Below are 111604 nucleotides of genomic sequence, written 5' to 3'. Positions count from 1 at the left end.
AGCGACCTGACCCCGTTGTGGACGGTCGACGGCACGCTCGGGCCCGCTCAGCCCTACGGAGGCGGCCTCCTCGTGCCGTCCCCGGCCGGGCTCCTGGTGCTCGACGCCGGAACTGGCGCCGTGCTGCGCACGATCCCTGTCAGCCGCGACGATCGAGCGGCACCCGTCCGGCTCTCCACCGCAGGCGAGATGCTGATCGAGCAACGCGGCACCGAGGTCGTCGCCCTGCGCCCCACCGGGTGACCTGCGCCGACAACGAGCGACGAGGTCAGACGAGCCACTCGACGCTCAGCAACACCGCGGCGATCACGATCACCGCGCAGGCGGCGAGCGCACCTCCCACGTCCCGGTGACGGTCCGCATACCGCTGGGCGAGCACGGCGGCGACGGCCGCGACGGAGTGCCATACGAGCGTCTGTGCGCCGGGCCCCGACGACCCGGCCTGATCCGCGACGTACCAGGCGACTCCGAGTGCCACCGCCAGGACGACCAGCCCGCCCGCGAGCAGGCCGGACAGCCCGCGCAGCAGCTGCCCGGCGCGGGTGTTCACGGCGCGAGGAGAGCCCACGGCTCCGGCTCCGTCGCGGCGGCCCGGCCCTCGGAACAGTTGCGTCGCATGTCGCACGTGCCACATCGGGGCGCCGGGCGGGGCGGGAAGAGCGCCTCGGCATCGCCACCGGCGGCGAGCTCATCAGTGGCGGCGGCGAGCTCCCCCGCCGTCTCCTCGGCCTGTCGGACGTGCTCGCCGAGCGAAGCGGGGTCGTGCCGCCAGGTCAGCACTTGCCCACTGGGCAGATGGTGCAGTTCCACCTGCGTGCACGGGCTGCGCAAGGTGCGCTCGGTGGCGACGGCGTAGAGCGCGAGCGCCTGCGAGGACCTGGCCTCCTCGTCGGTGGGGGTGCGCCGCCCCGTCTTGTAGTCGACGACCACCAACTCCGCTCCGCGACGGTCGATGCGGTCGACCCGCCCCTCGGCAACGATCCGATCGGTCGCGACCGACACCCACTGCTCCAGCCCGACCGGGGCACCGTCCGGGTCGGATCCGTGCTGGGCGGCGTAGTCGGCGACCCAGTCCTTGGCGCGGCTGCGGTACTCCGCGGCTTGGGCGGCGTCGCGGAAACCCTCGCTCGTCCAGTGGCGGCTGACGAGCGCCGCCGCCACCCGCGGCGTGCGCTCCGCCGCAGGCAGCGCGAACAGCGCCCGCAACGCCAGGTGCACGACGGCACCGAGCGTGTTGTTCGCCCACGCGCCGCCCCGGGGCGGGGACGGGCGGTCGAGATAGGTCATCCGGTACCGGCGGGGGCAGTCGCGCCAGGTGGCAAGGCGCGACGGCGTCACCCGCACGAGCCGGGTGGCCGCGAAGTCGAACCCGAGCTGCACACCGCCGTTCACGCCGAGCACCGTAAACCTCTCCTCGCCCGGCGCGGTCAGCCGGTGAGGATCTCGGCCCCGGCGGCCAGGGACGTCAGCGTCGCGAAGGCGTCCTCGCCGGTGGTCTCGGCGCCGATCGGGATGGTCTTGTTGGTGCCGTGGTAGTCGCTCGAGCCGGTGGGCACGAGCCCGGTGTCGGCGGCGAGGCCGCGTAGGAGGTCGCGGTCCTCGGGCGCATGGTCGGGATGATCCACCTCGACGCCGGTGAGCCCGACGGCCGACAGCTCGACGAGCACCGACGGCTCCACCACCCGTCCACGCTTGCGGGCCAGTGGGTGCGCGAACACCGTGACGCCACCCGCGGCTCGCACCATGTCGATCGCGGTGCGGATCGGGGTGTCGGCCTTGGGCGCGTAGTACGGGCTTCCGTTGTAGAGCAGCGTCGCGAACGCCTCGTTCACCGACTCCACCACGCCGGCCGTGACGAGTGCGCGCGCCAGGTGCGGCCGTCCGGCGCTGGCACCGGTGGGCAGCAGCGCGAACACCGTCTCGACGTCGACCGGGTAGCCGTCGGCGGCCATCTTCTCGATCATCTTGTGGAGCCGCTCGACGCGCTCCGCCCGCAGACGGGTCTGCTCGGCGACGATCGCGGGGTGCTCCGGGTCGAAGAGGTAGCCGAGGAGGTGCACCGACACGTCACGGTCGCCCCGGCCGGTTGGGCTGATGCACGAGAATTCCGCGCCGCGTACCAGCGTCAACCCCTTGGGTAGGGCGCCTGCCGCCTCCGCCCAGCCCCCGGTGGTGTCGTGGTCGGTGATCGCTATGACGTCGACACCCCCGGCCGCCGCGGCCGTGACGAGCCCAGCAGGGCTGTCCGTGCCGTCGGAGGCCGTCGAGTGGGTGTGCAGGTCGATGCGAAGGCTGGCCACGCCCGAGGCTAACCCGCTGGCTACCGCCGCCAGCCCCGCGGTCGGGACAGCATGCCCGTGGCCCGCGTCTTGCCCTTCTCGCCGAACACCAGCTCGGAGAGCGCCTCGTAGACCTCCTCCGGGCGAGGCATGTAGTCGATGCGGTTGAGCGCCTGGATCTGACCTGCGGACTCGACGATCAGAGTGCCGTAGCCCATGATCCGGCCGCCGAGCGAGCGCTCGAAGGTGAGGTCGGTGACCTTGCCGAGCGGCATCATGCCGACGCTGTGCACGACGATGCCCTGGGCGAGCATCACGCGCTTGTCGGTGATCACGATGCGCTCGATCCACCACAGGATGGTGAGCACCGTGAACCGCAGCACCGCCACGAGTGCCAGGTAGAACGTCAGGTTGTCGATGAGCACGCTGTCGGGCAGGAAGCGCTCCAGCACCACCATCGCGACGAGGAACAGTGCGGTCTGGGTGACGGGCTTCCACATGAAGGCCCAGTGCTGCCGCACACGGATGACCCGACGTTCGGTCGGGAGCAGGTACTCGTCGATCTCACGGGGGGCCAGCATCGGACTACTGGACGAGCTGGTTGAAGAAGCGGATGACGGACTCGGCTCCGTTACGGAGGGTGGTGCCGATGCTCTCTAGCGAACCGGCAGCGCTATCCGGCTGGGTGAAGATATAGAAGACGACCAACGCGATCACCAGGAACCCGACGATCTTCTTGAGGTTCACCACACCCACCGTTCTGGCGTAGAAGGACCGGTTGCCACTGATTTGTACCGCACCCGCGTGTCCCAGGGTATCCGGCACGCGGGGCCGTATGGTCGATGGCGATGACCCGAGAAGGTGAACAAATCCCCTGTGTGGGGGGCTTGACTTTTGACGCCGATGGCAGGCTGCTGCTGATCCAGCGGCGTAACGAGCCAGGTCGAGGGCTCTGGTCCCTCCCTGGTGGCCGGGTCGAGCCCGGAGAGGATGACGCCACCGCGCTCGTGCGTGAGATGGCCGAGGAGACCGGGCTCGTGGTGTGTCCAGGAACACTCGTCGGCCGGGTGCAGCGAGGGCCCTACTCCATCGCCGACTACATCTGCACCGTGGTCGGTGGCGAGCTGCGGGCCGGAGACGACGCGCTCGACGCCCGGTGGTGCGACGCCACGACGTTCGCCGAACTGCCGCTCGCCGAGCTCCTCAGGGAGACACTGGCCGAATGGGGAGTTCTGCCCCGCTGACTTTTCTGCCGGCTCTCAGGCCTGCGGCTCCGGTCGTCCAGGCTGCTCCCCGCCGCGCGCCTCGCCGTAGGAGCGCTTCGGCACCATCACCTTGCGCCGGAACGTGCAGACGACCGTGCCGTCCTGCTTGTAACCCCTGGTCTCGACGTGGACGACGCCGCGATCGTCCTTCGACCGCGACTCCGTCTTGCCCAGCACCTCGGTCTCGCCGTAGATCGTGTCGCCGTGGAACGTCGGGCGGGTGTGCTTGAGCGACTCCACCTCGAGGTTGGCGATCGCCTTGCCTGAGACGTCGGGCACAGACATGCCCAGCAGCAGCGAGTAGATGTAGTTGCCGACCACGACGTTGCGCTTGAACTCCGTCGTCTCCTCGGCGTAGTTCGCGTCCAGGTGCAGCGGGTGGTGGTTCATCGTCAGCAGGCAGAAAAGGTGGTCGTCGTACTCGGTGACCGTCTTGCCCGGCCAGTGCTTGTACACGGCCCCGACCTCGAACTCCTCGTAGTACCGACCGAACTGCAACGCCGCCGCCTCCGTTGTCGATATCAGTACGGGAGTAATCTAGCCGTACGGCCAGCCGCGAGCCCCCCGTCGACCCGAAGGGTCGAGGCGCGGACGGTCACCACCACCGGCTAGCAGAGGACCAGGAGGTGAGCGCGGTGCCGACGGCACCCGGTTGTAGTAGTCGCCGCGTTCCCGACATGGCGACCTGCTGACGGTCACCCCGGTCGGGACGCACGCTCCACGCCCGCGCGTACGAGCACTGCACGCGCGTCCCGAACTTCCCGGAGGTACCTCGTGCCGCCCTTGTCCTCACTGCGGCCCGCCATCCGTGCGGCCGGCCGCCTGTCGTCCGTGAAGGGCAGCGAGTCGCTGCTGCCCAAGCTGCACGTCCCGATCTCGGCGTACGTCGTCGACTGTGCCGTCTACGTCGACGGCAAGCGCCTCCCCGGCCGCTGGACGCACGAACGTGCGCTCGACGAGGTCCGCATTCGCGACAATGCCTTCGTCTGGATCGGCCTCCACGAGCCCGACGAGGAGCAGATCACCGGCATCGCCGACGTCTTCGGCCTGCACGAGCTCGCCGTCGAGGACGCTGTGCACGCCCACCAGCGCCCGAAGCTGGAGCGCTACGACGACATGCTCTTCATGGTGCTCAAGACGGTCTGTTACACGCCGCAGCACTCACCGGAGCACGAGATCGTCGAGACGGGCGAGGTGATGGTCTTCCTCGGGCCCGACTTCGTGATCACGGTGCGCCACGGCGAGCACTCGTCCCTGAGCGACGTGCGTGCCCAGCTGGAGGCCGATCCCGAGCAGCTGGCGCTCGGGCCTGCAGCGGTGTTGCACGCGATCGCCGACCACATCGTCGATGCCTACCTCGAGGTCACGGAGGCGATCGAGACCGACATCGAGGAGCTCGAGACCGAGGTCTTCGAACCCCGATCGGCGGTCGACTCCGAGCAGATCTACGTCATGAAGCGCGAGGTGCTCGAGCTGCGGCGCGCCGTCGTGCCGCTGGGAGCGCCGGTGCGGAAGCTGACCGAGGGCTACAGCTCACTCGTGCCGCACGACGTGCGGTCCTACTTCCGTGATGTAGACGACCACATGGTCACGGTCACGGAGCGGATCGCGGGCTTCAACGAGCTGCTCACCACGCTCGTCGACGCGGCGCTGGCGAAGATCACCATGCGGCAGAACAACGACATGCGCAAGATCACCGCCTACGCCGCCATGATCTCGGTGCCCACGATGATCGCCGGCATCTACGGGATGAACTTCGAGTTCATGCCCGAGCTGCACTGGCGCTTCGGCTACCCGCTCGTGCTGCTCGTGATCGGCTTCACCTGTCTGGGGCTCTTCCGGGTGTTCCGCCGCAACGAATGGCTGTGAGACCGCCACACACCCACCACTCGACCGGGCCGGGCGATCGACCGGCGGGCTCGGCCCGCCAGTCCTAGCCTGAGGCGGTGAACGAGCACCGTTCCGTCAATCCGCTGCGCCGGCTGCACCGCCCCCCGTGGGCCGAGCAGCGGCCGACGTGGAGCGACGCGGCGCCCGGGCTCATCGCTGCCGCGCTGCAGCGGGCGCAGCGCCGTTCGCCCGGCGGGTGGTTCGTGTTCGCCGCCAGCCGTGAGATCCGTCCGGGGCGCGCGTTCGGCCGGTTCGTCGCCGGTCGCGAGCTCGTGGCGTGGCGCGACGACACGGGAGCACTGCACGTCGGACCGGGAGCCTGCCCGCACCTGGGGGCCCCACTGTGCGACGCCCCCGTCCACGAGGGGCGGCTCGTCTGCCGCTGGCACGGCCTTGCACTGGGCCCGTCCGGGCGGCCCGGCTGGCGACCCGCACCGGCCCACGACGACGGCGTCCTCGCCTGGGTGCGCCTGGACGACACTCTCGGCCCTGACGATCGCCCGTCGGACGCCCCTGTGCTCGGCCCCCGTCCCGCTGACCAGGGGCTCGCCGCCGTCGCCACCGTGATCGGCCGGTGCGAGCCGGAGGACGTCATCGCCAACCGGCTCGACCCGTGGCACGGGGCGTGGCTCCACCCGTACTCCTTCACGGCGCTGCGCGTACTCAGCGCGCCGCCGCTCGACGCTCCGCCTGCCGAGGACCGTTTCCTCGTCGAAGTGACGTTCACGGTGGGCAAGCGCCTCGGTGTTCCGGTGCGCGCGGAGTTCAGCTGCCCCGACGCGCGGACGATCACGATGGAGATCGTCGACGGCGAGGGCGCCGGTAGCGTCGTCGAGACGCACGCGACGCCGTTGCGGCCGGACGCCGACGGGCTCCCCCGTACCGCCGTGATCGAGGCCGTGGTCGCCCACTCCGACCGTCCCGGGTTCGGCCACGCACGCCACGTCGTCGGTGCGCTGCGCCCGCTCATCGCCGTGGCCGCCCGCCGGCTCTGGCGCGACGACATCGCGTATGCCGAACGCCGCTACACGCTGCGGGCGCGCGGCTGAATTCGCTACTCGGACCCGCGCGAGGCGGCGCGAAGCGCCTTCCGGAGGATCTTGCCCGCTGCGGACCTCGGGATGAGGTCGACGAACTCGACCGCGCGCACCTTCTTGTAGGGCGCCACACGGTCGGCGACGAAGTTCATCACGTCCTCGGCGAACTTCTCCGGTGGGAGCTGCTCCGCGCACTCCCGGCGGACGACGAACGCCTTGGGCCGCTCCTCGCCGTCCGGGCCGGGCAGGCCGACCACCGCCGCGTCCGCGATCCCCTCGTGCCTGAGCAGGAGGGCCTCCAGCTCGGCGGGCGCGACCTGGTAGCCCTTGTACTTGATGAGCTCCTTGACCCGGTCGACCACGTGGAAGACGCCGTCCTCGGAGACCGTCACCACATCCCCCGTGTGCAGGTACCCGTCCGCATCCACCGTGGCCGCCGTGGCCTCGGGATTGTTCCGGTAGCCGCGCATGATGTTCGGGCCACGGCAGATCAGCTCACCCGGCTCACCCCCCGCGACGTCCGTGCCCGTCATCAGGTCGACGACCCTGGCCTCGACGTTCGGCATCACCACGCCGATGCTCCCGCGGTCGATGTCGGGCCGGTCTCTGGGAATGCCGTGGGTGCAAGGACTGGACTCGGTCATGCCGTAGGCCTGCAGGACAGTGACGCCCAGCCGGTCGGCGACCGCCTTGGCGAGGTCCCGGTCGAGCGGTGCGGCGGCCGACACGACGATGTCGAGGCTGCTCAGGTCGTAGGAGTCGACGAGCGGGCTGCGCGCGAGCGCGAGCATGATCGGCGGAACCACGTGAATGTGGTTGATGCGGTGCTCGGCGATCGCCTGGAGGAACGCCGCCAGCTCGAACCGCGGCAGGGTGACGACGAGAGCACGGTACTGCAGCCCCTGGTTCATGACCGCGGTGATCCCGTAGCTGTGGGACATCGGCACCACGGCGATCAGACGCGAGTGGGGCCTGACCCGGCCGATCGGATCGTTCTGCAGCAGGTTCACGGCGAGGTTCCGATGGGTGAGTTGCACACCCTTCGGCAGCCCCGTCGTGCCCGAGGAGTAGGGCAGGGCGGCGAGGTCGTCCGGCGCGACCGCCGCGGCGGCCCGGCTGGTGTCGGCACCGCCGACCATCTCGTCGAGCGACGTCTCCGGCACCGCTCCGCGACGCCCGGTCGGCTCACCGAGCACGACGATCTCGCTCACCCGCACGCCGTCGTGCGCCACGGCCGCCCGCGCCCGGTCCAGGTGCCCGGGTGTGGTGAACAGGATGCGTGCCGCCGAGTCGCGCAGTTGGTGGGCGAGCTCGTCGGGCGTGTAGAGCGCGTTGGCCGGGGACGCCACCGCACCCGCCCCGAGCACCCCGTGGAAGGCCGCCGGGTAGTCGGGTGTGTTCGGGGCGAAGATCGCAGCGACGTCGCCGCGTCCCAATCCCCGTTCACCGAGGGCGGATGCCACACCCGAGACGGTGCGGGTGAGCTCCCCGAAGGTGTATCCCCGCCCGGTGTCGGCAGCTAGCACGGCCGGGCGGTCGGCGTCGGCGGGGTCGAGATGACCGAACAGGAACTCCGGGAGTGCGACGTCCGGGATGTCCACATCGGGATACGGGCTGCGGAAGATCACTGCTGCTTCCTCCTGGGGTCGAGCCGGTTCGGGGTCCTGGCCTCGCCTGCGACGTCATCCCGGACATAGGAGGACCCGGCGGGAGATCGGCCTCGGCCGTCGCTGATGGCGACGCCGGCTTCCCGTACAGACGAATCCGGCAGCCACAGGTTCGGTGCCGGTTCGGAGGGGGCTGTCCGACCGGGACCCCGTAGGCTCCGACCCCCTCCGGACAGCCCCCTCTCGCACTGAGAGTCCTGTAGATAGACCCAGTCGTCAATACCCCGCGGGCAACACAAAGTGCAGGTCAGAGCGGCGCCAACTCCCCTTGACCGTCCCGAAGTGCGACCTCAAACCCCTCGCGACGAGGCGACGCCGCTCGCCTCACGCGCCGCCGGGCTGCGGCTCCGCTCGGTCCCGGCTCCCTACGCCTGCCAGCACGACCGCGGCCCCGAGGAGCAGCGCCCCCGCGATACCGACACCACCCAGCCGGTCACCGAGAAGTACCGCGGCCAGAACCGCGGCAGTCAGCGGTTCCAGCAGTGCCATCAAGGCGCCGAGTGCAGCCGGCGCGGTGCGCAGCCCGCGGAAATAGCACGTGTAGGCGACCGCGGTGGGGACGAGGCAGAGCGCGACGAGGAGGCCGATCGACCGGGCGTCGGGCACGAACGACAGGCCTGACGTGGCGAGGGTGACCGGGACGAGCAACGCACCACCGATGGTGAACGCGAGACCGGCGGTGGCCGCGTCGTCCAGGTCCGGAACCGGCCGCTCCGCGATGAGCGTCATCGCGCTGAAGCCGGCCGCGGCGAGCACCGCGAAAGCCACGGCGATCAGCACGTGGCCGGCGGGCGTCGTGCCGTGGCCGGCGGGCAGCCCGACGAGCATGGCCAGACCCAGCATCGCCAGGACGACCCCCGCCACCTGACGCCGCCCCGCCGAGCGGCGGCGGGCCAGCAGCACCAGCACCGGCGACGAGCCGATCGTCACGAGCGTGGCGAGACTGACCGAGGTCAGGCTGACGGCCGTGAAGTAGGCGGCCTGGAAGAGGGCCGCGAGTACAGCCGTGACGGCGATGCGTCGCCATGCGGCGCGGCTGCGGGGCAGCGGGCGCCCGGTGACCCGGAGGTATCCGACGATGAGCAGCCCCCCGATGCCGAGCCGGTAGGTCGCCACCGCGGACGACGAGAGGCCTGCGGTGTCGGCCAGCATGCGACCGAGCAACCCGCCGGTGCCCCAGAGGACCCCTGAGAGAACGAGAAAGGACACCCCGGACACCGGGGTGGTGCGAACGATGGGCATGGCTGTGCTGCGCTCCTGCGACAGAGGAAGGAAGGGGTCGCGGAAGCGGGGCCGATCCAGGCGCGCTACCGGCGCGAGGCGCCGGCGGCCGGACGACCGTGGAACGCACGTCGCCCCGGTGGGGCGAGTGCGGAGGCGGCCCCGCTAGGAGCGGGGCGGCGGGGTGATCGGGAACATGCGATGCACGGCGCCACGCTAGCGGTGCCGAGCCGCACCAGCACGCCGATATCGGCCTCAGGTGTCCGTCGCGGGCGTCGTCACCTCGATGCCGTCGGGCGGCGTCGCGGCGTCCGGATCGATCGGTGGGGCCGCAGGGACAGCGGGATCGTCGATCGCCGTGTCGTCGACGGCGGGCCGCCGTCCGAGGAACGTGTACACGATGTGCTGCTGCCAGCCCGGCACGGTCTGCACCCGCAGGTCCTCGAAACCGGCCGCGGCCAGCCGCTGGGAGAGCGCCGGCACGCTGTCGAACTGCATGACGCTGCGCCACAGGTAGCGGTACAGGTCGGCGGATCCCGCGCGGATCTTCCCCATCGGGATGATCACGCCCCAGCACACCGCGGTCCAGACCGCACGGCTGCGCAGCGAGTCACGCACCGAGTACTCGTGCACGGCGATCGGCGCGCCCGGCCGCAGCAGGCGGTAGAACTGGCGTAATGCGGCGTCACGGTGCACGAGGTTGCGCACCAGGTAGGCCGCCAGGATGCCGTCGTAAGGACCGATGATCCCGGTCATCGCCAGGTTCTCGACGTTGCCGTGCACGAACTCCACATTGGACGGCCAGGTCTTCGCGCGGGCCTGCGCGAGCATCTCGGCCGACGCATCCACAGCGGTGATCTGGGCCTCCGGTGCCCCATCGAGAAGCGCCGCCGTGGATGCGCCGGTGCCGCAGCCCAGGTCGAGCAGTCGCAGCCCGGCCCCTTGATTGGGAATTCCCATCCGTCTCACCGACATCCGCAGGTGCTCGTGGTACCCGCGGTTGGCGGCGACGAGCTTGTCGTAGGACCGGGCATGGGCGTCGAACGAGCGCGGTACACCTCCGCGCTCTACAGGACTCGGCTTCGACGAGGAGGACACACTCAGCATCTTCGTGCATACGGCCCCACCGTGGCCACGACCCGTACGCTGCCAGCGTGGCCCGCGCTCCGGCGACGGTGTCGAGGCGGGGCAGCAGCGACCCCCGCGTGAGGAGGCGTGAATGCCCGCCACCGGCTTCCCGACCGCCGACGCCGAGAACGACTTCCTGCGGGTCCGCCGGAGGCAGGTGCTCTCCCGGCTTGCGGCATGGCTGCGGCGCGAGCCGGACGACGTCAACGAGGTCCTGCCCTTCGACGAGGTCGTGGCGGCGTTGGGCCGCACCGGCGAACGCCGACTCGGTCTGCAGGTCGTGCCCGTGGACGCGATCGTCGGCAGCGTCGACAGGACGCGTGACTTCGATCGCTTGTTCCGGCCACGCTCGCAGCGCACCCGGGAGCGATGGGAGCGGCTGGCACGGGCGCAGCGGCGCGGCGAGGCGATCCCGCCGATCTACGCCTACAAGGTGGGCGAGTTGTACTTCGTGCGCGACGGCCACCACCGCGTCTCGGTGGCGCACGCGCTGGGACTGCGGTCGATCGACGCGTTCGTCACGGAGGTGACCACCACGATCGACGCGACCGGGATCTCGCGGCGCGGTGATCTGATCACAAAGGACCTCCGCCGTGTCTTCCTCGATCGGGTTCCCCTGCCCGGCGCAGCGCTCTGCACGATCCTCGTCACGGACGCGTGGTCGTACGCCGAGCTCAGCGAGACCGTCGAGGCGTGGGGCTTCCGGCTGATGCAGCAGGAGGCCCGCTACCTCGACCGCGAGACCGTGGCCCGCCGCTGGTACGCCGAGGAGTACCGCCCGGTCGTGCGGATGCTCGAGCAGGCCGACCTCGTCGGCGACCGCACGGAGACGGAGGCGTACCTGCACCTGGCGTGCCAGCGCTACCGCCTGACGCGCACGCACCGCTGGGACGACGACGTGGTCGACCGGCTGCGGGCCGACCCGGGCAGATGACCGGGCCGGCCGCTCCGCCGTGTGTCGGCCTCAGCTCCCGGCGTCGGAGGCGACCGTGCTCTCGGCAACGGCCGGGCTCGCCGCCGGCTGCGCCGTGCCGGTGCCCGAGGTCAGGTTCTTCCCGCTGGACGGGTCGAAGACCTGGATCTTGGCCGTGTCCACCCACACCTCGGCCCGCTCGCCCTCACGGACGCCGGACGTTGCCGCCAGGCGCGTGACCAGCGTGCCGGTGTCGCCGCCGGGCACGTCGGCGGTGCCGGCGTCGGCCGCGAGGTCGGCGAGGTCGTCGGACATCGCCTGCTCGCCCTCGATGCTGAAGTAGGCGAACTTGTCCGAGCCCATGGACTCCAGCACGTCGACCTGGGCGGTGAAGACCGACCCGCGGGCGCGCTGGTGGTCCTCGACCAGCGACGCGTCCTCGAAGTGCTCGGGCCGGATGCCGACGATCACCTCGCGTGCCGAGCCGGCGTCCTCGAGGGTGCGGCGCAACTCGTCGCTGAGGACGAAGTCGCCCAGCGCGGTGCGGAACGACCCCTCCTCCAGCTTCGCGGGCAGGAAGTTCATGGCAGGCGAGCCGATGAAGCCCGCAACGAACAGGTTGGCCGGCGTGTCGTAGAGCGTCTGCGGCGACCCGACCTGCTGCACGATCCCACCGCGCATCACGACGATGCGGTCGCCGAGCGTCATGGCCTCGGTCTGGTCGTGCGTGACGTACACGGTGGTGGTCTCCAGCCGCTGCTGGAGCTTGGAGACCATCGTGCGCATCTGCACGCGCAGCTTGGCGTCGAGATTGGACAGTGGCTCGTCCATGAGGAACGCCTTGGGGTTGCGCACGATGGCGCGACCCATCGCCACGCGCTGGCGCTGACCGCCGGACATGTTGGCGGGCTTGCGGTCGAGGTGCTGGGTGAGGTCGAGGATCTTCGCGGCCTCCTCGACCTTGCGGTTGATCTCGGCCTTGTCCACCTTGGCGATCTTGAGCGGGAAGCCCATGTTCTCGCGCACGGTCATGTGCGGGTAGAGCGCGTAGGACTGGAAGACCATCGCGATGTCACGGTCCTTGGGCGCACGCTCGTTCATGCGCTCGCCGCCGATCCGCACCTCGCCCTCGCTGATGTCCTCGAGCCCGGCGATCATGTTGAGCGCCGTGGACTTCCCGCAGCCGGACGGACCCACCAGGATGATGAACTCGCCGTCGGCGATCTCGATGTTGATGTCGTCCGCGGCGACGGTGCCGTCGGGATAGCGCTTGGTGATGTGGTCCAGAACGATGTCAGCCACGAGATCTCAGCCCTTCACTGCGCCGGAGGTCAGGCCGGCGACGATGCGCCGCTGGAACAACAGGACGAAGATGATGATCGGAATGGTGAGCAGCACCGCCGCAGCCGCGATCGAGCCCGTCGGCTCCGCGAACTGCGAGGCACCGGTGAAGTTCGCGATCGCCACGGTGGCGGTCTGGGACCGCAGCGTCGAGGTCAGCGAGATCGCGAAGAGGAAGTCGTTCCAGCAGAAGATGAACACCAGGATCGCCGTGGTGAACACGCCCGGCGCGGCCAGCGGGACGATCACCGAGCGGAACGCCTGAAGCGGTGTGGCACCGTCCATCTTGGCGGCCTTCTCGAGCTCCCACGGGATCTCACGGAAGAACGCCGAGAGCGTGTAGATCGCGAGCGGCAGCGCGAACGTGATGTAGGGCAGGATCAGTCCGGGCCAGGTGTCGAAGAGCCCCACCGCACGCTCGATGTCGAACAGCGGTGAGACCAGCGAGATCTGCGGGAACATCGCGATCAGCAGCGACACTCCGACCAGCACCTTCTTGCCGGGGAAGTCGAGCCGGGCGATGGCATAGGCCGCCATCGTGCCGATCACCACGGCGAGCACCGTGGCGATGATCGAGATGCCGATCGAGTTCACCAGCGCCCTGGTGAAGATGTCGAGCGAGAAGATCTGCGCGTAGTTGTCCAGCGTCCAGCTGCGCGGGATGAAGTTGCCGTCGGTGATCGTGTCGGTGGTCTTGAACGAGAGGCTCAGGATCCACAGCACCGGGATCAGCGCGTACAGCACGACCACGAAACCCGCGATCCCCCACCAGACCCTCGCGCGCGGATCGCCCGTCGTCGTGGTGGCCATCTCTATCGCCTCCCGCTGGGCTCGGAGCCCGGCGCCGCGGCGCCGAAGAGCTTGATGAACAAAAGGGCGATCAGAGCGACACAGATGAAGATCAGCACACTGATCGCCGATCCGATGCCGAGGTTGAAGGCCTTGAACAGGTTGTCGTAGCCGAGCATCGACACCGATCCGGTGCCGTTCGAGCCCTGGGTGAGGATGTAGATGTTGTCGAACACCCGGAACGCGTCGAGGGTGCGGAAGAGCAAGGCCACGAGGATCGCCGGCTTCATCATCGGCAGGATGATCTGCGTCAGCCGCTGCCACGGACCTGCGCCGTCCACCTGCGCGGCCTTGAGCAGGTCGTCGGGCACGAGCGCCAGGCCTGCGAGCAGCAACAGAGCCATGAACGGGGTGGTCTTCCAGACCTCGGCGAGGATGACGATCGCCAGCGCCGACCCGAACTCGGTGAGCGGCGCGCTGCCGCCCGGCAACAGGGCCGCCAGGTAGCCCTTGTCCGGTGTCCAGGCGAACTGCCAGCTGAATGCGGCCACCACCGTGACGATCCCGTACGGGATGAGGACGACCGTGCGCACGAGGCCACGGGCCACGAGCGTGCGGTGCATGATCAGCGCGAGCGCGAGCCCCAGCACGAACTCGATCGCCACCGAGACCACCGTGATCAGCATGGTGACGCCGAACGCCTGCCACCAGTAGCCCGACGTGAGCACGGTGACGTAGTTGGAGAGCCCCACGAAGGCCTGCTCGGCGGGGAACCGCAGGTCATAGCGCTGCAGCGACAGCCACAGCGCGTAGCCGATCGGGTAGGCGGCGACCAGCACGATGATGATCACCGCCGGGGCGCACAGCAGCAGCCCGAGGTTGCGCTCCGCCCGCTTGCCCTCCGACAGCTGCGCCTTGGTGGGTTTCTGCGGGCGGCGCGTCTCCTGCTCGGTGGCCGCCGCGAGAGCACCACTCTGGATGGTCATGGCACCAGCCCTTCGGAGTTGGCCGCGCCCCGGACCTGGTCGACGAGCTCAGGCACGGCGGTGGCCGGGTCGATCGCCGCGGGCGGGTTGAGCAGGTCCGAGAGCACGATCGAGATGCTCGTGTATCCCGGCGTCAGCGGGCGGACGCTCGCGTTGTCGAGCGAGTTCTTGATCGCCTCCCACGCGGGGTACTCGGCCTGGAACGCGGGGTCGGTGTAGAGGTCGGCGAGGGTGGGGGGCACACCGCCGTCCACGGCGTTGCGCAACTGGTTGTCGCGGTTGCGCAGGCACTGGATGGCCTCGAACGCCAGGTCGGGGTGCTCACCGGTGCTGCTGGCCGCGAGGTTGATGCCACCGATCGTCGGCTTGGCCGGCCGCCCGGGGACGACACTCGGGTAGGGAGCCCAGGCGAACTCGTCGACCACACGGCGGCCGGTGTCGGCGCTGGTGGGCTTGCCCTGTGCGTCGATGAAGGTGCCACCGCCCCCTCCGTCGGGTGGCGGGGTGTGGATGGAGGCGTAGACGAACGGATAGTTGACCTGGAAGGCGGCCGTGCCTGCCTCCATGGCCAGCCGTCCGTCGTTCTCCTTGTTGACCGACAGCGACGGGTCGGAGCCGGGCGCCGATGCCACGCGCTGCATGATCGACAACGCCTTCTGCGCCGCGTCGCCCTGGCCGAGCAGCACGTTGCCCGCTTCGTCGACGATCTGGCCCCCGGCGCTGGCCAGCAGCGTGTTGAACCAGACCACGAGGCCTTCGTACTGGGCGGCCTGCACCTCGATGTAGGACGGGAGGCCCTGCTGGGCGAGCCGCTCGGAAGCGGCGATCATCTCGTCCCACGTGGTGGGCGGTGTGGGCGAGAGATCCTTGCGGTACCAGAGCACCTGCGTGTTGGTGTTCAGCGGCGCGGCCCACAGTGCGCCCTGGTAGGTGGCCGTCTGCAGCGGCCCCTCGAGCGTGCCCAGGCGCACCTGCGCGGCGACGTCCTCCGGGAGCTTCTCGATCCACCCGGCCGCCGCGAACTCCGCGGTCCAGGTGACGTCGATGCCGACGATGTCGACCTCGGGGTCGCCTGCGACCAGGCGCCGGGCGAGCTGGAGTCGTTGGTCGTCAGCGCCCTTGGCAAGCCCGTTGTAGACGACGGAGTAGCGGCCTCCGGACTGGGCTGTGCAGTCCTGCGCGGCCTCGCTGTACTGCGTGGCGCCGTCGGCGGGACCGTAGAAGTTCAGAACCGGGGGGCCGGTCGTTCCCGAACCGCACCCAGCGACCGCGGCTGCCGCCAGCACAGCGCAGACCCCGGCAACGAGTGGTCGGCGCCGTGATCGTCGCGACTCCGGACGCACCGGATCCCGCATTCGTGCTCCCGTCCCGGCCGACGGTCGAGGTCGGCCACGTCGCCCAACGTGTGATGCCGGTCACCCTGCGCACCGGATGATCCGAACCTAGGCGCGTGACGCGCAGCCCGCAAACGGGGATGCGCTCCGAGACGGGAACGATATGGAGTGGTCTAGTGTCGCGGAAACGGGGTTCCTTGCCCGGATTCGGTGTCCAGGTGGATGGATCGCAAGGCGGAGGAGGCGCCGATACCGCTGTTGTATCGGCGCCGACGACAACGCTGCGAGGCGCCGTCTGGGCGCCGGAGGCGGGTAAGACGACCTCGTTTCCTCGGCACTAGGTGCCCGCCAGAGGTCAGACGGGCTTGGTGCCCATCGCCAGTTTGGCCAGCAGTTCGCGGGCCTTCTCGGCGTTGCGCGGCTGGCACAGGACGTCGTACCGGCCGGCCACCATCTGGCTGGCCGAGGTGAAGTCGCGGCGTCCCTTCGAAGCGCCGTAGCCGACGGCTGCGAAGACGAGGCCGAACACGATACCGCTGGCCAGACCCACCAGGATCGGCCCGAAGGACGAGCCGCCTGCGGTGAACAGGCTGAGTAACAGGCCGACGAACAGACCGAACCACGCACCGGACGCGGCGCCGGAGACCAGTACGCGGCCCCAGGTGAGACGGCCGATCACCCGTTCTACGAGCATCAGGTCGACACCGACAATGGTGACGTCCCGGACAGGGAAGTCCGCATCGGCGAGATGGTCGACGGCCCGCTGTGCCTCCTCGTACGTGGCGTAAGAACCCACCGGCCATCCGGTGGGCGGGGTCGGCAGATTGGGCAGGCCGGGCGCGGTGCGCGCGGGGCCGCCGAACGGTGTGGTCACGGGGCCTCCTCTAGCTCGTTGTCGGGACTCCTGGCGGTCATGGGTCCACAGCATGCCAACGCCAGAACCAGGGACGAAGTGCCCGTTCCCCGGATGATCACACGAAACCGGGGCGGCCGGTGCCCTGGAGTGTCACGACGTGGTCTCGACGACCACCTCAAGTCTCCGCCGACCCAGCCACAACTGCAGAATCAGCGGAGCTTGTACTCCTTCAACAGACCCCTGCTGATGATCGTCTTCTGGATCTCCGACGTGCCCTCGCCGATCAGCAGGAACGGCGCCTCCCGCATGAGCCGCTCGATCTCGTACTCCTTGGAGTACCCGTAGCCGCCGTGGATGCGGAACGACTCCTGCGTGACCTCCGCGCAGTACTCGCTGGCCAGCAGCTTGGCCATGCCGGATTCGACGTCGAACCGCTCCCCGGAGTCCTTGAGCCGTGCCGCGTTGACCATCATGAGGTGCGCGGCCTCGACCTTCGTGGCCATCTCGGCCAGCTTGAACGCGATGGCCTGGTGCTCGGCGATCGGTTTGCCGAAGGTGCTGCGCTGCTGCGCGTACTCCACGGCGAGCTCGAAGGCACGGATCGAGATGCCGCACGCGCGGGCCGCGACATTCACCCGGCCGACCTCGACGCCGTCCATCATCTGGGCGAAGCCTCCGCCGCGTTTGCCACCGAGGATCTGGCCGGCCGCCACGCGGTGGCCCTTGAACACCAGCTCGGTGGTGTCCACGCCCTTGTAGCCCATCTTGTCGATCTTGCCCGGCACGATGAGCCCGGGAGCGACCTCGCCGTAGCCCTCCGGCTTCTCCACCAGGAAGCAGGTGAGGTTCTGGTGCGGGCGGTCAGCGCCCTCGTCGGTGCGCACGAGCACGGCCGTGAGGTTGGACGTGCCTCCGTTGGTGAGCCACATCTTGGCGCCGTCGATGACGAAGTCGTCGCCGTCGGCCACGGCTTTGGTCTTGATCGCCGCCACGTCGGAGCCCAGATCCGGCTCCGACATCGAGAACGACCCGCGCACCTCGCCCGTGGCCATCCGGGGCAGGTAACGCTGCTTCTGCTCGTCGGTGCCGTGGTGGGCGATCATGTGCGCCACGATGAAGTGGGTGTTGATCACCCCGGAGACGCTCATCCACCCGCGGGCGATCTGCTCCACCACCAGCGCATACGTCAGCAGCGACTCACCGAGCCCGCCGAACTCCTCCGGGATCGTGAGCCCGAACAGGCCCATCTCCTTCATCCCGTCGACGATGTCCTGCGGGTAGGTGTCGTCATGTTCGAGCGCGGTGGCGTGCGGGATGATCTCCTTGTCCACGAACGTCCTGACGGTGGACAGGATCTCCTGCTGGATCTCGGTGAGACCGGCGGTCTGGGCGAGCCGGGCCATGGCGTTCCTCCTGGCAGGCGTCTCGGGCCACCGGGGATGCAGACGTCCCGGCGCTGGACTGGTGGTGAAGAAGTATCCCCCTGCATGACATACCGAGCACATGGTCGGGATGTGAACGTCCTCACCAGAGTCCGGATGAGGACGCCCGGCCTGGTCAGGACTCCGGTGGGGTCCAGCGGTCGGTGCGCTGCATGCCGGCGGCGCGGCCCTTGCCGGAGATGACGAGCGCCATCTTGCGGGACGCCTCGTCGATCATCTCGTCGCCGATCATCGCGGCCCCCCGCTTCCCGCCCGCCTCCGAGGTGTACCAGTCGTAGGCGTCGAGGATGTTCTCGGCGTGGTCGTAGTCCTCCTGCCGTGGGCTGAAGGTCTCGTTGGCCGCGTCGATCTGGCCGGGGTGCAGCACCCACTTGCCGTCGAACCCGAGCGCGGCGGACCGCCCGGCCACCCTGCGGAACCCGTCGACGTCCTTGATCTGCAGGTACGGGCCGTCGATCGCCTGCTTGTCGTGCGCCCTGGCCGCCATGAGGATGCTCATGAGGATGTGGTGATAGGCGTCGCCCACGTCGTAACCGGGGGGCTGCTCCCCCACCACCAGCGATTTCATGTTGATCGACGCCATGAAGTCGGCCGGGCCGAAGATGATCGTCTCCACCCGCGGCGACGCCGTGGCGATCGCGTTGACGTTGGTGAGGCCCAGCGCGTTCTCGATCTGCGCCTCGATACCGATCCGCCCGACCTCGTAGCCCATGGTCTTCTCGATCTGCGTGATCAGCATGTCGAGCGCCACGATCTGCTCGGGCGTCTGCACCTTCGGCAGCATGACGGCGTCGAGGTTGGCGCCCGCCCCCTCGACGACCTCCGTGACGTCCCGGTAGGTCCATTCGGTGGTCCAGTCGTTCACCCGGACCACGCGCAGCCGCTCGTCCCACCCGCCCTCGTTGAGGGCCGCGACGATGGTCTTGCGGGCCTCCGGCTTGGCCAGCGGAGCACACGCGTCCTCCAGGTCGAGGAACACCTGGTCGGCGGGCAGTGTGCGGGCCTTGTCGATGAACTTCTGGCTGGAGCCGGGCACGGCGAGGCAGGACCGGCGGGCCCGTATCCCCGTGCCGGCCACACCCTCGCCGGACCGAGCCGGGGTGGCTGCTGCGTTCGCGGGGTCGTTCACGGGCGACTCCTTGTCGACGTCGGCATCGAGACGGCCGGGTTCCGACGATGCTGGCACGTCCCCGCCGGATGTGCGGGGTGGGGTGATCCGGTTCTCACCGGTCGGGTGGCTGATCCCCGTCAGGGGAGGGCGAGCAGCTCACCACGGGCGACGGCCACCACTCCGCCGCGCACCGACGTCGCCTGCGTGACGCCCCCGATCGCCTGCACGAGGACCGCCAGGTGCGACGGGCGTCCGATCTCCGCGCCCTGCGCCACGAGGAAGCCGGACTGCCCGTCGGCCGGAAGCACCCCGCGGTCGACGAGGAACACACCGAGCGCCACGGCCGCCGAACCCGTGGCGGGGTCCTCGGTGACGCCGGCTTCGGGGGCGAACATCCGCATGTGGGCCTGCCAGGCCGTGCGGTCGTAGGACACGACCGCGACGCCCACGAGGTCCGGCGCGAGCTCGCGCAGGGCCGCGGGGTTCGGCACGCCGGCACGCGCTACGGCGTCCGCGCGCACGGGAAGAACGGCGTAGGGCACGCCTGCCGCGGCCACGCCGGCCGGGACGCCGGGCTCGACGTCTTCGGCGCGCAGCCCGACCGCGACCGCGAGCGCCGCACCGTCCAGCGCCGGCCCGACGACGGGGGCGCCGCCGCTCACCTGCGCGCCGTGCGTGTCCACGTGCACCGGCAGCAGCCCGGCCCCGCACTCCTGCACGACGTCACCGGTGCTGATGAGGCCCTTCTGCGCGAGCAGCCATGCCGCGCCCACGCTGGGGTGACCTGCGAAGGGCAACTCCTTCGCGGGCGTGAAGATGCGCAGCCGATAGTCGGCCTCAGCGGTGGTCGGCGGGAGCGGGAACGCGGTCTCCGAGAGGCCGAACTCCGCGGCGATCGCCTGCATCTGAACGGACGAGAGGTCGACGCCGCCGTGCACCACCGCGAGGGGATTGCCGGCGAACGCGGCATCGGTGAAGACGTCGAGCACGTCGTACCGCATGGGGATCATGTGTGCAGTCTGGCCGACGCCCGGCCGGCGTCGGCGGAAAGCCCGGTGGGCCGAATACAGCGCGGGCGACGCCCGTCGGCGAAGAGATCGGCAATCAAAGCCCGCCGAAATGTGATGGCGGCAGGCCCTATGCCCGTCTGCCAATCGCGATATTCGAGCCCGCCGCGCCAGGTCCGGCGATGCGTGACCGAGCGCTCGACCAGTGTCGAGGAGCACCAGGAGCACGTCGTACCGAAACGGGACCCGGAATCCGCCTTAGTCTTTCCCTGTGGGAACCGAACGCATCTTCGTCGCACGCCTGAGCGGGCTGGCCGTTTTCGGGCCCGACGGCGAGCGCATCGGCAAGGTGCGTGACCTCGTGGCCACGTTGCGCGTCGACGCCAGTCCGCCGCGCGTGCTCGGCGTTGTGGTGGAAATGGCCACCAGGCGGCGGATCTTCGTGCCGATGCTGCGGGTCACGACCATCGACCCCGGCGCCGTCACACTCGCCACGGGTTCGGTCAGCCTGCGGCGCTTCGCCCAGCGCCCGAACGAGACGCTGCTGGTCGGCCAGCTGATCGACGCCCCGGTCAAGCTGGCCGAGAGCGGTGAGGAAGCCGTTGTCGTCGACGCCGCGATCGAGCCCAACCGCAGGCGTGACTGGGTGGTCGGGCGGCTCGCGGTGCGCGCGCGGCGCCACGGGTTCGCCCGTCGCGGACCGGTCCAGGTCGTGGCATGGAGCGCCGTCACCGGTCTGTCGCTCTCGGACCGGCAGGGCACGGCCGGGCTCCTGGCCGTTTTCGAGACGATGCGTCCCGCCGACGTCGCTACCGCTCTCTCCGAGCTGCCCGAGAAGCGCCAGCACGAGGTGATCGACGGCCTCGACGACGAACGGCTCGCCGACGTGTTCGAGGAGATGTCCGAGCACGAGCAGCGCAAACTGCTCGGACACCTCGACTCCGAGCGCGCCGCCGACGTGCTCGAGGCGATGTCACCCGACGACGCCGCCGACCTGCTGCACGAGCTGCCCGACGCCGACGCCGACGCGCTGCTGGCACTGATGGAGCCCGACGAGTCGGCCCCCGTGCGCAGGCTGATGAGGTACTCGTCCGACACCGCGGGTGGTCTCATGACCCCGGAACCGATCATCCTGCGCCCGGACGCCACGGTGGCCGAGGCGCTGGCCCGGATCCGCAACCCGGACATTCCGCCCGCACTGGCGAGCATGGTGTTCGTCTGCCGCTCCCCCTCCCAGACCCCGACAGGGCGCTACCTGGGATGCGTGCACGCCCAGCGCCTCCTGCGGGAGGCTCCGTCCGAGCTCGTGGCCGGGGTGGTGGACGCCGAGCTGGCACGGCTCACCCCGGACGCGACACTCGGCGAGATCACCCGCTACTTCGCCGCGTACAACCTGGTAGCGGGGCCCGTGGTCGACAGCGAGGACCACCTGCTCGGGGCCGTCACCGTCGACGACGTGCTCGACCACCTGCTCCCGCCCGACTGGCGCGACCGGCTGAACGACCCCGACGTCGCGTCGGACCGGGAGCCCGACGACGCTGAATCCGAGGTGGCGGATGCCTGAGATCATCACGTCGCGCAGGCTCGACCAGCCGCGCATCAGCCGAACCCGGTTCGAGGTCGACCCGGACTGGTTCCCCCGGCTGTCGGAACGCGTCGCCCGGTTCCTCGGCACCGGCCGCTTCCTCGCGATCCAGAGCGTGATCGTGCTCGTGTGGATCACGCTGAACCTCACCGCGTTCGTCTGGCACTGGGACCCTTATCCGTTCATCCTGCTCAACCTGGCCTTCTCCACGCAGGCGGCCTACGCGGCGCCGCTGATCCTGCTGGCGCAGAACCGGCAGGACGACCGTGACCGCGTGTCACTCGAGGAGGACCGAGCTCGCGCGGCACAGACGAAGGCGGATACCGAATACCTCGCGCGAGAGCTCGCCGCCCTGCGGATCGCGCTGGGCGAGGTGGCCACCAGGGACTACCTGCGCAGCGAGCTGGACAGGCTCGCCGAGAGGATCAACGGGAAGACCCACCCGGACAAGCCTGCGCCCGAGAAGGCTCGCCCCGGCAGGACGAGCACGGATCGGTCCCGGCGTGGCCCGGACACCGACGGGGCCGCGGCCACGGTCACTCGGCCAGCCGACGACTGATCCGTTCCAGCGCGCCGAGCTCCTCACCGTCCAGTTTCTCGACGAAGTACCGCACGATCCCGTAGAGATGGGTGCGCGACGCCGTGCGCAGGCGGAGCAGGCCCGCCTGGGTGAGCTCGGCAGCGACGCCGCGCCCGTCGCTCTCCACCGGACACCGCGCGACCAGGCCGGACTTCTCCAGCCTGTCCACCAGCCGCGTCACGCCGGAGCGCGACAGGAGCACGGCGTCGGCGAGCTCCGTCATCCGCAGCCGCCGGTCGGGAGCCTCGGCGAGCTGGACCAGCACGTCGTACGCTGCCAGCGAGAGCTTCTGCTCCGCCACCAGCTCGGTCTCCAGAGCGCGGGTGATCGTGGCGTGTGCCCGAAGGAACGTGCGCCACGAGTCGAGCTGCTCGCGGGTGGGCGAATGTCGTCCCGTCCGCGCAGGGGTTTCGGCGGGCGGCGCGTGGGCGGCGGTGTCCGTCACGGCGGACGATGCTACGGACGTCGCACCGCAAGAGCACAGACGTAACATGGAAACGGTCGTGACAAGGTCACGGGCAAGCAAAGTCGCAGGAAGGTGCAGCGGAACCTCTGATGTCCACCACCGGCAACACCACCACCACCGAGCAGGCCGTGCATGCGGCGCTCGCCACCGTCGACGACCCGGAGATCCACCGCCCGATCACCGAGCTCGGCATGGTGAAAAGCGTCGTGGTGCTCGCCGACGGTCGTGCGCAGATCGGGGTGTACCTCACGGTCGCGGGCTGTCCGATGCGCGACACCATCACCAAGCGCGTCACCGCAGCGGTGTCCGCCGTCGAGGGCATCACCGGTGTCGACGTCGAGCTCGACGTGATGAGCGACGAGCAGCGCACCCAGCTGCGCCGCAGCCTGCGTGGCGACTCCGCCGAGCCGGTCATCCCGTTCGCGCAGCCCGGCTCGCTCACCCGCGTCTACTGCGTGGCCTCCGGCAAGGGCGGCGTCGGCAAGTCGTCCGTCACCGTCAACCTGGCGGCTGCGATGGCGGCCAAGGGCCTCTCCGTGGGTGTGGTCGACGCCGACATCTACGGGCACTCGGTGCCCCGGATGCTCGGCACGTCCGCGCGGCCCACCAAGGTCGAGAACATGATCATGCCGCCGCAGTCCCACGGCGTGAAGGTCATCTCGATCGGCATGTTCACCCCCGGCAACGACGCGGTGGTGTGGCGCGGCCCGATGCTGCACCGCGCGCTGCAGCAGTTCCTCGCCGACGTGTTCTGGGGCGACCTCGACGTCCTGCTGCTCGACCTGCCCCCCGGCACGGGTGACATCGCGATCTCCACGGCCCAGCTCGTGCCGAGCGCGGAGCTGCTCGTGGTCACCACACCGCAGATGGCTGCGGCCGAGGTGGCCGAGCGGGCCGGGTCGATCGCCCTGCAGACCCGCCAGCGGCTCGCCGGCGTCGTCGAGAACATGTCGTGGATGGAGCTCCCCGACGGCACCCGCATGGAGGTCTTCGGTGCCGGCGGCGGCCAGACGGTGGCCGACTCCCTCACCCGCACCCTGGGCGCCCCGGTGCCGCTGCTCGGTCAGGTGCCCTTGGAGACGCGCCTGCGCGAATGCGGCGACTCCGGCACCCCGCTCGTGCTGGCCGAGCCGGAGTCACCCGCGGCCGTCGCTCTGCGCGGGGTGGCCGACAGGCTCACCACGCGTGCGCGCGGGCTCGCGGGGATGAGCCTGAACATCAGCCCGGTCCGGAAGTAGCAGCCCTCAGGCCGGGGCAGATGCCGGCACCGTGCCGTCCAGCACCTCGTCCTTCGTCTCGGGAAGGACGAGGACGCACAGCACGCTGAGCAGGCCCAGCGCCGCCAGGTAGATCCCGACACCGATGCCGCCGAACGCCGCGGTCAGCGGCGGCGCCACGATCAGCGGAATGGCGCCGCCGACGATCCCCGCGAGGTTGTAGCCCATCCCGGCCCCGGTGTAGCGGTACCGGGCGGCGAAGATCTCCGGCAGGTAGGCGGCGGCGGGCCCGTAGGGGATGCCGACCACCACCATCAGCAGCACCATCCCGATCACGAAGGACACGGCATTGCCGGGCTGCATGATCGCGAAGGCGAGCGGCCCGGCCACCACGGCCAGCACGTTGCCGACGAGGATCACGCGCCGCCTGCCGTGCCGGTCGGACCACAACGCCGAGAGCACACACGTCCCGGCGAACACGAGAGCACCGATCAGGGCGCCGACGAGCACCGTGGGCCGGGAGAGCCCGAGCACACCGTGACCGGGGGCGGAGCTTGCGTAGCTCATGAGATACACCGAGCCGATGTAGAAGAACGCGAAGATCATCGTGAGCGTGCCGCCGGTCAGCAGGACCTCGCGCCACTGGTGACGCAGTGCCGTCACGAACGGCAGGCGCACCTGCTCGTTGCGTGACTCGACCCGGCGGAACACCGGCGTCTCGTCGACCTTCAGCCGGATGTAGAGCCCGACGGCGACGAGCAGGATGCTGATCAGGAACGGAAGCCGCCAGCCCCACTCGCGGAACGCCTCCGGGCTCAGGGTGAGCGTGGTGACGAGGAACGTCATCGACGAAAGCGCCAGCGCGATACCCGGCCCCAGCTGCGGGAACATGCTGTAGAGCCCGCGCTTGTGCGCCGGTGCGTACTCCGTGGTGAGCAACGCGGCACCCGCCCACTCGCCGCCCACGGCGAGACCCTGCAGGGCACGCAGCACCACGAGGACGACCGGCGCGAGCACCCCGATCATCTCGGCGGAGGGCAGCAGGCCGATGGCGAACGTCGACAGCCCCATCAGCAGCAGGGTGGCGACCAGGGTGCGCTTGCGCCCGAGCCGGTCACCGAAGTGGCCGAAGAGGATGGAGCCGACCGGCCGGAAGAAGAACGCGACCCCGAACGTCGCGAACGCAGCCACCGTGCCGGCTGCCGTGCCGAGCGCCGGGAAGAACACCGGCGCGAACACCAGGGCGGCCGCGGTGCCGTAGATGAAGAAGTCGTAGAACTCGATCGTCGTGCCGGCGAACGAGGCGGTCGCGACCCGGTGCATCGGCACCGCGGTGTCCTTGCTGGTCATCGGGCACCTCCGGGAGTGGAAGCGCCACCGTAACCGAGCACGTGTGATCTACACCACAGCAGCGGAAGTGCTCACGCCGCGAGGCGGTACGTACTTCCACTGCTGCTCGGCAGCCAGGCGTCGGGCAGCGCCGCGGCCAATGCGTGCTGCGCCCGCCAACCCGTGCAGTGACCCGGCGCCACCATCGCCGGGGCCAGTTCGGTGAGCGCGGCGACCGTCGGCGGGATCACCGGCTCGAAGAACGGGCCGCTCAGGTGCAGGCCGCCGAGCAGCGCGTGCAGGCGGTCCACCCCGGTGAGCCGTTGCGCGTGCCGCACGATGTTGATCGCGCCGGCGTGCCCGCAGCCCGTGAGCACCACGAGCCCGCGATCGCGGACGTTCACCACCAGAGCCTGGTCGTCCGGCACGAGGGCGTCGTGCTCCCAGCCGGAACCCGTCCACGCCTGGTGGGGCGGCGGCATCCCGCGCTCGTACTCCGTGGTGCGGTCGACCTCCCCGGTGATCAGCACGCAGTCGTCGACCAGCAGCGACGGCTCCCGGCGCTCGACCACCTCGAAACCCTCACCCTGCAGAGCGCGCCTGCTCAGCGTCGGCATCTCGAAGATGTGGTTGTTCGGCAGGGACAGCCGCCTGCGCGTCCAGGCGCCGGGGTGCAGCACCATCGGCAGTGCCCGCGCCCCACGCCGCCCGGCGAGCCCGACCAGGCCTCCGGCGTGGTCGAAGTGGCCGTGGCTGAGCACCACACCGTGCACGTCGGACAGGTCGATGTCCATCCGCGACGCATTGGTGACCATGCCGTCGACGCTCAGCCCGGTGTCGAACAGCAGGGTGGTGGTGCTCGTGCCACGGCGCACCGTGACGAGCGCGGCGAACCCGTGCTCGGCACGCAGACCCGGGTCGGTGCGGCTGCCCTCGAACTGTGCGGCGGGCTCCCAGGCGAGACCAGGGCTCACCCGGGAGACCCGCTCGTCGCTGCCCAGCAGTGCGTCGAACACGTTGTCGACGAGCGTCGTGATCCGCACCTCGTCCACCGGCTGCAGCGCGATCGGATCGACTGCGGCTCCCTCGGCGAGCCGTGGAGCGGCAGCGAGCGCTTCCGCCGGACCACCATGTTCGTCGCACATGCAGGAAACGCTACGTGGCGGCGCGCAGCGCCTCAGCCCACATCCCGATCGCGTCGTCGACCTGCTCGGTGGTGACGATCAACGGTGGGATCATCCGCACAACGTTCGCGTACGGCCCACACGTCAGCAGAAGTAGCCCGACCTCGGCGGCCGCGGCGTGGGCACGGGTGGCGGCGGCGGTGTCGGGCGAGCCGTCCGGCGTGCAGAACTCGTTGCCCACCATGAGACCCAGCCCCCGGACGTCGGCGACCCCTGTGTGGTCGGCAGCCACCTTGCGTGCGCCCTCCAGCAGGCGCACCCCCTGCTCGGCGGCGTTGGCGACGAGCCCCTCCTCCTCGATCACGTCGATGGTGGCGAGCGCGGCGGCGCAGGCCACCGCGTTGCCGCCGTACGTGCCGCCTTGCGAGCCCGGCCACGCCTTGCTCATGAGCTCGGTGGAGGCCGCGATCCCGGAGAGCGGGAAGCCGCTGGCGAGGCCCTTCGCCGTGATCAAGATGTCGGGACGGACGCCCGGCGTGTGCTCGTGGCCCCAGAACCGGCCGGTCCGGCCGAAGCCGGTCTGCACCTCGTCGGCGATCAGCAGGATCCCGCGCGCGTCGGCGCGTTCCCGCAGGCCGGCGAGGAAGGCGGGTGGGGTGGGCACGTAGCCGCCCTCCCCGAGCACCGGCTCGATCAGGAAGGCCGCGACGTCGGCAGCGGGAGCCGCGGTGACGAGGAGCCGGTCGAGCTCACGCAGACAGAACGCAACGGTCTCCTCCTCGTTCCAGCCGTAGCGGAAGGCGTAGGGGAACGGGGCGAACTCGACGCCGCCCATCATGGGCCCGATGCCGGCCCGGATCTTCGCTCCTGACGTCGTGAGCGCGGCCGCGCCCATCGTGCGCCCGTGGAAGCCGCCCTCGAAGGCGACGATCAGCGGCCTGCCGGTGGCCTGGCGGGCCAGCCGCACCGACGCCTCGACCGCCTCACTGCCCGAGTTCGCGAAGAACAGGCTGTCCAGCCCCGCCGGCAGCACGTCTCCCAGGCGCTCTGCGAGCCGCAGCAGCGGCTGGTGCATGACGGTGGTGTATTGGCCGTGGATGAGGGTGGCCACCTGCTCCTGAGCCGCCGCGACCACACGGGGATGGCAGTGGCCCGTGCTGGTGACGCCGATGCCGGCCGTGAAGTCCAGGTAGCGCCGCCCCTCTGTGTCGATCAGATGGACGCCCTCACCTCGGGCTGCCAGCACCGGTGTGGCCTGCGTCAGAGCCGGGGACAGCTGAGCCATGCGCCCTCCTCAAGGATTGTCAATTGTCGACAATCGAGGAGCATAGTCCCCCCAGCCGGAATCCGGGAGCGCTGCTACAGCCACTCCGTGATGAAGTGATCGTTCGCGTGGATGTTGGTCATCACCAACCGCGCGGTGCCGATGTTGGTGAACTTGTGCGGGGTCATCGGCGGGACGACGACGACCTGGCCGGAACGGACGACCAGCACCCGGCCGGCCACGGTGAACTCCGCTTCGCCACCGTGCACCACGAACGTCTCGTCGTAGGGGTGCTGGTGCAGTGCAGGCCCGGCCCCTGGTTGGTCGGTGCTGACGAGGATGACGGAGACGGTGCCGCCGTGGTCGCGGCCCTCGAACTGGCCGGTCATGGCCCCGTCCACGAGAAAGGTCATCGGCTCTGCGGGAGTGGGGAGGGCGTCGGAGATGCTCATGCCCGAGTTGACCACGGCCACCTGCGGAAGTCATCGACCGCCGGGCGCCCCGCGCTGGTGCGGGTCAGGCGGGAACCGCGGGCGGCGGCGTGGCCGTGGCGATCGACGGCGGTTTGGCCGGGGTGAGCGACGGCGCCGCGGCGCGCGGCGCGAGGATGCGCTCCACCGCGTCGGCCATGTGTTCCTCCAGCACCACGGCCAGTCGCTCGGCGTCGCCGTCGCGCACGGCATCGCGCAGCTCGCGGTGCTCGGCCAGCAGAGCGTCCGCCGGTGGCGCGGTGTCCTGCAGCGCGGCCAGGCACATCCTGGTCTCGACGAGCAGTGCGTCCGCCATCCTCAGCAGCCGCGGGCTGCCGGACGCCGCGACGAACTCGGCATGGAACGCGTGGTCGGCGTCCGCCAGCGCGACGGGGTCGTCCGCCACCTCCTCCATCGCGTCGAGGGCCGCGGTCAGGCGGTCGGCGGCGGCGGCGCGGTCACCGGCCATCACGAGCAGGCCCGCGGCACGCTCGACGGCGGTGCGGGCCGTGTAGACGTCGCGCACGTCCGCCTCGTCGAGGTCACGCACGAAGAGCCCGCGGTGCCGTTCGCTGCGCAGCAGCCCCTCGGCGACCAGTCGCTGCATGGCCTCTCGCAGCGGACCCCGGCTCACTCCCAGCCGCGTGGCGAGCTCGACCTCTCCCAGCTGGGCGCCTTGCGGCAGGGTGCCTCGCATGATCGCTTCGCGGATCCGGTCGGCGACGATCGCCGCAGTGGAGCGGCGCTCCACCGGCTCCAGATCACTCAGGTCCACCCGGTCCTCCCATCACGCCCGGCTGGTCGAACCGGTGGCGGTGTGGGCGAACAGGCTACCCAGCCCGGCGCGCGAGGTGTCGGCACCCGCGAGCCGCAGACCCTGCCAGATGCTCACCTGGTTGGCCGTGAGCACCGGTTTGCCGACGCGGTCGTCGAGCGCGTCGAGCTGCGCGATCGTGTGCAGCGCGGTGTCGGGCAGCAGCACGGCCTCCGCGTCGGCATGGTCGGCGGCAGCCGCGAACTCCAGCACGGCGGCGGGCGGGAGCGTGCCGACCTCTGCCGCTGTGACGATCCCGCGCGTCGACAGCGAGAGCACGTCGATGCCGGCTCCGGCGAGGAACACCACGAACCGCTCCGCGACCTCGTCGGGGTAGGTGGCGCCGATGGCGACCCTGGTGACGCCGAGGCGCGCGCAGGCGTCGACGAAGGCGAACGAGGTGCTCGACGCCGGCACCCCCGCCACCGCCTCCAGCGCAGCGACCTGCGCGGCTGCACCTTCACGACCGAACACGAAGCTCCCGCTGGTGCAGGCCCACATCACCGAGTCGAGCGGGCCTGCCCCGCTCTGCTGCAGCGCCCTGACCCCCGCGGCGAGGACGTCGTCCGCGCCGATGCCCAGCAGCGCGTCGACGCGGTGGGCGTCCTCGCGCATCTCGGTGTGGACGAGCGGCAGCCGCACCGGCGGCGTACCCAGCAGCGTCTCCGCGCACGGGTAGTCGTCCTCGGCCGAGTAGCCGGGGTAGAGGATGCCGACAGTCACTGCCGGTGCAGGTGAGGTCATGCCGCTCCCGGTTCCAGGTGGGGTACCCCGGCACGCAGCAGACGTCCACCGCCGATCGCTTCCCGGCCCATCGACCGCAGCGCAGCCCACATGGTGACCTGGTTGGCAGTGAGCACCGGCTTGTCGAGGGCCAGCTCGAGCGGCTCGATGAGGTCGTAGCTGGGCAGGTTGGTGCAGCTGATGAACAGTCCCTCGGCGTCGTCGGCATCGACGGAGCGCACGATCTCGACGATCTCGGCGTAGCTGACCCGCCAGATGTTGCCGAGCAGTCCCAGCCCCTCGCAGGACACCGTCTGCACGCCGTGCTCGGCGAGGTAGTTCACGAGCCGGCGCGTGACCGGCTCGACGTACGGCGTGGCGATCGCGAGTCGCGTGATTCCGAGGACCTTGAGCGCGTCGATCAGCGCCCCGGACGTGGTGCAGGCCGTGGGCGCTCCAGCGCCCACCATCGTGCGGCGAAGCACCTCCTCGCCCGCGGCGCCCTCGACGAAGCTCCCCGACGTACAGGCATAGGCGACGACAGCCGGTTCGGGGGTGAGGACGTCACGCGTGGCACGGCGCAGTGCGCGCCGGTCGCCACACGCCACCGCCATCTCGACGGTGACCGGCGTGGTGAAGAACGGGAGCCTCGTGAGGTAGAGCGAGACGTCCTCGGGGACCCATCGCCACAGTTCGCGGTCGAGCGCGAAGTCGAAGGGTGCGACCACGCCGATGCCGTGCTGATGAGCAGGCTCGGCGAGCCCCACCGACAGCTCGGTGGGCATGGCTGCCTACCGGATGTCCGGATCGAAACGTTCGTACGTCAGCCGTTCGCCGGCACTGCCCGAGCGCCACACGTCGTGGCACGCCTCGGCCATCGGGGCGAGGTCCTCGACGATCGTGGCGAAGACGTTGCCGGGGACCCAGCCGACGTCGCCGTTGATCAGGAGGTTGTTGCGGCCGTAGAAGATCGCGAGGTCGATGGCGCCGTCCTCGGCGTCGATTCCCTGGTCGGCCTTGAACGCGGCGTCGAGCATCCCGCCCGCGAAGTCGAACAGGCAGACGTCGCCCGGGATCGGAGTGACCGTGGGGTTCTCGCGGCCGATGTGCGCGAAGCGAGGCACCATCGTGTAGACCTCGTTGCGTGCGTACTTGGCGTGCTGGGCCTCGCCGCCGAGCGGCCCGTCGGCCAGCGCGTCCCAGACCGCGGCGCAGGTGCGCGGAGCATCCTTCTCGAGCAGCTCGGCCACACACGAGACGCCGCGGCGAGCCAGAGTGATGCGGAGGAACTTCGGCATGAGCGACTCCATCCGACGGGTCCCGCAACACCGCGGATTGTTGACAATAATACGAGAGCTTCCTAGCGTGTCAACAGTCGGCCTCCGACTGGGAAGGTATCCGTTTTGCCCGTTTCCCCAGGTCAGCGGTCGCACCCGACGATCACGGTACTGCACGCGGAGGATCGCCCGCCCGGCATCGAAGGCGACGAGGTTCGCTTCGCCACCGACAAGACCCTGAGCGACGCCCTTCCCGGCACCGAGGTGCTGCTCGTCTGGGACTTCACCTCCGACGCGGTACGTCACGCGTGGCCAGCGGCGGACACCCTGCGCTGGGTGCACACCGCCAGCGCCGGCGTCGACCGGCTGATCTTCCCCGAGCTGCTCGACTCCGCGGTGACGCTCACCAACTCCCGCGGCGTCTTCGACGTGCCCATGGCGGAGTACGTGCTCGGACTCGTGCTCGCGATGGCCAAGGACCTGCCCACCACCTTCGCCGCCCAGCAGCGGCGCGAGTGGCGCCACCGCGACAGCGAGCGCGTGGCAGGCACCTGCGCGGTCGTGGTGGGCGGCGGACCGATCGGACGCGCGATCGCCCGGATGGTCACGGCCGTCGGCATGCGGGTGGAGCTGGTCGGCCGCAGCGCGTCCGAGGGGGTGCACGAGGCGGGTGCGCTCCCCGGCCTGCTGCCCCGCGCCGACTGGCTCGTGCTAGCGGCGCCGCTCACGGAAGCCACCCGCGGCATGCTCGACGCGGCCGCACTCGCCGCGCTGCGCCCGTCGGCACGCGTGATCAACGTCGGGCGTGGCGGGCTCGTCGTCGAATCCGATCTGGTGGACGCGCTGCGCGGCGGGCACATCGCCGGCGCCGCCCTCGACGTCTTCGCGAGCGAGCCGCTCCCGCCGGACAGTCCGCTGTGGGATCTCCCCGGCGTGATCGTCTCGCCGCACATGTCCGGCGACGTGCTCGGGTGGCGCGAGGAGCTCATGGAGGTGTTCGCCGAGAACCTCGCCCGCTACCGCGCCGGAGAACCGCTGCGCAACGTCGTCGACAAGACCCTGGGCTACGTGACCGGAGGAACCTGATGAGTGGAGCGACCGCTGGCGCCGTCGGCGGTGGGGCGATCGGTGATCGGTCGCGCTCGGCCGCCGACCTCACCGCCACCGAGCTGCTGGCCGCCTACCGGGCGGGCGAGCTGTCCCCGGTGGAGGCGACCAGGGCTGTCCTCGACCGTGTGGCGGAGCGGGACGGCGAGGTCAACGCCTTCTGCCTGATCGACGAGGACGCGGCGCTCGCGAGTGCCGCCCGGTCCGAGGAGCGGTGGGCACGGGGCGAGCCCGTCGGCTTGCTGGACGGCGTACCGGTCTCGATCAAGGACGTGCTGCTCACCGACGGCTGGCCGACGCTGCGTGGTTCCCGCACCATCGACCGGAACGGACCGTGGAACGTCGATGCGCCATCGGTGGCCCGGGTGCGCGACCACAACGGCGTGGTGTTCGGCAAGACCACCACACCGGAGCTGGGCTGGAAGGGCGTCACCGACTGCTCGCTCACCGGGGTGACGCGCAACCCGTGGAACCCGGCCCGCACCGCGGGCGGCTCCTCCGGCGGCAGCGCCGCCGCGATCCAGCTCGGGATGGGGCCGCTCAGCCTGGGCACCGACGGCGGCGGCTCGGTGCGGATCCCGGCCGGGTTCTGCGGCATCACCGGGCACAAGCCCACCTACGGCAGGGTGCCGGCCTACCCCGCGAGCCCGTACGGCACGCTCGCCCACATCGGGCCGATGGCACGCACGGCTGCCGACGCGGCACTGCTGCTCGACGTCATTTCGGGCGTCGACACACGGGACCCCTGGGCACTCGCGCCAACGGACTCGGCGGTCGCCGCGCTGAACACACCCGTCGCCGGGCTGCGGGTGGCGGCCAGCCGCACGCTCGGGTACGTCGACGTGCACCCCGAGGTCGCGGCAGCCTTCACGGCCGCGGTCGAGGTGTTCCGTGCCATGGGAGCCGAGGTCGAAGTGGCCGACCCGGGATTCGGCGACCCGGTGGAGGCCTTCGAGCTGCTCTGGTTCGTCGGCGCCGCGAAGTCCATGGCCCACCTGGGGCCGGCCGAGCGGGCGACGATGGACCCCGGGCTGGTCGAGAGCGCCGAGCGGATGGCCGGTGCCACGGCCCTGGAGTACGTCGAGGCGATGGCCGTGCGCAACGATCTCGGCACGCTGATGGGCGAGTTCCACTCGCGCTACGACCTGCTGCTCACCCCGACGCTGCCGATCCCGGCCTTCGAGGCGGGCGTGGAGGTCCCGTCGGGGTGGCCGCGCAAGCGCTGGACGTCGTGGACGCCGTTCACCTACCCGTTCAACATGACCCAGCAGCCCGCGGCGAGCGTGCCGTGCGGATTCACCTCGGACGGCCTGCCCGTCGGACTGCAGATCGTGGGACCGCGCCACGCCGACAACGCGGTGCTGGCGGCCGCCCACGCCTTCCAACAGGCAGCCGGGCCGGGCCGCTCCGACGGCTGACCGCCGCGACGTCCGATTACCGCCGGATCCGTCCGGCGCGAGCAGCCACGCTGGCGCCATGAGTGCCACGGCGACCAGCGAGGCGATGACCGTGTTGACGGGGATGTACGCGGCCGAAGCGGAGTATCTCGCCGCACGCGGAGCAGGCGCGGCGAGCTTCGAGCCGCTCGCACCGTTCTTCGCCCCGGACGTCGTCCTGCATCAGGCCGAGGCGCTCCCGTACGGCGGCACCTGGCGCGGCCACGAGGGCATCGAGCGGTTCTTCGTCGCGATGAGCAGGACGTGGGAGGTGTTCGAGATGCTCCAGCAGGACTACCTGGCAGTGGGCGTACCGATCGTCGTGCTCACGCAGGTCAAGGCCCGAGCCCGCGCCACCGGCCGCGAGCTCCGATTCCCGATCCTGCAGACCATCGCCGTGAGAGCCGGCCGCATCACCGAGATCCGCCCGTTCTACTGGGACACCGCTGCGATCGCCGACGCCGTCGCTCCGGACGTGAGATGACGCTCGGCTCACGGGCCGATTGCGGTGATCTCCCCGGCTCGATCAACGGGTGTTCAGGTGGCGTCCGGGTCGATCGGGGGCCGCTCGTTCTTCGACAGCGTGGGACGCGACGGAGGCGCGGCCGGATGAGGCTGCGGGCTGCCGTTGCTCGCCGGCAGGCCCGGCGCGGGCGCGAATCCATTGGGCTTGGGATCCGGGTCGTCCAACAACGCGCGCCGCATCGCGTTGCGGGGATGGAGATCCCTCAGCCCACGCAGTTCCTCGAGCGGTTTGCGCAGCTCGTCGAACTCCGGACCGAGCTCGCCACGGAGCTGATCACGCGCCCCGTTCGCGAACTCCCTGACCTGCCGAACCGAGCGGCCCACCCAGGCCGCGGCGGACGGAAGCCGCTCGGGACCGAGGATGAACAGCCCGGCCACGACCAACACGAGGATCTCGCCCCAGCCGACGCTGTCGAACACGAGACCATCGTACGGGCGCTATACGTCCGGTGGGCGAACACGATGTGAGCAGCACGCCCGTTGCGATCAGTCGGAGGAGAGAACCACCGACACGGTCAGCGGCCTGCCCTCCCTGATCAGCTCGACCGGCACCGTGTCGCCCGGGTTGTGCTCCCGCACCGCGACGACGAGCTCGTCCGCGCCGGCGATCGGCCGGTTCCCCACCTTGACGATCACGTCGCCCTCGACGATGCCCGCGGCGGCGGCCGCCCCACCCTGCTGCACGTTCTGCACCTGGGCGCCGTCGGTGGTGCCGTCGGTGACCGACCGGGCGTTGATCCCGATGTCGGCGTGGGTGACCGTTCCCGTGCGGATCAGCTCGTCGGCGATCACGCGGGCGTCGTCGATGGGGATGGCGAAGCCCAGGCCGATCGACCCGCCCTCGCCCATCCCGACACTCCGGATCGCTGTGTTGATGCCGACGACGGCGCCGGTGGAGTCGACGAGCGGACCACCCGAGTTGCCAGGGTTGATGGCGGCGTCGGTCTGGATCGCGTCGATGACCGCGTTGGCGTCGGCTCCGCTGCCGTCGAGCCGGACGGGGCGGTTGAGCGCGCTCACGATGCCGTCCGTGACGGTGCCGACGAGTCCGAACGGCGAGCCGATGGCGATCACCCCGTCGCCGACGACCAGCCCTGCCGACGAACCGATCGTGGCGACCACAGGGTTCGCGACATCCACCTTCACGACGGCGAGGTCGGTCTTCGGGTCCCGCCCGACGATCCGCGCGGGGCTGCGCGTGCCGTCGTGGAAGATCGCCTCGATCTGCGCGCCGTTCGCGTCGGCGGCGGGGGCGACCACGTGGTTGTTCGTGAGCACGTAACCCGCCGGGTCGATCACGACGCCGGAGCCCGTGCCGCCCTCCTGGCCGACACGAATCTCGATCGACACGACGGCCGGCACGGTGCGGGCCGCGATGTCGGCCACCGAGCCGGGCGGACGTTCCTTCGCCTGGAGGGTCTGCGTGATCGTCGGGTCGGGATCGGTGAGGCCGCTGGCGCCGTCGGCCGTCAACCGGCCCACGAACCCGCCCGCCGCACCGATCAGCACCGCGACGATGGCGAGGCCCGCCAGTGCCCGTGGATCCACCCGCTTGCCGAACAACAGCTCCCGCAGGCTGAGCCGCGGACCCTCACCGGCGGGCGCGGGAATCGGCGCCTGCTCCGATGCGGCGGGCGGACCGAGCGCTGCGGAGCTCTCCGGGTCGCGCCACGGGTCGCGGTCGGCGCCGTCGGCCCAGAAGGCATCGTCCGGTCCCGAACCGTTCCCGCCCGCGCCCGGCGGCCGCTGCAACGCGGGCGTGTCCGGTGCCGGCCGGCCGAAGGCGCTGGCCAGAGCGGCGGGCGGAGGTGTGGCGAGAGGGGGGGACGAGCCGTTCGACGACTCGGACCGCGGGGCCGCGAAACCGCCGTCGACGCCGTCCGGGCGCCCGAACACCGCAGCTGCACCGGGATCGACGGGGACGCGTTCCAACGGGCGTGGGCCGAGCCGGGGGGGCTCGTCGCCCGCGCGATCATTCGAACGCGTCACCGGGCTGCGTTCGTCCATCGCGCTGCAGGCTCCTGAGGTGTGCCGACCGTACCGCTCACCACCCTGCCCCAGCGGCGGTGAAGTCCGCGTAGCCAGGACGGGTCACATCGCCGAGTACCGGTCAGGGCAGGCCGTGGAAGGAACGGGGAAGCACGTCGAGCCGGTTGCGGAGATAGTCGTTGTCGGTCTCCGACGTCTTCTCGGGACCCAATGGGACAGCGCGCTCCAGCCGCATCTGAGCGTCGAGAACTCCGGCGCCCTCCGTGTCGACGACGCTCGCGGTGCCACCGCTGAGCACTGTGCCGCCGAAGGCGCCGCTCGCGGGGGGTGTCGCCGGGCCGCTGGACGCGGAGGGCAGGCCGTAGGCGAGCGCACCTAGGGCGAGACCGGAGACCGCCACGCCCGTGCCGACGCGGATGCGGCGTTGGACCGGGGAGCGTCCGGCGGACCTGCGATGGACGCTGTGTGCGGTGGCCGTGCCCTGGGCAGGGCCAGCGTCGGCCGCCAGTTGCGAGGGGTCGGGCACAGGGCGGAGCACGGAGACGAACTGGCCGTCGGAGGTGACGGCGAGCCCGGGTGGCGCAGGCGGGAGCGTGGCGCTCTCCGGGATCGAGCGCAGGGTACGCAGCAACGCGGACGGCAGCATGGGCCCGCCTGCGGTACGCAACGCCGAGCGGATCTGCATCTGGGCGATGACCTGGGCCTCGCACTCTGCGCACCGGGCGATGTGCTGGGCCGCCCGCGCGTGAGCACCGTGGGAGAGCTCGTCGTCCACATAGGCGACGATGGCGTCCGACGACAGATGATCCTGCCCCCAGTTCGGGGGCGTCACCGTGATGCGCCAGCGCCCTTCACTCACCCGTGAACCTCCTCCAGCACTCCTGCGTTGGAGTCCCCCGCGACAGCGGAACCGTCACGCACCCCGAGCGCACGGTGGCGTTCCAAGGCGCTGCGGAGAGCGGCCCGTCCACGGTGGATCCTGCTTCTCACCGTACCCAGCTTTACGCCCAAGGTGGCACCGATCTCCTCGTACGACAGCCCCTCGACGTCACACAGGACGACGGCGGCGCGGAACTCGGGCGGCAGCTCGTCGAGCGCGGCCTGCAGTACCGGGTCGAGGTGGGTCTCGGAGAAGACCTGCTCCGGCTCCGGGCCCCGGCCGGGCAACCGGTCGGAGTCCTCGGGCAGTGCCTCCATGCGGATGCGCGAGCGACGCCGCACCATGTCCAGGAACAGGTTGGTGGTGATGCGGTGCAGCCAGCCCTCGAACGTGCCGGGCTTGTAGGCCGCGAGCGACCGGAACACCCGGACGAACGTCTCCTGGGTGAGGTCCTCGGCATCGTGCGGGTTGCCGGTGAGCCGGTAGGCGAGGCGGTAGACCCGATCCGCGTGCTCCCGGACGACGTCATCCCAGCTGGGCGGGGTCCAGTCGACACCTTCACCAGGCAGCACCGTACCGCTCATCAGCGTGGCGGAGCCGTCGGTCATCGTGGGTCAACCTCCTGCGGCGGGTGTGCCTCCGACCAACGAAGCGCCGGACGTGTGCATTCCCCGGCCCCCCTATCGGTCGACGACCCCGACCGATGCAACCTACCGTGCCTGATGGCCTTGAAGAGGGTGTGAGAGTCGACTGAGAGAAACCTGTGAAACTTCAGGCGACCCGGAGGCCGACACACCCGACGGTCGGGCCCACACTGCGGGAAAGAGCCAGCACAGTAGCCTCTTGACCATGACCGGCCGCCCGGACAGCGCTCCCGACCCGTGGGCGTTGCGCGAGCACGTCGAGGGGTACCTCACAGAGGACGACGTACTCGTCGCCACGCGGGCCTCTGCGGCACGCCGCGGGGGCGCCCCCGTTGGGCCCGGGGCGGGCGCCGGGCTGCGCTTCCTCGCTGCCAGCACCGCCGCGCGAGCGGTCGTCGAGATCGGCACGGGGGTCGGCGTCAGCGGGCTGTGGCTGCTGCGCGGAATGGCCCCCGACGGTGTCCTCACCTCGATCGACATCGATCCGGAGTGCCAACGTGCCGCCCGGCAGGCGTTCACCGCCGCCGGGTACGGGCCGTCCCGGCTCCGGCTGATCAACGGGCTCGGCCTGGAGGTGCTGCCCCGGCTCACCGACGGCGCGTACGACCTGGTGTTCGTCGACGCCGGCACCGCCGACCAGCCGCGCTACCTCGACGAGGCCGTCCGCTTGCTCCGCGGCGGTGGCATCGTCGCGCTCCACGGCGTGCTCACCGCGGGCGTGCTCGAGCCCGACGCCACCGACGCTGCCACAGTGGCGCTGCGCGAGGTGGCCCGCCAGGTCCGCGACGACGACCGCCTGGTGCCGGTGCTGCTCCCCCTCGGCGCAGGCCTGCTGGCGGCGGTGAAGGCCACACCGCACGCCTGAGCGGGTCAGAGCGCGGTGGCGCCCTTGCCCAGCACGACGACCCCGCCCTGGCTGACGGTGTACCGGGCCCTGTCCAGGCCGAGGTCCACGCCCACGAGCGCCCCGTCGGGGATCACGACGTTCTTGTCGAGGATCGCTCCCCGCACCACGGCTCCGCGCCCGACCCGCACCCCTGGCAGCACCACCGAGTCGGACACCTCGGCGCCGGCGTCGATGCGCACGCCGGGACTGATCACCGAGCGCCGGACGATGGCGCCGGAGATGATCGTGCCCGCCCCGACGATCGAGTCCTGAGCGATGCCGCCCTCCACGAACTTGGCGGGCGGCAGGGGCGCCATCGCCGTGCGGATGGGCCAGCGGTCGTTGTAGAGGTTGAAGATCGGGTGCACCGAGACGAGGTCGGTGTGCGCCTCGTAGTACGCGTCGACGGTGCCGACGTCACGCCAGTAGCCGGAGTCGCGGTCGGTAGCACCCGGCACCACGTTGTCGGCGAAGTCGTAGACCGCGGCGTCACCCTGGCCCACCAGCCTCGGGATGATGTCGCCGCCCATGTCGTGGTCGGAGTCGCCGTCCTCGGCGTCGGCCCGGAGGGCGTCGAGCAGCACCTCCGTGGTGAAGATGTAGTTGCCCATCGAGGCGAACGTGACGTCCGGGTCGTCCGGTACCGACGGCGGGTCGGACGGCTTCTCCAGGAAGTCGGTGATGCGGCCGCCGGGGTCGGACTTGATCACGCCGAACGCCTTGGCCTCGGCGCGCGGCACCCGGATGCCCGCGACCGTGACCCCCGCACCGCTCTCGATGTGGCGGGCGAGCATCTGGCCCGGATCCATCCGGTAGACGTGGTCGGCGCCGAAGACCGCGATGTAGTCGGGACGCTCGTCGTAGACGAGGTTGAGGCTCTGGAAGATGGCGTCGGCGCTGCCGGTGTACCAGCGGCGGCCGAGTCGCTGCTGCGCCGGCACGGTGGTGATGTACTGCCCGAGCACGCTGGACAGGCGCCACGTCGTGGAGATGTGGCGGTCCAGCGAGTGCGACTTGTACTGCGTGAGCACGCAGATGCGGTGCATGCCCGCGTTCACCAGGTTCGAGAGCACGAAGTCGATCAGCCGGTAGTGGCCCCCGAACGGGACGGCGGGCTTGGCGCGGTCGGCGGTGAGTGGCCAGAGCCGCTTCCCCTCGCCACCGGCGAGCACGATCCCGAGCACATTGGCGGCCATCGCGCGCGGCGAGGCGAGTGACAGGCGGGCGGCGGTCATTTCGGCGCTCCGTGGGAGGGCACAGGGCCCTGGCCTGCCGGCAGCATCGTCACGCCGCCGACCCTAGTGCTCTCCCACCGTGGCGGGCCACCGGTGGAAGCGTCGAACGAGCGAACATTCATGCCTCGGATGGACCCATTCCGATTGCCGGTGAATGGCCTAACGTCCCGGGTGTGCGCATTGGCCTGCTCACCCGCGAGTACCCCCCTGACGTCTACGGAGGAGCCGGCGTGCACGTCGAGCACCTCGTGCCGGCGCTGCGCGAGCTCGTCGACGTCGACGTGCACTGCTTCGGCGAGCCGCGCGCCGGCCGGCCGGACACGTACGCGCACGAGGTGCCGACCGTGCTAGCCGGGGCGAACCCCGCCCTACAGACGCTCGGCGTCGACCTGTCGATGGTCGCGGCCCTCTCCGATGTCGACCTCGCCCACTCCCACACCTGGTACGCGAACATGGGCGGGCACCTGGCCAAGGTGCTGCACGGGGTGCCGCACGTGGTCACCGCGCACTCGCTCGAACCGCGCCGGCCGTGGAAGGCCGAGCAGCTCGGGGGCGGGTACCGGCTCTCGTCGTGGGTGGAGCGCACGGCCTACGAGAACGCCGACGCCGTGATCGCGGTGAGCGACGGCATGCGCCGCGACGTGCTCGACTGCTACCCGGCACTGGACCCGGCGCGGGTGCACGTGGTGCACAACGGCATCGACACCGTCTTCTACCACCCCGATCCCGACCGCGACGCCGTCCGCGCGGCCGGCGTGGATCCGGACCGGCCCAGCGTGGTGTTCGTCGGGCGCATCACCCGGCAGAAGGGTCTCGCCCACCTCGTGGCCGCGGCTCACGAGATCGACCGGGACGCCCAGATCGTGCTCTGCGCCGGAGCCCCCGACACGCCGGAGATCGCCGAGGAGATCGAGAAGGCCGTCGCCGAACTGAGCGCGGCACGGTCCGGGGTGGTGTGGGTGCGCCGGATGCTGCCCACCGCCGACGTGCGCCAACTGCTCTCCGCCGCCACGGTGTTCGTCTGCCCGTCGGTGTACGAGCCGCTCGGGATCGTGAACCTGGAGGCGATGGCCTGCGGCACCGCCGTGGTGGCCTCGGACGTCGGAGGTATCCCCGAGGTCGTGGCCGACGGCGAGACAGGCCTGCTCGTGCACTTCGACGAGCACGAGGTCGAGAAGTTCCGTGCCGGCCTCGCCGGGGCGGTGAACACGCTGCTGGCCGAACCGGACCGGGCCGCGGTGATGGGAGCGGCCGGCCGGGCGCGGGCCGAGCGGCAGTTCTCGTGGGAGCAGGCCGCCGCACGCACCGTGGAGATCTACCGGGGGCTGTAGGCCGGCCGACGTCAGCGCGAGCGGCTGCCGGCGGCGCGCGCCCTGGCCCGGTGCGCGGCCACCGCGGAACGGTTGGCACACGTCGGCGAGCAGTAGCGGCGGGCCGCATTGCGGGAGGTGTCGGCGAACACCTTCATGCATCCCTCCGCAGCGCAGCGCCCGTGCCGGTCGATGCCGTACTCGGACACGAGCATCGCCAGGGCGAACGCGGTGCTGGCGCGCAACCGGTCCACGACGTCCGCCTCGGGCGGCGAGTAGTGCAGATGGAAGCCCTGTCCGTCGTGGTTGGACAGGTGCGGCTCGACCCGGACGTCGGCGAGCAGCGCGTTGACCGCCACGGCGGCCTCCTCGACGTCCGACACGTCGAACACCGTGCGCAGCCTGCGTGCCCACGCACGCAGGGCGGGCTCCACCGATGCCGGTGCTCCCCCGGCGAGGTAGCCGTTGGCCACCAGCACCGTCCTCATCCGGTCGGGCGACTCCCCGTCGGCCTCCGGCTCCTCCGCCCCGCTCGCGGAGACCTCGTTGACGAGCTCGACGGCCGCGCCCAGCGCGTCACTGCGGTAACCGATGAAGTTCACTGGCCTATTACACCCCACCCGAATCCGCTGTAACCTCTCAAACAAGGATACCTATTACAGGAGAGGCGGCGCCGATGCGGTGCGAACGCTGTGGATGGCCGGTCGACGAGGCGGTCATCCTGTCCACCCACTCCACGTCTCAGGGGTGGGTGCGCTACCGGCGCTGCGTCTGCGGCACAGTCTCGATCCAGCTCGTCACGCTCGACGGACAGAGCGGCACGCTGGCCGAGGCGGCGGGCCGACGGTAGCGCGCTACATCCAGGGTCGCCGACCCGCACAACGCAAACGGCACCGGCGGACGGGTGCGGGACCGTTCGCCGGTGCCGTTCGTGAGAACCGGGCACCCCCCTCGCGCGGGGCTCGTGCTCGTCAGCCAGAGGCGGCCTTCAGCGCGTCGCCGAGGTCGCTTGCCTCCTCGGCAGACATCTCGACGACCAGGCGGCCGCCACCCTCGAGGGGGACGCGCATCACGATGCCCCGACCCTCCTTGGTCACCTCCAGGGGACCGTCGCCGGTCCGGGGCTTCATCGCCGCCATCTCCTGCTCCCTCCGTCGTCGTTTGCAGGGTGCGCCGCTGCGCCGGGGGAAGCGCGCGGCGGGGATGCTGCGAACATCTTTCCTCATCCGCCGGACAGGGGTGTAACCGGAGCGATCAACTCCCCGATGTGTGCCCGGTGTGGTCACGGGGACGAGGCGCGCCAACACCCTGCGACATGATCGTCGACGAGCCCGGCTGCCTGCATCAGCGCGTAGCACGTGGTGGGCCCGACGAAGCGCATTCTGCGCCGCTTGAGCTCCTTGGCCATCGCCGTGGACTCCGGCGTGGTGGCGGGCACCTCGGCCAGCGTGGCCGGGCGAGTGCGGACGCCCGGATCGGGTGCGAACGACCACAGCAGCTCGTCGAGCGGCCGGTCCAGTTCCAGCACCTGGCGTGCGTTGTGCACAGTGGCCTCGATCTTCGCCCGGTTGCGGACGATGCCGGCGTCGGTCAGGAGCCGGGCGACGTCCGCGTCGCCGAATCGCGCCACCACAGCGGGGTCGAAGTCGGCGAACGCGCGGCGGAACGCGGGCCGTTTGCGCAGGATGACGAGCCAGGACAGCCCGGACTGGAACGCTTCGAGGCTCAGCCGCTCGAACATGGCGCGGACGCCGTGGAGCGGGCAGCCCCACTCGTCGTCGTGGTAGGCGATGTACTCCGGGGCGCTGCCTGCCCAGCCACAGCGCACCCGTTCGTCCAGGTCAGGCACCGGTGCGATACCTCGCCTCGCATAGCCGAGCCATCCGCTGCAGGGAGTGGGCGACACCTGCGCGGAACGCGGGCCGCACGAGCGGCCAGCCCCACCGGCCGAGGGGGCCCAGCGGCAGGTCGAGCAGCTCCGACCACATGACCCTGGATCGGGTGGGTGACAGCTCGATGACCTCGAACACCCCGTCGCCACGCACCACCTTGCCGGTGTGCCGCACGACGCAGCGCCGGGGCCCGTTCCCGGGGGGCTCGGTCCACTCGACGATCTCCATGGTGTCAGTGAACCCGAGGGGTCCGACACCGGTGACCGCGCGCAACCGCGCACCCTGCTCCCGGCCGTCACCTCCGCTGGTGACCTGGACCCTCGTGCCGAGCATCCACTCGCCCTGCGCCTCCCAGTCCGTGACGGCACGCCACACGGCCTCGGCCGGCGCCTCGACGTCGACCGGCACCGTCAGCGCTCTCCGGGAACTCACCGCTCACCCAGACGCTGCATCAACGGTTCGCTCGCAAGCTCGTTCACCGGTCCCCGTCGCGCCACAGCCCGGTGCCGGCCAGCTCCGCCTCCAGCTCGGCGACCCGGGCCAGCAACCCGTCGCGTTCCACCCCGGCGCGATCCAGCTCGTCGGCCAGCCGGTCGAGCACCCAGTCCACCTCGTCCATCCGGTAGCCACGCAGCGCCTGCTGGAACCTCAGCTCGCGGACGTCCTCACCGTCTAGTTCACCGGCCGGCAACCGGGTGGGTGTGGCGCCCGGAGGCAACGGGGCCAGTTCCTCGCCCCGTCCGAACACGACCGCGGCCAGCCCGAAGACGGCCGCAGCCACCGCCGCGACGACCAACAGATAGATGAGCGCGGTCCCCACTCGGGCAATCAGACCACGGAGGCCCGGTCAGCGCACGAGCACCTCGCGCATCGGGGGTCGCTCGGTCAGGCCGACTTCCGTAACGGACGGCAACCATTCGCGGTCCACCTGCAGAAATTGCGTGATCGCCGCGCCCGTGTCGGGCACGCCGCAGCGGGTGAGCGCGGCCGCGAGGATCTGCCGCGCCATCACCCCGAGCTGCAGCAGCGACCGGTTGCGGTGCTTGCGCACACCCAGATTGACCTGCGCCAGCGCATCGAGGCCCGCCGTGGCGTAGGTGTCGAGCAGCAGCCCGATCTCCACGCCGTACCCGGCGGCGAACGGCACCGACTCGAGCAGCTCCCGCGTGCCGGCGTACTCGCCGCCCAGCGGTTGGACGACACCGGCGAGCTCCGGCCGCAGCGCCGCGAGCAGTGGCCGCACGAGAAGCTCGGTGACCCTGCCGCCGCCGCTGTCCACCTCCGTGGTCTCCAGCCGCAGCGGACGCCGGTAGAAACCCTTGACCAGCGCGACGCCGGGCTCGGTGAGCAGCGGGCCGAGGAGCGCCGGGACGAACCCGGCGTCGAAGTCGACCAGGTCGGAGTCGAGGTAGCAGATGATGTCGCCCGTGGTGGCGGCGAGCGAACGCCACAGCACCTCGCCCTTGCCGGGCACGGGCGTCAGGTCCGGGAGCACGTCGGTGCGCAGCACCACCGTGGCCCCGGCCGCCGCCGCTACCTCGGCCGTGCGGTCGGTCGACCCGGAGTCGGCGACGACCAGCTCGTCCACCAGTGGCCTCGGGCCCAGTGTCAGCGGCACGATCGCGGCGACGATCGCCCCGACGGTGGCCTCCTCGTCGAGCGCGGGCAGCACGACGGAGACCCGCCTGCCCGCCTTCGCGGCCACCAGTTCGTCGACGCGCCAGGCCGGTTCCTGCCACGTTCGACGGACGAACCACTCCTCGGTGATGCGGTCCATTGGACCCTCCTGCACGGTCGAAGGGGCAGCCTCGTTGCCATGACGCGGTCGGTGCCGGTCGGACGGCCGGTGCGGACGACGCGGCCGGTCGCGCGGAGCGAGAGCACTTCGAACGAACGGGTTGATACCCCGCGATCGGAGCGGTCATGCCGACGGTAGGTGGCGAAACCGCAACGTCGTGCTACGAACACGTTTCCGGTTGAGGCAGGTTTGCGATCTGCTGGTGGTTGCCCTAGGCGAACGTCCGGGTGACCCGTTCCGGCACGCGATGACCGGTGATCGAGGCGACCATGTCGACGGTGCGCCGCGCCTCCATGACGTTGTGCACCCGAAAGATCTGCGCTCCGTGCCACGCGCAGATGGCCAGCGTGGCAAGCGTGCCTTCCAGGCGCTCGTACTTCGGGAGCCCGAGGGTCTCACCGATGAAGTCCTTGTTCGACGTGGCCACGAGCACCGGCCGGCCCAGCCTCACCAGCTCGTCGAGCCGTCGGGTGAGCTCCAACGAGTGCCACGTGTTCTTGTTGAAGTCGTGGCCCGGGTCGAGGATGATCCCGTCCTCCCGGACACCTGCGGCGCGGGCGCGCTCGGCAAGGTCGACGAGGTAGCTCGTGACATCGCCGACAAGATCGGGGTAACGGACCCGCCGGGCATACGTGCGCGGAGTGAGACCACCCGTATGGGTGCAGACGACCGCCGCGTCGAACTCCGCCACGACGTCCACCAGCTCGGGGTCGTACCCACCCCAGGCGTCGTTGATGAGGTCGGCACCTGCGGGCAGCGCGACACGTGCGACCTCGGCCCGCCAGGTGTCGACGCTGATCACGATGTCGGGATGAGCCGACCGCACGGCTGCGACCAGCATCTCGACACGTGCGATCTCCTGGCCGGGCGTCACGTCCTCGCCCAGGCCGGCCTTGACCCCACCGATGTCGATGATGTCGGCACCCTGCCCGACCATCTCCTCGACGTGGTCGAGAGCGCGTTCGAGCTCGTAGTCGCGCCCGGCGTCGTAGAAGGAGTCGGGGGTGGCGTTCACGATGCCCATGACGAGCCGCGCGGAGCTGTCGACAACCCGTGAGCCGAGGCGCATGTCAGGTCTCCTCAGGCTTCCAACAGGCGTCGAGCGCGGTGGTCACGTCGGTGGCGACCACGAGCCGCGACAGCGCCTCCGGCCGCACGAACCCACGCTCCCCCAGCCCGCGCACCCAGTCCAGGAGTCCCGTGTAGTGGCCGTCCGGATCGAGCAGCACCACGGGCTTGGCATGCATCCGCAGATAGCCCGCTGTCCAGACCTCGAAGAGCTCCTCGCACGTCCCGATCCCGCCGGGCAGGGCCAGGAACGCGTCGGCGTGCGCCTCCATGAGCGCCTTGCGCTCACGCATGGTGTCGACCAGCAGCAGCTCGTCCGAGTCGTGGTCGGCCCACTCGAGCTCCACCAGCGCACGCGGAATGACCCCGGTGGTGCGTGCTCCGCCCGCCCGCGCCGCCGCACCGACCGCGCCCATCATGGCCGATCGCCCACCGCCGGACACCAGCTCCCAGCCGCGCGTGGCGATCTCCCGGCCCACCTCCGCGGCGAGCTCCAGGTAGTACGACGGGATGCCCTCGATCGAAGCGCAGTAGACGCAGACGGCGAACGAACCCCGCTTCCCCAGCCCGCTCGGTGCCGACGTCTCGCCCGCGAGCTCGCTCGGTGCCGACGTCTCGCCCGCAAGCTCACTCGGTGCCGACGTCTCGCTCGCAAGCTCACTCAATGCGCTTCCTCCCAGGCCCGCCACGCCTCCTGAACGATCTTCACGGCGTCGTCGACGTCGTCGGTGACGTGCAGGAGGGACAGGTCCTTCTCACCGACCTTGCCGTTCTCGTGCACGGTGCCCGCGATCCAGTCGTAGAGCCCGCCCCAGTACTCGCTGCCCAGGAGCACCACCGGGAACTTGGTGACCTTCTTCGTCTGCACCAGGGTGAGCGCCTCGAACAGCTCGTCGAGGGTGCCGAAGCCGCCCGGCAGGCAGACGAACGCCTGCGAATACTTGACGAACATCGTCTTGCGGGCGAAGAAGTAGCGGAAGTTGATGCCGACGTCGACCCAGTCGTTGAGCCCCTGTTCGAAGGGGAGCTCGATGCCGAGCCCGACGGAGAGGCCGCCTGCCTCGGAACAGCCCTTGTTCGCGGCCTCCATCGCGCCGGGGCCGCCTCCAGTGATCACCGCGAACCCGGCCTCCGCCAGCGCCGCGCCCAGCTCCTGGCCCTGGGCGTACTCGGGATGGTCGCGAGAGGTGCGGGCGGACCCGAACACGGTGACTGCCCGAGGCAGCTCGGCCAGCATGCCGAAGCCTTCGACGAACTCGGCCTGGATGCGCAGCACCCGCCACGGGTCCGTGTGCACCCAGTCGCTCGGGCCGCGGGAATCCAGCAACCGCTGGTCGGTGGTTGAGCTCTCGTTGCGGTACTCACGTCGCAGTACCACGGGGCCCCGTTGCTTCTGCTCGGGCTGCGTCCTGTCGGAGCTCCCGTTCCCCCTCGCGGTCATGGCAGTCAGAGTAATGAGATCCGTACCGTCCGCGCCCGCGCCCGCCCACCGGCTCTCAGGGAGCCAGGAACCGCCGCAGGACGGCCACGGCGTCGGTGATCTGCCGCGTGTCGACGTGCTCCTCGCGGGTGTGCGCGAGGTTCGGGTCGCCGGGCCCGTAGTTCACCGCGGGGATGCCGAGAGCGGCGAAGCGCGACACGTCGGTCCAGCCGAACTTCGCCGACGGCGTGGCGCCGGTCGCCGCGATGAACTCGGCGGCGGCGGGCTCGGTCAGGCCGGGCAGCGCGCCGGGCGCGAGATCGGTGACCGCCAGCTCGAACCCGTCGAACACCTCGCGCACGTGCGCCTCTGCGGCCGCACCGTCCCGGTCGGGTGCGAACCGGAAGTTCACCGTGACCACGCACTCGTCGGGGACGACGTTCATGGCCACGCCACCGTCGATCCGGACGGCCTGCAGCCCCTCCCGGTAGACGCAGCCGTCGATGTCGACCTCACGGGCGGTGTACGCGTTCAGGCGCTCGAGCACCGCGGCAGCGGCGTGCACCGCGTTACTGCCGTGCCACGACCGTGCCGAATGGGCGCGCCGCCCGCGCGTGGTGATCTCGGCGCGCAGCGTTCCCTGGCAGCCCGCCTCCACGCCCGCGTTGGTCGGCTCGGCCAGGATCGCGAGGTCGGCGCGCAGCCAGTCGCGGTGCTCGCGCTGGATCCGGTTCAGCCCGTTGCGCGCCGCCTCCACCTCCTCGCAGTCGTAGAACACGAGCGTGAGGTCGTGGCGCGGCTCGGTGAGGGTGGCCGCGAGGTGTGCGAGGACCGCGTCCCCGGACTTCATGTCCGTGGTGCCGCAGCCGTAGAGCAGCTCGCCCTCGCGCCTGCTGGGCACGTTGTCGGCGATCGGCACGGTGTCGAGGTGACCGGCGAGCAGCACCCGCCGCTCGCGCCCGAGGTTCGTCCTGGCCAGCACCGCGTCGCCGGAGCGGAGCAGTTCCAGGTGGGGAGCCTGCTTCTGCAACGCCAGCTCGACGGCGTCGGCCAGCATGGCCTCGTCGCCGGAGACGCTCGGCACGTCGACCAGCGCGGCGCACAGGTCGATGGGATCGGAGGTGAGGTCCAGCACGGGGATCGTCACGAACGGCGACGCTACCTCCAGAGCCGTCGGGCGGCCCGCGGTCACCGCCCCGTGCCGGATACCGTTGGCCGCTGTGAGCACCGCACCGCGCCGGGAGGGCGCCTCCGGCACCGGCCTCGCCACCGTCACCGTGCCCACCGACGGCACCGAGGGCGTCGTCCTCGACACCTGGTTCCCCGCGCCGGCACTCGGCGGGCAGGCACCGGACGTCGCCGCCGACCTCGAGCACCTCGTCGGCACCGACGAGGCACGCGGGGTACGCACCGTCGTGGTCCGCACGGCCATCGAGTCGCTCGCCGACCCGCCCGCCGACCCGCACGACGTGTACCTGCGGCTGCACCTGCTCAGCCACCGCATCGTCGCACCCCGCGAGGCGAACCTCGACGGGGTCTTCGGGCTGCTCGCCAACGTCGTGTGGACCGACCAGGGTCCGTGCGCGGTGCCGGGCTTCGAGCTCACCCGCGCCCGCCTCCGCGCCCGTGGGCCGGTCACCGTGCTCGGCGTGGACAAGTTCCCCCGGATGGTCGACTACGTGATTCCCACGGGCGTCCGGATCGCCGACGCCGACCGGGTGCGGCTGGGAGCGCACCTGGCCGAGGGCACCACCGTCATGCACGAGGGCTTCGTCAACTACAACGCGGGCACGCTCGGTGCGTCGATGGTCGAGGGGCGGATCTCGGCAGGCGTCGTCGTCGGTGACGGCTCCGACGTCGGTGGCGGCGCGTCGATCATGGGCACCCTTTCCGGGGGCGGCAAGGCGGTGGTGTCGGTGGGCAAGCGGTGCCTGCTCGGGGCCAACGCCGGGATCGGCATCTCGCTGGGTGACGACTGCGTGGTCGAAGCCGGTCTGTACGTCACGGCGGGCACCAAGGTGGTCCTCCCGTCCGGGGAGACGGCCGCCGCCCGCACCCTGTCCGGGCAGGACGGGATGCTGCTGCGCCGCAACTCGTTGACCGGCGCCGTCGAGGTGCTGGCCCGCACCGGTGAGGGGATCGCACTCAATACCGCCCTGCACCACAACTGACTGGTCAGGCGGCCGGCCGGTCGCCGATCCGCCAGATCGCCCAGGCCTGGAGCGCGGCTGCTGCCAGCAGCACCGCGATCGCGGCGGGGAAGCCCTTCGTGAGGTCGATCAGCACTCCCATCAGCAACGGGCCGAGGCCCGCGCTGATGTACCCGACGCCGAGCGCGAGCCCGCTGGTGGCCGCGTTCGCCGCACCGTCGGGTGTGCGCCAGGCCATCACGGTGAGGCCGAGCGGGAATCCGGCCCCGACGCCGATGCCCAACAGCACCGCCCACATCCACGGGACGCCGGTGCCCGGCATCGGAAGCAGCATCACGCCGAGCGTGCCGACCGCGACGCAGCCGAGCGTCAGCCCGGCCCAGAACCGCCAGCGCCGGTGCCGCTCCGCGAGGATCGGGGCGATGAGGGCGGCCGGGATCTGCGCGACACTCCAGACCGCGAGCAGCAGGCCTGCGCGTTCCGCGCTCCAGCCGTGCGACTCGTAGTACGGCGGCAACCAGGTGATCCAGCCGTAGAACAGCAGCGATGTACCGGCCTGGTAGCAGGCTGCGATGCGGGCGAACCCGTGGCGCCACGGCAGCGGATGGCGTACGGCGGTCCGGTCGGGCGCGCCCACGCGCCGCGCCACCGGCACCCAGATCACCACGGCGAGCGCAGCGGGCACGGCCCACACCGCGAGCGAGAACGACCAGCCCCCCAGCGCCGCGGCCAGCGGCACGGCCAAGGCGCTCGCGATCGTGGCGCCGATCGCCATCGAGACCACGTAGCCGCCGGTGACGGCGCCTGCCCGCTCCGCGAGGTGTTCCTTGACGACACCGGCGAGCAGCACGCCGGCAAGCCCGATACCGAGCCCGACGAGCAGGCTCCCCGCGATCAGCGAGGCCAGCGCCGGAACGCCGCGCACGACGCTGCCCAGCGCGAGGATCGCGACGGAGGCGCCCAGAGCACGTTCCCGGCCGAACCTGGCGCCCAGCGCGGAGCCGGCGAAGGAGCCGACGGCCATCATCAACACGGCGGAGGCCTGCACGAACCCGGCGACACCCGCGGACGTCCCGAGGTCCTCGCGAACGGTCTCCAGGAGCGGTGGGTAGCCCGCCAGGGCCGCACGGAGGTTCGCCGCGAGGGCGAGCAACCCGAGCAGCACGACGACCGGCCGGACTGTTCCCGCTCCTGCCCGGCTGGACGACGTTGTCCCGGAGCCGGTGGTCACGCCGCTGGTAACCGCTCCGCCGCCGCCGCGATCCGCTCGTCGGACGCGGTGAGGGCGACCCGAACGTGCTGGGTTCCCGCCGGCCCGTAGAACTCGCCTGGCGCCACCAGGACACCCTGCTTCGCCAGCCTGTGCACCGTCAACCGGGAGTCCTCCCCCGCGGTGGCCCACAGGTACAACCCGGCCTCGGAGTGGTCCACGCGCATGCCGGCGGCCTCCACCGCGGCCCGCAGCGTGGCCCGGCGCCGGACGTAGATCTCGGCCTGCGCCGTGACGTGCGCGTCGTCGGACGTCGCGGCGGCCAACGCCGCCTGCACCGGCCGCGGGACCATCATGCCGATGTGCTTGCGCAGCTCCAGCAGGCTCGCGACCAGCGCTGGGTCACCCGTCACGAACGAGGCGCGGTAACCGGCCATGTTCGAGGTCTTCGACATGGAGTGCAGGGCCAGCAGGCCCTCGTGGGAGCCGCCGCAGACGTCGGGATGCAACACCGACACCGCACCCTGTTCGGCGGGCGCGAGCGAGAGGTAGCACTCGTCGGACGCCACCACGGCTCCGCGCTCGCGGGCCCACTCCACGACCTTGCGCATGTGCTCGGCCGGCAGCACCCGCCCCGTCGGGTTGGAGGGGGAGTTCAGCCAGATCAGGGCAACCCGCTGCGGTCCCAGCGCGATGGTGGAGTCCGAGCGGACGAAGTCGGCACCGGCCAGCCGGGCACCGACCTCGTAGGTCGGGTAGGCCAGCTCCGGGATCACGACCGTGTCGCCTGCACCGGCGCCCAGCATCGTCGGCAGCCACGCGACGGTCTCCTTGAGACCGATCGTGGGCACGACCGCGACCGGATCGACCGTGACGCCGAACCGCCGGGCCATGGCGCCCGCGATCGCCTCACGCAGTGAGTCGGGTCCGTGGGTGGTCGGATAGCCGGGGACGTCCGCAGCCGGACCGGTGAGCGCTGCCCGCACCACGTCCGGAACCGGGTCGACGGGAGTGCCCACCGACAGATCCACGATCCCACCGGGGTGGGACTTGGCGAGCTTGGTGTCATCGGCGAGCGAATCCCAGGGAAAGTCCGGGAGGTCGATCTTCACCATGCTGCAGCGGCTGTCACGGGTTCGAGTCTCCTCACTCGTCGTGCTGCTGCGGCGGCAGGCTCAGCGCGGGCTCGACGTCGCGCTCGACCTTGCCGATCTTCGACGCACCGCCGGGCGAGCCCAGCTCGTCGAAGAAGTCGACATTCGCCTTCGTGTACGCGCTCCACTGCTCGGGGACGTCGTCCTCGTAGTAGATCGCTTCAACGGGGCAGACCGGCTCGCACGCTCCGCAGTCGACACACTCGTCAGGGTGGATGTAGAGCATCCGGCCGCCCTCGTAGATGCAGTCCACCGGACACTCCTCGATGCACGCCTTGTCCAGTAGGTCGACGCAGGGCTCGGCGATCACGTAGGTCACGGGTGGTCCTCCACTCGGGCGTTCAGATGGGTTCCAGTATGTCCCGGCTGCCGTTTCGAGCGGGAGTCGGGGGAGTGTGACGAGGCTCGTACCGATAGCGGGATCCTGGACAGATGGCGCTGGTGGAGATAGCGAGCGAGCTCGTCGGCCAGCGGGTGGCGCTGCGGTACCGGATCGGTGACCGCGACGGACGGCCGCTCTACACCGACGCCGTCGGCGAGCTCCGTACGGACGGCCCGGGCGCGGTGCTGGTGGAGACCCGGCGCGGCCCCGTCCGCGTCGACCGCGCCGCCGTGGTCGCCGTGCGCGCCGTGCCGCCCGCGCCACCACGACGGGCTCCGCTTGCTGCGGTGACACGGCTCGAGGCGCTCTGCGCGGACGCCTGGCCCGCGGTGGTGGACCGGCCGCTCGGTGCCTGGCGCCTCCGCGCCGCGGACGGCTTCACCGGCCGGGCAAACGCCGGACTCGCGATCGGGGACCCGGGGATGCCCGTCCCTGCGGCGCTCGACGCCGTGCGCGCTTTCGCCCGCGAGCACGGGATCCGGGCGCGTGTGCAGGTCCCGGTGGGCTCGCCGTGGGACAAGGCGGTGGCGGCCGAGGGCTGGGAGCTCGACGTTGCACACGAGAGGGGCGCTGAGGTCGCGGTGCTGGTGGCGCCGCTGCAGGGCATCCGCGACCCGCGTGTGGAGCTGCCCGAGCGTCCCTCCGACGGGTGGTGGCGGCTGGCGCTCGGCGCTCTCCCGACGGCTGCGCAGCGGCACGTCCTGGATCCGGGCGGCGATCCTCGCACCGCGTTCGGCCAGATCACCGGCCCGGACGGGACGGTCATCGGGTCGGTGCGCGCGACCGTGGTGGAGGACCACCTGCACGTGTCCGTGCTGGAGGTGGCCCCGGCGGCACGGCGGCAAGGGCTCGCGACGGTGTTGTTGGCCTCGGCTGCGGGGTGGGGCCGCGAGCACGGCGCGCGGTGGGGAGTGCTGCAGGTGGCGCTGCACAACACGGGGGCGGTGGCGCTCTACGACCGGCTCGGCTACGTGGAGCATCACCAGTACCGCTACCTCGTGCCCCCGGCAGGCTGAGGCCGCCCGGTCACCTGCTCTGCAGGCGCTTCTCGGCCTCACGCGCCGCCCGCTTGAGCCCCGACCACTCGCCGAGGTACTTCCCCACCGCTCCGACCACCGGCAGCATCCCGAGGCCCTCGTGCAGGAAGTTCCCGTGCGGGCGCTTGTCCAACTCGTCCTCCACGGCGAGCAGGGCGCGCCCGAGCCGCCACACCGCGTTCGCCACGCGCCTCACCGTGGGCGGTCGCCCCGGTTCGTCGAGATCGCCGGTCAGCTCGGCGGCACGCGCGTCGGCAGCGATGTCATCCGCCTTGCTCGGCGGCCGCACGGCCAGCTCGCGCTGGAACATCACCACGCCCAGCAGCTTCACGAGCTCTTCCTCGTCGTGGACGCCGTGCTCACCCGCGATCGCAACGAGCAGCAGCCCCTGCCCCGCGGCGCCGAGCACCTTCGACACCGGCAGCCGGCTCAGCCACGCGCCGCCCAGCCCGGGCACCGCGGCGACCAGGGTGGTGAAGCGGCCGACGCGGTGCACCCACCAGCGCGAACGGGCCGGGACGCCCATCGCAGCCCATGCCGCGGTGCCGGGCACCTCGACGGCGGCCACCATGTCGAGCAGCTTCTCCCCCAGGCCGCGCTCGCCGTTGTCGGAGGACAGCACGCGCGCGCGCAGATCGAACGGGTCGGACTCGCGCAGGCCGGTGAGCACCGGACGGGTCGCGCGCACGAACGGCCGGAGCACCGCGACGATCGCCGAGTCGGGGATCGCCTCAGCCACCGTTCCTCCCGTGCTCCGAGTTGAGCACGCTCCGCAGGGCCCACAGCCCCGCCCCGATACCACCGATGACCAGCAGGAGCGACTGCCACGTGGCGGGCAGCATCACGTCACCTCCCGGCCCGGTGAGACCGAGCACCGCGACGGCGACCACCCACGCCAGCAGCGGCGCCCCCGCCCGTGACGGCCGTGGGTCGACCTCGGCGGCGCGGAACACGAGCCACGGCACGATCAGCACCGAGAGCACCACGCCCACCGGCACCGGCACACCACCTGCGTAGAGCGGCGTGAGCACCAACCCCAACGCGCCCAGCAACACGCCGTCGAGGACGAGCAGCCCGAGCACAGCACCGTCGGACGTCGTGGGCGGCTCGGGCTTCACGGGCTCACTCATCGCCGTCGCCGGACCCATCGCCCTCACCGGCATCGTCGAAGAGATCCTCGATCAGATCCCCCGCGGGCCCACCGGCGTCGTCGGCCGCCACGTACTCCTCCACGTCGAGCAGCGGCTGGGCAACGAGGTTGCTCATGGCGAGCGCGACGATGTCACCGCTCTCCCAGAGCGCGATCTGGGTGGCATGCGCCCGCATCGCCGCGATTCGTGCCAGGCGCTGCCCACTGACGTCGACGCGCGCGCTGATCGCCTTGTCGGGCACGCTGGGCAGCTCGTCGGGCACCGGCAGGCGGAACGGGAGTCCGGCACCCGAGGCGAGTGCGGCCAGCCCGGCGTCGAGTGTGGAGCGGGCGATCACGCTGAAGTACAGCTTGGCCGGCACGCGCGCCACCGCGGCCACGGTGATCTCGTGGGCGCGGACGTGGTCGGGATGGCCGTAGCCGCCGTCGGCCGCGTACGTCACCACCACCTGGGGGCGCACCTCGTTCAGCACGGCGACCAGCGCGTCCACTTGTTCTGCGAACGACTCCGGCCGCGCGAACGCCCGCGGATGCAGGTGCTCCGGTGTGGCGGCACGGACGCCGTGGCCTGCGAGTGCCATGCCCGAGTCGCGCCAGCGCCCCACACCGCCGAGGAACCGGTGGTCCCGCACGCCCAGTGCGGCGCAGGCGCCGGCGAGCTCACCGATCCGGTAGCCGCCGAGCTGGTCGGACTCGTCGGGGGCGAGCAGTGCGAGCTCCGGCGGGATCACCTCGCCCTGCTCGCCGAGAGTGCAGGTCACCACGGTGACCGAGGTGTCCGCCTCGGCCGCGTAGCGCGCGATCGTGCCGCCGGTGGCAAGCGTCTCGTCATCCGGGTGGGCGTGCACCAGCAGCAGCCGGCGCCGGGGAACGAGCGTCACGAGCGCACTCTACGGGCGGCCCCGGCGGTGCGCTGATCACGCCGCCCGCCGGGCCCCGTCGCCGGTCGAACGCTCGCTCCCACGTCAGATCAGGCTCTTGCGCTCCGCGTAGTGGCACGCAGCCGGGTGGCCCTGGCCGCGGTCCACCAACTGCGGGATCTCGTCCACACACCGGCTGCGCTCGGCGTCGCTCAGCTCGGCGGCGAACTTCGGGCAGCGCGTGCGGAACCGGCACCCGCTGGGCGGGTCGGCCGGGCTGGGCACGTCGCCGACCACCGTGATCCGCTCCCTGGCCCGCTGCTTGCGCGGGTCGGGCAGCGGGATCGCCGAGATGAGCGCCTGGGTGTAGGGGTGTGCAGGGCCCTCGAACAGCTCGCTCGCCGTGCCCGTCTCCACGATCCGCCCCAGGTACATGACGGCGATCCGGTTGGCGATGTGGCGCACCACCGACAGGTCGTGCGAGACGAACAGGTAGGACAGGCCCAGCTCGGCCTGAAGCTCGTCGAGCAGGTTGAGCACGCCCGCCTGGATCGAGACGTCGAGGGCGGACACCGGCTCGTCGAGCACGAGCACCTTGGGTCGCAGGGCGAGCGCTCGGGCCACCCCGATCCGCTGGCGCTGTCCGCCGGAGAACTCGTGCGGGAACCGGTTGCCGTGCTCGGGCTTGAGCCCGACCGTGCGCAACAGGTCCTGCACGGCGGTGCGTCCGCCCCGGTCGTACCGGTCGTGGATGCGCAGCGGCTCGGCCACGATCTCGTTCACCGGCATCCGCGGATCGAGCGACGCGTAGGGGTCCTGGAACACGATCTGCAGGTCCTGGCGCAGCGCGCGCATCTTCTTCGGCGGCAGCGCGGTGAGGTTGGTGCCGTCGTAGAGCACCTCACCCGAGGTGGCCTCGATGAGATTCAGGACCATCCGCGCCGTGGTCGACTTGCCGCAGCCCGACTCGCCGACCAGCCCGAGCGTCTCGCCACGGCCGAGGTCGAACGACACGTCGCACACGGCGTGCACCGTGCCGACCTGGCGCCGGATGAGACCCGTCGAACGGATCGGGAAGTGCTTGACCAGGTTGCGGGCCGACAGGATCGGCTCGGAACCGGCGGCTGACGAACCGCCGTGGTCTATCGCCGGCGCGCTCATCGCTCGCCCTCGCTGCGCGCGGCCGGCCCACAGAGAGACGTCACTGTGCGCAGACGCTGTGTCGATGATTCGCTCGCAAGCTCGCTCATCCCTGCCCCTCGTCCTCGCTCACGAAGTGCGCGAGCGCCTCCGTGTCGACCACCTCGGTCTCGAACACGTCGCCCGGGCTCGCGCCGACGAGCGCGTCGGAGCGGTGGCAGGCGGCGAGGTGACCAGGCCCCGTGGTGATCTCCAGGTTCGGCTCGACCTCGTCGCAGATGGCCACGGCCAGCGGGCAGCGCGGGGTGAACGGGCACCCCGGCGGCATGTTCACCACGGACGGCGGCGAACCCTCGATCGGGGTGAGCCGCTCGCTGGGCCGGTCGAGCCGCGGCAGGCTGCCCAGCAGCCCGAACGTGTAGGGCATCCGCGGGGTGTAGAACACGTCCTCCGCCGTGCCGACCTCCACCAGCTTGCCCGCGTACATCACCATCACGCGGTCGGCCTGGCCTGCGATGACACCGAGATCGTGCGTGATCAGCACCATCGCGGCGCTGGTCTCCTGCTGCGCGAGCTGCAGGGCGTCCATGATCTGCGCCTGCACCGTGACGTCGAGCGCGGTGGTTGGCTCGTCGGCGATGATCACGTCGGGGTCGTTGGCCATCGCGATCGCGATCACCACGCGCTGGCGCATGCCGCCCGACATCTCGTGCGGGTAGTTCTCCAGGCGCTGGCGCGGGTTCGGGATGCGCACCGTGTCGAGCAGCTCGGCGGCCCGGTCCAGGGCGGCTGCCTTGCTGACGTCGTGATGCGCGCGGACGGCCTCGGCGATCTGGTAGCCCACCGAGTACACCGGGTTCAGCGACGTCATGGGGTCCTGGAAGATCATCGCCACGCTGCGCCCGCGCACCGCGTTCAGCTCCGACTCCGGCGCGCCCAGCAGCTCCTTGCCTCGGAAGCGCACCGAACCCGACACCTGCGCGTTGCCCGGCAGCAGGCCCATCACCGCGAGCGAGGTGACCGACTTGCCGGAGCCGGACTCCCCGACGATCCCGAGTACCTCTCCGGCGCGCAGCCCGTAGCTGACTCCGCGCACCGCCTGCACCAGCCCGTCGTCGCTCGGGAAGCCGACGGTGAGGTCGCTGACCTCCAGCACGAGCTCGTGTGCGGCACCGTTTCGCCGAGTGGTCGCGGTGGTCGAGACGGCGAGGGGGTCCTCCGTCACTGGCGCACCTTCCTCTGCTGCGGGTCGAGCGCGTCGCGCAGACCGTCACCGATGAAGTTGATGGTGAGAGCGATCAGGATGATGAACAGCCCGGGGAAGTAGAAGAGCCACGGCCGGGTGGTGAGCGCCGTCTGCGCCTGGCTGACGAGCAGGCCGAGCGACGTGTCGGGGGTCTGCACGCCGAAACCCAGGTAGGACAGCGCCGTCTCCAGGAGGATGGCGAGCGCGACGAGAATCGTCAGGTTGACCAGAATCGCGCCGAGCGCATTGGGCACGAGGTGACGCACGATGATGCGGGTGTTCGTGGCACCGAGCGCTCGGGCGGCCTCGATGTACTCCTTCTCCCGCAGCGACAGCACCACGCCGCGGGAGACGCGCGAGACGTACGGGGCGTAGAGCACCGCGATGACCAGCGCGATGAGGTACCAGGTGCCACCAAAGTTGTGCGCGAGCATCGCCGCCACCGCGATCAGCGGCAGGGTCAGGATGAGGTCGGCGAGGCGCATGAGCAAGGAGTCGGTGCGGCCGCCGAAGTAGCCGGCGAGCGAACCCCAGATGGTGCCGACCACCGTGGCGAACACGGCGACGGACACCGCCACCTGCAGGGAGATCCGGGTACCGCGCAGAACCTCCGCGAACTGGTCCTTGCCCACGGCGTCGGTGCCGAACGGGTGGTCGAGCGACGGGGGCTGGGAGTTGTCCGGGGTGATGTCACCCGCCTGGTAGTGCCAGAGCCACCCGCCCACGTACGCGAGCAGCACCAGGAACACCAGGACGACGAGGCTGATCATCGCTGCCCGGTGCTGCAGGAACCGCCGCAGCACCAGCTGCGCCTGGCTGCGCTCGGCCACGGTGAACTCGCGCTCGGCCGCACGCTCCCGGCCGGGGCCGGGCGCCGGCACGGGCGGGGTCTCGGGCGTCGGGGCTACCTCACGCATAGCGGATCCTGGGGTCGAGTACGCCGTAGAGCAGGTCGGCTATCAGATTGAACAACACGACGATGACTCCCGTGAGGAGCAGCCACGACGAGGCGGCATAGACGTCCTCGGTGCGGATGGCGTTCAGCAGGAAGTCGCCCATGCCCTTCCACTGGAAGACGGTTTCCGTGACGACCGCGCCACCGATGATCGATGCGATGTCGAGCGCGGTGACGGTGGTCAGCGGGATGAGCGCCGTGCGCAGAGCGTGCTTGACCATGACCGTGCGGCGGGAGAGCCCCTTCGACCGGGCCAGCCGCACGTAGTCGCTGTTCATCACCTCGAGCATCGAGGCGCGCGTGAACCGGCTCCAGGACGCGTAGGAGATCAGGGCGAGCGCGATGGTGGGCAGCACCATGTGCCCGAGCACGTCGACGATCTTCGCGCCGGTGCCCGCCGGTGGTGGGATCGACGTGGCGCCGATCGTGTAGATCACCTGCGCGTCGACGGCCTTGTTGAACTCGATCCCGCCCTGCTTGAGCAGGATGGCGAGCCAGAACGACGGCATGGCGAGGAACAGGAAGCCCAGGAACGTGGTGGTGTAGTCGGTGGCCGTGTACTGCTTCACGGCGCTCAGCACACCCACGACCACAGCGAGGATCAGCGCGATCACCATCGCGAGCGCGATCAGCCGGATCGTCACCCAGAACCGGGTGCCGAGCTCGGCACCGATGTTCTGAGTGGAGATGACCGACGGGCCGAAGTCTCCGTGGAGCAGACCGCCCAACCAGGAGAAGTAGCGAGGGATCAGCGGCTGGTCGAGGTGCAGCCGCGCCGTCTCAGCAGCGATGACGTTGGGGGGCGCCGGTGGGTTCTTCTCCAGCAGCGGCGCCAGTGGGTTGCCGGAGCTGACGCCCAGCGCGAACACGATGAACGAGGCGAGCAGCAGGATCGGGATCGATATGAGGATCCTGCGCACGGCGAAAGCGAGCATGGAGGTCGTCCTGCTTCTTCCGGGCGGGAGGGCGGCCGGTGGGCGGCTGCAGGTGAGCACCGCCCTTGTTGACTAGTCAAGGGTACGACCCGGCGGGGTGCCCGTGACGGCCGACCGTCACGGGCACCCCGCGGGCAGGTCAACTGGAGGCCTTGATGCCCCACTCCGAGGTGTTGTAGCTGATGCCGTCGAGCGAGGAGTTGTTGCGGACGTTGCCGATGTTGTTCTGCACCGCGGCCAGCGTCGGCTTCTGGTACAGCGGCAGGACGTACGCGTCCGCGGACAGCATCTCGTCGGCCTGGTTGAGCTTGGCCGTGGCGTCGGCCGCGTCAGTGGACGAGGCCGCCTCGTTGATCAGCTGATCCATCGCGGGGTTCTGGTACTTGCCGTAGTTGCTGCCCGAGTTCGACAGCCACAGCTGCTGTGCACCGCCGAAGGCGTACGGCGACTGGATCCAGCCGAACACGATCACGTCGTAGTCGCCCGACGAGGTGGTGTCACCCAGCGAGTCGGTGGTGGAGATCTCGATGTTGACACCCAGCTGCTTGGCGTAGCCGGCGAAGAGCTCGCACTCGTTCTGCCGCACGGCGTTGCCCGTCGTGTAGCGCATGCGCAGCGCCGGGACAGCCTGGCCGTCCGGCGCGACCAGCGCGGTGCCGACGCCCGTGTAGCCCGCGTCGGTGAGGATCTTCTTGGCCGCCTCGATGTCACCGCTGCCCTGGCCGGTCGCGGTGATGTTGTCCTGGTAGCCCTCCTGCTGCGGGATGAACATGTGGTTGTTCAGGGGCTTGATGTCCTTGTTGAACTGCCCCACCGTCTTGTCGATGATCTCCTGACGGTTCACCGCGGTGAACAGCGCCTGTCGCAGAGCCTTGTCGGCCAGGAACTTGTTCTGCAGGTTGAAGTCGTAGTGCTCCCAGGTGAGGCCCTGGTTCTGGAACTGCGAGACGTTCGGGATCTGCTGCAGCTGCGACACCAGGTCGACCTGCGGCTGCGGGAACAGCACCTGGACCTCGTTGTTCTGCAGGGCGATCGGCTCCTGCGTCGCGTCGGTGATGACGCGGAAGATCAGCTGGTCGAGCTTCGGCTTGGTGGCGCCGTACCACTTCGGGTTGGGCACCAGCGTCAGCGCGACGTTGTTCTCCCAGCTCTGCACCTGGAACGGGCCACCGGTCCAGTTCGGCGTGGTGGAGCCGAAGTAGGTGAACGCGGCCGCCTGCCCCGCAGGCGTGTTGAGGTCGCCCTGCTGCGCACCGATGTGGGCGGGGTAGAGCGGGTTGCTCGAGCCGAAGAGGCTCTGCCAGTCGGTGTAGGGCTTGCTGAATGTCGCCGTGACCGTCTTGCCGCCGTCCGAGCCGACGACACTGGTGACGAGGTCGTATCCGCCGTTGCCCGCGGTCTCGCAGTCGGGGCAGTCGCGGCCGTTCTGCCACTTCCAGTTCATCACGAAGTCGTCGGCCGAGATCGGCGTCCCGTCGTTCCAGACGGCCTCGGGCTTGATCTTGTACGTGACGGTGAACGGGTTGTCGCTCGTGACCTCCGCCGACGTGAGCAGGTCACTGTTCAGCGTCGACTTGAGTTCGGGCGAGGTGTAGAAGGCGTACGGAAGGAGCGGCTTGGTCATCATCGCCGTCCAGTCGACGTTGCCCTCAGACGAGATGACGTTCCAGTTGTCGATGTTCTTCTCAGCCGCGACGGTGACCGTCCCGCCCTGCTGCAGCTGGTCGGCCGGCGCCGAGTTGCAGGTGTTCGGGCTGGTTGCGCAGTCGGCGTAGACCCCGCCCTCCGAAGCGTCCTCACTCCCCCCGCCACCGCCACCGCACGCGGCGAGCACCAGCGCCGCCGCCGCGACCACCGCGGCAAGGGACGCAGCCCTCGTTCTGCTCATCGATTCCTGACCTCTCATCTACGGGACCGTCCTGGTCGGACGCTCGCATGCGCCAGGCGACTGACCCGGGTCATGTCGTCGAACCGGGCGTACCGACCCAGGGCACGGTAGGAACCGAGGTCTCACCCGTACACCCGAGGTTCACTGATCGTGATGAAAGGGTGATCAGGGCTGAACACACCGACACAATCAGATTACTTAGCGGTAACCCGTTCGGCGCGCATCATGTCACCCGTTCGTGGCACGCCAGCGCTGGGCCCCCGTCAACGGACCAGTGGACAGCGGCCCCGGAGTGACGCCCGTAGCCGCATCGGCCGCAGGTGTGCTGACGACCAGATTCTCGGGCTGGAAGAGCGGAAGAGCAGGCAACTGTGCCCACAGAACTCGTTCCACAACCCCGGCCGTGGTGGGCCGCGGGTCGGCCGACACCAGCTCGTCGAACAGCGGCTGGAGCGCCGGGAAGCAGAAACCCGTCGGTGAACGGGGTGGATCGGGCACGAGCGCCGTGGGGTTCGGGCAACCGAAGTCCGACGCCAGTTCGGTGCCCAGATCGCCTCCGACCGTGCGCGGAAGGATGATCATGTCCGCCTCGACGCTCCCGCCCGACGACGACGGCGACGGCGTCGATGTAGGCGACGAGGTCGGGTCGGACGCCGAAGTCGTCGGCGCGGCCGGAGTCGTCGAAGGAGTCAGCCGCGCGGCCCGCGGCACCGGCTGCAACTGGGTCGGGGTGGAGGTTGCGGATTCCGGCGTCGAGGTCGGCGTCGGCGTCGGGGTGGGCGTCACGGCCGGCACCTCCGACTGCCCGAACAGCTGCACACCGGGCGGGGCGATCACCGTGACGTCGATCCCTGCTGCGTTCAGCTGCGCCGCGATCACCTGCGCCACACGCACGTCCTCGGGCCGTTCGGCGGCGGCCGCCAGCACGAGCTGGACCGGCTCACCGGCGAGGTCCCAGCGCCCCGTGGACGCGTCGCGCTTCCAGCCCGCCGCAGCGAGCAGCTGGGCCGCCGCCACCGGATCCGGGCGGAGCGGGGCGTCGGGAGGTGCGGTGGACGCGTAACCCGGCTCGGAAGGCGCGAGCCCGAAGGAGTCGACCGGGAGCGCTTCGGGGGCCACGGTGTTGCGTAGCGCATCGCGGTCGACGAGGAACGCGATGCCGCGTCGTGCTCGCGGGTCGGACAGCGGACCGGAGTCGCCGCGCATGCCGAGCTGCGTGACGACGGGCTCCGGCGCGGGCTGCAGGTGAGGCGCGGGCTGCAGCCCCTGGAGGACCGTCCGGATCGCCGGGGTCGACTCGGGCAGGGCCACGTCCACCTCGCCGCTCGCCAGGCCGGCGGCCAGCACCGGCCCGTCCATCCTGCGCAGCACGAGCCGGTCGAGCACCGTGGGCGTGTCCCAGTAGAGGTCGTTGCGATCCAGGACGATCTCACCGCGCGCCCGGTCCACCGACGAGATGCGGAACGGCCCGCCCGAGGCGGGTAGCCCGTCGCTGGTGGCTCCCGTCCACGAGCCCGGCGCGTCCTTGAGGATCGCCGCGGGCAGCAGGCCCGAGAAGAGGGTCTTCCACGCCGGGTAGGGCTGGGAGAACACGACGTCGACGGCCTTGCCACCGGCGCGCGAGCGCACGTCGGTGATCAACCGGTAGCCGGCGGCGTCGGCGACGCCCGGCTCACTGCGCATCCGCTCCCAGAGATAGACGAAGTCCTCCGCCGCGATGGGGGCGTTCGACGACCAGGCCGCCTCGAGGTTGAGCTCGTAGTTCACCGTGAACGGCGCGGTGGAGATCACCTTCGCGCTCGTCGCCACCGTGGTGTCGAGCTGGAGGACGCCGTTCGCATCCGGGCGGAACACCGACGGCAGCACGAGTGCGGACAGCGCCGTGGTGACCGGCGACTGGTCCGCGAGCAGATGCGGGTTGAACCCCGCACCCAGCTCGCTCACCCCGACGACGAGCTTGGTGGGCTCGGGCTGCGGCGACGGGACCGGCGCAGGCGGAGGTGGGGGCTGCTCGACAGGGCTGTTCGTGCACGCCGCCAACAACACGGCGAGCAGCAGGAACAGCCCCACCCCCGTACGCCGTGCGAGCGGAACGTGCACCGACACCCTCGACCTCCACCTGGTCCGGCGAGCACTCCGCCCGCGGGCGGCCATCCTCGCACCGCCGCCGGGTGGCGCCGACCGGGCGGTCAGGAGACCGACCGTGCCCGCGAACGCTGCCGGGCCCGTGCGTGCGAATCGAGTTCGACCTTGCGGATACGCACCGACTCCGGCGTGACCTCCACGCACTCGTCGTTGGCACAGAACTCCAGCGCCTGCTCGAGGTTGAGCACCGTCGGCGGGGTGAGCTTCACGAGCTCGTCGCCGGTGGAGGAGCGCATGTTCGTCAGCTTCTTCTCGCGGCAGATGTTGACCTCGAGGTCCTCCGCACGCGTGTACTCACCGATGACCATGCCGCCGTAGACGAGCGTGCCCGGCCCGACGAACAGCACGCCGCGGTCGGCCAGCTGGTCCACCGCGTAGGCCGTGACGGGCCCGGAGCGGTCGGAGATCAACGATCCGCGCAGCCGGGTGCGCAGCTCGCCGACCCACGGGCCGTAGCCGTCGAAGACGTGGCTGGCGATGCCGGCGCCGCGGGTGATCGTCAGGAACTCGGTACGGAAGCCGATCAGGCCCCGCGACGACACCCGGTAGTCCATGCGGACCCGCGTCTCGCCGTGGACCATCTGGTTCAGCTCGCCCTTGCGGCTGGCCAGAAGCTGGGTGACGGCGCCGAGGTGCTCGGTGGGCACGTCGCAGGACAGCTGCTCGAACGGCTCGTGCAGCTTGCCGTCGACCATCCGCGTGACGACCTCGGGCTTGCCCACGGTCATCTCGAAGCCCTCACGGCGCATCGTCTCCACGAGCACGGCCAGCGCCAGCTCGCCGCGGCCCTGCACCTCCCAGGAGTCGGGACGCTCGGTGGGCAGGATGCGCAGGGAGACGTTGCCGACCAGCTCGGAGTCGAGCCTGCCCTTCACCTGGCGCGCGGTGAGCTTGGTGCCCGGGTGCTCGTCACGGCCCACGAGCGGCGACGTGTTGATGCCGATCGTCACCGAGATCGCCGGCTCGTCCACGTGGATGCGTGGCAGGGCCACCGGGTTCTCGGGGTCGGCGAGGGTGTCGCCGATCGTGACGTCCGGGATGCCGGCAACGGCCACCAGATCGCCTGCGCTCGCCGACTCGGCCGGGACGCGCGTGAGCGCCTCGGTGCGAAGCAGTTCGGTGATCTTGACGCGCGTGACCTTGCCGTCGGCGGTGCACCACCCGACCTGCTGACCCCTGCGGATCACGCCCGCCCGGACCCGGCACAGCGCGATGCGGCCGAGGAACGGGGTGGCGTCGAGGTTGGTGACGTGGGCCTGCAACGGAGCGTTCGGGTCGTCAGCGGGCGGCGGGACCGTCGCCGCGATCACGTCGAAGAGCGACTCGAGGCCGGGCTCGTCGGGCAGGTCGCCGTCAGCCGGCCGCGTGCGCGAGGCACGACCCGCACGCCCGCTGGCGTAGACGACCGGCAGGTCGAGCAGGAGGGCGGTGGTGGCCTCGTCGAGGTCGAGCTCGTCGGCCAGCTCCAGGAGGAGCTCGAGGCTCTCGTCGACGACCTCGGCGCACCGGGCGTCCGGCCGGTCGGTCTTGTTGACGACCAGCACGACGGGCAGGCCTGCGGCGAGCGTCTTGCGAAGCACGAAACGGGTCTGCGGTAGCGGGCCCTCACTCGCGTCGACGAGGAGCACGACGCCGTCGACCATGGACAGTCCACGCTCGACCTCACCGCCGAAGTCGGCGTGGCCGGGGGTGTCCACGACGTTCACGGTCATGCCGTGCCAATTGATCGCCGTGTGCTTGGCGAGGATGGTGATGCCCTTCTCCCGCTCCAGGTCGCCGGAGTCCATGACCCGGTCGACGAGGGCGGCACGCTCACCGAACGCGCCCGAGGCGCGAAGCATGGCGTCGACGAGAGTGGTCTTGCCGTGGTCGACGTGCGCGACGATGGCGACGTTGCGGAGCGAGGAGCCCGTCCCGCGGGTCTCGCGAGAACTGTCCGCGGGGGCCGCGAGAGTAGATGCTGCTGTGCTCACGATTCAGGATAGCCCGGCCGACACCCTGGTCCGCCGCGGGAGTGAGCGCAGCCTCAGCTGCCCTGGGCGGCCCCGATCCGCGATCCCCACCGCCCTCGCCACACCGCGCGACCGGCCCAGCGCCGCGCCGAGCGGCCACAGCGGCGCGCGTGAGCTGAACCGATTCGGCCGCAAACGCGCCGAATGGCCACGACCGGAAGCCGGACGGTCTCCGCGGGGCGTTGCGGCGTCGGGGCGCCGGGACACGGCGACCGGCCGACCGGTCTGGATCGCCGCGGAAGACCGGCACCCACGGGCTCGATGCGCCGCTCCTCGGGTGCAAGACGTGTCGGATATCACCCCTTGGCGAGCCTGCAGGGCCGCATCGGGCTTGATCCACTTGCCCTGTCTTGGGGCGATCAAGCATGCGGCGCGTTGATGATCGCTATTGGCACGTCGATAAGGCCCATGATCAACGTTTCGGGCCCCACGGCAGCACATGACCCGGTTCTCGACCCCGAACCGATGATCATGAGAAGAACGGGCATCCGAGGCCTCTGCCGGTGGTCCGCCGGCCAGGGCCAGGAGCTCAGCAACCAACTCGGGCCCCGCCTGCCCAGCACAGCCCGTGATCAACGCCTCGGAGCCCGCAGCAGTGCATGACCCAGCGGCCTGTCCCGAACCGATGATCATGGGGAGAATGGGCACCTCCCGGCCACCCCGATCCCGAGCCGGCGGTCCACCGTTCAAAATCGGCAACGGCCCCTCGTCCGGCGGCCGATGCCGCCCGGCCGATCGGACGAGCCGAGGCACCCCGCTGCTCCGACGCACCGCCGAGCTCCTTGATCAACCGATGGGGCCTGACGGCAGCACGTGACGCGGTTTCCAGGCCCGAACCAGTGATCATGTCCAAACCAACACCCCACCCCTGACCCCGCCCCAGCGGACCACTGGTCCGAGATCGGCGGCGACCTGCTGCCGGGGCGATACCGAGTCGACGACCTCCCTGCTTCCCGGAGGCATGACACCTCGCGGACCTGCCCATCCGAGCTCCGCTACTCGACGGCCAGCCACGGGGCGTGCGGGCGAGATCCACGGCGCATTGATCAACGCCTGGGGCCCGCAGCAGCACATGACCCGGCTGTCGCGCCCAAACCGATGATCATATGGAATTCCCCGACCCGGGTCGGGCGGTTCAGCCTTCGAAATCAGCCGCGCCCGGTCGCCCCGCGGACGATATCGAGCCGGAATCGCCCTCCAAACCAACACACCCCACCAGCTCTGGCATGTTGGCAGGCCCATGATCAACGTTTCGGGCCCCGCAGCGGCATATGACCCGGTTCTCGACCCCGAACCGATGATCATGAGAAGAACGGGCATCCCTCGACCATCAAGTCCACCACCCCCGCAGACACCGCGACCGTGGCGGGCCATGTGGAACGGGTGGAACGGGTTGCCGCCGCATCGGCGCACCAGCGCGTCACGCCGCTGACATCAGCCGGGCCGGCGAGCCGCGCGGGACCCTGCCCGGTGGTCCGCCGGCCAGGGCCAGGAGCTCAGCAACCAACTCGGGCCCCGCCCGCCCGGCACAGCCCGTGATCAACGCCTCGGAACGCTCAGCAGTGCACGACCCGGTTCCTGGTACCGAACCGGTGATCATCCGGCGACGGCCAGGCCTCGCTCGACCTCATGAGCGATCTCGGCGAGCACGGCCCGCGGCCTGCCGGCGAGGTCGTGCCAGGTGTAGCGCAGGATCGTCCAGCCGTTGCGGACCAGCGTGTTCTGGCGGCGCTTGTCGCCCTGGCTCCGTTCGGCGTCCATGTGCCACGCCCACCCGTCCACCTCGATCGCCACCCGGGAAGCGGGGAAGGCCACGTCGATCAGGTATCCGGCGGCCGGGAAGCCGCACTGCCATCCCGTGGCGCCCGACTCGCGCAGCATCGCCACCAGGAGACGCTCCGCGGCGGAGGCCGACCGGTCGGCGGCGGCCGCCAGCATCCGCCCGGCGCCGGCCGAGCCGTGGGAGCCGAGGTTGCGGCAGTAGGCCTGGTACACCGCCGGGAACCCGACCCGGCGCTGCAGCGCCCGGTCGAGCAGCAGGCTCCCCCGGTCGCCGAGCTCGACGGCCGCTTCGAGTGCGGTCAGCGCGCAGGCGGTGACGGCAAGACCGCGCTGCTCGACGACGTCCTCCGCCGCGAGCTCGCGGCGCCGCACGCTCACGCCTGGGCGCCGGCGCGGGTGCCGCAGCCGTGGCACCGTGACCGCCACCGTCATCGGTGGCTGCTCGACCATCCCGTGCCACCAGGCGGCGGCGAGGCCGCAGAGGACGGAGCCGTCACCCGCCCAGAGCGCAGCCGCACGGACCCTCACCTCGTCGTCGTAACGGTGGCCGCTCACGAGATAGACCCGGGGATACAACGGCCGCCAGCGCCGCAGCCGCAGCCGGTGGTCGACCGCTTCGCGGGAGAGTCCGGCGCGCAGTGCCTGGTCACGGGCGATCACGCCGGCCTGCCGGGCGAGGATGCTGTCGATGGACATGCCGCCACCGACGCCGGCCACCCCGCGCCGGTTCCCCATGCGGCCACGCCCGTTGCCATCGGAAACACCTCAGCTTCGGGACACGACCACGGCCTCGATCTCGCACGATCTGTCGCGCCGCGGCTGCATCCACCCGAGCACGCGCCCGAATCGGGCGGTGCCGCCCGCAGCCGGTCGGACGCCCTCCGAGCCGGGGCGTCCCGCCTGCCAGAAGCCCGCCAACTGCGGCAGCGTCCCCGCCGGTCAGGCGCCCAAGGCTCAGCGCTGTCCTCTCCGGTCAGCGCCGCCCCACGCGGCGCTGACCCTTCCCTGCCAGACGCCCTCCGCCACGGGGCCGTCCCCGCCAGCCAGACGCCCCACCGCGGCACCGGATCCGCCGGTTGAACACCGCCCACGCGGCGTTGTCTCTGCCAGTTGCAGGCCCTCCACTCGGCGCTCCCCCGCAAGTCAGACGCCCTCCGCCACCGGGCCGTCCCCGCCAGCCAGACGCCCCACCGCGGCGCCAGATCCGCCGATTGGACATCACCCACGCGGCGTTGTCCCTGCCAGTTGCAGGCCCTCCGCTCGGCGCCCCCCGCAAGTCAGACGCCCTCTGCGCGGCCCTGTCCTCGCAGGTCAAGCCCCGACCGCAGTGCTTGCCCCACGGGTCAGCCGCTCCCCACCGCGGCGCTGCTCCACAAGTCGAAGCGCCCTCCACCGCTGCCCAGGTCAAACGCCCACCCGGTACTCGCCTGCACCCATCAGGCGCCACCACCGCGGCACAGCCCTCGCCAGCCAGACGCCCCCACGCGGCGCTGTCCCGGCGGTCAGGCGCCCTCCACCGCGGCGACGCCCGAGCGCAGGAGGGCGGCGAGGACGGCGAGGACGGCGCGGTCGGCGTCCACCCAGTCCACCTCCACCAGCTCGTCCTCTCCCACCCAACGCACGGCCGCGTGCTCCAGCGCCTGCGGGTCGGGCGCCGCGGCGTCGAGCTCGGCCGTGTGCACCCGGAGCACCCCGGCGTCGATCGGCAGGTCGGTACCGAGCCGCCCTGTCACGCGGACCGCGGTGGCCAACTCCTCGCGGCACTCCCGCACCACGGCGTCCGGCTCCTTCTCCCCCGGCTCCACTCGCCCACCGGGTAGCTCCCACCGACCGGCGAGGGCCGGTGGACGGGTCCGCTGGGCGATGAGAAGCAGACCGTCTCGAAGCAGGGCTGTGGCGACGACCACCGGTGCGGCGACGAGTTCAGCGGCCCGCTCGACGAGCACGTCCGAGCGCGCGGCGAGGATCCGCAGCATCAGCCGGCGCAGCAGCACCACGTCGGCGGCGCGGCCCAGCAACCCGAGCGGTGACGTCCACCGCAGCTCGTCGAGGACGAGGGTGCCGGCCCCGGTCGGGGTGAGGGTGACGGTGTGGGTCAGCTCCCGCAGGGGGCCGGCGACCAGCGTCGACGTCATCCCGGCGGGCGATACCGCCTCGATCCTGGTTCGCACCGGGACCCGGACACCCGGCCCGATGCGCGTGCCGACCCGGATCTCGTCGCCCGGGGCCAGTAGCCGTACGGGCGCGCTGAGGCGATGGCCGCAGCGTTGCAGGGCGGCTGCGGCCACGTCGGAGTCCCGGAGCAGCCCAGCCACCGTGCGGGGTGGGGCGTCGATGAGAACGGTCGACCGGAGTACGGGCACCCCGCGATGTTCCCAGCGACCGGGTGGGCGCGTCCGGGGCGCCCGCCTCTACTCCGGGCTCCCGGCGCCAGAGCGATCCACGCTCCACAACCGCGCGACTCGTGAGATTCGCGGCCGGCCTCCCGCCCCTGCCCCGGATCAATCCGGGCTCCCAGCGACCGCGGCAGCTCACCCCCAGAACCGAGCGACCCACGAGACTCACGACCGGCCTCCCACCCCTGCCCCGGATCAATCCCGGCTCCCAGCGACCGCAGCAGCTCACCCCCAGAACCGAGCGACCCACGAGACTCACGACCGGCCTCCCACCCCTGCCCCGGATCAATCCCGGCTCCCAGCGACCGCAGCAGCTCACCCCCAGAACCGAGCGACCCACGAGACTCACGACCGGCCTCCCGCCCCTCCTCCGGGTCAGTCCGGGCTCCCGGCGACCGGACCAGCTCACCCTCCGGAACCGGGCGACTCACGAGACTCACGGCCGGTCTCCTGCCCCTGCTCCGGGTCAGTGCGAGCTCCCGGCGCCCGGGGCGGCTCGTCCTCCGGGCGCCGGGAGCTCGCGGGGTCCGGGGCAGGCCAGCGCACCTCGATGCGGGCCCCGCCGGACGACGACGCACCGGCCGTGACGGAGCCGCCGCGGCCTCGCACGAGCGCCGCCACCAGTGCGAGCCCGAGCCCGGCGCCACCGCCCGCCTCCGGGGACAGGCGCAGGAACCGGTCGAAGACCCGCTGCCGATCGGCCTCCGGGATGCCCGGGCCGTCGTCCTCCACGAGCAGCCGCACCGACCTGCGCGCCGGCAGCACGCCGATCCGCACCAGCGAGCGGGCATAACGACGGGCGTTGGCGATGAGGTTGTCCAGCACCAGCGCCACCTCCGACGGGCTGGCGAGGGCGTGGGCCGGGGTCGGGGCGACGAGTTGGAGGACGGGTTCGTCGGCGCCGCTGCCCTTCGTCCGTTCGATCGCCGCGCGCGCGGCGGCCACCAGATCAACCGGCTCCGCCGCAGGCCGCTGCCCGGCGTCGGCGCGGGCCAGCGCGAGCAGGTCCGAGAGCAGCGTCGAGAGGCGCGCCGCCTCCTCCGCCACCGACTGTAACGACTCCTGGGAGAACTCGGGGTCGGGGTGTGCGACCGCCACCTCCGCCTGTGCGCGGATGGCCGCGACCGGGGACCGGAGCTCGTGGGCGGCGTCGCCGGTGAACCGCTCCATCCGGGCGACGGCCTCGTCACGCCGGGCCAGGAGGAGGTTGATCTCCTCGGCCAGGGAACGCAGCTCGTCGCGCGGCAGGGGAACGGGCAGCCGCTCACCCGGCGGCAGCACGGCAGCGGCGGTGCGCATCCGGTCGACCGGCCGCAACGCCGCCCTTGTGGCCACCCACGCGGCGAGCACGACGACGGCCGCCACCAGCAGGGCGCCTACCACGAACCCCACAGCGGCATGCGCCAGCAAGGTCACCCCGCCCACGATGTCGGCCGTCACCACGACGAGGCGGGTGGAACCGTCGGGCGTCACGGCGCTGATCGCGAGCCAGCGGCGCAGCTCCTTGAGGTGTCCTGCGGTGATCGCCTTACCCGCCGCGAGATCCCGGACCTGCGCAGGGCTGAGAGGCAGGGGTGAGCCGCCGTCGACCGGCTCACCTGCGCTGTCGACGACCCGCACCTCCGGGCTTCGCACCGCGGTGGCGGGGGTTCCGGTCGCCAGCTGCACCGCCGTCCCGTGGGCCACGCCCCGCAGCTCCGCGTCGGCCGCGCCGATCATCGTGCCGTAGAGCAGGCCGACGCCCAGCCGGCTCAGGCCCAGCAACGCGATCAGTGCGACGACACCCACGACGGTGGTGATCCGGAACGGCAGAGTCCGCGAGCCCCACCACTGCCGCAGTTGCCGGCTCACGGTGGCCCGCCGGCGTTCATGGCGATTCGACGATGTAGCCGAATCCGCGCACCGTCTTGAGGACGTGCCCGGCCCCGACCGCGTCGAGTTTGCGGCGCACGTACCCGACGTACACCTCGACGACGTTGCGGCTGGCCGCCTGCTCGTCACCCCAGACCAGGCGCAGCAGCTCGTCCTTCGCCACGGCCGTGTCGGGCCGGCAGGCGAGTGCGTGCAGCAGCGCGAACTCCCGCGGTGAGAGCTCGACGACAGCTCCCTCCCAGCTCACCGCCCTCGTGATGGGGTCGACGATCAGCGGCCCCAGCCGGACGCGCTGCCCGGTGCGCCCGAGGGTGGCGTTGCGCCTGCGCAGCATCGCGCGCAGCTGAGCGACCAGCACCACGAAGGCGAACGGCTTGACGAGGTATCCGTCGGCGCCGAGGTCGAGGCCGTCGGCCTGGTCGAACTCACCGTCCTTCGCCGAGAGCAGCAGCACCGGCGTGTCGACACCGGCCGCACGCAGCTGCTCGAGCACCCGATACCCCGACAGCCCCGGAAGGATGATGTCGAGCACGACCGCGTCGAAACCTCCGGTGAGCGCAGCGCTGAGGGCGGACGGACCGTCCGCGAGCGCCACGACCTCCATGCCTTCGGCCGTCAGTCCGCGTGCGAGGGCCGTCCGGATACCCGGTTCATCATCGACCACCAGCACGCGTGCCATCACTGTCCGACGCTACCGGGCGGGCAAGACCATCACCTCAGAACACTCTCAGCACAAATGAGTCACGCTGTACGCATGTCAGATCGGAGCAGGACGGGTCGCCGGGGCGGAGGTCACGCCAGGACGACCGGCCGCGTGGCCGGGGCGGTCGTCGCGGTGGCCGGGGCGGTGGGGCTCGCATTGCTGGCCCTGCCCGCCGGTGCGGGGGCGGCGCCCGAGTTGCCGCCGGTCACGCCGGAGGAGCTGGTCAGCTCGGTGCTGAAGGCCCGCCCGGGCCCGTTCGACGGCACCGTCACGCTGGACAACCAGCTGGGCCTTCCGGCCCTGCCGAACATGCCCGCCGCCGGTAGCGGCACGAGCACCGTGCGGGTGTGGTCCGACGGCGAGGGCCGCGGCCGGGTGCAGGTGCCTTCCGACTCGGGCGAGCGCACGCTCGTCTCCGACGGCTCGACGCTCTGGGCCTGGAATTCCGCGGACCGCACCGTCGTCCGGTCCGCCGAGCATGCGGAGCGGCACACCAGCGGGCCCGACACCACCACCGACCCCACCGCGGCCGCCACCATGGCGCTCGCCGCGCTCCGGCCCAGCAGCACGATCGACGTCGACGGCACCGCGGAGGTCGCGGGCCGTCCCGCCTACGAGCTCGTACTCGCCCCGCTGCCGTCGGAACGGACGTTGCTGCGCGAGGTGCGAATCGCCGTCGACTCCGCCACGCGCGTGCCGTTGCGGCTCACCGTGCTGGCCAACGGCTCGTCCGACCCGGCGCTGCAGCTCGGCTTCACCGACGTCTCGTTCGGCGCGCAGGACGGCTCACTCTTCACGTTCACCCCGCCGCCCGGCGCCACGGTCAAGGATCGGGAGCCCCGAGCCGAGCACGAGAAGACGAACGGCGAGCGGCCCACGGTCGTCGGCGACGGCTGGGACTCCGTCGTCGTCACGAAGGCGCCGGCACGCGACTCCGCCCGAGCGGAGGACCGCCGCCCCGGCGCTCCCGACCTGTCCACGCTCGGCACCCCGGTCAGCGGACCGTGGGGCAACGGACGGTTGATCACCACGACGGTGGGCGGGGCGATCATCACGGATGACGGCCGGGTCGCCGCCGGTGCCGTGCCGGAGCAGGTCCTCTCCTCGGCTCTCTCCGCGTGACGAGCGCCCCCCGACTCGACGCTGCGCCGGTCCGTCCCACTGCCGAGCTTCCCGTGGCCGCGCGCGCCGTCGGGCTGCGCAAGGTCTTCGGCCGCACGGTCGCCGTCGACGGGATCGACCTGGAGGTCCCAGCCGGTTCGGTGCTCGGAATGCTCGGACCGAACGGTTCGGGCAAGACCACGCTGATCCGCATGCTCCTCGGGCTCACCCGACCCACCGCGGGCGCCGCCGAGCTGCTGGGCCACCCGATCCCGGAGGCGTCGGATCAGGCATTGCCGCAGGTGGGCGCGCTCGTCGAGGGCCCGGGCTTCCATCCGTTCCTCTCCGGCCGCGAGAACCTACGCCGGGTTGCAGCGGCTGAGCCCCTTCTCGGCAGCGGACAGATCCGTGGAGCAGTCGACGAGGCACTGGAGCGCGTCGGGCTGGCAGACGCGGCGGACCGACGGTTTCGTGCCTACTCGCTCGGCATGAAGCAGCGCCTCGGCCTGGCCTCCGCGCTGCTGCTCCCCCGCGCGCTCGTCGTGCTCGACGAGCCGACCAACGGCCTCGACCCCGCCGGCACACGCGACGTCCGGCGCATCATCGCTGAGCTGCACTCCGGTGGGGCCACGGTGATCGTTTCCTCGCACCTGCTGGCCGAAGTGGAGGCCACGTGCACACACGTGGCCGTTCTGCAGGCGGGCTCGCTGGTCGCCGCGGGAGAGCTCGGCAGCCTGCTGCAGGCAGGCACGGGCGGGCTGCTGATCGCCACGCCGGACGTCGACCTCGCACTGCGCACACTGCGCGGCGCCGGTGCCACGGCCTACCGGGCGCAGGGCGACGAGCAGGCGGTGATGGTGGACGACGGCGGGCCGCCTGCACCGGAAGTGATCGCACTGCTGGTGCGCGCCGGCGTCGCCGTGCACGAGGCGCGCCGCGACCGCGCCAAGCTCGAGGAACTGTTCGCCCGGCTGACCGAGGAGCCGGCATGACCGGAGCCGTTCTCACCACCCTCCCCGTGGACGCTCCGCGGAGCGCCCCCTTGGGCCGACTGCTCGGGGCGGAGCTGCGCTGGGTGCTGCGGCGCCCGCGCACCCTCGTGATGCTCGCGATCTTCGCGCTGGTGCCCGTGCTGATCGCGATCGGTGTCACCGTCGCCGACCGCAACACCGGCGGGGACGACGGCCTCATCAGCGCGGTGGCCGGCAACGGGCTGGTGCTCCCGGTCGTGGCGATGACACTGACCTTGGCGCTTCTGCTGCCACTTGCCGTGGCGATGGCGGCGGCCGACGCGATCGCGGGCGAGGCGGCACAGGGCACGCTGCGCGGGCTGTTGATCGCCCCGGTCGGACGGCTGCGGCTGGTCACGATGAAGGCGTTCGGCGTACTCGTCGTCGCCACACTCGCGACGCTGGCCCTCGCGGTCGTCGGAGTGGTGGCCGGGCTGGTCGTTGTCGGAGGGGCGGACGGTCAGCTCGTCACGCTCTCCGGCACCACAGTCGGCATCGGGGAGGCACTGGCCCGGGTGGCCCTCGTGGTCGTCTGGACGGTCGTGCAGCTCGCGGCGGTGGGCGCGATCGCACTGGCGATCTCGTCGTACACCGAGCACCCGCTCGTCGTGATGGCGTCGGTGCTCGGCGGGCTGATCGTCTTCGGGGTCCTCTCGGCGATCCCCGCCCTGGACTGGCTGCAGCCCTACCTGCTCACCAGCGGCTGGAGGGCCGGCGCCGACGCCCTGCGCGACCCCCTCCCGTTCGGCGACCTGGTGCGGAGCTCGCTACGTGCCCTCTGCTATATCGCGATCGGCGCCGGGCTGACCGTCCACCGGATGCTGCGCCGCGACGCCTGACAGCCCCACCCGTGTGAGTCGCCCGTTTCCCGCGCGCGAGTCGCGCGGTGGCGGGCAGGATGCTCGTCATGGCCGAACTCCTGGACGACTCCGCGATCACCGCCGCACTGGCCGACCTGCCCGGATGGGAACGGGAGGGGAACGCGATCGTGCGCACCGCGAAGCTCCCGTCGTTCGCCGCCGCGATCACGGTCGTGGACCGCGTGGCGGAGATCGCGGAGACCCGTGACCACCACCCGGACATCGACATCCGCTGGCGGACGCTCACGTTCCGCTGCTCGACACATTCGGAGGGCGGGATCACCGAGAAGGACACGGCGCTGGCCGCGTCGATCTCGGAGCAGATCGACGCGGCCGGCACCTGAGCTCCGCTATTCGGCCGTGGCCAGCCCCGCGCAGGCGGGCACCCGTTCCGTCTCGGCCACGGCGCGTCGGCGGCCGAGCTGCAGCGTCAGCAGCAGGACGATCACGACGAGCACGAGAGCGGCGGCCACCAACGGCAGCAGCAGCATGCCGCCCATGCCGATCACGGTGCCGCCGACCACGCCGGCGAGAGCGGTGCCGAGGTAGATCGCCGAGGCGTTGAGCGACAACACCAGGCCGCCGGTGGGCGCGAGCTCGAGCAGCAGCGACTGCACCGGCGGGTTGAAGGCCCAGCAGAACACGCCCCACAGGGCGAGAACCACGGCGGCGCCCACCACGGTGCTCGCCGTGAGCGACAGCACCGTGACCGTGACGCCGATCCCGGCGAGCACCGTGAAGAGCGTGGGCACGGTGCCGAACCGGTCGGCGGCACGACCGCCCCACGTGTTGCCGACCATCGCCCCGACGCCGTACACGAGCAGCAGGAGCGCGATCGTGGCGCCGTGGATGCCAGCTGTGGCGTTCAGCAGCGGCGTCACGTAGATGAAGACGACCATGGCGGACAGCACGCCGATCACGGTCATCGCGAGCACGGTCAGAACGCGCCGGTCGGCGGCGACGGCGAAGCGCTCGCGCAGCGGCACCGCCTGCGGTGGCGCGATCCGGGGCAGGCAGAACGGCACGGCGGCGGCGACCAGCGTGCTGACCACGGCCACCGCTCCGAACACACCGGCGTAGCCGATGCTGGAGCCGAGCAGATCCCCCGCCGGAACGCCGATGGCGAGCGCCAGCGTCAGGCCACCGAACACGAGTGCGACGGCACGGGCGCGCTGGGCGGGCGGGAGCAGCGCGGTGGCGACGAGAGTGGCGGCCGGCGTGTAGGCAGCCGCGCCGAGCGCGGCGATGATCCGGCCGACGATCAGCACCGGGTACGTGGTGGCCAGGGCGGAGAGCCCGTTGCCGACCGCGGCCACGACGAGAGCAGCGAGCAGCACCGTGCGGCGGTCCCAGCGCGCGGTGACGGTGGCGAGCAACGGGGCTCCGACGGCGTACGCGAGCGCGAAGGCGGTGGCGAGCTGGCCGGCGGCGGAGAGCGAGACGCCGAGCTCCCCGCTGACGGTGGGCAGCACACCCGAGACGACGTAGGCACTCGTGCCGACGGCGAACGCCCCGGCAGCGAGCAGGTAAGTACGTGCGGACATCTAGCGGGCCTTCCCGACAAGCGGATAGTTCGACGAGGAACGTACTACGAAGCTCATCGAACTACGAGACTCGTCGTACTATTCCCACATGCCCACCGTCGAGCACGCCCTCCTCCCGCAACCCTCGCGCAGCGAGATCCGGATCGAGCAGGTGTTGCAGGCACTCGGCGACCCCGTGCGGCTGACGCTCGTGCGCGCGCTCGCCGCCGCACCCGAAGGCGTCGCCTGCGGCGCCATCCCGCTACCCGTCACGAAGTCCACCCGCACCCATCACCTGCGGATCCTGCGCGACGCCGGCGTGATCAGCATGCGCGCGGAGGCCACGCGGAGGATCACCACCTTGCGCCGTGACGACCTCGACGCGCGTTACCCCGGACTGCTCGATGGGGTGCTCAGCGCTTCGCACTGAGGTCCGCGACCTGGCACCATGCCCTGATGACGCGCCTTCCTCGCAAACCGTACGAGAAGGAACTGCTACGTCTGCAGGGTGAGCTGGTGCAGATGCAGGAGTGGATCCGCACCAGCGGCGCCCGGCTCGTCGTGGTCTTCGAGGGGCGTGACGCCGCCGGCAAGGGCGGGGCGATCAAGCGGGTGACCGAGTTCCTCAACCCGCGGATCTGCCGCATCGTCGCCCTGCCGGCGCCGTCCGAACGCGAGCGCACGCAGTGGTACTTCCAGCGCTACATCGAGCACCTGCCCGCAGCCGGGGAGATCGTGCTGCTCGACCGCAGTTGGTACAACCGCGCAGGCGTCGAGCGCGTGATGGGCTTCTGCACTCCCGAGGAGTACACCCGCTTCCTGCGTCAGTGCCCCGTGTTCGAGCAGCTCCTCGTCGAGGACGGGATCCTCCTGCGCAAGTACTGGTTCTCCGTCAGCGACTCGGAGCAGGAACGCCGCTTCCGTGGCCGGATGGAGGATCCGATGAAGCAGTGGAAGCTCTCGCCCATGGACCTCGAGTCGGTCACCCGGTGGTCGGAGTACTCCCAGGCGAAGGACGAGATGTTCGCCCACACCGACGTCGCCGCCGCGCCGTGGCTGGTGGTGGAGGCCGAGGACAAGCGCCGCGCGCGGATCAACATGATCGCGCACCTGCTCGGGAGCGTCCCGTGGCAGCCGGTACCCTCGCGCGACCTCGAGTTCCCGGACCGGCCACCGGTGCGCGGCTACCGGCGTCCGCCGCGCGAGCTGTTCCGCGAGGTCCCCGACCACGCGGCCAAGCTCGCCGACTGAGACCCGCCGTCAGAATCGGCGGTTGGCCAGCACCGGCACGGTGCGCCGGGCCTGATGCACCTGCTCGATGTCGAGGTCCGCGACCAGCAGGCCGGGCTCGGCACCGATCTGGTCGACGACCGCTCCGAGAGGACCGGCCGCGAGGCTCGCCCCGATCCCCGTCGGGGCGCTGCCCGGGTCGCGTCCCGCGGTGGCCGGGTCGGCCTGGTCGCACGCGACGACGAACGCGGTGCTGTCGAGGGCCCTGGCCCGGACCAGCAGGTCCCACTGCTCGCGCTTGCCGGGACCCGCACCCCACGACGCCGGCACGACGATCACCGAGGCGCCACTGCTGGCGAGCTCCTGGAAGAGCCCAGGGAATCGCAGGTCGTAGCAGGTGGCGAGGCCGACGGTCACGCCGTCGACGGTGATGCTCACGGGCTTCGTGCCGGGAGCGACGGTGCGCGACTCGGCGAACCCGAACGCGTCGTACAGGTGGATCTTGTCGTAGGAGGCCTCGACGCCGTTGCCGGTGGCGATCAGCGTGTTGAAGACGCGGCCGTCGTCGGCGGGGGTGAACATTCCCGCGACGACGGTGATGGCGGAGTCGGCGGCGATCGCCCGCACCCGCTCGGCCCACGGACCGTCCAGCGGCTCGGCGATCGGGCCGAGCGACACGCCGAAGCAGCACATGGAGGCTTCAGGGAAGACGACGAGGTCGGCCCCCTCCTCCTCCGCCTGGCGAGTGCCGTCCTCGATCAGGCCGAGATTGTGCGCCGGATCGGGTGTCGACAGGATCTGGGCGAGCGCAATGCGCACAGGGAACCTCCAATTAATGTATACATGTTGCATGCAAGCTGCGTCGGCGTCCCTCGAGTCGGGGCGCGAACGCGCCTACCGCTACCTGCGGGAGACGGTGCTGGTCGATCCGGCGGTGCAAGGAACCTTCCTCAACGAGGTAGGGCTCGCCCAGGCCGTCGGCGTTTCGCGCACGCCGGTGCGCGAGGCCCTGCTGCTGCTCGTCGCCGAGGGCCTGGTCGAGATGGTGCCCAAACGCGGAGCGTACGTGCCTCCGCTGTCCGGGCGGCAGATCAAGGAGCTGATGGAGCTCCGCGCCCTGCTGGAACGGCATGCCGCGTCCGTCACACTCGCCACGGGGACGGTGCCGCTCGCCGCCATGCGCGAGGCACTGGCGGAGCAGGAGCAGCTCGTCGACCCCATCGATGCCGACACCGCGAAGGTGTTCATCGAGTGGGACCGGCGCTTCCACCAGTCGCTCGTCGACGCCACCCGCAACGACCTGATCGCACGCACCTACGCGGGCCTGCGCACCCGTCAGATGCGGGTCGGGGTGGCGGCCCTGTTCCGGGCCACCGACCGGCAGCATGCGGTGTGCGTGGAGCACCGTCAGATCCTGGACGCGCTCGAGTCCGGCGACGAGACGGCCGCCCACGCGGCGATCGAGGACCACCTGCAGATCACGTTGCAACTCTTCCTGGAGGCGTGACGAGGTAGGCCTCCTCCTCCGCCCGGTCGGGATCGCGGCCCATGGCCAGCCCGGCCAGGGTGAGCAGCGACGCCACCAGCACGTAGACGGCCACCGGCACCCACGTCCCCCAGCTGCTCAGCAGGGCCGTGAACACGAGCGGCGCGACGGCACCGCCGAACACCCCGGCGATCGTGTACGCGAGCGAGCTGCCCGTGTACCGCAGCCGGACGGAGAACTGTTCGGTGATGAACGCGGCCTGCGGCCCGTACATGAACGAGTGCAGCGCAAGGCCGACGACGACGCCGATGATCAACAGCAGCTCGGATCCCCCGCCGATGGCGGGGAAGAACACGAACGGCCAGACGGCCGCCCCCGCGGCAGCGATGCCGTAGACGAGCCTGCGGTTGACGCGGTCGGAGATCGCGCCCGCCAGCGGGATCGTCGCGAGCTGGCACGCGGAGCCGATGAGGATCGCGGTCAGCACCGAGCCGCGGCTCATGCCGAGCACGGTCGTGGCGTAGGTGATCACGAATACGGTGAAGAGGGCGTAGCTGACGTCCGGACCGATCCTGCTGAGCACGCCGGCGAGCAGCGGGCGTCCCTGGGTGCGGAAGACGTCGCCGATCGGGGCCGCGGGCTGGTCACCGCGCTCCTTGATGGCACGGAAGACCGGGGTGTCCTCCAGCTTGAGCCGGATCCACAGGCCGAAGGCGACGAGTACCGCGGACAGCAGGAACGCGATCCGCCAGCCCCACGAGAGGAAGGCCTCGTCGGACATCGAGACGGTGAGCAGGGCGAGGACGCCGTTCGACATCAGGTTGCCCGCGGGCGGCCCGATCTGGGCGGCCGAGGACCAGAACCCCCGCCTGCGCGGATCTCCGAACTCGCTGGAGAGCAACACCGCGCCGCCCCACTCGCCGCCGACGCCGACGCCCTGGGCGAACCGCAGCAGCACCAGGATGATCGGCGCGGCGGCTCCGATCGTGGCGTAGGTCGGCAAGAGCCCGATCAGGAACGTGGCGGCCCCGATCAACAGCAGGGTCAGCACGAGCACCTGCTTGCGCCCGATGACGTCGCCGAGGCGGCCGAACACGAAGCCGCCGAGGGGGCGCGAGACGTAGCCCACCGCGTACGTCGAGAACGCCAGGAGCGTGCCGGTGAGCGGGTCGGAGCCGGGAAAGAACAGCTGCGGGAACACCAGGGCCGCGGCGGCGGAGTAGACCGCGAAGTCGTACCACTCCAGGGACGTGCCGGTGAGGCTCGCGATGAAGGCCTTCGCCAGCGAGCGCCGGTCGACCTCGGGTGCTTGTGACCCTGGCCTCGGATCGGGCATGGGGTTCTCCTGTCCGTGGGGACGGTGACGGGCGACACGGTCGCGGGAGCCGCAATACTTGCTGTATACAAGCGGCATGCGCAAGCCTTCTGAGGATCTTCGATGAGCGACCTCGTTTTCGACCTGCCCGACGGAACCGCTGTTCCTGTCACCGTCACCCGGCTGCTCAACGCCGGGTACGCGGGCCGTGAGCAGGAGGAGGTCGCGGCTCATGTCGCCGAGCTGGCGGAGCTCGGGGTTCCTGCTCCGGCGGTCACGCCCGCCATGTATCCGGTGGCGCCCTACCTCGCCGCGCAGGTCGGCGGGGTGCCCGTGCAGCACGGGCGGACGTCCGGCGAGGCCGAGTGGGCGCTCGTCGTCGCGGGTCCGGCGCCGGAGGACCTGCTGCTCACCGTCGCGTGCGACCACACCGACCGGGAGCTCGAGGTGCACGGCGTCGCGTGGAGCAAGAACGCCGGACTCGACGTGCTGGGCCGCGGCGCGTGGCGGCTCGTCGACATCGAGGACCATCTCGACGAGCTGCATCTGCGGGCGTGGGTGGCGAAGGAGGACGGTGCCGAGCAGCTGATCCAGGACGCGAAGCTCGCCGCTCTGCTGGCGCCGCGGTACTGGCTCGACGCGCTGGCCGAACTCCTGGTGCCCGGCACGGTGCTCCTGTCCGGGACCGTGGCGATGCTGCCTGGCGTCGACCAGTTCGCCGACCGCTGGCGGGTGGAGCTCGCCGACCCGCGCAACGGCAGCACGCTCGAACTCGCCTACCGGGTGGAGCGCATGCCTGAGCCGATCGGCTAGAGTCGCGCCCGTGCAGCGCCAGTACTGGTTTACCGCTCCGGCCCGTGACGGGTCGGCGCGCGAACCGCTGCGCTGACCTTTTCCCCACGAGCCGGACGACGAACCGGCTCGGCGCGAGATCTCGGCGGGGCGGTTCGCCTGAGAGAGAGCGCCCACGTCATGCCCCTCACCGCCGTCCCCGCCCTGGACGAGCATCGCACCGCCCACATCAGCCCGCTGCTGTCCCCGTCCCTGCTGCGTCACGAACTCCCGATCGACGACGCCGTGGCCGAGACGGTGACACGAAGTCGGGCCGAGGTCGTCGACATCCTCGACGGCCGCGACGACCGCCTGATCGTCGTCGTGGGCCCGTGCTCGATCCACGACCCCGAGGCCGCGCTCGACTACGCCCACCTCCTCGCCGAGCACACCGAGAAGGTCTCCGGCGAGCTGCGCGTCGTGATGCGCGCCTACTTCGAGAAGCCGCGCACGACCGTCGGGTGGAAGGGCCTGATCAACGACCCGGGCCTGGACGAGACGTTCGACGTGAACACCGGCCTGCGCACTGCACGGCGGCTGCTGCTCGACGTCTCGGCGCTCGGCCTCCCCGTCGGGTGCGAGTTCCTCGACCCGATCACCCCGCAGTTCCTCGCCGACGTCGTGAGCTGGGGCGCGATCGGCGCCCGCACGGCAGCGAGCCAGGTGCACCGCCAGCTGTGCAGCGCGCTGTCGATGCCGGTGGGCATCAAGAACTCCACCGAAGGCGACGTCCAGGCCGCGGTGGACGGCATCCGCGCCGCCGCCGCGAGCCACGTCTTCATGGGGATCAACCGCGACGGCCTCGCCGCCCTGATCACGACGACCGGCAACCCCGACTGCCACGTCATCCTGCGCGGCGGCTCCCCCGGCCCGAACTACGACGCCGCCTCCGTGGCAGCCGCCCTCGGCCGCCTGCGGTCGGCCGACCTGCCCGAGCGCGTGATCATCGACGCGAGCCACGGCAACAGCGGCAAGGACCACGTCCGGCAGGCGGAGGTGGTGCGGGACATCGCAGGCCGGATCGCCACGGGCGAGCCGGGCGTGGTCGGCGTGATGATGGAGAGCTTCCTCGTCGCCGGCCGCCAGGACCTCGGCCCGAACATGACCCGCGGGCAGAGCATCACCGACGCCTGCCTGGACTGGGGCACCACGGCGAACCTCCTCGACGAACTGGCGGAGGCGGTGGCGGCGCGCCGCTGACCTGCCGTGAGATCGGCGCCAGCGCTCTCCGGCGTGTCCTGGAGCGTGCTGGTGTCGATCTCACCTCGCCGCGTCCGCGACGATCCCGATGAGACCCGCGGCTACGGCGGCCCGTCCGACGGGTTGCGCCTGCACATTCACGACCGTCGTCCCGTCCCGGCGAGACGTGTAGTGCTCCCCGGAGAACCGCACGTTCCGGTACCGCCCCTGCCCCCGGGAGAGCTCGGTGACGTTGCCGGTGCCGTGCCTGTCCACCAGGTCATGGAACTGGCGGGCAGAGGCGGCGTCGGGCATCTCGACCCACGCGACGGCGACGAGCACGACGTTGTTGCGCCGGTCATGGACCTCGAACAGTGCACGCGACAGTCCTGTGCACGGTTCGTCGCGGAAGAACTCGCGGACCGCGCCGTAAGAGCGGGCGACGCAGTCGGGGCTCCCGTCGAAGCGGGATTCGACGCGGAATCCCTGCTGTTCCAGACGCAGCCTCACGTTGACCGAGGACCGCTGACGTGCCTGGCTGCTCCGCGCCCCGCTCGACGAACTCGAAGCGCTCGCCGAACTCACGCTCCCACCCGAAGCCGACACGCCCACGGCCGTCCCGCCAGTCCCGACAGCAACCGCCAGGACAACAGCCAGCGCGGCCCCGCCACCCTTACCCTTTCCACCTCCTCCGCCGTTGTTCAGCGGTACAGGTTTGCCGTTCTTCGTGATGAATTCCGTAGCCACGCCACTCCACTCAGTGAGAGCGGCGAGCCTAAGCCACTTCGGACGCGAAGGGGATGTTTCGCCCAATACAAACAAGACGCCAAACACGTCTTCGCAGGGGTTGTGTGCTCCTCGCAGGGGCCCCGGCATCTGCGAGGAGGGCACGTGGTCTGCGAAGACGCCCGGGCGCTGTCAGCCGGTCATCTCTGTCAGGCGGCGTTCCAGGAAGCGGCGTTCCTTTGGGCTCTCCGTTCGGCTCAGGGCCTCTTGGTACGCCTCCGCCGCCTCCTCGATCCTCCCCAGGCGCCTCAGGAGGTCGGCTCGGGTGGCCGGGAGGAGGCGGTAGCCCGCCAGCTCGCCGGCCAGCTCGTCCACCAGCGCCAGGCCGGCGGCGGGGCCGTCCGCCATCGCGACGGCGACGGCGCGGTTGAGCCGCACGACCGGCGACGGCACCAGCTCGACGAGCCTTCCGTAGAGAGCCGCGATCTGCGGCCAGTCGGTGTCGGCGGCGTGGTCGGCGCGGGCGTGGCAGGCCGCGATCGCCGCCTGCACCTGGTACGGCCCGGGCTGCCGGCGCCGGAGTGCGGCGTCGAGCAGCCCGAGTCCTTCGTCGATCGCGGGGCGGTCCCAGCGGGTGCGGTCCTGCTCGTCGAGGGGCACCGGTTCGCCTGCGGCGTCCAGCCGGGCGGCGCGCCGGGAGTGCTGCAGGAGCAGCAGCGCCGCGAGGCCGAGCACCTCGGGGTCGTCCGGCATCAACCGGGCCAGCGTGCGGGCGAGGCGGATGGCCTCGGCGCACAGGTCGTGGCGCATCAGCTCGGGGCCTGCCGCTGCGGCGTACCCCTCGTTGAACAGGAGGTAGATCACGCCGAGGACGGCGGCCGTGCGGTCGGGCAGGAGATGATCCGGCGGCACGCGGAACGGGATTCCGGCGTCGCGGATCTTGCGCTTGGTGCGCACGAGCCGCTGCGCCATCGTCGGCTCCGGCACGAGGAACGCCCTCGCGATCTCCGCGGTGGTGAGCCCCGCTAACGTCCGCAGCGTCAACGCCACCCGGCCCTCCAGGGGCAGGGCCGGGTGGCAACAAGTGAAGATCAACCGCAGCCGGTCGTCCTGCACCGCGGTGGCGTCACCAGGTTCGTCGGGGACAGCCGGTTCCATCGCGATCTCCCGCAGCTTGGCCGACTCGATCGCGGAGCGACGCAGCCGGTTGCGCGCCGCGTTCCGCGCCGTGGTGGTGAGCCAGGCGCCTGGGTTGCGGGGGACGCCGTCGCGCGGCCAGCGTTCGAGCGCCTGCGCGATGGCATCCTGGGTGCACTCCTCGGCGAGATCCCAGTCGCCCGTCATCCGGATCAGCGTGGCGACGACCCGGCCCCACTCCACGCGGAACGCCTCCGCTACGGCGGCCTCCGGTTCGGCGCCGCCGGTCATTCCGCTCCGAGCGGCCAGAAAGGCCTGACCTCGATCATCCCGTAGCGCGCCACCGGGTGCTTCGAGGCCACCTCGATCGCCTCGTCGAGGTCGGCGCACTCCAGCAGGTCGAAGCCGAACATCTGCTCCTTGGTCTCGGCGAACGGGCCGTCGCAGATCAGCACCTCGTTGTTGCGCACCCGGACGGTCGTGGCGTCGGAGACCGGACGCAGCCGGTTGCCCTGCAGCCGCACCCCGCGGCCATCCATCTCGGACACCCAGGCCTCGGTGGCCGCCGCCATGTCGAAGCCGGGCTCGGGCTCCGCACCCTCGGTGCCGCAGATCATCAGCATGTACTGCATCGTCTTCTCCTTCGTTCCGAGCGGTCGGTACTACGACAACCGGGGAACACCGGGATCGACACGCTCGGCCGGAAATCTCAGGACAGATATCCCTCCAGCCGGTCGGCCAGCTCGCGGGGCCTGCTGAGGGCGAGGAGGTGGCCGCCGGGCATCTCGTCGACGGCGATGCCGAGCCGCTCCCGCACCACCCGCCGCTGGAGCTCCAGCGGGAAGAAGCGGTCGTCACGGCCCTGCAGAAACCTGGTCGGAACGTCCGGCCACTTCTCGAGCGGCCACGGCTTCTCGAACGGGGCGCCCGACTGCACCGGCTCCGGCTCGGCGAACACGACCGCCCGCACCTCGTCGGGGACGTCGTGGAAGAACTCGACGAGCGGGTCGAACGCGCCCCCGGACGGGCGCCCCTCGCTCGCCGCGTACGCAGCCGCGGCCGCGGGCTGCCCGGTGTTCTCCCACCACTGCCCTGGTGACTCGCCCAGCGCGGGCACCATCGCGTTGAGCAGCACCACCAGCTCGACCGGCATCCGCTCGCACACGAGCGGGGCGGTGAATCCGCCCATCGACTGGGCCACCAGGACGATCCGGTTCCGATCTCCGATGGCGTCCACCACGGCGTCGGCATACTCCGCGAGCCCGGCCGAGTCGTCGGCGGCGGGCAGGCCCACGGCGATGGCATCGCGTCCCCGCTGACGCAGCTCCTCGACCAGCCGGTACCAGTAGGTGGCGCTTCCACCCGCGCCCGGGATCAGGACGAAGGTGGGGCTCGATCGATCGCTCATGTGCGTTCCTCGCTGTCGGGCTGCTCGTCCGGTCCGCTGAAGAGACAACCGAAGCAGCGAGAATTCATCGGTGCCGCACTCGGATCGAGCTCACCGGCTCACCCGGGTCGGCGACAGTCAGCGTGGGATCGACGTGTGCTTGAACTCGTTCAGCTCGGGCCAGCCCGTGAGCATGTCCACCACCCGCTCCACAGCCCGTACGGAGACGGCGGGGTCTGCGCCGGCCGGGGCCCTGTCCATCAGCCGGACGAACACCGCCTGGTCGCCCGCGACGAACGTCGGCACGCCCCACACCGAGTGCGACTTCGCGAACTCCTCGTGCTCGGCACGGACCGTCGCGATCGCCGTCCCGGACTCGATGCGCTCGAACACCTTGTCAGCGGCGACGCCGTGCTCGGTCAGGGTGCGGGCCACGACCTCGCGGTCGTTCAGATGCCGGGCCTCGTCGTGGCGCACCGCGAAGAGAGCGCGATGGACCTCGGGGAACCGCTCGGGGAACTCGTCGCGCACGACGACACCCGCCTGCAGCGCGAGCAGTCCCGAGTCCTCCTCCCACCTGTCCCAGACGTCGGGCTCGCCTTCCTCCACGTGCACCTGGCCGAGCGAGAATGCCAGGTACCGGACGTCCCAGTCGGCGCCGGCGGCCAGGCCGGTGAGGATGTGCTCGTGCGCGTTGCGCGCGAACGGGCAGCGGTAGTCCCAGGTCACGGCGAATACAGAGCTCATAACGGAAGATCGCACGTCCATGTCTCGGGTATTCCCGGTTCAGGTGGATCCGGACCGTTCGGGCGCGCTCTCCGCGGCGGGTCCGTCCACGGCAGGTTCACCTGTGGGAGGCGCCGCCGGTGCCGGTGGAGTGAGCCTGGCTGTCACCACGTGCGCGACCACAACCGCGACGATGACCAGCGGCATCGCGGCGATCCCGTCCGATCCGAGCAGCAGCGTGGCCAGCAGAACCGACGTCAGCGGGAGCCTCAACATCGCCACGCACATGGCGCCGATGCCGACGGCCACCCCTGCGACGAGCGGGAGACCCGGCAGATGGGACAACGCGATGCCGGCCGCAGCTCCCATGTACATGGCGGGGAACGTCGGGCCGCCCCGGAAAGCGCTCAACGACACGCCGTAGGCCAGCCCCTTGCAGGCCAGAAGCAACAGGAGGCTGCCCACCGTGTAGCCGGCGTGGTTCCCGAGCAGCGGGCCGAGCTGGTCCTGCCCGGAGAACAGCACATCCGACCAGCTCTTGCCGGTGACTGCCGTGTACAGCACGGCGCAGCCCGCGACGACGAGACCGGCCACGGGCGTCAGGAGCAGCAGTCGCCGCTCGATGTGCGGCCGCAGCAGCAAGGCCAGCCTGCGGATCCCGGTGGCGGTGAAGGCGGCCGCGACTCCGATCGCGATCGCCCAGCCGAACGCGGCGCCGGTCGGCCGGTCGAACGGGGGTAGGCCGGGCAGCGCCAGCGAGAACGTCCCGAGCCCGGTCAGCGAGTCCAGTCCGATGAAGATCAGCGAGCCGACGCCCGCGGCCAGCAATCCCGGGACGAGTACCACCCCGAGCATGGCTCCGCCGAGCCCGGAGGCCTCCATCAGCAGGAACGCCCCCAACAGCGGGGAGCCGAGCAAGGTGCTCACCGACGAGAAGCTGCCCGCTGCGGCGACCACAGCAGCGGTCTGCGCGGGTGCTCCGCGGCGAACCAGGCGGACCGCGCAGACCCCGAGCCCGCCGCCGAGGGCGATGAGCGGGGCCTCGGGCCCGAGTACGACGCCGAAGACCAGGGTGGCGAACGCGGCGGCCAGGACGCCGGGCAGCTCCCGCGGGTCGGGAGCACCGCCGGCGTGGAAGCCGTCGGCGGGCGAACGGCCACCGCGTCCAGGCAGGTAACGGATCACGACGGCGACCAGCACGGCACCGATCAGCAGCGGTGGGATCGGCCACCACAGCGGCGCCTGGCCGAGCCCCAGCGCGGGTGGCAGGTCCCGGAACAGCCACCGTTGCAGCGCCGAGACGAGCGCCAGGAAGCCGTAGGCTGCCGCGGAGATCGGGATCCCGACGACTGCGGCCAGCCCGAGGAGCTGTACATAACTGCGGCTGCGCAGGAGCTCCGTGGGGTCGGGAGACGCCGCGGGGGTGGCAGGTCCGGATGACGCCATCTCCACCTCCTCGCCTCGCTGGCTGTGCGACCGCCGGGCGCGCCTTGCCTTCCGGCAGACCTGACGCCGTCAGGTGTGGCTGAATCCGCCCTGGGTGGCGGTGGTCCGGGGTGGGTCCGCTGCGAGGTGGTCGGTGGCGCCCTCGACGGCGCCGACCAGGGCCTCGGCCAGGTCGTAGCTGAATCCTTCGCGCACCACTACCCGCATGACCGCGATATCGGTGGCGGCGTCGGGCATCGTGTACGCGGGCACCTGCCAGCCTCCGGTCCGAAGCCGTTCGGAGACGTCGAAGACGCTGTAGGGCGCGGAGTCCGCAAGCCGGAACGCGAACACCGGGATCGCGCTGCCGTCGCTGATGAGTTCGAACGGCCCGAGCGCCGCGATCCGGGACGAGGTGTGCACGGCGAGGTCGCGCAGCGACTCCATCACCGTGCGGTAGCCGGAGCTGCCCAGCCGCAGGAAGTTGTAGTACTGGCCGATGATCTGGTTGCCGGGCCGCGAGAAGTTCAGGGTGAACGTCGGCATGTCCCCACCCAGGTAGTTCACGTGGAAGACAAGGTCCTCGGGCAGGTCCCGCCGGTCGCGCCAGACGACGAAGCCGACCCCGGGATAGACCAGCCCGTACTTGTGCCCCGAGACATTGATCGATTTGACCATCGGCAACCGGAAGTCCCAGACCAGGTCGGGGTGCAGGAACGGTGCGACGAAACCGCCGCTGGCGGCGTCCACGTGCACCGGGACGTCCTGACCGGTCGCCTCGTTGTGGGCGACCACGGCGTCGTGAATCTCCTGGATCGGCTCGAACTCACCGGTGTAGGTAGTGCCGAGGATGGCGACGACGCCGATGGTGTTCTCGTCGATCCGCGCGACCACCTCGTCAGGGGTGATCACATACCGGCCGTGCTGCATGGGGATGTAGCGGGGCTCGACGTCCCAGTACCGGCAGAACTTCTCCCAGACGACCTGGACGTTCGACCCGAGGATCAGGTTGGGCCGGTCGGTGGGCTGCCCGGCGGCGGCTCGGCGCGCCCGCCACCGCCACTTCAGCGCCATCCCGGCGAGCATGACGGCCTCGCTGGACCCGATGGTCGACGTGCCGACTGCGTCGCCGTCCTCCGGCGCGTTGAACAGGTGCGCGACCATGTTCACGCAGCGCCGCTCGATCTCGGCGGTCTGCGGGTACTCGTCCTTGTCGATCATGTTCTTGTCGAAGGCCTCGGCCATCAGCCGGTCGGCCTCGGGTTCCATCCAGGTCGTCACGAACGTGGCCAGGTTCAGCCGCGAGCTGCCGTCCAGCAGCAACTCGTCATGGATCAACTGGTACGCCGCCTCCGGGCGGGCCCCTCGTTCGGGCAGCCGGTACTTGGGTATGGGCTCCAGGTCGAGACGATGGCTGTAGGGCGGTGCCACGGCCGACTCGGCCTCCGGGTCCTTTCGCGACAGATGCCGATGAACCATGGGTCCTCCTGCCAGGCGTCGGAGAGCGCTGCCTGCGGCCGCCACCCCGCCAGGCTCACCGCTCGTGCGGCACGGTCAGGCGCCATCGTGAGTGCCCGACGGCCCGGTGCCGACACCCGAGGCGGGTGAGTGCGACGCGCGGCTCGCGACGTCGAGGCAAGCCTGGTCTCCCCGGAGAGCCGGCCCCCATCGATCACGTGTGACGCGGACGGCCCGTGGTTGAAAGCACAGGGCCTAGCTACTTACAGTCGTTGTACGGCCATGACTGGCCGACCATCCGGATTGTCGGACCACCCGGCTCGGCATCACGCAACCCGCACGCCGGGGTGCGGGAGTCCTACACCGGGAGCGACGGAGGCTGTGGTGCGCGCACGCCTGTCCTTCTGCGCGGCTCACCGGTTGCACGTCGACCTCCTCCGGGTGGCCAGCGCGAGCTGTCGGAGCTGACTGCTCCGCCCATCCGCTCATCGAGCCCGTGGGCGACGACCAGGACCTTGTTCCAGTGCGCGTCGCACGACCGCGGCATTCCGGCCGGCTCGTGGGTGCGCCGCATCGCGGAGGAGCGATGACCACCTTGGCACCGTCCACACTGCATCTCGCCGTTGCGCTCGACGGCACCGGCTGGCACCCGGCCTCCTGGCGGGAACCCGGCGCGCGGCCGTCCGAGCTGCTCACGGCCGCGTACTGGACCGACCTGGTGCAGGAGGCCGAGCGCGGGCTGCTGGACTTCGTGACGATCGAAGACTCGCTCGTCCTGCAGTCCGATCACCGGTTCCGGCCGGACGAACGCACGGACCACGTCCGGGGGCGGCTCGACGCGGTGCTCGTCGCGGCCAGGGTCGCACCGCTGACCTCTCACATCGGCCTCGTCCCGACCGCGGTCGCCACTCACACCGAGCCGTTCCACCTCTCCAAGGCGATCGCCACCCTCGACTACGTCAGCACGGGCCGCGCCGGGCTCAGGGTCCGTGTCTCGGCCCGTCCGGACGAGGCCGCGCTGTTCGGCCGCAGGGGGTTCCCGCCCGTCCGGCTCGAGCACGACGCGCTCGCCGAGCTGTTCGACGAGGGCGCGGACTACGTCGAGGTCCTGCGCAGGCTCTGGGACAGCTGGGAAGACGACGCGGAGATCCGCGACGTCGCCACCGGGCGGTTCATCGATCGGGACAAGCTCCACTACATCGACTTCACAGGCGCGCAGTTCGCCGTCCGCGGACCGTCGATCACGCCGCGGCCACCGCAGGGCCAGCCGATCGTCAGCGCGCTCGCCCACCGGACCGTTGCCTACCGGCTGGTCGCCCGCTCCGCCGACATCGGCTTCGTCACCCCGCAGACCTGGACGGACATCGACGCGATCCTGCGGGAGATCCGCGCCGAGCAGGCCGCCGCGGGCCGCGCGGACGACACCGTGCACGTCCTCGGCGATGTGCTGGTCTTCCTCGACGAGGACCGTGGCGAGGCCGCCGCCCGCAGAGCCCGCCTCGACGACCTGGACGGGGCCGTGCTCCGCAGCGACGCGCGGATCTTCACGGGCACCCCGGTCCAGCTCGCCGACCTCGTGCAGGAGTGGCACGAGGCGGGGCTGAGCGGTGTGCGCCTGCGTCCGGCCGGTGTCGCGCACGACCTGCCGCTGATCACGGGCGGCCTGGTCCCGGAACTGCAGAGCCGCGGTGCGTTCCGCACCGCCTACGAGGCGGACACCCTGCGCGGGTTGCTCGGCCTGCCCCGTCCCGCCAACCGGTACGCGGTGGCCTGAGGCCACGTGGAGAGGAAAACGATGAGCGAGCTTGCGAACGAATCATCGACACAGCGCCGCAGCGAGGCCGTGCAATGAGCGAGCGCGCGAGCGAATCATCGACACAGCGCCCGTGCGAAGCGACGGCCGAGCGCAGCGAGGCCGTGCGATGAACAGGCCCCGCAAGCAGATCCACCTCGCCGCCCACTTCCCCGGCGTCAACAACACCACCGTGTGGAGCGACCCGGAAGCAGGAAGCCACATCGACTTCCGGTCGTTCGTCCACTTCGCACGTACCGCGGAGCGGGCGAAGTTCGACTTCCTCTTCCTCGCCGAAGGGCTGCGGCTCCGCGAGCAGAACGGGGTGATCTACGACCTCGACGTGATGGGCCGCCCGGACACCTTCACGATCCTCGCCGCAGTGGCTGCCGTCACCGAGCGGCTCGGGCTCGCGGGCACCATCAATTCCACCTTCAACGAGCCCTACGAGGTCGCCCGCCAGTTCGCCTCGCTCGACCACCTGTCGGGCGGCCGTGCGGCTTGGAACGTCGTCACGTCGTGGGACGAGTTCACCGGCGAGAACTTCCGCCGCGGTGGCTTCCTCCCCCAGGAGAAGCGGTACCTGCGCGCGAAGGAGTTCCTGGCCGCGGCGAAGGTGCTGTGGGACTCGTGGTCGGGCGGGGAGATCGTGGCCGACGCGGCTTCGGGCACCTTCCTCTCCGACCCCGACGCCGGGCGCTTCCTGATCACGTCGGACCAGTTCGACATCGGCGGCCGGTTCAGCGTCCCGCGCAGCCCGCAGGGCCACCCGGTGATCCTCCAGGCCGGCGACTCGGAGGAGGGGCGCGAGTTCGCCGCGTCCGACGCCGACGCGATCTTCACGCGGCACGGCACGTTGGAGGCCGGTCGGGCCTTCTACAGCGACGTCAAGAGCAGGCTCGCGAAGTACGGCCGATCGCCGGAGGACCTGAAGATCCTCCCCGCCGCGACGTTCGTGCTCGGCGACACCGACGCCGAGGCCCACGAGAAGGCCGACGTGATCCGGCACCAGCAGGTGAGCGGGCAGACCGCGATCAAGTTCCTCGAACAGCTGTGGAACCGCGACCTGTCGGCCTACGACCCGGACGGCCCGCTGCCGGAGATCGACCCGCTCGTCAGCGAGAACCACATCTCCCGTGGACGTGCGAGCGTGCGCCAGCACCGCGACCCGATCACCACCGCGCGCGAGTGGCGTGCCCTCGCCGAGGAGAAGGGACTGTCGATCCGGGAACTGATGGTCCAGGTCACCGCACGCCAGTCATTCGTCGGTACGCCTGCGCAGGTGGCCGACGCGCTCGACGAGTTCGTACAGACCGATGCGAGCGACGGCTTCGTGCTCGTCCCGCACATCACGCCGGGTGGGCTCGACGAGTTCGCCGACACGGTCGTTCCGCTGCTGCAGGAGCGAGGGGTGTTCCGCACCGAGTACGAGGGCACCACGCTGCGCGAGCACCTGGGTCTCCGTCCCGTCCCCGCCGCCCGAGAAGGAGTCCGGTCATGAGATTCCAGATCCTCGACATCGTCCCGCACACGCCGCACCCGGTGACCGGGGAGATCATCAGCGTTCACGAGCGGCTCGAACGTGTGGTGGAGACCGCGGTTCTGGCCGAGCGCCTCGGCTTCGACTCCTACGCCGTCGGCGAGCGGCATGCCGGCGAGTTCGTCTCGTCGGCCCCCACGGTGCTGCTCGGGGCGCTCGCCAATGCCACCGACCGCATCCTGCTCAGCACCGGTGTCACGGTGCTCTCGCTGCTCGACCCGGTGCGCGTCGCCGAGGACTACTCCACGATCGATCAGCTCTCCGGCGGACGGCTGGAGATCGTCATCGGCAAGGGCAACGAGGACAAGCACTTCCCGCTCTTCGGGCTCGAGCTCGCCAAGCAGTACGAGTACCTCACCGAGAACTACGAACTGCTGCGCCGGCTGCTGCGCGAAGAGAACGTCTCGTGGAAGGGCACCCACCACGCCGACCTGGACAGCGTCACCACCTACCCGCGGCCGTTCTCGGGCCCGTTCCGCATCTGGCACGGCTCCGCGACGTCGACGGCCGCGGTGGACCTCGCCGCGAAGTGGGGCGACCCAGTCTTCTCGGCCAACGCGCTGCAGCCCCGCGAGAACTACCTGGTGCTGATCAACCGCTACCGCGAGCAGCTGGAGGCCAACGGGTACGACCCGGCCGTGGGTTACGTCGGCTCGGGCTCGGGCGGGCTCTTCCTTGCGGACACGGACGCGAAGGCGATCGAGCAGTACCGCCCCATCTACGAGGGCATCGCCGCCAAGATGCGGGCCAAGCACGCCGGGGACAACCGCCCGGGCAAGGCCACCTCGTTCGCGACCATCGAGGAGGCCATCGCACACGGCCCCGCGCTCGTCGGCACCCCGGAGCGGGTGGCGGCGAAGATCCTCGACTACCACAAGGCCTACCACCACGACGTCCAGTCGGTCTCGGTGTTCCCGATGCTGCCCTATGCGCAACAGCACGAGGTGCTCACCCGGTTCGCCGAGGAGGTGGCACCGCTGGTGCGCCGCGAGGTCTCGACCACTCTCTGGGGACCCGACGACCCCGGCCGTGCAGCGGGCTTCACGGCCGTCGACCACGGGCAGGTCGCTGACCAGCAGGGAGCAGGAGCATGACCGACACCACCCCCACGCTCGACGAAGCCGGTGCGCTGGCCCCGCTCGTCCCGGCCGCCGAGGCCGCGAAGCGGGTCGAGGCGGGCGCCCTCCTCGTCGACGTCCGCAGCGCCGCGGGGCGGGCCGGAGCCGGCGAGATCCCCGGTGCAACGGTGGTGGACAAGGCCGCGATCGACACCGCGTTCGATCTCGGCGCCGGCACCCACCTTCCGGCGGTCACGTCGCTCGACACTCCGATCGTCGTCATCTGCGGTTCGGTTCTCGGGTCCGGCCCCTCCGCGGCCGCGCTGCTGGCCAAGGGCTTCCACGACGTCGTGCACGTCGAGGGCGGGTTCCCGGCGTGGAAAGCGGCCGGCCTGCCCGCGGAGGAGCCGGTGACTCCGCAGGAGAGCTGATCCCGGCCACCGCAGCTTCGCTCGGAACAGCGCGGTGATCGGTACGTTGGCGTTCCTTTCACCCGCACCCGGAGGCCGCAGTTGCACTCACCGAACGTTCTCGTCGTCGGCATCGATCCGCGTGCGGTGCCCGGGATGGACGCCGACGCCATAGAAGCTGCCCTCGAACAGGGGAAGACCGAGTTCGAGAAGCGAGGAGTTCCGGCGGATCTCTGCCTGGTCGGTCTCGACGGGACCGCCGAGGCGAAGATCGTTGACCATCTGACCCGCAACTCCTACGCCTGTGTCGTCGTGGGCGGTGGAATTCGAAAGCCGGAGCCGATGCTCCCGTTCTTCGAAAAGGTGGTCAACCTGATCCGGCAGCATGCGCCCGACGCAGCCATCGCCTTCAATACGAGTCCGATTGACAGCGCCGAAGCGGCGGCGCGCTGGATCGCTGCTCCATAGTCCGCGTCTCGCGCCACGATCTCCGCGGGCGGCCGCCCGCTCTGTCGGCCCCGCGTCGACGGTCCTGGCCGCGAGCCCCCGCTTTTCGGAAGACTTGCAGCAGCCGATGATTTTCAGTCCGGGACATTTTCGAATTGAAAAGAATGAAGGCTGTAGCTGCACTCGATATGTCCATCCTGCGCCATTCGCGAGGGCCATGAATTCGGCGAAATCGAGTCGGGTGCGCAGTTCGGGTCGGTTCAGCGGCGACCTACTCTCCACCCATGCAACACGCAGGAGCGCAACGTCAAGTATCACATGAAATGAGACACGCTTTCGCTGCTCCGAGCACTGGCTGGGCTTAGCCTCATGGTCATGATTCGGTCCAGGCGGCTGCGGCTGTGCCGGCACGTCCGCGACTCGTGACCCGATCAGGATCGCGATGGCGGAAAGACCGCCCGCGCACAGTAAGTAGTAGAGGAATGGGCGAATGCTTCTGACGCTGGCCCAGAGGTTGACGCGAACAGTCGTGATGGTGGTTGCGCTGGCGATCATGGCCACCGGACTTGTTGCGTCGACCGCTTGGGCCGAGACTCCGCGCGGCCGCGCCGGTACTCATCCCCCACCCCCCAGCCGCTCCCACAGACCTCCTGGCGGGACGCCCCGCCACGACACCGCGGTTCCCCTCACTCGCCGCGTTTCCCCGTCCGGCGACATGGGCCACGACGTGTCCCACCCGCAGTGCGGTGTGGCGCTTCCGACGGACAACGGCTCTTTCGGCATCGTCGGGATCAACGAGGGGCGCCCCTTCACCACCAACCCCTGCATCAGTGCCCAGTATCAGTGGGCGAAGGGCACTCCGTACGGGGCCGGGGTCTACCTCAACACCAGCAACCCGGCACCGGGCGGTGCCGGTTACTGGCCTCGATCGGGCAGCCAGGATCCGGTGCTGTGCATCGACGCCCGCTCCACAACCGACGCCGGGTGCACCTACGACTACGGCTGGCACGCTGCCGCCAACGCGCTCAGCGCGGCCATGGCCGTCGACCGGGGCATGACGCAGCACACGTGGTGGCTCGACGTGGAGATCGAGAACCGGTGGAGCGGCAACGGCATGTCGAACACGGCCATCGTGCAGGGGATGAACGACTACCTGCGCAGCCACGGCGTGGCCGAGGTCGGGCTCTACTCGACCGGCTACCAGTGGCGCAAGATCACCGGCGGGTACACCGCGTCGACCGCCGCGAACTACCGGACGGCGTGGAAGCCACAGTTCACACCGATGTACTCCCTCGACAACGCGCCATTGTGGCTTGCGACGTACACGGACAGCAACGCCGCAAAGACGATGTGCACCACGAGTTTCACCGGTGCCAAAACGAGATTGGTCCAGTACGGAGAGGACGAAGGGGGCTTCGACACCAACCTCGTCTGCTGACCGTCCGCTCCTCGATCAACGGGACTCTCGTCGCGATCCGCGGCGAGAGTCCCGTTCGCCGTCCGGCCGTTGATCTACTCCGGGCAGCATAAGACGATTTTGTTATCCTTGCGCGTGGCCGTGTTGCAGATTTTGAATCATCAGCAGCGGATGGCCACCCTGGCCACGGTCACCGCGAATGCGCTGATATTCTCCGGAATGACCAGCATCGCTGTCATCCTGCCGAGCTTCCAGGATGAGTTCGACGTCTCGCGCGGAGCCGTCAACTGGGTGGTCATCGGTGCACTGCTGCCGATCGCCGCCCTCGTCACCGTGAGCGGCCGGCTCGGCGACCTCTTCGGCCGACGCCGGCTATTCGTCGCGGGAATGATTCTCTACGGCCTCGCCTCTCTCGTGTGCGCGCTCACGCCGAGTGCAGGACTACTGATCGGAGGCCGCCTGCTCCAGGGAATCGGCGCCGCCCTCGTCCTGCCGCTCGCCCTGACCAACCTGACCGAAATGTTGCCGGCCGCGCATCGTGGGTGGGCGGTCAGCACGATGGCGGCTGGCACCACCGTCGCCACGACGATCGCCCCACTACTGCTTGCATTCCTCGTGACGTCCTCGGGCTGGCGATGGCTCTTCTGGACGGACGTCTCGGTATCCCTCATCGTCATCGCGGTCGCACGCAGGTACGTGATCGAGACGCGCGGACCACCGGGCCAGTCGCTCGATCTGCGGGGGGTCCTGCTCCTGTCAGCGGGACTCGCGTTCGTCGTGCTCGCATGCGAGCGATCCGACTACTGGGGGATCAGGCACTTCGGCACGCTCGGCCTGTTCGCCTCGGGCCTGCTCCTACTGGGCGCCTTCGTCAGGTTCGAGTATCGGGTTGCCGACCCCTTGATCGACCTGCGGCAACTGAGGAACGCAACCATTTCCGCCTCACTGACATGTCTCGCCACGATGCAGGGCGCCGCACTCGCGGTGACGGTCTTCCTGATGCTCTATCTCCAGCAGGTCATCGACCTCACGCCGGCCGTCGCCGGCCTGCTGATGCTGCCCGGCGCACTGGGGGCGTTGCTGTTCTTCCCACTGGCCGGGCGACTGACCGACCGCGGATCTGCCCGCTGGCTCCTCGTCGGAGGCCTGCTCGCCGGCGCTGCTGCGATGATCTGGCTCAGCTCAGGTGCCGACCGGGGCGAAGGTCCGCTCCTCATCCCACCTCTGGTGATCCTCGGTGCGGCAACGGCGTGCGTCTACATTCCGGCAAGCACCCTCACGCTCACGCACCTACCTGAGCAGTCCCGTGGCGTCGCCGCCGGCCTCACCATCGAGGCCCGCCAGATCGGCGGCGTCGTCGGCCTGGCGGTTCTCACAGCGTTGCTGACCGCCCTGGAGTGGAGATCTCGTGACCGACTGTTGTCACGATCGGATACCGACTTCACAGTGGCCCAGCAGGAGGCGATCGACAGCCTCCTCTTCGAGGACGCCAGGAGCCCTCTGGTCACGTCGATGCCGCCGGAACTGCGCAGCGCACCGGTCGCTGCTGCGAACGAGGCCTTCGTCGACGGTTTGCAGGGAGTGCTGCTCACCGGGGCCGCCGGCCTCGCCGTCACCGCCCTCTTCGCGGCTCTCGCGATCCACCGATGAGACCGAGAGCCGCGAGGGCGTAGGCGTCGGCGTCGGCGTGGGTGAGCGGCTCCCGCATCAGCATCCGCTGGTGGTAGAGCGGCCCGGTCGCCGACATCAGCAGCCGGTGGGCATCGGTCGAGGCCGGGATCTCACCTCTGTCGACGGCGCGCTCGACGACAACCCGGCAGCGCTGATAGCGGTCGATCCAGAACCGGCGCAGGGCGTCGGCGGCTTCGGGTGAACAGAACGTGGCGGCGATGACTGCCACGGTCAGCGACGGTTCGACGATCATGGCGTCGCAGATCTCCCGGTTGATCGCGATCAGGTCGCTCTTCAGGGAGCCCGTGTCCGGGGCCTGCCAATCGTCCTCGATACCGAGCGCGAGGAGATCGACCAGCAACATGGGCACGCTGCCCCACCGCCGGTAGATCGTGGCCCGGTGCACGCCGGACCGTTCTGCGACCGCTTCGATGCTCAGCGCGTCGTAGCCGCCCTCCGCAAGTAGCGCGTCTACCGCGGCCAACACATCCGCCCGGATCCGGGCCGTCCGGCCGCCCGGCCGTAGGACTGGTGGAGTCGGAGGCACCCCGAGATGTTAACGCGACACTGATCGCATTAATGTCCCACCATGGGAGAAGGGGGACGGGGATGTCGATCACCGAGTACGAGGTCGCGCCGGGCGCCTACGGCGTCGCCATCGATGCGGACGGCGGGGTGTGGACCACCTTGGTCGAGCTCGGCGAGCTGGCACGGCTCAGCACGGACGGGCAGGTCGAGCGCTTCAAGCTCGACGCCGAGCAGAGCCGCCCGATGGTGCTGATCACCGGTCCTGACGACGCGATCTGGTTCAGCCGGGGCGACGGCAGAATCGGCCGCGTCGACGCCGACCGCACGATCTCCTCGCTGCCGGTGCTCACCCCGACAGGCACGCCCTACGGACTGTGCGCAGGCCCGGACCGAATGCTGTGGTACACGCTGCTGTCCGGGGACCGGATCGGCCGGATCGCGCTCGACGGCACGACCGACGAGTTCCCGCTGGCAGCGGGCAGCATGCCCGGACCGATCACCGCCGGACCCGACGGCGCGCTCTGGTTCACGCTGAACCAGGCTGACGCCATCGGACGGATCACTCCGGCGGGGGAGGTCACCACCTATCCGCTGCCGACGCCCGGCGCGGCTCCCGTCGGGATTCATGCGGGACGGGACGCGGTGTGGTTCACCGAGATCGGCGCCGGCCAGATCGGGCAGATCCATCCCGACGGTCGGATCGACGAGTTCCCCCTGCCCGACCGATCCTGCCGTCCGCACGCGGTGGCGGCCACCGTGGACGGGGGATGCTGGGCGACGCTGTGGGCCAGCAGTTCGGTCGTCCGGCTCGATCGCGACGGCCGGATCATCGCCGAAGCGAGCTTCACCCCAGGAGCCGAACCACACGGCCTCGCCATCGCCGCCGACGAGTCGCTGTGGGTCGCTCTGGAAGCAGGCTCGCTGGCGCACGTCACCGAGCAGGACGACTCCCCTGCCCTGCCCCCGATCACCGACCGGGACACTGCCACTGCTTGGTGAACAGCCGTTCCGATCGGACGTCGACATCAGGCTTGTCGTTGACCTGCGAGCCACTCGTCGAAGGTGGTCTGCGCGATGCGAGCCCCCTCGCCGGGCAGCAGCACATTGCCTGCCATCGCCGGGCCGTACAGCGCCGCCCACGTCGGCACGAGCTTCACCGAGCGGCCGCGCGCATCGTTGGTGCGCCGGGCCATGTCCACCAGGTCCTGCGTCTCGGGCCCGGCGACATCGACATGTCGCCCCTGCGGTTCACCCACCGCGACCTCGGCGAGGATGTCGGCCACGTCCGTGGGGGCGACCGGTTGCACGAGCAGCGGCGCGATCGTGGCGACGCCGTCCTGCTCGCTCCAGCTCGCCACCATCTCGGCGAAGCCGTGGAACTGGGTGGCCGGGACGACCGTCCACGCGACCGGTCCCGCGGCGACGAGGCGCTCCTGCTCCTGCTTGCCTGCGTAGTGCGCATTGCCCTCGACCCGATGAATCCCGACGATCGAGAGCAGCACGTGGTGGCGCACACCTGCTCGCTCCTCGGCGTCGAGCAGGTTCCGCGTCGTGGTGGCGAAGTACGCCACCGACCCGGCCCGGTCGGCTGCCGGCGCATTGGTGACGTCGATGACCGCGTCGACACCGGCCAGGGCCTCGTCGAGCCCGTCACCGGTCGTCAGGTCCACCCCGAGCGACCGGCTGATGCGCACGGCGTCGTGCCCGTCCCGTTCGAGGGAGCTGACAGTGAGGGAACCGATGTTCCCGGTCGCGCCGGCGACTGCGATCCGCACGATGTTCTCCTCTTCCTGCCGTGCATGGTCCCGCCCCACCTTGCAGCAGCGGAGTTGCAAGCCGGCTAGTGGAGTGCCTTCAGGCCGATGACACAGCCGATGATGCCGAGGAGGAAGACGACTTTGAGCGCGGACACGGACTCCTCACCGGTTCCCATCGCGTAGGCGACGGTCGCGGCGGCCCCGATACCGACCCAGACGGCGTAGGCAGTGCCGACCGGCAGGGTGCGTAGGGCGTAGGCAAGTCCGCCCATGCTCACGACGAGCCCGACGATGAAGACGATCGAGGGGACCAACCGCGTGAAACCGACGGACTTCCCGAGAGCCGTCGCCCATACCGCTTCGAAGACCCCGGACAGGATGAGCACCAACCAAGCCATGAGAGGCTCCTGATGGTCGCCGTCTTGTCGCGATCTGGGTACGGCGCCGCTCGTCCAGGAAGCCCCGCTCTCAGGAGCCCGACCCGAGCGTCTCAAAGACAGCCCGACGGGGCAACGTCGCAGCGCGGTGGCCCTGGCCTCCAGCTACCACCGGAAGGAAAGCCCCGGCATTACGAGTAGCGAGAGTGACCGGCGAAAACTCTCTTTGATTGATAAGAATTCGAACCTCTAGTCGAATAATGCGAAATATGTCCGAGCTCGGACTCGCGGATCCCGGCTAGAATCGAGCATGTCGGAGCACCCTCGACATATCATTCAGCTGCACATGAAGAGCGGTCCGATGGAACAACGACGATTCGGACAGCCGGTCAGTCACATATCCGCGCCCCCGCAAGGAGGGTCCGTGAGCGTCACCACGACAACAGCCATCGACTTCGACGTCGCCGCCTACCTGCACCGAATCGGCTTGTCCGGTGCGTGGGACGGAGCGCGCCCCCCAGCGGACCTCGCGACACTGGCACGGATCGCCGCTGCTCACGGGCAGGCGATCGCCTACGAGAACCTGGACAAGTTCACCGGCCGCGAGACGCACCTCGACCAGGCATCCTTGATCACCAAGATCGTCCGGTCACGGCGCGGTGGCGGGTGCTACGAACAAAATCTGCTTTTGCGCGGCGTGCTCGACGCCCTCGGCTACACCACGACCCTTCTCTCCGGGCGCGCCCTGTGGGGCCGACCGGCCGACACGCCGATGCCCCCGCGCACCCACATGCTGCTCCGCGTCGAACTGCCGGAAGGCCCTCACATCGTCGATGCAGGTTTCGGACTCAGACTCACCGGAGTGCTGGCACTCGAGCCGGATACGGAGCAACCGACACCGCACGGGCTTCTCCGCCTTCAGCCCGATGGATCTGCGTTCGTGCTGGAGGCCCTGCTCGGTGGTCGCTGGATGGCGCTGTACCGGTTCGACCTCGCCGAGTCCTACATGGCCGACTTCTCGATGAGCAACTTCTACAACACCCACCATCCCGATTCCATGATGGTCGGGAGACTGTTGATCGGCCGCGCCGACACCGACCGCCGCTACGCCCTCAGTGGCCGCAGGTCCACCGGCCTGAGCCTTGCCGTGCACCACGTCGACGGCCCCAGCGAACGCCAAGCGCTGGAGACACCCGCCGCTGTCCGTCGCGCCCTCGAGGATCAGTTCCTCATCGACCTCTCCGGCCTGCCCGACCTCGACCGCGCCCTCACGACGCTGTTCTGATCGCAAGGTTTCCCGAAGCACGCACCCTTCAGGGTGCAGGCGTTCCGCGACAGCGGTCGGTGGGTGATCGAGGTCCCCGAGATCGACGCCGTCGGACAGGCACGCACCCTGGCTTCCGCGGCCGACACCGCACGAACCTTGATCGCGCTCTGGCTCGACGTCGACCCCGAGACGATCTCCGTCGAGATGGACTACTCGCGGATCGACCCGGACGCCCTGACACTCATCAACCAGGCGCGATGACGATTTGAGCTTGCGGGACGCCACCATCGTCCTCAAGGTGAGCTACGGCCGTGTGCAGCAGCTGGTCAGCTAGACCCGCACGACCGCCACAGTCACCGGCCGCGCCTTGACGAGCGTGTCGAGGTCGCCTGGGTCGCTGGTCAGAATCTGGTCACCCGGCCGGGCGAGCAGGGCGACCGATGCGTCGACGACGTCCGAGCCGCAGGCCACCTTGAGCAGTTCGCCGGCTGACCGCGCCACATCCAGGTCCATCGGAACGACATCGATCATGGCCAAGGCGCGGGCCAGGTGTACCTGGCGGGCACCGTCACGCCATGCCTGCGCCACCACCGGCGCCATGGTGACCAGATCCGCCCCAGCCCTTCGACCGAGGGCGATCAGGCCGGCAACACGTCGATCGGACCGGTCGACACCGATCAATGCCCCGGCGTCCAGCACCATCCTCATGCGACTGTGCGCGACGGGCTCGGCGGGATGTAGGCCACCCCGGCCTCGGCGGCGATCTCTCGCAGCTCAGCCTCGTCGAACGCTCCGTGCTCGGCCTGGTACTCCACCAGCCAGGCATCGATCAGGCGCCCACGCACCCACGTCTCCAGCGCCTCGGTGACCACGGCAGAGAACGAAACCCCGGCCTCCTGGGCTACTCGCTGCGCAGCCAACCGCACCTCGGCAGGCAGCGACACCGTGACCCGATCCGCACTCATACGCGGCATCATACTTCTGTATGAACGCCCTGGGCGATGGAGCGTCGGTCGCTGCACCCACACGGTGAAGCGGAACTCGACCACGTTGCGCGGTCGGACAACCGCTCAGCGTCGCCACACGTACGGCGTCGTCGTCGACACCCTCACGAAACCGGAGCGTTCAAGGATCGGCCGGGAGTACTCGGTGGAGTCGCTGTGGATGAGCGTCTTGCCGCGGGCGAGCGCGGATCGGGCGCGCGCTGCCGTCAACGCACGGTAGATCCCCCGACCGCGCCACCGTTCCAGTGTCGCGCCTCCCCAGATCCCGGCGAAGTCGCTGCCCGCGACCGGTTCGAGCCGGCCGGCGCCGACCATCCGGCCCTCCGTCTCGGCGACCCACAACTCCATCCCGTCACCGAGCGCGAGCCGGCGCAGCAGCGCGTCAGCCCTCCGTTCGGAGGTCGGTTCACCGAATGCCTCGTCCTGCACCGCGCTCATGGCGCGGACGTCCGGCTCCTCGGTCACCCGGCGCAGTGTGACGTCGGCGGGTGGCGGTGTCTCGGTCAGGGCCGCGGCGTCACCGACCATGATCGATTCAGGCTCGCCCGGAACGAACCCGTTGCCCACCAGCGCCTCATGGAGTTCGGGGGCGTGGTCGTGGCCACGTGTCTTCCACTCCACCCGTTCGATCCCGGGATCGGCCCGGTAATGCGTCAACGCCTTCGGCACGAGGCGGGCGATCTCGTCGGCGTCGGCTCCGCCGAGGTCGCGGTAGGTGACGAACCCCTGTCCGCCGCCGAAAGTCATCAAGCGTAGCGGGCCGTGACGGGTGACCGAGACCGCGCCGGGCATCTCGGCGTCGGTACGCAGTTGCTCGTCGTACGCCCGGAGGAGAAGCGTCCTGTCCGTCATCGCGATCACAGTGGTAGCCCGTGGCTGGAACGACAAACCGATTTCGGAGTCGCCGCACCACACGGTGAACGGAACCGACCTACGCGTGTACCGGAACTCCACCGAGCTGCGCCACCGATCAACCGTGGCGAACCGGTCAGATCTTGGGCACCAGGAGCGTCAGATCAGGCAGCTCCTGGCACAGCCCCTCATTCATCGTCGCCACCTTCGCGCCAGGCCTGGCTGCCGCCAGACTCACGAGGTAGGCGTCGGTGACCTGCCGGTGCCCGCGGACGTGCCGGAGATCCGCATCGACATAGGACACCCCATCCGGCCAGAACTCGCAGCTGCGCATCGCGTGGATCGCCCCGAGCAGCCGGGTCGCGACAGCCGGACTCTCACCGCTGCGCACGAGGAACCGAACCAGGGAGCCCTCCACCACCGGGCAGATCGCGAACCGGCCGCTCTCCGCCGCCCACATGGTCGCCCGCTCGTGGTGCTCGTGCTCGGCGACGGTCAACGCGATCAGTACGTTCGCGTCGAGCAGGTAGGTCGTCACTCCTCGTCGAGTGCCGCCGCCACCTGCTCGGACGTCAGCCTGCGACCGAGGCTGATGACCGGGAACCCGGACCGATCGTCGGTGCGCACCACGACCGGTTCGTCGAGCTGGCTCAAACCCCGGATCGTCAGATCGGCGATCACGGCTGACAATGAGCGCCCGGTGCGCTCGGCGATCTCGACGGCGCGCCGATGCACGCCCGGCGGCAGGTCGACGGTGGTGCGCATAGCCGCATCATAGCTGCATCAGCGGCGATGCAGAACTCGCGATCAGACGTTGAAGCGGAACTCGACCACGTCGCCGTCGGCCATGACGTACTCCTTGCCCTCCATCCGCACCTTCCCCGCCGCCTTGGCCGCGTTCATCGACCCGGCCTCGACGAGGTCGTCGTAGGAGACGATCTCGGCCTTGATGAAGCCGCGCTCGAAGTCGCTGTGGATCACCCCGGCTGCCTGAGGGGCGGTGGCGCCCTTCTTGATCGTCCAGGCCCGTGACTCCTTGGGCCCCGCGGTCAGGTACGTCTGCAGGCCGAGCGTGTGGAAGCCGGCACGGGCGAGGGCGTGCAGCCCGGGCTCGTGCTGGCCGATCGACTCCAGCAGCTCGCGGGCGGACTCCTCGTCCAGCTCCAGCAGCTCGGCCTCCACCTTGGCGTCGAGGAAGACGGCGTCGGCGGGGGCCACGAGCTCGATGAGCTCCTTGCGCTTCGCCTCGTCGGAGAGCACGCCCTCGTCGGCGTTGAAGACGTAGAGGAACGGCTTCGTGGTGAGCAGGGTCAGCTCGCGCAGCGGCTCGGGGTCGACGCGCGCGGCGAAGAGTGTGGTGCCGCCGTTGAGGATCTCGACCGCCCGCTCCGCGGCCTCCAGCACCGGGCGCCGGTCCTTCTGCATCCGCGCCTCCTTGGTGAGGCGCGGAACCGCCTTCTCCAACGTCTGGAGGTCGGCGAGGATCAGCTCGGTGGAGATCGTCTCGATGTCGCCCGCGGCGTCGATGCGCCCGTCGACGTGGACGACGTCCGGGTCGTCGAACACGCGGACGACCTGGCAGATCGCGTCGGACTCACGGATGTTCGCGAGGAACTTGTTGCCCAGCCCCGCACCCTCGGAGGCACCCTTCACGATTCCCGCGATGTCGACGAACGACACGGTGGCCGGCACGATCTTCGCCGAGGCGAACATGCGGGCCAGCACATCGAGGCGCGGGTCGGGCAGCGACACCACACCGACGTTCGGCTCGATCGTGGCGAACGGGTAGTTCGCGGCGAGGACGTCGTTGCGGGTCAAGGCGTTGAACAGCGTCGACTTGCCCACGTTGGGCAGGCCGACGATGCCGAGGGTGAGTGACACGGGAGTCCAGGGTAGTCGCGGGTCAGCGGGCTCCGGGTGCCGCCTGCAAGTACGTGAGCACGGCCCGCACGCGGCGGTTGTCGTCGTCGGAGGGCGGCAGGTCGAGCTTCGCGAAGATGCTGCTGATGTGCTTGCCCACCGCCTTCTCCGTGACGAACAGCGCGGCGGCGATCGCGACGTTCGAGCGGCCCTCGGCGACGAGCTCCAGCACCTCCCGCTCACGCGCCGTCAACCGGGTGAGCGGTGCGGAGCGGCGGCCGAGCAGCTGGCCGATCACCTCGGCGTCCATCGCCGTGCCACCTGCCGCCACCCGGCGCACCGCCTCGACGAACTCCTCGACCTTCCCGACGCGGTCCTTCAGCAGGTACCCGACCCCGCCTGCCTGGTCGGCGAGCAGTTCGCGGGCGTAGAGCTGCTCGACGTACTGCGAGAGCACGAGTACCGGCAGTCCAGGGACGTCCCGGCGCGCCGCGATCGCCGCCACCAGGCCCTCGTCGGTGAAGGTCGGCGGGAGCCGCACGTCCACCACCGCGACGTCCGGACGATTGCGGACCAGCGCCTCGCGCAGCATCGGCCCGTTGTCGACGGCCTCCACGACGTCGAAGCCGTTGGCGGTGAGCAGCCGGATCAGACCGTCGCGGAGGAGGACGTGGTCCTCGGCGATGACGGTCCTGAGTCCGGCGGGGGCAGGGCGCACGGCAACTCCATCGTGATCTCTGTGGGGCCGCCGGGCGGGCTGCTGACGTGCAGCGTGCCGTCGAAAGCGGCGAGGCGGCGCTCGATGCCGCGCAGGCCGGTGCCGCGACGGGGATCGGCTCCGCCGCGGCCGTCGTCGCCGACGAGGACGGTGAGCCGGCCGCGTGTGTAGCGGGCGCGCAGCCACGCCCTCGTCGCACCCGAGTGCCGTCCGACGTTGGCCAGGGCCTCGGTCGCGGCGAAGTACAGCGCCGACTCGACCGGGGCCTGCGGCCGCGCGGGCAGGTCGAAGTCGAGCGCGACAGGCACCGGGCACAGCAGGGAGGCGGCCTCGAGCCCGCCGACGAGGCCGCGGTCGGCGAGCACCGGCGGATGGATGCCGCGGACGAGGTCGCGCAGCTCGGCAAGTGCCTTGCCTGCGTCGGCGCGCGCCTCCTCCAGCAATGAGGCGGCCCGGTCGGGGTCGGAGCGGACGGCCTGGGCGGCGAGCCCCAGCGCCATACCCACGGCGGCGAGCCGCGCCTGCGCCCCGTCGTGGAGGTCGCGCTCGATCCGGCGCAGCTCGGCGGCCTGCGCGTCCACGGCCGCCGCACGCGACTCCGTGAGTTCCTCGACCCTCCGGGCCAGCGTCGTGTCGGGAGCCAGGAGGAGGCGGACCAGCAGAGCGAACCCGCGCACGGCCCACGGCACCGTCCACCAGATCACCGCCACGAGCACCAGCACCGGCAGCGTCAGCACCGAGAACGGGCCGTTCGCACCGATCGCGAGGCTCGAGACCGCCGCGAGCAGCGCGTAGAGCACCCAGAAGACGACGATGCCCGCCACGGCGTGCGCGCCGAGCCAGACGACATCCCGGCCGTTCTGCGGGTCGCGCAGGCATGCCAGCAGGTCGCGCCATCCCCACCCGGGCTCGGAGCAGTAGGAGGCGACGAGCTCGACACGCAGAACGCGTCCGGCCTCCTGGCGGTGCAGGTCGGCGAGCACGCGGCCGGCGCTGAGGGCGCCTGCCACCACCGGTACGCCGAGCCCGAGGACAGGCACCAGGACGAACCCGGTGACCAGCGCGAGGAGCAGCACCAGCGCAATCAGCGCCGTGACGATCGAGGCGAGCAGCCGACCGGCGGCGAGCAGCCAGTCCCGGATGCTCGTCACGCGGGCCAGTGTGGCCGATCACGGACGGCACGTGCAGTAGGGCTGGACCCACCTTCCACCCTCGGGCCAGCCCACCCACGCACAGGCGGTCCAGCCGCATGGTTCTGTGGCCCCGGCGGCGCGAGTGTGATCGCCATGACCGCATGGACCGACCACCGCACCTTCCTGCGCCGCGCGCTGCGCAGGCCCGCCCTGATCGGGGCGCCCGCGCCGACCGGCCCCACGCTCGCGGCGGCGATCGCAGCGGTGCTGCCTGCGACGGGTGCGCCGACCGTGGTGGAGCTGGGCGCGGGCACCGGAGCCCTCGCCCCCGCGATCAGCGCGCGGCTGGCCCCCGGTGCCAGATACCTCGCCGTCGAACTGGACGCCGAACTGGTCGCGCACCTGCGGCATCGGATGCCGTGGCTGCACGTGCTGCGGGGCGACGCCGCGGACCTCCCGGCGCTGCTCGCGAACGCCGGCGTCGGGCCCGTGGACGTGATCGTCTCGTCGCTGCCGTGGACGCTGGTGCCCCCGCAGCAGCAGCGCGACATGCTCGCCAGGATCGCGGCCACCCTCGCCCCCAGCGGCGTCTTCACCACCATCACGACCCTGACCGCGCTGCCGACGCGGGTGCGCGAGCTGCGCCGCAGCCTGGAGGCCACGTTCGACGAGGTCGTCGCGACCGAGCCGGTATGGCGCAACGTGCCACCGTCGAGGCTCTTCGTCTGCCGCGGCCCCCGGGCGTGCTGACGGCGCTGCTCGACGCGGTCGCGAACTGGCCGGCAGCGGCGGTCCTCGTCGTCGCGGCGATGGTCCTGGTGGTCGAGAGCGGCACCCTCGTCGGCGTCGCCCTGCCGGGCACTACGCTGCTCGTCGCGCTCGGTCTGTGGTCGCACATCCGCCCCGACGCGCTGGTGCCCGCGATCGCGATCTCGGCCGCCGCCACGGTCACCGGCGTCCATATCGGATGGTGGCGGGGCCGATCCGGCCGAGGGGTACCGGCGCTGGACGGGGACGGCCGCCATCGACGGGTGATCCGGGCCGGCACGGCCAGGGCGCACCGATGGCTCGCGGGCCGCGGGCCGGTGGCGACGGCCGCCCTGCTCGCCTGTGGGCACTGGGCTGCTGCGGCCCGGCCGCTCATGCCACGGGTCGCCGGCGGAGCGGGAGTGCCGTACCGGATCGCCGGACCACCGCTGGTGCTCACGGGCACCGCGTGGGCCGCGACCCTCGTCCTACTGGGAAACAAGGTCGGGGCGCACGTGCTGACCCAGGCCGGGGCGGTGCCGCTGGTGGTCGTCGCGCTGCTGATCGGGGCCTTGGTGCTGCACTCGCGATGCCGCCACAAGAGCATCGCGGTGGGGTCGGCCGTTCGGTAGAGTGCCGCTCACCCAGATGAGCTAGACCAGATACGGACCGTGTTCGGCCCTCCGGAGCCGGCCGACCCGCGGAGGCAGCCCGTGCGTTCGACCATCAGGATCCTGCTCGCCGCCGCCGTCGGGGCAGCCGTGGTCGCGAGCGGGGGTGCGGTGTTCACCCTGGCCACCCCGTCCCCCACGCCTGCGGCCGCCACGCAGGCGGTCGCCGCCCCGAAGCCCAGCCCGAGGGCCGCCGCCGCACCTGCCCGGGCTGCCGAGGCGCCGGCCCCAGCGGTGGCTGCGCCCGCGCCGCCACCGGTCGCAGCACCAGTGGTCGAAGCCGTTGAGCAGCGGGCTTCAGCCGCCACCGAGCGCGCCAACAGAAGCGCGAAGCGGCAGCAGCAGGACGTGGTGGTGCTGCGCAAGCCTGCCGTCCGAGCCGAGGCAGACGCACCGTCGCGCCGGGCCGAGCCTGCACCCCAGAGGCCCACCGCGAAGGCCTCCGCCCCCGCCAAGCCCCGGGCTGCTGAATCCGAGCCGGCCGAGCGCAAGAAGCCGGAGCGGACCACGGCTCCCCGGAAGCCCTCCCTCGACGAGCAGCGCCGCATCGAGGAGCGCCTGCGCAAGATCGTCGCCGTCCCCCGGACCGACGACGACGAGCGCCGCACCGTCGGCAGGCTGATCGACGGGATCACCCGTCCCGTGCTGGGCACCTGCGAGCGACTCCCGGTCGTCGGCGGCCTGGCGTGTGGGGGAGGCGGACTCCTGGCCGGCGTCACCCGTTCGGGTGGTCTTGGCTAACGTCCGTCGCTCTGCGTCGATGGTCCAGATGGATCTCGTCGGCGTGTAATGGGGGAAATCGTGGCTTTCTCGTCCCGGGTGATGCTCGCCAACTCGGTGATCGGGGTCCTGGCCGCCGGTAGCACCGCAGTCCTCACGCTGGCGCCCCCCAGCGCCTACGCGGCGGTGAAGGTGCCCGACTTCGACACCCACGCCGCGGCCCCCACCCCCGTCGGCGCCACCGGTGCACCGGCCATCGTGCCCCCCGTGACGGGCGCTCAGATCGCAGGTCTCGTCCTGACCCCGGCCCGCGACCGGGTCAACGCGATCATCGCGGAGCGCGCGCAGGCCGCGGCGGCAGCCCAGGCGAAGGCGGAGGCCGCCAGGGCCGCCGCCGACCGGGAACAGGACGACCACCAGGCCGACTCCAGGGCCGGTGCAGACCGTGGCGACGAGACCTTCCGCCGGTGGGCCGCCCAGTTCCGGCAGGCGTGCGACAGCGGGCGCCTGCATGGCGAGATCTGCACCAGGTGACGCCTCAGCCGTCGAGCCGGTAACCCATCCCCCGCACCGTCACGATCCGCTCGGCACCGAGCTTCCGCCGCAGGTAGCGGACGTAGACGTCCACCACGTTCGAGCCCGGGTCGAAGTCGTAGCCCCACACGTGGCTGAGCAGCTGCTCACGTGAGAGCACCTGCCCCGGGTGCCGCAGGAACGTCTCCGTCATCGCGAACTCGCGGGCCGACAGATCCACCGTGCGCCCACCCACCCGTGCCCGGCGGGTGCGCAGGTCGAGCTGGAGCCCGCCGTGCGTGAGCACCGTGGGTTCGGCGGTCCGGTCGGTCGCGAGCCGCAGCCGCACCCGGGCAAGCAGCTCCTCGAAGCGGAACGGTTTGGGCATGTAGTCGTCGGCGCCGCCCTCCAGCCCGGCGACCGTGTCCTGCACGCTGTCACGCGCGGTCAGGACGATCACGGGCATCGGGCAACGCTCGGCCCGCAGCTTGCGCAGCACCGCGAACCCGTCCATTCCCGGTAGGCCGATGTCGAGCACCATCAGGTCGAACCCACCGGTCATCGCGTAGTCGTAGGCCGACGGGCCGTCGCCGACGACCGTCACGGCGAAGCCGTTGGCCGACAGTCCCTTCTCCACGAACGCGGCGATGCGCGGCTCGTCCTCGGCGATCAGGATCCGGCTCACGAGTCCTCCTCGCTGACGCTCGTCGGCCGCGTTCGCGGGGCTGCTGCGCCCGATGGTGAGCTCGCAAGCTCGCCCACGAGTCCCCCTCACTGACGCTCGTCGGCCGCGTCCGCAGGGCTGCCCTGCCGAATGGTGAGCTCGCAAGCTCGCCCACGAGTCCCCCTCGCTGACGCTCGTCGGCCGCGATCGCAGGGCTGCCCTGCCGAATGGTGAGCTCGCAAGCTCGCCCACGAGTCCCCCTCGCTGACGCTCGTCGGCCGCGTCCGCAGGGCTGCCCTGCCGAATGGTGAGCTCGCAAGCTCGCTCACGACGCCACCGGGTGCGGGACCGGTGGCACCACGACGGTGAACGTGGCGCCCGCTCCAGGCACGCTGTCCAGCAGCACCTGGCCGCCGTGCGCCACGGCGATGGCCCGGACGATCGACAGGCCCAGACCGGCGCCGTCGGACCGGGGACCTGCCGCCGCACCGCGGGCGAACCGCTCGAAGATCCGTGCCCGGTCGGAGGCGGTGACCCCAGGGCCGGTGTCCGAGACCCAGAACCGCAGCAGGCCGCCCGCGAGCTGCGAACCGATCGCGATCCGGTCGCCGGGACGCGTGTAGCGACACGCGTTGTCGGCGAGAGCCACGATCGCCTGCGTGATCCGCTGCGGGTCGAGCACGGCGTCGACCCGGGCGACGGTCTCCAGCACGAACTCCCGCTCCCCCAGCCGCGCAACCTT

The 111604-nt window shown here is 70.8% G+C and carries 120 protein-coding genes and 1 riboswitch (2 of these 121 only partly in view); of the genes, 39 read left to right on the top strand and 81 right to left on the bottom strand.

The annotated features are described in order from the left end of the window. Positions 1 to 243, top strand: partial view of an Rv3212 family protein gene (locus ACQPZQ_RS05485; RefSeq protein ID WP_433292656.1) — the end only. The gene continues 1080 nt to the left of window position 1, outside the view; the window shows 243 of its 1323 coding nt (coding positions 1081-1323); its start codon lies beyond the left edge, outside the window; the stop codon is at positions 241 to 243. Positions 244 to 268: 25 nt separating this feature from the next. On the opposite strand, the gene ACQPZQ_RS05480 is transcribed toward ACQPZQ_RS05485, so the two are convergent. The 5 genes from ACQPZQ_RS05480 to ACQPZQ_RS05460 are packed head-to-tail and all read right to left on the bottom strand — an operon-like array spanning position 269 to position 3104. Next, positions 269 to 550 (bottom strand): hypothetical protein, encoded by a 282-nt coding sequence (locus ACQPZQ_RS05480; protein WP_433292654.1) that lies wholly within the window; start codon positions 548 to 550, stop codon positions 269 to 271. Next, complete coding sequence (locus ACQPZQ_RS05475) at positions 547 to 1392, bottom strand: RecB family exonuclease (RefSeq protein WP_433292652.1); 846 nt, start codon at positions 1390 to 1392, stop codon at positions 547 to 549. Before ACQPZQ_RS05475 ends, ACQPZQ_RS05480 begins: the two co-directional genes overlap by 4 nt. Positions 1393 to 1427: 35 nt before the next feature. Next, the gene (locus ACQPZQ_RS05470; protein WP_433292650.1) at positions 1428 to 2300 is read right to left on the bottom strand and encodes a PHP domain-containing protein; all 873 of its coding nucleotides are present in this window, start codon (positions 2298 to 2300) and stop codon (positions 1428 to 1430) included. 20 nt (positions 2301 to 2320) lie between these two features. Next, positions 2321 to 2860 carry a PH domain-containing protein gene (locus ACQPZQ_RS05465; protein ID WP_241038868.1) on the bottom strand — a complete coding sequence of 180 codons (540 nt, stop codon included), beginning with the start codon at positions 2858 to 2860 and terminating at the stop codon, positions 2321 to 2323. Between the two features lie 4 nt (positions 2861 to 2864). Next, positions 2865 to 3104, bottom strand: a complete 240-nt coding sequence (locus ACQPZQ_RS05460; RefSeq protein ID WP_344721727.1) for a hypothetical protein — start codon at positions 3102 to 3104, stop codon at positions 2865 to 2867. A 23-nt stretch (positions 3105 to 3127) separates the two neighbouring features. Between ACQPZQ_RS05460 and ACQPZQ_RS05455 the strand changes: the two genes are divergently transcribed. Then, positions 3128 to 3523: an NUDIX hydrolase gene (locus ACQPZQ_RS05455; protein WP_433292647.1), complete on the top strand. Its 396-nt coding sequence runs from the start codon at positions 3128 to 3130 to the stop codon at positions 3521 to 3523. A gap of 15 nt (positions 3524 to 3538) precedes the next feature. Here ACQPZQ_RS05455 and ACQPZQ_RS05450 read toward each other — a convergent pair whose 3' ends face one another. Next, positions 3539 to 4042: a MaoC family dehydratase gene (locus tag ACQPZQ_RS05450; protein ID WP_433292645.1), complete on the bottom strand. Its 504-nt coding sequence runs from the start codon at positions 4040 to 4042 to the stop codon at positions 3539 to 3541. Positions 4043 to 4318: 276 nt separating this feature from the next. Here ACQPZQ_RS05450 and corA point away from each other — a divergent pair, with 276 nt between their 5' ends. Next, the gene (gene corA / locus ACQPZQ_RS05445; protein WP_433292643.1) at positions 4319 to 5413 is read left to right on the top strand and encodes a magnesium/cobalt transporter CorA; all 1095 of its coding nucleotides are present in this window, start codon (positions 4319 to 4321) and stop codon (positions 5411 to 5413) included. A gap of 77 nt (positions 5414 to 5490) precedes the next feature. Further along, positions 5491 to 6483: a DUF5914 domain-containing protein gene (locus ACQPZQ_RS05440; RefSeq protein ID WP_433292641.1), complete on the top strand. Its 993-nt coding sequence runs from the start codon at positions 5491 to 5493 to the stop codon at positions 6481 to 6483. A gap of 5 nt (positions 6484 to 6488) precedes the next feature. Here ACQPZQ_RS05440 and ACQPZQ_RS05435 read toward each other — a convergent pair whose 3' ends face one another. The 3 genes from ACQPZQ_RS05435 to ACQPZQ_RS05425 form a co-directional block, all read right to left on the bottom strand. Beyond that, positions 6489 to 8099, bottom strand: coding sequence for an AMP-binding protein (locus ACQPZQ_RS05435; RefSeq protein ID WP_433292639.1), 1611 nt, complete (start codon positions 8097 to 8099; stop codon positions 6489 to 6491). Between the two features lie 363 nt (positions 8100 to 8462). Further along, entirely contained in the window at positions 8463 to 9380 is a 918-nt protein-coding gene (locus ACQPZQ_RS05430; RefSeq protein WP_433292637.1) for a DMT family transporter, read from the bottom strand. 234 nt (positions 9381 to 9614) lie between these two features. After that, positions 9615 to 10457, bottom strand: a complete 843-nt coding sequence (locus ACQPZQ_RS05425; protein WP_433292635.1) for a class I SAM-dependent methyltransferase — start codon at positions 10455 to 10457, stop codon at positions 9615 to 9617. 121 nt (positions 10458 to 10578) lie between these two features. Between ACQPZQ_RS05425 and ACQPZQ_RS05420 the strand changes: the two genes are divergently transcribed. Next, positions 10579 to 11421, top strand: coding sequence for a ParB N-terminal domain-containing protein (locus tag ACQPZQ_RS05420; protein ID WP_433292633.1), 843 nt, complete (start codon positions 10579 to 10581; stop codon positions 11419 to 11421). A 30-nt stretch (positions 11422 to 11451) separates the two neighbouring features. Here the strand turns inward: ACQPZQ_RS05420 and ACQPZQ_RS05415 are convergent, their stop codons facing one another. The 8 genes from ACQPZQ_RS05415 to ACQPZQ_RS05380 all read right to left on the bottom strand — a co-directional run bounded on the left by ACQPZQ_RS05415 (position 11452) and on the right by ACQPZQ_RS05380 (position 20269). Next, positions 11452 to 12702 (bottom strand): ABC transporter ATP-binding protein, encoded by a 1251-nt coding sequence (locus ACQPZQ_RS05415; protein ID WP_433292631.1) that lies wholly within the window; start codon positions 12700 to 12702, stop codon positions 11452 to 11454. A 6-nt stretch (positions 12703 to 12708) separates the two neighbouring features. Next, positions 12709 to 13557, bottom strand: a complete 849-nt coding sequence (locus ACQPZQ_RS05410) for a carbohydrate ABC transporter permease (RefSeq protein WP_379660237.1) — start codon at positions 13555 to 13557, stop codon at positions 12709 to 12711. After that, positions 13554 to 14516, bottom strand: a complete 963-nt coding sequence (locus tag ACQPZQ_RS05405) for a carbohydrate ABC transporter permease (RefSeq protein WP_344721745.1) — start codon at positions 14514 to 14516, stop codon at positions 13554 to 13556. Before ACQPZQ_RS05405 ends, ACQPZQ_RS05410 begins: the two co-directional genes overlap by 4 nt. Then, the gene (locus ACQPZQ_RS05400; RefSeq protein WP_433292628.1) at positions 14513 to 15802 is read right to left on the bottom strand and encodes an ABC transporter substrate-binding protein; all 1290 of its coding nucleotides are present in this window, start codon (positions 15800 to 15802) and stop codon (positions 14513 to 14515) included. The genes ACQPZQ_RS05405 and ACQPZQ_RS05400 overlap by 4 nt, the downstream gene beginning before the upstream one ends. Positions 15803 to 16205: 403 nt before the next feature. Further along, positions 16206 to 16724 (bottom strand): general stress protein, encoded by a 519-nt coding sequence (locus tag ACQPZQ_RS05395; RefSeq protein WP_433292626.1) that lies wholly within the window; start codon positions 16722 to 16724, stop codon positions 16206 to 16208. Between the two features lie 191 nt (positions 16725 to 16915). Further along, positions 16916 to 18109, bottom strand: a complete 1194-nt coding sequence (locus tag ACQPZQ_RS05390; RefSeq protein WP_433292624.1) for an acyl-CoA dehydrogenase family protein — start codon at positions 18107 to 18109, stop codon at positions 16916 to 16918. A gap of 154 nt (positions 18110 to 18263) precedes the next feature. Further along, the gene (locus ACQPZQ_RS05385) at positions 18264 to 19226 is read right to left on the bottom strand and encodes an HpcH/HpaI aldolase/citrate lyase family protein (protein ID WP_433299035.1); all 963 of its coding nucleotides are present in this window, start codon (positions 19224 to 19226) and stop codon (positions 18264 to 18266) included. 170 nt (positions 19227 to 19396) lie between these two features. Then, complete coding sequence (locus ACQPZQ_RS05380; RefSeq protein WP_433292622.1) at positions 19397 to 20269, bottom strand: PhzF family phenazine biosynthesis protein; 873 nt, start codon at positions 20267 to 20269, stop codon at positions 19397 to 19399. 268 nt (positions 20270 to 20537) lie between these two features. Between ACQPZQ_RS05380 and ACQPZQ_RS05375 the strand changes: the two genes are divergently transcribed. Further along, positions 20538 to 21830: a magnesium transporter MgtE N-terminal domain-containing protein gene (locus tag ACQPZQ_RS05375; protein ID WP_433292620.1), complete on the top strand. Its 1293-nt coding sequence runs from the start codon at positions 20538 to 20540 to the stop codon at positions 21828 to 21830. Further along, positions 21823 to 22410 carry a DUF1003 domain-containing protein gene (locus tag ACQPZQ_RS05370; RefSeq protein ID WP_433292618.1) on the top strand — a complete coding sequence of 196 codons (588 nt, stop codon included), beginning with the start codon at positions 21823 to 21825 and terminating at the stop codon, positions 22408 to 22410. The genes ACQPZQ_RS05375 and ACQPZQ_RS05370 overlap by 8 nt, the downstream gene beginning before the upstream one ends. Here the strand turns inward: ACQPZQ_RS05370 and ACQPZQ_RS05365 are convergent. Then, entirely contained in the window at positions 22388 to 22876 is a 489-nt protein-coding gene (locus ACQPZQ_RS05365) for a MarR family winged helix-turn-helix transcriptional regulator (protein ID WP_344721757.1), read from the bottom strand. The genes ACQPZQ_RS05370 and ACQPZQ_RS05365 overlap by 23 nt on opposite strands. Positions 22877 to 22986: 110 nt before the next feature. Here ACQPZQ_RS05365 and ACQPZQ_RS05360 point away from each other — a divergent pair, with 110 nt between their 5' ends. After that, the gene (locus ACQPZQ_RS05360) at positions 22987 to 24135 is read left to right on the top strand and encodes an Mrp/NBP35 family ATP-binding protein (protein WP_433292616.1); all 1149 of its coding nucleotides are present in this window, start codon (positions 22987 to 22989) and stop codon (positions 24133 to 24135) included. Between the two features lie 6 nt (positions 24136 to 24141). Here ACQPZQ_RS05360 and ACQPZQ_RS05355 read toward each other — a convergent pair whose 3' ends face one another. From ACQPZQ_RS05355 to ACQPZQ_RS05320, 8 genes are all read right to left on the bottom strand, one after another. Then, positions 24142 to 25464 (bottom strand): MFS transporter, encoded by a 1323-nt coding sequence (locus ACQPZQ_RS05355; protein WP_433292614.1) that lies wholly within the window; start codon positions 25462 to 25464, stop codon positions 24142 to 24144. Positions 25465 to 25535: 71 nt separating this feature from the next. Next, complete coding sequence (locus ACQPZQ_RS05350; RefSeq protein WP_433292612.1) at positions 25536 to 26588, bottom strand: MBL fold metallo-hydrolase; 1053 nt, start codon at positions 26586 to 26588, stop codon at positions 25536 to 25538. Between the two features lie 10 nt (positions 26589 to 26598). Next, positions 26599 to 27852, bottom strand: a complete 1254-nt coding sequence (locus ACQPZQ_RS05345; RefSeq protein ID WP_433292610.1) for an aspartate aminotransferase family protein — start codon at positions 27850 to 27852, stop codon at positions 26599 to 26601. A 74-nt stretch (positions 27853 to 27926) separates the two neighbouring features. Beyond that, positions 27927 to 28304: a cupin domain-containing protein gene (locus ACQPZQ_RS05340; RefSeq protein ID WP_433292608.1), complete on the bottom strand. Its 378-nt coding sequence runs from the start codon at positions 28302 to 28304 to the stop codon at positions 27927 to 27929. Between the two features lie 43 nt (positions 28305 to 28347). After that, the gene (locus ACQPZQ_RS05335; protein WP_241038844.1) at positions 28348 to 29076 is read right to left on the bottom strand and encodes a GntR family transcriptional regulator; all 729 of its coding nucleotides are present in this window, start codon (positions 29074 to 29076) and stop codon (positions 28348 to 28350) included. A gap of 12 nt (positions 29077 to 29088) precedes the next feature. Beyond that, positions 29089 to 29859: a maleate cis-trans isomerase family protein gene (locus ACQPZQ_RS05330; RefSeq protein WP_433292606.1), complete on the bottom strand. Its 771-nt coding sequence runs from the start codon at positions 29857 to 29859 to the stop codon at positions 29089 to 29091. Further along, entirely contained in the window at positions 29856 to 30623 is a 768-nt protein-coding gene (locus ACQPZQ_RS05325; protein WP_433292604.1) for a maleate cis-trans isomerase family protein, read from the bottom strand. The genes ACQPZQ_RS05330 and ACQPZQ_RS05325 overlap by 4 nt, the downstream gene beginning before the upstream one ends. 6 nt (positions 30624 to 30629) lie before the next feature. Then, the gene (locus ACQPZQ_RS05320) at positions 30630 to 31136 is read right to left on the bottom strand and encodes a DUF3830 family protein (RefSeq protein ID WP_433292602.1); all 507 of its coding nucleotides are present in this window, start codon (positions 31134 to 31136) and stop codon (positions 30630 to 30632) included. A 105-nt stretch (positions 31137 to 31241) separates the two neighbouring features. On the opposite strand from ACQPZQ_RS05320, the gene ACQPZQ_RS05315 reads away from it, so the two are divergent. From ACQPZQ_RS05315 to ACQPZQ_RS05305, 3 genes are read left to right on the top strand one after another with little or no spacing between them, the layout of a single operon-like run. Further along, entirely contained in the window at positions 31242 to 32201 is a 960-nt protein-coding gene (locus ACQPZQ_RS05315) for a D-2-hydroxyacid dehydrogenase (protein WP_433292600.1), read from the top strand. Then, the gene (locus ACQPZQ_RS05310; RefSeq protein ID WP_433292598.1) at positions 32201 to 33640 is read left to right on the top strand and encodes an amidase; all 1440 of its coding nucleotides are present in this window, start codon (positions 32201 to 32203) and stop codon (positions 33638 to 33640) included. Before ACQPZQ_RS05315 ends, ACQPZQ_RS05310 begins: the two co-directional genes overlap by 1 nt. Positions 33641 to 33698: 58 nt before the next feature. Then, positions 33699 to 34142, top strand: a complete 444-nt coding sequence (locus ACQPZQ_RS05305) for a nuclear transport factor 2 family protein (protein WP_433292596.1) — start codon at positions 33699 to 33701, stop codon at positions 34140 to 34142. A gap of 53 nt (positions 34143 to 34195) precedes the next feature. On the opposite strand, the gene tatB is transcribed toward ACQPZQ_RS05305, so the two are convergent. The 4 genes from tatB to sigE form a co-directional block, all read right to left on the bottom strand. Further along, a complete protein-coding gene (gene tatB / locus ACQPZQ_RS05300) occupies positions 34196 to 34603 on the bottom strand; it encodes a Sec-independent protein translocase protein TatB (protein ID WP_433292594.1) in 408 nt (135 codons plus the stop codon). A gap of 66 nt (positions 34604 to 34669) precedes the next feature. Next, positions 34670 to 36190 carry a S1C family serine protease gene (locus ACQPZQ_RS05295; RefSeq protein WP_433292592.1) on the bottom strand — a complete coding sequence of 507 codons (1521 nt, stop codon included), beginning with the start codon at positions 36188 to 36190 and terminating at the stop codon, positions 34670 to 34672. A gap of 103 nt (positions 36191 to 36293) precedes the next feature. Next, positions 36294 to 37031 (bottom strand): anti-sigma factor family protein, encoded by a 738-nt coding sequence (locus ACQPZQ_RS05290; RefSeq protein ID WP_433292590.1) that lies wholly within the window; start codon positions 37029 to 37031, stop codon positions 36294 to 36296. Further along, complete coding sequence (sigE, locus tag ACQPZQ_RS05285) at positions 37028 to 37660, bottom strand: RNA polymerase sigma factor SigE (protein ID WP_433292588.1); 633 nt, start codon at positions 37658 to 37660, stop codon at positions 37028 to 37030. Before sigE ends, ACQPZQ_RS05290 begins: the two co-directional genes overlap by 4 nt. A gap of 241 nt (positions 37661 to 37901) precedes the next feature. Here sigE and ACQPZQ_RS05280 point away from each other — a divergent pair, with 241 nt between their 5' ends. Continuing rightward, positions 37902 to 38561, top strand: a complete 660-nt coding sequence (locus tag ACQPZQ_RS05280) for an O-methyltransferase (RefSeq protein WP_433292586.1) — start codon at positions 37902 to 37904, stop codon at positions 38559 to 38561. Positions 38562 to 38566: 5 nt separating this feature from the next. Here ACQPZQ_RS05280 and glgC read toward each other — a convergent pair whose 3' ends face one another. After that, positions 38567 to 39817 (bottom strand): glucose-1-phosphate adenylyltransferase, encoded by a 1251-nt coding sequence (gene glgC / locus ACQPZQ_RS05275; RefSeq protein ID WP_433292584.1) that lies wholly within the window; start codon positions 39815 to 39817, stop codon positions 38567 to 38569. A gap of 173 nt (positions 39818 to 39990) precedes the next feature. Here glgC and glgA point away from each other — a divergent pair, with 173 nt between their 5' ends. Next, the gene (glgA, locus tag ACQPZQ_RS05270; RefSeq protein ID WP_433292582.1) at positions 39991 to 41148 is read left to right on the top strand and encodes a glycogen synthase; all 1158 of its coding nucleotides are present in this window, start codon (positions 39991 to 39993) and stop codon (positions 41146 to 41148) included. Positions 41149 to 41159: 11 nt separating this feature from the next. Here glgA and ACQPZQ_RS05265 read toward each other — a convergent pair whose 3' ends face one another. Then, on the bottom strand, positions 41160 to 41729 hold the full coding sequence (locus ACQPZQ_RS05265) for a CGNR zinc finger domain-containing protein (RefSeq protein ID WP_433292580.1): 570 nt from the start codon (positions 41727 to 41729) through the stop codon (positions 41160 to 41162). Positions 41730 to 41803: 74 nt separating this feature from the next. Between ACQPZQ_RS05265 and ACQPZQ_RS05260 the strand changes: the two genes are divergently transcribed. Beyond that, positions 41804 to 41977, top strand: coding sequence for a hypothetical protein (locus ACQPZQ_RS05260; RefSeq protein WP_241038829.1), 174 nt, complete (start codon positions 41804 to 41806; stop codon positions 41975 to 41977). Between the two features lie 121 nt (positions 41978 to 42098). Here the strand turns inward: ACQPZQ_RS05260 and ACQPZQ_RS05255 are convergent, their stop codons facing one another. The 9 genes from ACQPZQ_RS05255 to dapE form a co-directional block, all read right to left on the bottom strand. Continuing rightward, entirely contained in the window at positions 42099 to 42266 is a 168-nt protein-coding gene (locus ACQPZQ_RS05255; RefSeq protein ID WP_084211001.1) for a DUF3117 domain-containing protein, read from the bottom strand. A gap of 143 nt (positions 42267 to 42409) precedes the next feature. Beyond that, on the bottom strand, positions 42410 to 42967 hold the full coding sequence (locus ACQPZQ_RS05250; protein ID WP_433299033.1) for a DNA-3-methyladenine glycosylase I: 558 nt from the start codon (positions 42965 to 42967) through the stop codon (positions 42410 to 42412). A gap of 1 nt (position 42968) precedes the next feature. Continuing rightward, positions 42969 to 43451, bottom strand: a complete 483-nt coding sequence (locus ACQPZQ_RS05245) for an SRPBCC family protein (RefSeq protein ID WP_433292578.1) — start codon at positions 43449 to 43451, stop codon at positions 42969 to 42971. A 43-nt stretch (positions 43452 to 43494) separates the two neighbouring features. Next, positions 43495 to 43839: a DivIVA domain-containing protein gene (locus ACQPZQ_RS05240; protein ID WP_241038827.1), complete on the bottom strand. Its 345-nt coding sequence runs from the start codon at positions 43837 to 43839 to the stop codon at positions 43495 to 43497. A 27-nt stretch (positions 43840 to 43866) separates the two neighbouring features. Then, positions 43867 to 44796 carry a glucosyl-3-phosphoglycerate synthase gene (locus tag ACQPZQ_RS05235; protein WP_433292576.1) on the bottom strand — a complete coding sequence of 310 codons (930 nt, stop codon included), beginning with the start codon at positions 44794 to 44796 and terminating at the stop codon, positions 43867 to 43869. A 232-nt stretch (positions 44797 to 45028) separates the two neighbouring features. Then, positions 45029 to 45886, bottom strand: a complete 858-nt coding sequence (folP, locus tag ACQPZQ_RS05230; protein ID WP_433292574.1) for a dihydropteroate synthase — start codon at positions 45884 to 45886, stop codon at positions 45029 to 45031. 1 nt (position 45887) lies between these two features. Beyond that, a complete protein-coding gene (locus ACQPZQ_RS05225) occupies positions 45888 to 46550 on the bottom strand; it encodes a TIGR00730 family Rossman fold protein (protein ID WP_433292572.1) in 663 nt (220 codons plus the stop codon). Further along, positions 46547 to 47326: a TIGR00730 family Rossman fold protein gene (locus ACQPZQ_RS05220; RefSeq protein ID WP_433292570.1), complete on the bottom strand. Its 780-nt coding sequence runs from the start codon at positions 47324 to 47326 to the stop codon at positions 46547 to 46549. The genes ACQPZQ_RS05225 and ACQPZQ_RS05220 overlap by 4 nt, the downstream gene beginning before the upstream one ends. Before the next feature lie 55 nt (positions 47327 to 47381). Then, complete coding sequence (gene dapE, locus ACQPZQ_RS05215) at positions 47382 to 48446, bottom strand: succinyl-diaminopimelate desuccinylase (RefSeq protein WP_433299031.1); 1065 nt, start codon at positions 48444 to 48446, stop codon at positions 47382 to 47384. Between the two features lie 70 nt (positions 48447 to 48516). Between dapE and dapD the strand changes: the two genes are divergently transcribed. After that, on the top strand, positions 48517 to 49476 hold the full coding sequence (gene dapD, locus ACQPZQ_RS05210; protein ID WP_433292568.1) for a 2,3,4,5-tetrahydropyridine-2,6-dicarboxylate N-succinyltransferase: 960 nt from the start codon (positions 48517 to 48519) through the stop codon (positions 49474 to 49476). A 4-nt stretch (positions 49477 to 49480) separates the two neighbouring features. On the opposite strand, the gene ACQPZQ_RS05205 is transcribed toward dapD, so the two are convergent. Genes ACQPZQ_RS05205 through fdxA form a run of 3 tightly spaced genes read right to left on the bottom strand, consistent with a single transcriptional unit; the run spans position 49481 to position 52138 of the window. Beyond that, positions 49481 to 50686, bottom strand: a complete 1206-nt coding sequence (locus tag ACQPZQ_RS05205) for an MFS transporter (RefSeq protein WP_433292566.1) — start codon at positions 50684 to 50686, stop codon at positions 49481 to 49483. Then, complete coding sequence (gene dapC / locus ACQPZQ_RS05200; RefSeq protein WP_433292564.1) at positions 50683 to 51780, bottom strand: succinyldiaminopimelate transaminase; 1098 nt, start codon at positions 51778 to 51780, stop codon at positions 50683 to 50685. The genes ACQPZQ_RS05205 and dapC overlap by 4 nt, the downstream gene beginning before the upstream one ends. Before the next feature lie 31 nt (positions 51781 to 51811). After that, positions 51812 to 52138 carry a ferredoxin gene (fdxA, locus tag ACQPZQ_RS05195; protein WP_169396823.1) on the bottom strand — a complete coding sequence of 109 codons (327 nt, stop codon included), beginning with the start codon at positions 52136 to 52138 and terminating at the stop codon, positions 51812 to 51814. Positions 52139 to 52251: 113 nt separating this feature from the next. Between fdxA and ACQPZQ_RS05190 the strand changes: the two genes are divergently transcribed. Continuing rightward, positions 52252 to 53217: a GNAT family N-acetyltransferase gene (locus tag ACQPZQ_RS05190; RefSeq protein ID WP_433292562.1), complete on the top strand. Its 966-nt coding sequence runs from the start codon at positions 52252 to 52254 to the stop codon at positions 53215 to 53217. A gap of 10 nt (positions 53218 to 53227) precedes the next feature. On the opposite strand, the gene ACQPZQ_RS05185 is transcribed toward ACQPZQ_RS05190, so the two are convergent. The 14 genes from ACQPZQ_RS05185 to ACQPZQ_RS05120 all read right to left on the bottom strand — a co-directional run bounded on the left by ACQPZQ_RS05185 (position 53228) and on the right by ACQPZQ_RS05120 (position 72298). Next, on the bottom strand, positions 53228 to 53977 hold the full coding sequence (locus tag ACQPZQ_RS05185) for a hypothetical protein (protein ID WP_433292560.1): 750 nt from the start codon (positions 53975 to 53977) through the stop codon (positions 53228 to 53230). Then, a complete protein-coding gene (locus ACQPZQ_RS05180) occupies positions 53970 to 54368 on the bottom strand; it encodes a hypothetical protein (protein ID WP_433292558.1) in 399 nt (132 codons plus the stop codon). The genes ACQPZQ_RS05185 and ACQPZQ_RS05180 overlap by 8 nt, the downstream gene beginning before the upstream one ends. After that, a complete protein-coding gene (mshB, locus tag ACQPZQ_RS05175) occupies positions 54361 to 55269 on the bottom strand; it encodes an N-acetyl-1-D-myo-inositol-2-amino-2-deoxy-alpha-D-glucopyranoside deacetylase (RefSeq protein ID WP_433292556.1) in 909 nt (302 codons plus the stop codon). Before mshB ends, ACQPZQ_RS05180 begins: the two co-directional genes overlap by 8 nt. An 84-nt stretch (positions 55270 to 55353) precedes the next feature. After that, complete coding sequence (locus ACQPZQ_RS05170) at positions 55354 to 56409, bottom strand: ABC transporter ATP-binding protein (RefSeq protein ID WP_433292554.1); 1056 nt, start codon at positions 56407 to 56409, stop codon at positions 55354 to 55356. An 85-nt stretch (positions 56410 to 56494) separates the two neighbouring features. Then, on the bottom strand, positions 56495 to 57544 hold the full coding sequence (locus tag ACQPZQ_RS05165; protein WP_433299029.1) for an ABC transporter ATP-binding protein: 1050 nt from the start codon (positions 57542 to 57544) through the stop codon (positions 56495 to 56497). 65 nt (positions 57545 to 57609) lie between these two features. Then, positions 57610 to 58551, bottom strand: a complete 942-nt coding sequence (locus ACQPZQ_RS05160) for an ABC transporter permease (protein WP_433292552.1) — start codon at positions 58549 to 58551, stop codon at positions 57610 to 57612. After that, positions 58544 to 59524: an ABC transporter permease gene (locus tag ACQPZQ_RS05155; RefSeq protein WP_433292550.1), complete on the bottom strand. Its 981-nt coding sequence runs from the start codon at positions 59522 to 59524 to the stop codon at positions 58544 to 58546. Before ACQPZQ_RS05155 ends, ACQPZQ_RS05160 begins: the two co-directional genes overlap by 8 nt. Positions 59525 to 59663: 139 nt before the next feature. After that, the gene (locus ACQPZQ_RS05150) at positions 59664 to 61412 is read right to left on the bottom strand and encodes an ABC transporter family substrate-binding protein (RefSeq protein WP_433292548.1); all 1749 of its coding nucleotides are present in this window, start codon (positions 61410 to 61412) and stop codon (positions 59664 to 59666) included. 228 nt (positions 61413 to 61640) lie between these two features. Beyond that, complete coding sequence (locus tag ACQPZQ_RS05145) at positions 61641 to 63518, bottom strand: ABC transporter family substrate-binding protein (protein ID WP_433292546.1); 1878 nt, start codon at positions 63516 to 63518, stop codon at positions 61641 to 61643. Positions 63519 to 63601: 83 nt separating this feature from the next. Further along, the gene (typA, locus tag ACQPZQ_RS05140) at positions 63602 to 65530 is read right to left on the bottom strand and encodes a translational GTPase TypA (RefSeq protein ID WP_433292544.1); all 1929 of its coding nucleotides are present in this window, start codon (positions 65528 to 65530) and stop codon (positions 63602 to 63604) included. Between the two features lie 1635 nt (positions 65531 to 67165). Beyond that, on the bottom strand, positions 67166 to 68047 hold the full coding sequence (locus tag ACQPZQ_RS05135; protein ID WP_433292542.1) for a DUF559 domain-containing protein: 882 nt from the start codon (positions 68045 to 68047) through the stop codon (positions 67166 to 67168). An 806-nt stretch (positions 68048 to 68853) separates the two neighbouring features. Continuing rightward, on the bottom strand, positions 68854 to 69714 hold the full coding sequence (locus ACQPZQ_RS05130) for an NUDIX domain-containing protein (RefSeq protein WP_433292540.1): 861 nt from the start codon (positions 69712 to 69714) through the stop codon (positions 68854 to 68856). Between the two features lie 438 nt (positions 69715 to 70152). Further along, positions 70153 to 71598, bottom strand: coding sequence for a sensor histidine kinase (locus ACQPZQ_RS05125; RefSeq protein WP_433292538.1), 1446 nt, complete (start codon positions 71596 to 71598; stop codon positions 70153 to 70155). 16 nt (positions 71599 to 71614) lie between these two features. Then, positions 71615 to 72298 (bottom strand): response regulator transcription factor, encoded by a 684-nt coding sequence (locus ACQPZQ_RS05120; protein ID WP_241038895.1) that lies wholly within the window; start codon positions 72296 to 72298, stop codon positions 71615 to 71617. A gap of 75 nt (positions 72299 to 72373) precedes the next feature. On the opposite strand from ACQPZQ_RS05120, the gene ACQPZQ_RS05115 reads away from it, so the two are divergent. The 4 genes from ACQPZQ_RS05115 (at position 72374) to ACQPZQ_RS05100 (ending at position 75637) form a co-directional block, all read left to right on the top strand. Further along, positions 72374 to 73444 carry a LolA family protein gene (locus ACQPZQ_RS05115; RefSeq protein WP_433292536.1) on the top strand — a complete coding sequence of 357 codons (1071 nt, stop codon included), beginning with the start codon at positions 72374 to 72376 and terminating at the stop codon, positions 73442 to 73444. Then, positions 73441 to 74415, top strand: coding sequence for an ABC transporter ATP-binding protein (locus ACQPZQ_RS05110; protein WP_433292534.1), 975 nt, complete (start codon positions 73441 to 73443; stop codon positions 74413 to 74415). The genes ACQPZQ_RS05115 and ACQPZQ_RS05110 overlap by 4 nt, the downstream gene beginning before the upstream one ends. Beyond that, positions 74412 to 75272 (top strand): ABC transporter permease subunit, encoded by an 861-nt coding sequence (locus ACQPZQ_RS05105; protein WP_433292532.1) that lies wholly within the window; start codon positions 74412 to 74414, stop codon positions 75270 to 75272. The genes ACQPZQ_RS05110 and ACQPZQ_RS05105 overlap by 4 nt, the downstream gene beginning before the upstream one ends. Before the next feature lie 68 nt (positions 75273 to 75340). Beyond that, positions 75341 to 75637: a 4a-hydroxytetrahydrobiopterin dehydratase gene (locus ACQPZQ_RS05100; protein ID WP_433292530.1), complete on the top strand. Its 297-nt coding sequence runs from the start codon at positions 75341 to 75343 to the stop codon at positions 75635 to 75637. 6 nt (positions 75638 to 75643) lie between these two features. On the opposite strand, the gene ACQPZQ_RS05095 is transcribed toward ACQPZQ_RS05100, so the two are convergent. Next, entirely contained in the window at positions 75644 to 76837 is a 1194-nt protein-coding gene (locus ACQPZQ_RS05095) for an MFS transporter (protein WP_433292528.1), read from the bottom strand. A gap of 88 nt (positions 76838 to 76925) precedes the next feature. Here ACQPZQ_RS05095 and ACQPZQ_RS05090 point away from each other — a divergent pair, with 88 nt between their 5' ends. Further along, positions 76926 to 77246: an ArsR/SmtB family transcription factor gene (locus ACQPZQ_RS05090; protein ID WP_433292526.1), complete on the top strand. Its 321-nt coding sequence runs from the start codon at positions 76926 to 76928 to the stop codon at positions 77244 to 77246. Between the two features lie 26 nt (positions 77247 to 77272). Beyond that, positions 77273 to 78067: a polyphosphate kinase 2 gene (ppk2, locus tag ACQPZQ_RS05085; protein WP_433292524.1), complete on the top strand. Its 795-nt coding sequence runs from the start codon at positions 77273 to 77275 to the stop codon at positions 78065 to 78067. Between the two features lie 9 nt (positions 78068 to 78076). Here the strand turns inward: ppk2 and ACQPZQ_RS05080 are convergent, their stop codons facing one another. After that, entirely contained in the window at positions 78077 to 78865 is a 789-nt protein-coding gene (locus tag ACQPZQ_RS05080) for a carbon-nitrogen hydrolase family protein (protein WP_433292522.1), read from the bottom strand. 31 nt (positions 78866 to 78896) lie between these two features. On the opposite strand from ACQPZQ_RS05080, the gene ACQPZQ_RS05075 reads away from it, so the two are divergent. After that, positions 78897 to 79553, top strand: coding sequence for a GntR family transcriptional regulator (locus tag ACQPZQ_RS05075; protein ID WP_433292520.1), 657 nt, complete (start codon positions 78897 to 78899; stop codon positions 79551 to 79553). Here ACQPZQ_RS05075 and ACQPZQ_RS05070 read toward each other — a convergent pair. Next, positions 79525 to 80868, bottom strand: a complete 1344-nt coding sequence (locus ACQPZQ_RS05070; RefSeq protein ID WP_433292518.1) for an MFS transporter — start codon at positions 80866 to 80868, stop codon at positions 79525 to 79527. The two genes, ACQPZQ_RS05075 and ACQPZQ_RS05070, sit on opposite strands and share 29 nt — an antisense overlap. A 102-nt stretch (positions 80869 to 80970) precedes the next feature. Between ACQPZQ_RS05070 and ACQPZQ_RS05065 the strand changes: the two genes are divergently transcribed. Both ACQPZQ_RS05065 and ACQPZQ_RS05060 read left to right on the top strand, forming a co-directional pair. Next, complete coding sequence (locus ACQPZQ_RS05065; RefSeq protein ID WP_433292516.1) at positions 80971 to 81660, top strand: DUF2848 domain-containing protein; 690 nt, start codon at positions 80971 to 80973, stop codon at positions 81658 to 81660. 159 nt (positions 81661 to 81819) lie between these two features. Beyond that, on the top strand, positions 81820 to 82878 hold the full coding sequence (locus ACQPZQ_RS05060) for a 3-deoxy-7-phosphoheptulonate synthase (protein ID WP_241038798.1): 1059 nt from the start codon (positions 81820 to 81822) through the stop codon (positions 82876 to 82878). Positions 82879 to 82938: 60 nt separating this feature from the next. Here ACQPZQ_RS05060 and ACQPZQ_RS05055 read toward each other — a convergent pair whose 3' ends face one another. From ACQPZQ_RS05055 to ACQPZQ_RS05025, 7 genes are all read right to left on the bottom strand, one after another. Further along, positions 82939 to 83367, bottom strand: coding sequence for a hypothetical protein (locus ACQPZQ_RS05055; RefSeq protein ID WP_433292514.1), 429 nt, complete (start codon positions 83365 to 83367; stop codon positions 82939 to 82941). Positions 83368 to 83775: 408 nt separating this feature from the next. After that, positions 83776 to 85011, bottom strand: coding sequence for an RNA polymerase sigma factor (locus ACQPZQ_RS05050; protein ID WP_433292512.1), 1236 nt, complete (start codon positions 85009 to 85011; stop codon positions 83776 to 83778). Further along, positions 85008 to 85352 (bottom strand): YciI family protein, encoded by a 345-nt coding sequence (locus tag ACQPZQ_RS05045; protein WP_433292510.1) that lies wholly within the window; start codon positions 85350 to 85352, stop codon positions 85008 to 85010. Before ACQPZQ_RS05045 ends, ACQPZQ_RS05050 begins: the two co-directional genes overlap by 4 nt. Before the next feature lie 77 nt (positions 85353 to 85429). Next, positions 85430 to 86128 carry an alpha/beta fold hydrolase gene (locus tag ACQPZQ_RS05040; RefSeq protein WP_433292508.1) on the bottom strand — a complete coding sequence of 233 codons (699 nt, stop codon included), beginning with the start codon at positions 86126 to 86128 and terminating at the stop codon, positions 85430 to 85432. A 117-nt stretch (positions 86129 to 86245) separates the two neighbouring features. Next, positions 86246 to 86854, bottom strand: coding sequence for a DsbA family oxidoreductase (locus ACQPZQ_RS05035; protein WP_433292506.1), 609 nt, complete (start codon positions 86852 to 86854; stop codon positions 86246 to 86248). Between the two features lie 39 nt (positions 86855 to 86893). Further along, complete coding sequence (locus tag ACQPZQ_RS05030) at positions 86894 to 88279, bottom strand: chloride channel protein (protein ID WP_433292504.1); 1386 nt, start codon at positions 88277 to 88279, stop codon at positions 86894 to 86896. A 69-nt stretch (positions 88280 to 88348) separates the two neighbouring features. After that, the gene (locus ACQPZQ_RS05025) at positions 88349 to 89737 is read right to left on the bottom strand and encodes a glutamate decarboxylase (RefSeq protein ID WP_433292502.1); all 1389 of its coding nucleotides are present in this window, start codon (positions 89735 to 89737) and stop codon (positions 88349 to 88351) included. A 565-nt stretch (positions 89738 to 90302) separates the two neighbouring features. On the opposite strand from ACQPZQ_RS05025, the gene ACQPZQ_RS05020 reads away from it, so the two are divergent. The 7 genes from ACQPZQ_RS05020 (at position 90303) to ACQPZQ_RS04990 (ending at position 98030) form a co-directional block, all read left to right on the top strand. Then, positions 90303 to 91490: an LLM class flavin-dependent oxidoreductase gene (locus tag ACQPZQ_RS05020; protein ID WP_433292500.1), complete on the top strand. Its 1188-nt coding sequence runs from the start codon at positions 90303 to 90305 to the stop codon at positions 91488 to 91490. A gap of 148 nt (positions 91491 to 91638) precedes the next feature. After that, positions 91639 to 93009, top strand: coding sequence for an NtaA/DmoA family FMN-dependent monooxygenase (locus tag ACQPZQ_RS05015; RefSeq protein WP_433292498.1), 1371 nt, complete (start codon positions 91639 to 91641; stop codon positions 93007 to 93009). After that, a complete protein-coding gene (locus ACQPZQ_RS05010) occupies positions 93006 to 94142 on the top strand; it encodes an LLM class flavin-dependent oxidoreductase (RefSeq protein WP_433292496.1) in 1137 nt (378 codons plus the stop codon). The genes ACQPZQ_RS05015 and ACQPZQ_RS05010 overlap by 4 nt, the downstream gene beginning before the upstream one ends. Next, the gene (locus tag ACQPZQ_RS05005) at positions 94139 to 94537 is read left to right on the top strand and encodes a rhodanese-like domain-containing protein (RefSeq protein WP_433292494.1); all 399 of its coding nucleotides are present in this window, start codon (positions 94139 to 94141) and stop codon (positions 94535 to 94537) included. Before ACQPZQ_RS05010 ends, ACQPZQ_RS05005 begins: the two co-directional genes overlap by 4 nt. A 135-nt stretch (positions 94538 to 94672) precedes the next feature. Next, a complete protein-coding gene (locus ACQPZQ_RS05000) occupies positions 94673 to 94984 on the top strand; it encodes a hypothetical protein (protein WP_433292492.1) in 312 nt (103 codons plus the stop codon). Between the two features lie 694 nt (positions 94985 to 95678). Continuing rightward, positions 95679 to 96401 (top strand): hypothetical protein, encoded by a 723-nt coding sequence (locus ACQPZQ_RS04995; RefSeq protein ID WP_433292490.1) that lies wholly within the window; start codon positions 95679 to 95681, stop codon positions 96399 to 96401. A gap of 150 nt (positions 96402 to 96551) precedes the next feature. Then, positions 96552 to 98030, top strand: a complete 1479-nt coding sequence (locus ACQPZQ_RS04990; RefSeq protein ID WP_433292488.1) for an MFS transporter — start codon at positions 96552 to 96554, stop codon at positions 98028 to 98030. On the opposite strand, the gene ACQPZQ_RS04985 is transcribed toward ACQPZQ_RS04990, so the two are convergent. Further along, a complete protein-coding gene (locus ACQPZQ_RS04985; RefSeq protein WP_433299026.1) occupies positions 97993 to 98538 on the bottom strand; it encodes a TetR/AcrR family transcriptional regulator in 546 nt (181 codons plus the stop codon). The genes ACQPZQ_RS04990 and ACQPZQ_RS04985 overlap by 38 nt on opposite strands. Before the next feature lie 122 nt (positions 98539 to 98660). Between ACQPZQ_RS04985 and ACQPZQ_RS04980 the strand changes: the two genes are divergently transcribed. After that, on the top strand, positions 98661 to 99578 hold the full coding sequence (locus tag ACQPZQ_RS04980; protein WP_433292486.1) for a Vgb family protein: 918 nt from the start codon (positions 98661 to 98663) through the stop codon (positions 99576 to 99578). 26 nt (positions 99579 to 99604) lie between these two features. Here the strand turns inward: ACQPZQ_RS04980 and ACQPZQ_RS04975 are convergent, their stop codons facing one another. After that, positions 99605 to 100354: an SDR family oxidoreductase gene (locus ACQPZQ_RS04975; RefSeq protein ID WP_433292484.1), complete on the bottom strand. Its 750-nt coding sequence runs from the start codon at positions 100352 to 100354 to the stop codon at positions 99605 to 99607. 65 nt (positions 100355 to 100419) lie between these two features. After that, positions 100420 to 100734 carry a DMT family transporter gene (locus tag ACQPZQ_RS04970; protein WP_433292482.1) on the bottom strand — a complete coding sequence of 105 codons (315 nt, stop codon included), beginning with the start codon at positions 100732 to 100734 and terminating at the stop codon, positions 100420 to 100422. A 13-nt stretch (positions 100735 to 100747) separates the two neighbouring features. After that, positions 100748 to 100817: riboswitch (guanidine-III (ykkC-III) riboswitch) on the bottom strand. Positions 100818 to 101137: 320 nt separating this feature from the next. Here ACQPZQ_RS04970 and ACQPZQ_RS04965 point away from each other — a divergent pair. Further along, on the top strand, positions 101138 to 101998 hold the full coding sequence (locus ACQPZQ_RS04965) for an arylamine N-acetyltransferase family protein (protein ID WP_433292480.1): 861 nt from the start codon (positions 101138 to 101140) through the stop codon (positions 101996 to 101998). A gap of 33 nt (positions 101999 to 102031) precedes the next feature. Then, on the top strand, positions 102032 to 102241 hold the full coding sequence (locus ACQPZQ_RS04960; RefSeq protein WP_433292478.1) for a hypothetical protein: 210 nt from the start codon (positions 102032 to 102034) through the stop codon (positions 102239 to 102241). A gap of 69 nt (positions 102242 to 102310) precedes the next feature. On the opposite strand, the gene ACQPZQ_RS04955 is transcribed toward ACQPZQ_RS04960, so the two are convergent. The 8 genes from ACQPZQ_RS04955 to ACQPZQ_RS04920 all read right to left on the bottom strand — a co-directional run bounded on the left by ACQPZQ_RS04955 (position 102311) and on the right by ACQPZQ_RS04920 (position 107565). Next, positions 102311 to 102682 (bottom strand): hypothetical protein, encoded by a 372-nt coding sequence (locus tag ACQPZQ_RS04955; RefSeq protein WP_433292476.1) that lies wholly within the window; start codon positions 102680 to 102682, stop codon positions 102311 to 102313. Between the two features lie 2 nt (positions 102683 to 102684). Continuing rightward, positions 102685 to 102945: a hypothetical protein gene (locus ACQPZQ_RS04950; RefSeq protein ID WP_433292474.1), complete on the bottom strand. Its 261-nt coding sequence runs from the start codon at positions 102943 to 102945 to the stop codon at positions 102685 to 102687. Between the two features lie 105 nt (positions 102946 to 103050). Continuing rightward, positions 103051 to 103836 (bottom strand): GNAT family N-acetyltransferase, encoded by a 786-nt coding sequence (locus tag ACQPZQ_RS04945; protein ID WP_433292472.1) that lies wholly within the window; start codon positions 103834 to 103836, stop codon positions 103051 to 103053. Between the two features lie 136 nt (positions 103837 to 103972). Beyond that, positions 103973 to 104374: a TA system VapC family ribonuclease toxin gene (locus ACQPZQ_RS04940; RefSeq protein WP_433292470.1), complete on the bottom strand. Its 402-nt coding sequence runs from the start codon at positions 104372 to 104374 to the stop codon at positions 103973 to 103975. Beyond that, positions 104371 to 104601, bottom strand: coding sequence for an antitoxin (locus tag ACQPZQ_RS04935; RefSeq protein WP_433292468.1), 231 nt, complete (start codon positions 104599 to 104601; stop codon positions 104371 to 104373). Before ACQPZQ_RS04935 ends, ACQPZQ_RS04940 begins: the two co-directional genes overlap by 4 nt. A 42-nt stretch (positions 104602 to 104643) precedes the next feature. Beyond that, positions 104644 to 105717: a redox-regulated ATPase YchF gene (gene ychF, locus ACQPZQ_RS04930; RefSeq protein ID WP_433292466.1), complete on the bottom strand. Its 1074-nt coding sequence runs from the start codon at positions 105715 to 105717 to the stop codon at positions 104644 to 104646. A gap of 22 nt (positions 105718 to 105739) precedes the next feature. Continuing rightward, on the bottom strand, positions 105740 to 106414 hold the full coding sequence (locus tag ACQPZQ_RS04925) for a LuxR C-terminal-related transcriptional regulator (protein WP_241038777.1): 675 nt from the start codon (positions 106412 to 106414) through the stop codon (positions 105740 to 105742). Next, positions 106345 to 107565: a sensor domain-containing protein gene (locus tag ACQPZQ_RS04920; protein ID WP_433292463.1), complete on the bottom strand. Its 1221-nt coding sequence runs from the start codon at positions 107563 to 107565 to the stop codon at positions 106345 to 106347. Before ACQPZQ_RS04920 ends, ACQPZQ_RS04925 begins: the two co-directional genes overlap by 70 nt. 135 nt (positions 107566 to 107700) lie before the next feature. Between ACQPZQ_RS04920 and ACQPZQ_RS04915 the strand changes: the two genes are divergently transcribed. The 4 genes from ACQPZQ_RS04915 to ACQPZQ_RS04900 all read left to right on the top strand — a co-directional run bounded on the left by ACQPZQ_RS04915 (position 107701) and on the right by ACQPZQ_RS04900 (position 110219). Further along, on the top strand, positions 107701 to 108297 hold the full coding sequence (locus ACQPZQ_RS04915; RefSeq protein WP_433292461.1) for a class I SAM-dependent methyltransferase: 597 nt from the start codon (positions 107701 to 107703) through the stop codon (positions 108295 to 108297). Then, positions 108240 to 108926: a DedA family protein gene (locus ACQPZQ_RS04910; RefSeq protein WP_433292459.1), complete on the top strand. Its 687-nt coding sequence runs from the start codon at positions 108240 to 108242 to the stop codon at positions 108924 to 108926. Before ACQPZQ_RS04915 ends, ACQPZQ_RS04910 begins: the two co-directional genes overlap by 58 nt. Positions 108927 to 109007: 81 nt before the next feature. After that, complete coding sequence (locus tag ACQPZQ_RS04905; RefSeq protein ID WP_433292457.1) at positions 109008 to 109706, top strand: hypothetical protein; 699 nt, start codon at positions 109008 to 109010, stop codon at positions 109704 to 109706. Between the two features lie 60 nt (positions 109707 to 109766). Continuing rightward, positions 109767 to 110219, top strand: a complete 453-nt coding sequence (locus ACQPZQ_RS04900; RefSeq protein ID WP_433292455.1) for a hypothetical protein — start codon at positions 109767 to 109769, stop codon at positions 110217 to 110219. Positions 110220 to 110223: 4 nt separating this feature from the next. Here ACQPZQ_RS04900 and ACQPZQ_RS04895 read toward each other — a convergent pair whose 3' ends face one another. Together ACQPZQ_RS04895 and ACQPZQ_RS04890 are read right to left on the bottom strand one after the other, a co-directional pair. Then, entirely contained in the window at positions 110224 to 110883 is a 660-nt protein-coding gene (locus tag ACQPZQ_RS04895) for a response regulator transcription factor (RefSeq protein WP_241038771.1), read from the bottom strand. Between the two features lie 304 nt (positions 110884 to 111187). After that, a protein-coding gene (locus ACQPZQ_RS04890) for a sensor histidine kinase (RefSeq protein ID WP_433292453.1) crosses the window boundary here: on the bottom strand, positions 111188 to 111604 show its final stretch. It continues 1209 nt past the right edge of the window; the window shows 417 of its 1626 coding nt (coding positions 1210-1626); the start codon falls outside the window, past its right edge; it ends in the stop codon at positions 111188 to 111190.

The sequence above is a fragment of the Pseudonocardia sp. CA-142604 genome (assembly GCF_050948475.1).
In the GTDB taxonomy this organism is placed as follows: domain Bacteria; phylum Actinomycetota; class Actinomycetes; order Mycobacteriales; family Pseudonocardiaceae; genus Pseudonocardia; species Pseudonocardia alaniniphila.
The sequence above is the reverse complement of the archived record's forward strand: the minus strand, read 5'-3'. Positions and strand labels throughout refer to the sequence as shown.

Coding starts and splice junctions, on each gene's coding strand:
- ACQPZQ_RS05465 (WP_241038868.1), bottom strand. CDS start 2,860: ATGCTGGCCCCCCGTGAGATCGACGAGTACCTGCTCCCGACCGAACGT.
- ACQPZQ_RS05455 (WP_433292647.1), top strand. CDS start 3,128: ATGACCCGAGAAGGTGAACAAATCCCCTGTGTGGGGGGCTTGACTTTT.
- ACQPZQ_RS05430 (WP_433292637.1), bottom strand. CDS start 9,380: ATGCCCATCGTTCGCACCACCCCGGTGTCCGGGGTGTCCTTTCTCGTT.
- ACQPZQ_RS05420 (WP_433292633.1), top strand. CDS start 10,579: ATGCCCGCCACCGGCTTCCCGACCGCCGACGCCGAGAACGACTTCCTG.
- ACQPZQ_RS05405 (WP_344721745.1), bottom strand. CDS start 14,516: ATGACCATCCAGAGTGGTGCTCTCGCGGCGGCCACCGAGCAGGAGACG.
- ACQPZQ_RS05390 (WP_433292624.1), bottom strand. CDS start 18,109: ATGGCCCGGCTCGCCCAGACCGCCGGTCTCACCGAGATCCAGCAGGAG.
- ACQPZQ_RS05380 (WP_433292622.1), bottom strand. CDS start 20,269: ATGATCCCCATGCGGTACGACGTGCTCGACGTCTTCACCGATGCCGCG.
- ACQPZQ_RS05370 (WP_433292618.1), top strand. CDS start 21,823: ATGCCTGAGATCATCACGTCGCGCAGGCTCGACCAGCCGCGCATCAGC.
- ACQPZQ_RS05360 (WP_433292616.1), top strand. CDS start 22,987: ATGTCCACCACCGGCAACACCACCACCACCGAGCAGGCCGTGCATGCG.
- ACQPZQ_RS05355 (WP_433292614.1), bottom strand. CDS start 25,464: ATGACCAGCAAGGACACCGCGGTGCCGATGCACCGGGTCGCGACCGCC.
- ACQPZQ_RS05350 (WP_433292612.1), bottom strand. CDS start 26,588: ATGTGCGACGAACATGGTGGTCCGGCGGAAGCGCTCGCTGCCGCTCCA.
- ACQPZQ_RS05345 (WP_433292610.1), bottom strand. CDS start 27,852: ATGGCTCAGCTGTCCCCGGCTCTGACGCAGGCCACACCGGTGCTGGCA.
- ACQPZQ_RS05330 (WP_433292606.1), bottom strand. CDS start 29,859: ATGACCTCACCTGCACCGGCAGTGACTGTCGGCATCCTCTACCCCGGC.
- ACQPZQ_RS05325 (WP_433292604.1), bottom strand. CDS start 30,623: ATGCCCACCGAGCTGTCGGTGGGGCTCGCCGAGCCTGCTCATCAGCAC.
- ACQPZQ_RS05320 (WP_433292602.1), bottom strand. CDS start 31,136: ATGCCGAAGTTCCTCCGCATCACTCTGGCTCGCCGCGGCGTCTCGTGT.
- ACQPZQ_RS05310 (WP_433292598.1), top strand. CDS start 32,201: ATGAGTGGAGCGACCGCTGGCGCCGTCGGCGGTGGGGCGATCGGTGAT.
- ACQPZQ_RS05305 (WP_433292596.1), top strand. CDS start 33,699: ATGAGTGCCACGGCGACCAGCGAGGCGATGACCGTGTTGACGGGGATG.
- ACQPZQ_RS05295 (WP_433292592.1), bottom strand. CDS start 36,190: ATGGACGAACGCAGCCCGGTGACGCGTTCGAATGATCGCGCGGGCGAC.
- sigE (WP_433292588.1), bottom strand. CDS start 37,660: ATGACCGACGGCTCCGCCACGCTGATGAGCGGTACGGTGCTGCCTGGT.
- ACQPZQ_RS05280 (WP_433292586.1), top strand. CDS start 37,902: ATGACCGGCCGCCCGGACAGCGCTCCCGACCCGTGGGCGTTGCGCGAG.
- glgC (WP_433292584.1), bottom strand. CDS start 39,817: ATGACCGCCGCCCGCCTGTCACTCGCCTCGCCGCGCGCGATGGCCGCC.
- ACQPZQ_RS05260 (WP_241038829.1), top strand. CDS start 41,804: ATGCGGTGCGAACGCTGTGGATGGCCGGTCGACGAGGCGGTCATCCTG.
- ACQPZQ_RS05255 (WP_084211001.1), bottom strand. CDS start 42,266: ATGGCGGCGATGAAGCCCCGGACCGGCGACGGTCCCCTGGAGGTGACC.
- ACQPZQ_RS05235 (WP_433292576.1), bottom strand. CDS start 44,796: ATGGACCGCATCACCGAGGAGTGGTTCGTCCGTCGAACGTGGCAGGAA.
- folP (WP_433292574.1), bottom strand. CDS start 45,886: ATGCGCCTCGGCTCACGGGTTGTCGACAGCTCCGCGCGGCTCGTCATG.
- ACQPZQ_RS05220 (WP_433292570.1), bottom strand. CDS start 47,326: ATGACCGCGAGGGGGAACGGGAGCTCCGACAGGACGCAGCCCGAGCAG.
- dapC (WP_433292564.1), bottom strand. CDS start 51,780: ATGGTGAAGATCGACCTCCCGGACTTTCCCTGGGATTCGCTCGCCGAT.
- ACQPZQ_RS05190 (WP_433292562.1), top strand. CDS start 52,252: ATGGCGCTGGTGGAGATAGCGAGCGAGCTCGTCGGCCAGCGGGTGGCG.
- ACQPZQ_RS05180 (WP_433292558.1), bottom strand. CDS start 54,368: ATGAGTGAGCCCGTGAAGCCCGAGCCGCCCACGACGTCCGACGGTGCT.
- ACQPZQ_RS05170 (WP_433292554.1), bottom strand. CDS start 56,409: ATGAGCGCGCCGGCGATAGACCACGGCGGTTCGTCAGCCGCCGGTTCC.
- ACQPZQ_RS05160 (WP_433292552.1), bottom strand. CDS start 58,551: ATGCGTGAGGTAGCCCCGACGCCCGAGACCCCGCCCGTGCCGGCGCCC.
- ACQPZQ_RS05155 (WP_433292550.1), bottom strand. CDS start 59,524: ATGCTCGCTTTCGCCGTGCGCAGGATCCTCATATCGATCCCGATCCTG.
- ACQPZQ_RS05150 (WP_433292548.1), bottom strand. CDS start 61,412: ATGAGCAGAACGAGGGCTGCGTCCCTTGCCGCGGTGGTCGCGGCGGCG.
- ACQPZQ_RS05135 (WP_433292542.1), bottom strand. CDS start 68,047: ATGTCCATCGACAGCATCCTCGCCCGGCAGGCCGGCGTGATCGCCCGT.
- ACQPZQ_RS05120 (WP_241038895.1), bottom strand. CDS start 72,298: ATGGCACGCGTGCTGGTGGTCGATGATGAACCGGGTATCCGGACGGCC.
- ACQPZQ_RS05115 (WP_433292536.1), top strand. CDS start 72,374: ATGTCAGATCGGAGCAGGACGGGTCGCCGGGGCGGAGGTCACGCCAGG.
- ACQPZQ_RS05105 (WP_433292532.1), top strand. CDS start 74,412: ATGACCGGAGCCGTTCTCACCACCCTCCCCGTGGACGCTCCGCGGAGC.
- ACQPZQ_RS05100 (WP_433292530.1), top strand. CDS start 75,341: ATGGCCGAACTCCTGGACGACTCCGCGATCACCGCCGCACTGGCCGAC.
- ACQPZQ_RS05095 (WP_433292528.1), bottom strand. CDS start 76,837: ATGTCCGCACGTACTTACCTGCTCGCTGCCGGGGCGTTCGCCGTCGGC.
- ACQPZQ_RS05090 (WP_433292526.1), top strand. CDS start 76,926: ATGCCCACCGTCGAGCACGCCCTCCTCCCGCAACCCTCGCGCAGCGAG.
- ppk2 (WP_433292524.1), top strand. CDS start 77,273: ATGACGCGCCTTCCTCGCAAACCGTACGAGAAGGAACTGCTACGTCTG.
- ACQPZQ_RS05075 (WP_433292520.1), top strand. CDS start 78,897: ATGCAAGCTGCGTCGGCGTCCCTCGAGTCGGGGCGCGAACGCGCCTAC.
- ACQPZQ_RS05070 (WP_433292518.1), bottom strand. CDS start 80,868: ATGCCCGATCCGAGGCCAGGGTCACAAGCACCCGAGGTCGACCGGCGC.
- ACQPZQ_RS05065 (WP_433292516.1), top strand. CDS start 80,971: ATGAGCGACCTCGTTTTCGACCTGCCCGACGGAACCGCTGTTCCTGTC.
- ACQPZQ_RS05060 (WP_241038798.1), top strand. CDS start 81,820: ATGCCCCTCACCGCCGTCCCCGCCCTGGACGAGCATCGCACCGCCCAC.
- ACQPZQ_RS05050 (WP_433292512.1), bottom strand. CDS start 85,011: ATGACCGGCGGCGCCGAACCGGAGGCCGCCGTAGCGGAGGCGTTCCGC.
- ACQPZQ_RS05045 (WP_433292510.1), bottom strand. CDS start 85,352: ATGCAGTACATGCTGATGATCTGCGGCACCGAGGGTGCGGAGCCCGAG.
- ACQPZQ_RS05040 (WP_433292508.1), bottom strand. CDS start 86,128: ATGAGCGATCGATCGAGCCCCACCTTCGTCCTGATCCCGGGCGCGGGT.
- ACQPZQ_RS05035 (WP_433292506.1), bottom strand. CDS start 86,854: ATGAGCTCTGTATTCGCCGTGACCTGGGACTACCGCTGCCCGTTCGCG.
- ACQPZQ_RS05030 (WP_433292504.1), bottom strand. CDS start 88,279: ATGGCGTCATCCGGACCTGCCACCCCCGCGGCGTCTCCCGACCCCACG.
- ACQPZQ_RS05025 (WP_433292502.1), bottom strand. CDS start 89,737: ATGGTTCATCGGCATCTGTCGCGAAAGGACCCGGAGGCCGAGTCGGCC.
- ACQPZQ_RS05020 (WP_433292500.1), top strand. CDS start 90,303: ATGACCACCTTGGCACCGTCCACACTGCATCTCGCCGTTGCGCTCGAC.
- ACQPZQ_RS05015 (WP_433292498.1), top strand. CDS start 91,639: ATGAACAGGCCCCGCAAGCAGATCCACCTCGCCGCCCACTTCCCCGGC.
- ACQPZQ_RS05010 (WP_433292496.1), top strand. CDS start 93,006: ATGAGATTCCAGATCCTCGACATCGTCCCGCACACGCCGCACCCGGTG.
- ACQPZQ_RS05005 (WP_433292494.1), top strand. CDS start 94,139: ATGACCGACACCACCCCCACGCTCGACGAAGCCGGTGCGCTGGCCCCG.
- ACQPZQ_RS05000 (WP_433292492.1), top strand. CDS start 94,673: ATGGACGCCGACGCCATAGAAGCTGCCCTCGAACAGGGGAAGACCGAG.
- ACQPZQ_RS04995 (WP_433292490.1), top strand. CDS start 95,679: ATGGGCCACGACGTGTCCCACCCGCAGTGCGGTGTGGCGCTTCCGACG.
- ACQPZQ_RS04990 (WP_433292488.1), top strand. CDS start 96,552: ATGGCCACCCTGGCCACGGTCACCGCGAATGCGCTGATATTCTCCGGA.
- ACQPZQ_RS04980 (WP_433292486.1), top strand. CDS start 98,661: ATGTCGATCACCGAGTACGAGGTCGCGCCGGGCGCCTACGGCGTCGCC.
- ACQPZQ_RS04970 (WP_433292482.1), bottom strand. CDS start 100,734: ATGGCTTGGTTGGTGCTCATCCTGTCCGGGGTCTTCGAAGCGGTATGG.
- ACQPZQ_RS04955 (WP_433292476.1), bottom strand. CDS start 102,682: ATGGTGCTGGACGCCGGGGCATTGATCGGTGTCGACCGGTCCGATCGA.
- ACQPZQ_RS04950 (WP_433292474.1), bottom strand. CDS start 102,945: ATGAGTGCGGATCGGGTCACGGTGTCGCTGCCTGCCGAGGTGCGGTTG.
- ACQPZQ_RS04945 (WP_433292472.1), bottom strand. CDS start 103,836: ATGACGGACAGGACGCTTCTCCTCCGGGCGTACGACGAGCAACTGCGT.
- ACQPZQ_RS04935 (WP_433292468.1), bottom strand. CDS start 104,601: ATGCGCACCACCGTCGACCTGCCGCCGGGCGTGCATCGGCGCGCCGTC.
- ACQPZQ_RS04915 (WP_433292461.1), top strand. CDS start 107,701: ATGACCGCATGGACCGACCACCGCACCTTCCTGCGCCGCGCGCTGCGC.
- ACQPZQ_RS04910 (WP_433292459.1), top strand. CDS start 108,240: ATGGCGCAACGTGCCACCGTCGAGGCTCTTCGTCTGCCGCGGCCCCCG.